The 115,343-nt window shown below is 36.7% G+C and carries 109 protein-coding genes, 2 tRNA genes and 2 other RNA genes (1 of these 113 running past the window's edge); 67 read left to right on the plus strand and 46 right to left on the minus strand.

Features of this window, described 5'->3' with window-relative positions:
- Window positions 1-147 precede the first annotated feature (147 nt).
- The 3 genes from dnaA to ORNRH_RS00015 are packed head-to-tail and all read left to right on the plus strand — an operon-like array spanning window position 148 to window position 2,748.
- Window positions 148-1,581, plus strand: coding sequence for a chromosomal replication initiator protein DnaA (dnaA, locus tag ORNRH_RS00005; RefSeq protein ID WP_014789864.1), 1,434 nt, complete (start codon window positions 148-150; stop codon window positions 1,579-1,581).
- A complete protein-coding gene (locus tag ORNRH_RS00010; protein ID WP_014789865.1) occupies window positions 1,581-2,045 on the plus strand; it encodes a low molecular weight protein-tyrosine-phosphatase in 465 nt (154 codons plus the stop codon). The genes dnaA and ORNRH_RS00010 overlap by 1 nt, the downstream gene beginning before the upstream one ends.
- Entirely contained in the window at window positions 2,008-2,748 is a 741-nt protein-coding gene (locus ORNRH_RS00015) for an SAM-dependent methyltransferase (RefSeq protein WP_014789866.1), read from the plus strand. Before ORNRH_RS00010 ends, ORNRH_RS00015 begins: the two co-directional genes overlap by 38 nt.
- Before the next feature lie 7 nt (window positions 2,749-2,755).
- Here ORNRH_RS00015 and ORNRH_RS00020 read toward each other — a convergent pair whose 3' ends face one another.
- On the minus strand, window positions 2,756-3,583 hold the full coding sequence (locus ORNRH_RS00020; RefSeq protein ID WP_014789867.1) for an OmpA/MotB family protein: 828 nt from the start codon (window positions 3,581-3,583) through the stop codon (window positions 2,756-2,758).
- A 168-nt stretch (window positions 3,584-3,751) separates the two neighbouring features.
- Between ORNRH_RS00020 and rlmH the strand changes: the two genes are divergently transcribed.
- From rlmH to ORNRH_RS00040, 4 genes are read left to right on the plus strand one after another with little or no spacing between them, the layout of a single operon-like run.
- A complete protein-coding gene (gene rlmH / locus ORNRH_RS00025; protein ID WP_014789868.1) occupies window positions 3,752-4,225 on the plus strand; it encodes a 23S rRNA (pseudouridine(1915)-N(3))-methyltransferase RlmH in 474 nt (157 codons plus the stop codon).
- Window positions 4,226-4,246: 21 nt separating this feature from the next.
- Window positions 4,247-5,080 (plus strand): CPBP family intramembrane glutamic endopeptidase, encoded by an 834-nt coding sequence (locus tag ORNRH_RS11450; RefSeq protein ID WP_014789869.1) that lies wholly within the window; start codon window positions 4,247-4,249, stop codon window positions 5,078-5,080.
- A complete protein-coding gene (gene rdgB, locus ORNRH_RS00035; protein ID WP_014789870.1) occupies window positions 5,077-5,649 on the plus strand; it encodes an RdgB/HAM1 family non-canonical purine NTP pyrophosphatase in 573 nt (190 codons plus the stop codon). The genes ORNRH_RS11450 and rdgB overlap by 4 nt, the downstream gene beginning before the upstream one ends.
- A 49-nt stretch (window positions 5,650-5,698) precedes the next feature.
- Window positions 5,699-6,355 carry an OmpA family protein gene (locus tag ORNRH_RS00040; protein ID WP_014789871.1) on the plus strand — a complete coding sequence of 219 codons (657 nt, stop codon included), beginning with the start codon at window positions 5,699-5,701 and terminating at the stop codon, window positions 6,353-6,355.
- An 83-nt stretch (window positions 6,356-6,438) separates the two neighbouring features.
- Here ORNRH_RS00040 and rimO read toward each other — a convergent pair whose 3' ends face one another.
- The 3 genes from rimO to ORNRH_RS00060 form a co-directional block, all read right to left on the minus strand.
- The gene (rimO, locus tag ORNRH_RS00045) at window positions 6,439-7,743 is read right to left on the minus strand and encodes a 30S ribosomal protein S12 methylthiotransferase RimO (RefSeq protein WP_014789872.1); all 1,305 of its coding nucleotides are present in this window, start codon (window positions 7,741-7,743) and stop codon (window positions 6,439-6,441) included.
- Window positions 7,744-7,775: 32 nt separating this feature from the next.
- Window positions 7,776-8,036 carry a GIY-YIG nuclease family protein gene (locus tag ORNRH_RS12585; protein ID WP_014789873.1) on the minus strand — a complete coding sequence of 87 codons (261 nt, stop codon included), beginning with the start codon at window positions 8,034-8,036 and terminating at the stop codon, window positions 7,776-7,778.
- A 497-nt stretch (window positions 8,037-8,533) separates the two neighbouring features.
- The gene (locus tag ORNRH_RS00060; protein ID WP_014789874.1) at window positions 8,534-10,879 is read right to left on the minus strand and encodes an efflux RND transporter permease subunit; all 2,346 of its coding nucleotides are present in this window, start codon (window positions 10,877-10,879) and stop codon (window positions 8,534-8,536) included.
- 227 nt (window positions 10,880-11,106) lie between these two features.
- Here ORNRH_RS00060 and ORNRH_RS00065 point away from each other — a divergent pair.
- Window positions 11,107-11,180 (plus strand) — tRNA-Met (locus tag ORNRH_RS00065).
- Window positions 11,181-11,391: 211 nt separating this feature from the next.
- Here ORNRH_RS00065 and ORNRH_RS11455 read toward each other — a convergent pair.
- The 9 genes from ORNRH_RS11455 to ORNRH_RS00110 form a co-directional block, all read right to left on the minus strand.
- On the minus strand, window positions 11,392-12,201 hold the full coding sequence (locus ORNRH_RS11455) for a hypothetical protein (protein WP_014789875.1): 810 nt from the start codon (window positions 12,199-12,201) through the stop codon (window positions 11,392-11,394).
- A gap of 224 nt (window positions 12,202-12,425) precedes the next feature.
- Window positions 12,426-13,607, minus strand: a complete 1,182-nt coding sequence (locus ORNRH_RS00075) for an aspartate aminotransferase family protein (protein WP_014789876.1) — start codon at window positions 13,605-13,607, stop codon at window positions 12,426-12,428.
- A gap of 1 nt (window position 13,608) precedes the next feature.
- Window positions 13,609-13,953: a hypothetical protein gene (locus ORNRH_RS00080; RefSeq protein ID WP_014789877.1), complete on the minus strand. Its 345-nt coding sequence runs from the start codon at window positions 13,951-13,953 to the stop codon at window positions 13,609-13,611.
- Complete coding sequence (locus tag ORNRH_RS00085) at window positions 13,950-15,248, minus strand: glycosyltransferase family protein (RefSeq protein WP_014789878.1); 1,299 nt, start codon at window positions 15,246-15,248, stop codon at window positions 13,950-13,952. The genes ORNRH_RS00080 and ORNRH_RS00085 overlap by 4 nt, the downstream gene beginning before the upstream one ends.
- A gap of 15 nt (window positions 15,249-15,263) precedes the next feature.
- Window positions 15,264-16,643, minus strand: a complete 1,380-nt coding sequence (locus ORNRH_RS00090; protein WP_014789879.1) for an alpha-L-fucosidase — start codon at window positions 16,641-16,643, stop codon at window positions 15,264-15,266.
- 15 nt (window positions 16,644-16,658) lie between these two features.
- The gene (locus ORNRH_RS00095) at window positions 16,659-17,144 is read right to left on the minus strand and encodes a YqiA/YcfP family alpha/beta fold hydrolase (protein ID WP_014789880.1); all 486 of its coding nucleotides are present in this window, start codon (window positions 17,142-17,144) and stop codon (window positions 16,659-16,661) included.
- A gap of 3 nt (window positions 17,145-17,147) precedes the next feature.
- Window positions 17,148-18,362: a UDP-N-acetyl-D-mannosamine dehydrogenase gene (wecC, locus tag ORNRH_RS00100; protein ID WP_014789881.1), complete on the minus strand. Its 1,215-nt coding sequence runs from the start codon at window positions 18,360-18,362 to the stop codon at window positions 17,148-17,150.
- Window positions 18,359-19,480 carry a non-hydrolyzing UDP-N-acetylglucosamine 2-epimerase gene (gene wecB / locus ORNRH_RS00105; RefSeq protein ID WP_014789882.1) on the minus strand — a complete coding sequence of 374 codons (1,122 nt, stop codon included), beginning with the start codon at window positions 19,478-19,480 and terminating at the stop codon, window positions 18,359-18,361. Before wecB ends, wecC begins: the two co-directional genes overlap by 4 nt.
- A gap of 111 nt (window positions 19,481-19,591) precedes the next feature.
- A complete protein-coding gene (locus ORNRH_RS00110) occupies window positions 19,592-20,461 on the minus strand; it encodes an FKBP-type peptidyl-prolyl cis-trans isomerase (RefSeq protein ID WP_014789883.1) in 870 nt (289 codons plus the stop codon).
- 212 nt (window positions 20,462-20,673) lie between these two features.
- On the opposite strand from ORNRH_RS00110, the gene ORNRH_RS00115 reads away from it, so the two are divergent.
- Complete coding sequence (locus ORNRH_RS00115) at window positions 20,674-21,609, plus strand: Dyp-type peroxidase (protein WP_014789884.1); 936 nt, start codon at window positions 20,674-20,676, stop codon at window positions 21,607-21,609.
- A gap of 76 nt (window positions 21,610-21,685) precedes the next feature.
- Here ORNRH_RS00115 and ORNRH_RS00120 read toward each other — a convergent pair whose 3' ends face one another.
- From ORNRH_RS00120 to tamL, 8 genes are all read right to left on the minus strand, one after another.
- On the minus strand, window positions 21,686-24,193 hold the full coding sequence (locus ORNRH_RS00120) for a M1 family aminopeptidase (RefSeq protein WP_014789885.1): 2,508 nt from the start codon (window positions 24,191-24,193) through the stop codon (window positions 21,686-21,688).
- Window positions 24,194-25,057: 864 nt separating this feature from the next.
- A complete protein-coding gene (yidC, locus tag ORNRH_RS00125; protein ID WP_014789887.1) occupies window positions 25,058-26,872 on the minus strand; it encodes a membrane protein insertase YidC in 1,815 nt (604 codons plus the stop codon).
- 12 nt (window positions 26,873-26,884) lie between these two features.
- Window positions 26,885-28,510 carry a CTP synthase gene (locus ORNRH_RS00130; RefSeq protein WP_014789888.1) on the minus strand — a complete coding sequence of 542 codons (1,626 nt, stop codon included), beginning with the start codon at window positions 28,508-28,510 and terminating at the stop codon, window positions 26,885-26,887.
- Between the two features lie 115 nt (window positions 28,511-28,625).
- An RNA gene (gene ffs, locus ORNRH_RS11770) (signal recognition particle sRNA small type) lies at window positions 28,626-28,725 on the minus strand.
- A 66-nt stretch (window positions 28,726-28,791) separates the two neighbouring features.
- The gene (locus ORNRH_RS00135; protein WP_014789889.1) at window positions 28,792-29,229 is read right to left on the minus strand and encodes a c-type cytochrome; all 438 of its coding nucleotides are present in this window, start codon (window positions 29,227-29,229) and stop codon (window positions 28,792-28,794) included.
- Window positions 29,230-29,311: 82 nt separating this feature from the next.
- Entirely contained in the window at window positions 29,312-29,575 is a 264-nt protein-coding gene (locus ORNRH_RS00140; protein ID WP_014789890.1) for a hypothetical protein, read from the minus strand.
- A gap of 85 nt (window positions 29,576-29,660) precedes the next feature.
- Complete coding sequence (locus ORNRH_RS00145) at window positions 29,661-32,102, minus strand: alpha-ketoacid dehydrogenase subunit alpha/beta (protein WP_014789891.1); 2,442 nt, start codon at window positions 32,100-32,102, stop codon at window positions 29,661-29,663.
- 219 nt (window positions 32,103-32,321) lie between these two features.
- A complete protein-coding gene (gene tamL / locus ORNRH_RS00150) occupies window positions 32,322-34,886 on the minus strand; it encodes a translocation and assembly module lipoprotein TamL (protein WP_014789892.1) in 2,565 nt (854 codons plus the stop codon).
- Between the two features lie 33 nt (window positions 34,887-34,919).
- Here tamL and ORNRH_RS00155 point away from each other — a divergent pair, with 33 nt between their 5' ends.
- From ORNRH_RS00155 to ORNRH_RS00170, 4 genes are all read left to right on the plus strand, one after another.
- The gene (locus tag ORNRH_RS00155; RefSeq protein ID WP_014789893.1) at window positions 34,920-35,651 is read left to right on the plus strand and encodes a TrmH family RNA methyltransferase; all 732 of its coding nucleotides are present in this window, start codon (window positions 34,920-34,922) and stop codon (window positions 35,649-35,651) included.
- A gap of 93 nt (window positions 35,652-35,744) precedes the next feature.
- The gene (locus ORNRH_RS00160; protein ID WP_014789894.1) at window positions 35,745-37,304 is read left to right on the plus strand and encodes a sulfatase; all 1,560 of its coding nucleotides are present in this window, start codon (window positions 35,745-35,747) and stop codon (window positions 37,302-37,304) included.
- Between the two features lie 164 nt (window positions 37,305-37,468).
- Window positions 37,469-38,881, plus strand: coding sequence for a glycoside hydrolase family 125 protein (locus ORNRH_RS00165; RefSeq protein ID WP_014789895.1), 1,413 nt, complete (start codon window positions 37,469-37,471; stop codon window positions 38,879-38,881).
- 30 nt (window positions 38,882-38,911) lie between these two features.
- A complete protein-coding gene (locus ORNRH_RS00170) occupies window positions 38,912-39,244 on the plus strand; it encodes a zinc ribbon domain-containing protein YjdM (RefSeq protein WP_014789896.1) in 333 nt (110 codons plus the stop codon).
- A 96-nt stretch (window positions 39,245-39,340) separates the two neighbouring features.
- Here the strand turns inward: ORNRH_RS00170 and glyA are convergent, their stop codons facing one another.
- Window positions 39,341-40,603 (minus strand): serine hydroxymethyltransferase, encoded by a 1,263-nt coding sequence (gene glyA, locus ORNRH_RS00175; protein ID WP_014789897.1) that lies wholly within the window; start codon window positions 40,601-40,603, stop codon window positions 39,341-39,343.
- A 270-nt stretch (window positions 40,604-40,873) separates the two neighbouring features.
- Here glyA and speB point away from each other — a divergent pair, with 270 nt between their 5' ends.
- The 8 genes from speB (at window position 40,874) to ORNRH_RS00215 (ending at window position 48,767) form a co-directional block, all read left to right on the plus strand.
- Entirely contained in the window at window positions 40,874-41,722 is an 849-nt protein-coding gene (gene speB / locus ORNRH_RS00180; protein ID WP_014789899.1) for an agmatinase, read from the plus strand.
- 6 nt (window positions 41,723-41,728) lie between these two features.
- A complete protein-coding gene (locus ORNRH_RS00185) occupies window positions 41,729-43,360 on the plus strand; it encodes a M1 family metallopeptidase (RefSeq protein ID WP_014789900.1) in 1,632 nt (543 codons plus the stop codon).
- Window positions 43,357-44,265: a glycosyltransferase family 2 protein gene (locus ORNRH_RS00190; protein WP_014789901.1), complete on the plus strand. Its 909-nt coding sequence runs from the start codon at window positions 43,357-43,359 to the stop codon at window positions 44,263-44,265. The genes ORNRH_RS00185 and ORNRH_RS00190 overlap by 4 nt, the downstream gene beginning before the upstream one ends.
- On the plus strand, window positions 44,262-45,149 hold the full coding sequence (locus ORNRH_RS00195) for a glycosyltransferase family 2 protein (protein WP_014789902.1): 888 nt from the start codon (window positions 44,262-44,264) through the stop codon (window positions 45,147-45,149). The genes ORNRH_RS00190 and ORNRH_RS00195 overlap by 4 nt, the downstream gene beginning before the upstream one ends.
- Before the next feature lie 56 nt (window positions 45,150-45,205).
- On the plus strand, window positions 45,206-45,538 hold the full coding sequence (locus tag ORNRH_RS00200) for a translation initiation factor (protein ID WP_014789903.1): 333 nt from the start codon (window positions 45,206-45,208) through the stop codon (window positions 45,536-45,538).
- 70 nt (window positions 45,539-45,608) lie between these two features.
- On the plus strand, window positions 45,609-46,562 hold the full coding sequence (locus tag ORNRH_RS00205) for an acetyl-CoA carboxylase carboxyltransferase subunit alpha (RefSeq protein WP_014789904.1): 954 nt from the start codon (window positions 45,609-45,611) through the stop codon (window positions 46,560-46,562).
- Window positions 46,563-46,670: 108 nt separating this feature from the next.
- Window positions 46,671-48,266 (plus strand): replicative DNA helicase, encoded by a 1,596-nt coding sequence (gene dnaB, locus ORNRH_RS00210; protein ID WP_014789905.1) that lies wholly within the window; start codon window positions 46,671-46,673, stop codon window positions 48,264-48,266.
- Between the two features lie 222 nt (window positions 48,267-48,488).
- Complete coding sequence (locus ORNRH_RS00215; RefSeq protein ID WP_036600788.1) at window positions 48,489-48,767, plus strand: hypothetical protein; 279 nt, start codon at window positions 48,489-48,491, stop codon at window positions 48,765-48,767.
- An 88-nt stretch (window positions 48,768-48,855) separates the two neighbouring features.
- Here the strand turns inward: ORNRH_RS00215 and lepB are convergent, their stop codons facing one another.
- From lepB to ORNRH_RS00245, 6 genes are read right to left on the minus strand one after another with little or no spacing between them, the layout of a single operon-like run.
- Complete coding sequence (gene lepB / locus ORNRH_RS00220) at window positions 48,856-50,397, minus strand: signal peptidase I (RefSeq protein WP_014789906.1); 1,542 nt, start codon at window positions 50,395-50,397, stop codon at window positions 48,856-48,858.
- A gap of 60 nt (window positions 50,398-50,457) precedes the next feature.
- The gene (locus ORNRH_RS00225; protein WP_014789907.1) at window positions 50,458-51,135 is read right to left on the minus strand and encodes a hypothetical protein; all 678 of its coding nucleotides are present in this window, start codon (window positions 51,133-51,135) and stop codon (window positions 50,458-50,460) included.
- A gap of 13 nt (window positions 51,136-51,148) precedes the next feature.
- Complete coding sequence (dapB, locus tag ORNRH_RS00230; RefSeq protein ID WP_014789908.1) at window positions 51,149-51,856, minus strand: 4-hydroxy-tetrahydrodipicolinate reductase; 708 nt, start codon at window positions 51,854-51,856, stop codon at window positions 51,149-51,151.
- Between the two features lie 7 nt (window positions 51,857-51,863).
- The gene (locus tag ORNRH_RS00235) at window positions 51,864-52,433 is read right to left on the minus strand and encodes a DUF5683 domain-containing protein (RefSeq protein WP_014789909.1); all 570 of its coding nucleotides are present in this window, start codon (window positions 52,431-52,433) and stop codon (window positions 51,864-51,866) included.
- A complete protein-coding gene (locus ORNRH_RS00240) occupies window positions 52,430-53,317 on the minus strand; it encodes a ParB/RepB/Spo0J family partition protein (RefSeq protein ID WP_014789910.1) in 888 nt (295 codons plus the stop codon). The genes ORNRH_RS00235 and ORNRH_RS00240 overlap by 4 nt, the downstream gene beginning before the upstream one ends.
- Before the next feature lie 20 nt (window positions 53,318-53,337).
- A complete protein-coding gene (locus tag ORNRH_RS00245) occupies window positions 53,338-54,111 on the minus strand; it encodes a ParA family protein (protein WP_014789911.1) in 774 nt (257 codons plus the stop codon).
- A 407-nt stretch (window positions 54,112-54,518) separates the two neighbouring features.
- Between ORNRH_RS00245 and ORNRH_RS00255 the strand changes: the two genes are divergently transcribed.
- The 3 genes from ORNRH_RS00255 (at window position 54,519) to ORNRH_RS00270 (ending at window position 56,432) form a co-directional block, all read left to right on the plus strand.
- Window positions 54,519-55,061, plus strand: a complete 543-nt coding sequence (locus tag ORNRH_RS00255; protein WP_014789913.1) for a hypothetical protein — start codon at window positions 54,519-54,521, stop codon at window positions 55,059-55,061.
- Between the two features lie 367 nt (window positions 55,062-55,428).
- Entirely contained in the window at window positions 55,429-56,082 is a 654-nt protein-coding gene (locus ORNRH_RS00265) for an ATP-binding cassette domain-containing protein (RefSeq protein WP_014789915.1), read from the plus strand.
- Between the two features lie 8 nt (window positions 56,083-56,090).
- Entirely contained in the window at window positions 56,091-56,432 is a 342-nt protein-coding gene (locus ORNRH_RS00270; protein ID WP_014789916.1) for a hypothetical protein, read from the plus strand.
- A 190-nt stretch (window positions 56,433-56,622) separates the two neighbouring features.
- On the opposite strand, the gene rho is transcribed toward ORNRH_RS00270, so the two are convergent.
- Window positions 56,623-58,350, minus strand: a complete 1,728-nt coding sequence (gene rho, locus ORNRH_RS00275; RefSeq protein WP_014789917.1) for a transcription termination factor Rho — start codon at window positions 58,348-58,350, stop codon at window positions 56,623-56,625.
- Between the two features lie 189 nt (window positions 58,351-58,539).
- On the opposite strand from rho, the gene ORNRH_RS00280 reads away from it, so the two are divergent.
- The 7 genes from ORNRH_RS00280 to rnpB all read left to right on the plus strand — a co-directional run bounded on the left by ORNRH_RS00280 (window position 58,540) and on the right by rnpB (window position 64,929).
- A complete protein-coding gene (locus ORNRH_RS00280; protein WP_014789918.1) occupies window positions 58,540-59,292 on the plus strand; it encodes a phosphatase PAP2 family protein in 753 nt (250 codons plus the stop codon).
- Window positions 59,293-59,766: 474 nt separating this feature from the next.
- A complete protein-coding gene (locus tag ORNRH_RS00290; RefSeq protein ID WP_014789919.1) occupies window positions 59,767-61,146 on the plus strand; it encodes a cytochrome ubiquinol oxidase subunit I in 1,380 nt (459 codons plus the stop codon).
- A 247-nt stretch (window positions 61,147-61,393) separates the two neighbouring features.
- Window positions 61,394-62,296, plus strand: a complete 903-nt coding sequence (locus ORNRH_RS00295) for a hypothetical protein (protein ID WP_014789920.1) — start codon at window positions 61,394-61,396, stop codon at window positions 62,294-62,296.
- Window positions 62,297-62,305: 9 nt separating this feature from the next.
- The gene (locus ORNRH_RS00300) at window positions 62,306-62,758 is read left to right on the plus strand and encodes a methylglyoxal synthase (RefSeq protein WP_014789921.1); all 453 of its coding nucleotides are present in this window, start codon (window positions 62,306-62,308) and stop codon (window positions 62,756-62,758) included.
- A gap of 150 nt (window positions 62,759-62,908) precedes the next feature.
- Entirely contained in the window at window positions 62,909-63,610 is a 702-nt protein-coding gene (gene bshB1 / locus ORNRH_RS00305) for a bacillithiol biosynthesis deacetylase BshB1 (RefSeq protein ID WP_014789922.1), read from the plus strand.
- A gap of 145 nt (window positions 63,611-63,755) precedes the next feature.
- A complete protein-coding gene (locus ORNRH_RS11460) occupies window positions 63,756-64,463 on the plus strand; it encodes a hypothetical protein (RefSeq protein ID WP_014789923.1) in 708 nt (235 codons plus the stop codon).
- 139 nt (window positions 64,464-64,602) lie between these two features.
- Window positions 64,603-64,929, plus strand: an RNA gene (gene rnpB, locus ORNRH_RS11775) — RNase P RNA component class A.
- 2 nt (window positions 64,930-64,931) lie between these two features.
- On the opposite strand, the gene ORNRH_RS00315 is transcribed toward rnpB, so the two are convergent.
- Together ORNRH_RS00315 and rpe are read right to left on the minus strand one after the other, a co-directional pair.
- On the minus strand, window positions 64,932-65,285 hold the full coding sequence (locus tag ORNRH_RS00315) for a hypothetical protein (protein WP_014789924.1): 354 nt from the start codon (window positions 65,283-65,285) through the stop codon (window positions 64,932-64,934).
- On the minus strand, window positions 65,278-65,925 hold the full coding sequence (gene rpe, locus ORNRH_RS00320; protein ID WP_014789925.1) for a ribulose-phosphate 3-epimerase: 648 nt from the start codon (window positions 65,923-65,925) through the stop codon (window positions 65,278-65,280). The genes ORNRH_RS00315 and rpe overlap by 8 nt, the downstream gene beginning before the upstream one ends.
- Before the next feature lie 152 nt (window positions 65,926-66,077).
- Here rpe and fsa point away from each other — a divergent pair, with 152 nt between their 5' ends.
- From fsa to obgE, 4 genes are all read left to right on the plus strand, one after another.
- Window positions 66,078-66,731 (plus strand): fructose-6-phosphate aldolase, encoded by a 654-nt coding sequence (gene fsa / locus ORNRH_RS00325; protein WP_014789926.1) that lies wholly within the window; start codon window positions 66,078-66,080, stop codon window positions 66,729-66,731.
- Window positions 66,732-67,018: 287 nt separating this feature from the next.
- Window positions 67,019-68,095 (plus strand): DNA replication/repair protein RecF, encoded by a 1,077-nt coding sequence (gene recF, locus ORNRH_RS00330; RefSeq protein ID WP_014789927.1) that lies wholly within the window; start codon window positions 67,019-67,021, stop codon window positions 68,093-68,095.
- Window positions 68,096-68,106: 11 nt separating this feature from the next.
- Window positions 68,107-68,400 carry a DUF721 domain-containing protein gene (locus tag ORNRH_RS00335; protein ID WP_014789928.1) on the plus strand — a complete coding sequence of 98 codons (294 nt, stop codon included), beginning with the start codon at window positions 68,107-68,109 and terminating at the stop codon, window positions 68,398-68,400.
- A gap of 25 nt (window positions 68,401-68,425) precedes the next feature.
- Window positions 68,426-69,421 carry a GTPase ObgE gene (gene obgE, locus ORNRH_RS00340; protein WP_014789929.1) on the plus strand — a complete coding sequence of 332 codons (996 nt, stop codon included), beginning with the start codon at window positions 68,426-68,428 and terminating at the stop codon, window positions 69,419-69,421.
- Here the strand turns inward: obgE and ORNRH_RS00345 are convergent.
- The gene (locus tag ORNRH_RS00345; protein ID WP_014789930.1) at window positions 69,414-69,938 is read right to left on the minus strand and encodes a hypothetical protein; all 525 of its coding nucleotides are present in this window, start codon (window positions 69,936-69,938) and stop codon (window positions 69,414-69,416) included. The genes obgE and ORNRH_RS00345 overlap by 8 nt on opposite strands.
- A 115-nt stretch (window positions 69,939-70,053) precedes the next feature.
- On the opposite strand from ORNRH_RS00345, the gene ORNRH_RS00350 reads away from it, so the two are divergent.
- The 5 genes from ORNRH_RS00350 to ORNRH_RS11465 all read left to right on the plus strand — a co-directional run bounded on the left by ORNRH_RS00350 (window position 70,054) and on the right by ORNRH_RS11465 (window position 74,059).
- Window positions 70,054-70,992, plus strand: a complete 939-nt coding sequence (locus ORNRH_RS00350; RefSeq protein WP_014789931.1) for a mechanosensitive ion channel family protein — start codon at window positions 70,054-70,056, stop codon at window positions 70,990-70,992.
- 75 nt (window positions 70,993-71,067) lie between these two features.
- A complete protein-coding gene (locus tag ORNRH_RS00355) occupies window positions 71,068-71,379 on the plus strand; it encodes a YbaB/EbfC family nucleoid-associated protein (protein WP_036600842.1) in 312 nt (103 codons plus the stop codon).
- A 92-nt stretch (window positions 71,380-71,471) separates the two neighbouring features.
- Complete coding sequence (locus ORNRH_RS00360; RefSeq protein WP_014789933.1) at window positions 71,472-72,734, plus strand: MFS transporter; 1,263 nt, start codon at window positions 71,472-71,474, stop codon at window positions 72,732-72,734.
- Window positions 72,735-72,774: 40 nt separating this feature from the next.
- On the plus strand, window positions 72,775-73,653 hold the full coding sequence (locus ORNRH_RS00365; RefSeq protein ID WP_014789934.1) for an alpha/beta hydrolase: 879 nt from the start codon (window positions 72,775-72,777) through the stop codon (window positions 73,651-73,653).
- A gap of 7 nt (window positions 73,654-73,660) precedes the next feature.
- Window positions 73,661-74,059 carry a hypothetical protein gene (locus ORNRH_RS11465; RefSeq protein WP_014789935.1) on the plus strand — a complete coding sequence of 133 codons (399 nt, stop codon included), beginning with the start codon at window positions 73,661-73,663 and terminating at the stop codon, window positions 74,057-74,059.
- 70 nt (window positions 74,060-74,129) lie between these two features.
- On the opposite strand, the gene ORNRH_RS00375 is transcribed toward ORNRH_RS11465, so the two are convergent.
- From ORNRH_RS00375 to ORNRH_RS00385, 3 genes are read right to left on the minus strand one after another with little or no spacing between them, the layout of a single operon-like run.
- Entirely contained in the window at window positions 74,130-75,155 is a 1,026-nt protein-coding gene (locus tag ORNRH_RS00375) for an outer membrane beta-barrel protein (protein ID WP_014789936.1), read from the minus strand.
- A 7-nt stretch (window positions 75,156-75,162) separates the two neighbouring features.
- The gene (locus tag ORNRH_RS00380) at window positions 75,163-75,852 is read right to left on the minus strand and encodes a hypothetical protein (protein ID WP_014789937.1); all 690 of its coding nucleotides are present in this window, start codon (window positions 75,850-75,852) and stop codon (window positions 75,163-75,165) included.
- Window positions 75,842-76,402, minus strand: a complete 561-nt coding sequence (locus ORNRH_RS00385; RefSeq protein ID WP_052312687.1) for an RNA polymerase sigma factor — start codon at window positions 76,400-76,402, stop codon at window positions 75,842-75,844. Before ORNRH_RS00385 ends, ORNRH_RS00380 begins: the two co-directional genes overlap by 11 nt.
- A 145-nt stretch (window positions 76,403-76,547) precedes the next feature.
- Here ORNRH_RS00385 and lnt point away from each other — a divergent pair, with 145 nt between their 5' ends.
- Complete coding sequence (gene lnt / locus ORNRH_RS00390; RefSeq protein WP_014789939.1) at window positions 76,548-78,191, plus strand: apolipoprotein N-acyltransferase; 1,644 nt, start codon at window positions 76,548-76,550, stop codon at window positions 78,189-78,191.
- Here lnt and ORNRH_RS00395 read toward each other — a convergent pair.
- The 10 genes from ORNRH_RS00395 to ORNRH_RS00435 all read right to left on the minus strand — a co-directional run bounded on the left by ORNRH_RS00395 (window position 78,188) and on the right by ORNRH_RS00435 (window position 88,582).
- A complete protein-coding gene (locus tag ORNRH_RS00395) occupies window positions 78,188-79,810 on the minus strand; it encodes a dipeptidyl-peptidase 3 family protein (protein ID WP_014789940.1) in 1,623 nt (540 codons plus the stop codon). The two genes, lnt and ORNRH_RS00395, sit on opposite strands and share 4 nt — an antisense overlap.
- A 9-nt stretch (window positions 79,811-79,819) precedes the next feature.
- On the minus strand, window positions 79,820-80,197 hold the full coding sequence (locus tag ORNRH_RS12570; RefSeq protein WP_311316246.1) for a nitroreductase family protein: 378 nt from the start codon (window positions 80,195-80,197) through the stop codon (window positions 79,820-79,822).
- Window positions 80,167-80,424 carry a nitroreductase family protein gene (locus ORNRH_RS12575; RefSeq protein WP_311316247.1) on the minus strand — a complete coding sequence of 86 codons (258 nt, stop codon included), beginning with the start codon at window positions 80,422-80,424 and terminating at the stop codon, window positions 80,167-80,169. The genes ORNRH_RS12570 and ORNRH_RS12575 overlap by 31 nt, the downstream gene beginning before the upstream one ends.
- A gap of 180 nt (window positions 80,425-80,604) precedes the next feature.
- On the minus strand, window positions 80,605-82,254 hold the full coding sequence (locus tag ORNRH_RS00405; RefSeq protein ID WP_014789941.1) for a DNA repair protein RecN: 1,650 nt from the start codon (window positions 82,252-82,254) through the stop codon (window positions 80,605-80,607).
- Window positions 82,254-83,156 (minus strand): type IX secretion system protein PorD, encoded by a 903-nt coding sequence (porD, locus tag ORNRH_RS00410; RefSeq protein WP_014789942.1) that lies wholly within the window; start codon window positions 83,154-83,156, stop codon window positions 82,254-82,256. The genes ORNRH_RS00405 and porD overlap by 1 nt, the downstream gene beginning before the upstream one ends.
- Before the next feature lie 2 nt (window positions 83,157-83,158).
- Window positions 83,159-84,358, minus strand: a complete 1,200-nt coding sequence (gene coaBC, locus ORNRH_RS00415; protein WP_014789943.1) for a bifunctional phosphopantothenoylcysteine decarboxylase/phosphopantothenate--cysteine ligase CoaBC — start codon at window positions 84,356-84,358, stop codon at window positions 83,159-83,161.
- A complete protein-coding gene (locus ORNRH_RS00420; protein WP_014789944.1) occupies window positions 84,359-84,685 on the minus strand; it encodes a DNA-directed RNA polymerase subunit omega in 327 nt (108 codons plus the stop codon). It lies immediately after the preceding gene.
- A gap of 2 nt (window positions 84,686-84,687) precedes the next feature.
- The gene (locus ORNRH_RS00425; RefSeq protein ID WP_014789945.1) at window positions 84,688-85,548 is read right to left on the minus strand and encodes an outer membrane protein assembly factor BamD; all 861 of its coding nucleotides are present in this window, start codon (window positions 85,546-85,548) and stop codon (window positions 84,688-84,690) included.
- A 103-nt stretch (window positions 85,549-85,651) separates the two neighbouring features.
- A complete protein-coding gene (locus ORNRH_RS00430; RefSeq protein WP_014789946.1) occupies window positions 85,652-86,242 on the minus strand; it encodes a sugar transferase in 591 nt (196 codons plus the stop codon).
- 120 nt (window positions 86,243-86,362) lie between these two features.
- Window positions 86,363-88,582, minus strand: coding sequence for an NADP-dependent isocitrate dehydrogenase (locus ORNRH_RS00435; protein ID WP_014789947.1), 2,220 nt, complete (start codon window positions 88,580-88,582; stop codon window positions 86,363-86,365).
- Between the two features lie 255 nt (window positions 88,583-88,837).
- Here ORNRH_RS00435 and ORNRH_RS00440 point away from each other — a divergent pair, with 255 nt between their 5' ends.
- From ORNRH_RS00440 to ORNRH_RS00460, 5 genes are all read left to right on the plus strand, one after another.
- The gene (locus tag ORNRH_RS00440; RefSeq protein ID WP_014789948.1) at window positions 88,838-89,707 is read left to right on the plus strand and encodes a tetratricopeptide repeat protein; all 870 of its coding nucleotides are present in this window, start codon (window positions 88,838-88,840) and stop codon (window positions 89,705-89,707) included.
- 26 nt (window positions 89,708-89,733) lie between these two features.
- Window positions 89,734-90,075, plus strand: coding sequence for a cyclic-phosphate processing receiver domain-containing protein (locus ORNRH_RS00445; protein ID WP_014789949.1), 342 nt, complete (start codon window positions 89,734-89,736; stop codon window positions 90,073-90,075).
- 169 nt (window positions 90,076-90,244) lie between these two features.
- Entirely contained in the window at window positions 90,245-92,989 is a 2,745-nt protein-coding gene (gene ppdK, locus ORNRH_RS00450) for a pyruvate, phosphate dikinase (protein ID WP_014789950.1), read from the plus strand.
- Between the two features lie 330 nt (window positions 92,990-93,319).
- Window positions 93,320-94,990 carry an asparagine synthase B gene (asnB, locus tag ORNRH_RS00455; protein WP_014789951.1) on the plus strand — a complete coding sequence of 557 codons (1,671 nt, stop codon included), beginning with the start codon at window positions 93,320-93,322 and terminating at the stop codon, window positions 94,988-94,990.
- Window positions 94,991-95,075: 85 nt separating this feature from the next.
- The gene (locus tag ORNRH_RS00460; RefSeq protein WP_014789952.1) at window positions 95,076-95,699 is read left to right on the plus strand and encodes a YceI family protein; all 624 of its coding nucleotides are present in this window, start codon (window positions 95,076-95,078) and stop codon (window positions 95,697-95,699) included.
- Between the two features lie 80 nt (window positions 95,700-95,779).
- Here the strand turns inward: ORNRH_RS00460 and ORNRH_RS00465 are convergent, their stop codons facing one another.
- Entirely contained in the window at window positions 95,780-96,214 is a 435-nt protein-coding gene (locus tag ORNRH_RS00465) for a copper resistance protein NlpE (RefSeq protein WP_014789953.1), read from the minus strand.
- A 237-nt stretch (window positions 96,215-96,451) separates the two neighbouring features.
- Between ORNRH_RS00465 and ORNRH_RS00470 the strand changes: the two genes are divergently transcribed.
- From ORNRH_RS00470 to ORNRH_RS00565, 21 genes are all read left to right on the plus strand, one after another.
- Complete coding sequence (locus tag ORNRH_RS00470; protein ID WP_014789954.1) at window positions 96,452-97,378, plus strand: ROK family protein; 927 nt, start codon at window positions 96,452-96,454, stop codon at window positions 97,376-97,378.
- Between the two features lie 78 nt (window positions 97,379-97,456).
- Window positions 97,457-98,320 (plus strand): BadF/BadG/BcrA/BcrD ATPase family protein, encoded by an 864-nt coding sequence (locus ORNRH_RS00475; protein ID WP_014789955.1) that lies wholly within the window; start codon window positions 97,457-97,459, stop codon window positions 98,318-98,320.
- A 2-nt stretch (window positions 98,321-98,322) separates the two neighbouring features.
- A complete protein-coding gene (locus ORNRH_RS00480; protein ID WP_014789956.1) occupies window positions 98,323-98,928 on the plus strand; it encodes a hypothetical protein in 606 nt (201 codons plus the stop codon).
- 100 nt (window positions 98,929-99,028) lie between these two features.
- Entirely contained in the window at window positions 99,029-99,793 is a 765-nt protein-coding gene (locus ORNRH_RS00485; protein ID WP_014789957.1) for a threonine/serine exporter family protein, read from the plus strand.
- Window positions 99,780-100,313 carry a threonine/serine exporter family protein gene (locus ORNRH_RS00490; RefSeq protein WP_014789958.1) on the plus strand — a complete coding sequence of 178 codons (534 nt, stop codon included), beginning with the start codon at window positions 99,780-99,782 and terminating at the stop codon, window positions 100,311-100,313. Before ORNRH_RS00485 ends, ORNRH_RS00490 begins: the two co-directional genes overlap by 14 nt.
- Window positions 100,314-100,424: 111 nt before the next feature.
- A complete protein-coding gene (locus ORNRH_RS00495; protein WP_014789959.1) occupies window positions 100,425-102,308 on the plus strand; it encodes a RecQ family ATP-dependent DNA helicase in 1,884 nt (627 codons plus the stop codon).
- The gene (gene fmt, locus ORNRH_RS00500) at window positions 102,293-103,249 is read left to right on the plus strand and encodes a methionyl-tRNA formyltransferase (protein ID WP_014789960.1); all 957 of its coding nucleotides are present in this window, start codon (window positions 102,293-102,295) and stop codon (window positions 103,247-103,249) included. The genes ORNRH_RS00495 and fmt overlap by 16 nt, the downstream gene beginning before the upstream one ends.
- Window positions 103,250-103,364: 115 nt before the next feature.
- Window positions 103,365-103,640: an HU family DNA-binding protein gene (locus ORNRH_RS00505; RefSeq protein ID WP_014789961.1), complete on the plus strand. Its 276-nt coding sequence runs from the start codon at window positions 103,365-103,367 to the stop codon at window positions 103,638-103,640.
- A gap of 80 nt (window positions 103,641-103,720) precedes the next feature.
- Window positions 103,721-103,990 carry a hypothetical protein gene (locus ORNRH_RS00510; protein WP_014789962.1) on the plus strand — a complete coding sequence of 90 codons (270 nt, stop codon included), beginning with the start codon at window positions 103,721-103,723 and terminating at the stop codon, window positions 103,988-103,990.
- A gap of 34 nt (window positions 103,991-104,024) precedes the next feature.
- A complete protein-coding gene (locus ORNRH_RS00515; RefSeq protein ID WP_014789963.1) occupies window positions 104,025-105,047 on the plus strand; it encodes a RimK-like protein in 1,023 nt (340 codons plus the stop codon).
- A 7-nt stretch (window positions 105,048-105,054) separates the two neighbouring features.
- Window positions 105,055-106,146: an aminotransferase class I/II-fold pyridoxal phosphate-dependent enzyme gene (locus ORNRH_RS00520; RefSeq protein ID WP_014789964.1), complete on the plus strand. Its 1,092-nt coding sequence runs from the start codon at window positions 105,055-105,057 to the stop codon at window positions 106,144-106,146.
- Window positions 106,147-106,263: 117 nt separating this feature from the next.
- Entirely contained in the window at window positions 106,264-108,039 is a 1,776-nt protein-coding gene (locus ORNRH_RS00525; RefSeq protein WP_014789965.1) for an AMP-dependent synthetase/ligase, read from the plus strand.
- Window positions 108,020-108,709 (plus strand): Sir2 family NAD-dependent protein deacetylase, encoded by a 690-nt coding sequence (locus tag ORNRH_RS00530; RefSeq protein WP_014789966.1) that lies wholly within the window; start codon window positions 108,020-108,022, stop codon window positions 108,707-108,709. The genes ORNRH_RS00525 and ORNRH_RS00530 overlap by 20 nt, the downstream gene beginning before the upstream one ends.
- Before the next feature lie 87 nt (window positions 108,710-108,796).
- A complete protein-coding gene (lysA, locus tag ORNRH_RS00535; protein ID WP_014789967.1) occupies window positions 108,797-110,026 on the plus strand; it encodes a diaminopimelate decarboxylase in 1,230 nt (409 codons plus the stop codon).
- A gap of 75 nt (window positions 110,027-110,101) precedes the next feature.
- Window positions 110,102-110,186, plus strand: a tRNA-Ser gene (locus ORNRH_RS00540).
- A 371-nt stretch (window positions 110,187-110,557) separates the two neighbouring features.
- Complete coding sequence (locus ORNRH_RS00545; protein WP_014789968.1) at window positions 110,558-111,130, plus strand: restriction endonuclease subunit S; 573 nt, start codon at window positions 110,558-110,560, stop codon at window positions 111,128-111,130.
- Entirely contained in the window at window positions 111,127-112,656 is a 1,530-nt protein-coding gene (locus ORNRH_RS00550; protein WP_014789969.1) for a type I restriction-modification system subunit M, read from the plus strand. Before ORNRH_RS00545 ends, ORNRH_RS00550 begins: the two co-directional genes overlap by 4 nt.
- Before the next feature lie 9 nt (window positions 112,657-112,665).
- Entirely contained in the window at window positions 112,666-113,652 is a 987-nt protein-coding gene (locus ORNRH_RS00555; RefSeq protein ID WP_014789970.1) for a virulence RhuM family protein, read from the plus strand.
- A complete protein-coding gene (locus tag ORNRH_RS00560) occupies window positions 113,649-114,860 on the plus strand; it encodes a restriction endonuclease subunit S (RefSeq protein WP_014789971.1) in 1,212 nt (403 codons plus the stop codon). The genes ORNRH_RS00555 and ORNRH_RS00560 overlap by 4 nt, the downstream gene beginning before the upstream one ends.
- A 10-nt stretch (window positions 114,861-114,870) precedes the next feature.
- A complete protein-coding gene (locus tag ORNRH_RS12430; RefSeq protein ID WP_221403028.1) occupies window positions 114,871-115,146 on the plus strand; it encodes a haloacid dehalogenase-like hydrolase in 276 nt (91 codons plus the stop codon).
- A gap of 143 nt (window positions 115,147-115,289) precedes the next feature.
- Window positions 115,290-115,343 carry the 5' portion of an HAD family hydrolase gene (locus tag ORNRH_RS00565; protein WP_375600444.1) on the plus strand. The gene runs 381 nt beyond the window's last position, so 54 of the gene's 435 nt are visible here — the first part of the coding sequence; its start codon is at window positions 115,290-115,292; the stop codon falls past the right edge of the window.

A 115,343-nucleotide genomic window follows, 5' to 3' on the forward strand; every position in this document is an offset into this window, starting at 1 on the left:
TTAATTCATATACGAAAAAATAAATAAAAAATCAATAGCAAAACTCTTTTTTTTAATGGAAATTTTTTCACATTTTTGTCCCATGAAAACTCACCCCATTTTGGCAAGAGTTTTTATCGAGAGGTTTAACAAATATAAAAAAAATTCATGTCAGTAACAGCCGCTTCTGTATGGAGTAAATGTTTAGAATTTATTAAGGACAACATCAACTCTTCTGAATACGAAACTTGGTTTAAGCCTATTGAGGCTATCAAGCTAGATTCGGAGAGCCATGTTTTGACCATTCAGGTTCCTTCGGCATTCTATTATGAGTGGATCGAGGAGCATTATCTGAGCTTGGTGAGAACTGCGCTTGTTAAGGAGCTTGGTCCTAAGGCTAAACTAAACTACAGCGCGATGGTGGCTCAGAGTAAAAATACTTTGGGGTCTCCTGTTACGATGAGTATGCCGAGTAGCAACAAAACAAAAGTTAAACCTCAAGAGGTAAATGCACCTATTAAGAGTGAAGAAATCACAAACCCGTTTGCTATTCCAGGGATTCGTAAAATTAAGATCAACTCTCAATTGAATGATAATTTGAATTTTAATAACTTCATTCATGGAGAGCCTAATAACTTGGCTTATAGTGCAGGGAAAGCGGTGGCAAAAAATCCAGGGCTTACTTCGTTCAATCCCTTATTTATACATGGAGGTGTGGGACTTGGTAAAACGCACTTGGGGCATGCCATTGGTTTAGAAATAAAAGAAAATCATCCAGAAAAAACGGTTTTATATGTTTCTATGGAAAAGTTTTCTAACCAGTTTAGAACAGCGACTGTGAGCAATAATTACAGCGATTTTGTGAACTTTTACCAAATGATAGATGTTTTAATCATAGATGATGTTCAATTCTTATCAGGTAAAAAAGGAACACAAGATGTTTTCTTCCAAATTTTTGATGATTTGCACCGTCGTGGAAATCAATTGATTTTAACCTCAGACAAGCCGCCTGTGGCGATTCAAGATGTAGACCAGCGATTGATTTCTAGGTTTAAATGGGGGCTTTCTGCTGATTTGCAAACTCCAGACTTTGAGCTGAGAAAGAAAATTTTACACAGCAAATTAGAGCAAAACGGAATTGAACTTTCTGAGGAAGTAACCGATTTTATTGCTGAAAATATTAAAACAAACATTCGTGAGCTAGAAGGTGCGCTGAACTCGCTAATCGCACAATCGCTTTTAATTAAGAAAGAAATTACGCTAGAATTGGCAGAGCGTGTGCTTTCTAATTTGGTGAAAAATCAGCGAAAAGAAATCACGATTGATTATATTCAAAAAGTGGTGTGTGATTATTTCAAAGTTCCGATTGAAACCATTCAAGGAAAATCAAGAAAGAGCAACATTGCAGAGATTCGACATCTAGCCATGTATTTTGCAAGGACATATACCAATGAGTCGCTTGCAAGTATAGGGGAACAAATCGGAAATAGGGATCACGCGACTGTTCTCCACTCATGCAAAACCGCAAAAAATCTAATAGATACAGATAAAAGATTTAAATCTTATGTAGAAGATATCAAACGAAAAATAGGAGCAGAATAATGAAAACAGTACTTATGGTGTGCCTTGGCAACATTTGCCGTTCCCCTCTTGCCGAAGCCATTTTAAGATCAAAAATCGGGGACAGAGATATCAAAGTTGATTCCGCTGGTACGGGTGATTTCCACATAGGAGAGCGTCCAGATACTCGCGCTAAATCTATCGCACAGAAACATAATGTTTCCACAGAAGGTATTTTCTGTAGACAGTTTCAGGAAAGCGATTTTGATAATTTTGATGAAATCTATGCCATGGATACCGACAATTATAACAAATTGATGGATCTGGCTAGAAACAACAAAGATCAATACAAGATTGAATTGATTTTAAACCTAATTGAGCCAGGTGCCAATAAAAGTGTGCCAGACCCATATTATGGAACGCAAGAGGATTTTGAGCTTGTATTTGAGCTACTAGATAAAGCAACTGATGTCATTATCGAAAAATACGACCAAGAACACAAATAATCAGCCTTGCCTTTATTTAATTCCTACGCTACTGGGCGAGGATACGCAAGCGCAAGCTATACCACCTTATAATTTGCACATTATAGAGGAGCTTTGGTATTTTTGTGTAGAAAATGAAAAGTCTGCACGAAGATTCATCAAGAGCGTGGCACCCGAAAAAAAACAAGCTGATTTAAAAATTGAAATTTTAAATAAAAACACATCAGCCCAAGAGATTCCTTCTTTGCTAAAACCAATGCAGGAAGGATTCTCTATGGGCATTTTGTCTGAGGCTGGTATGCCTGGAATTGCCGATCCTGGAGCATTGCTTGTGCAAGCAGCACATCGTGCGGGCTTCAGAGTTGTTCCGTTGGTGGGGCCATCTTCTATCTTTTTGGCATTAGCTTCCTCTGGCTTTAATGGGCAAACTTTTACTTTTCACGGATATTTGCCTATCGATAAGAGAGAACGCCGCTCTGCGATTAAGCAAGTAGAGCAGGAGAGTATGCGCAAAAAAAGTGCAGAAATCTTCATAGAAACGCCTTATAGAAACAATAAAATGCTTGAGGATCTAATCTCTACATTAAATCCAAATACACAATTATGTGTGGCGTGCGATATTACTTTGCCTACCGAAATGATTTTTTCTGGCAGTGTGAAAGAATGGAAACAAAAAAAAGCAGATCTTCATAAAAGACCTGCTATTTTCATTATTCAAGCTTAATCTAAGATTATTTAGCTGGTGCTTGACCGATTAATTCCATGAATTGGTCTAAGTTAGGAAGAATGATGATTTCAGTTCTTCTGTTTTTAGATCTACCTTCAGCAGTACCGTTTGAAGCCACAGTGTTGTATTCTCCACGACCACCCGCTGTCATACGCTTAGGGTCTACACCAAATTTATCTTGTAATACTTTAACTACAGAAGCTGCACGCAACGCACTCAAATCCCAGTTGTTTCTGATGTTTGTTTTAGAAATTGGCACATTATCGGTGTTTCCTTCTACTAGCACATCATAGTCTGGATAATCTTTGATGATTTTAGCAATTTTAGATAAAACATCGTATGCTTGAGCGTTTACCTCGTAGCTACCAGAGTTATATAACATGTTGTCTGAAAGTGAGATAAATACCACACCTTTTTGAACTTGAACATCGATATCTCTTAATTCTTCACGAGACAATGAACGAGTTAAGTTATTGGTAAGTACCATGTTAAGTGAATCGCTTTTGCTCTTAGAGTCGATTAATTTTCTGATGTATTTGTTTGAGTTGTCGATTTGCTCGATTAATCTTGTAATGTTTACATTACCAGATTTTTGAGTGCTCATACATTGTTCTAGAGCGTTTTGCAAAGTAGCCAAGTTGCTGTCTTTGCTTTGTAACTGAGCACGTAAAGCATCGTTGTCGCTATTACATCTCACCAATTGATTTTGAGCAGATTGCTGAGCAGCATATACTTTCTCAAACTCAGATTGCAAATCATCATACTTTTTCTTGCTCACGCAGCTGGTCATCATTAAGGCAGCCAGCCCTGCCAATACCATCGTTTTTTTCATATGAATTCGAATTTTAAATAATTTAATTTCAAAAATAAACTCCTATAAAGATACGATTATTTTTTATTTTCAGCTTAAAAACCGATATTTTTGACTGTTTTTTATGATATCTTTAGTGTTAAATGCTATATTTGTGAAAGGAAAATTTAAAAACATAGAAAGAAAAACATGAGAATTACGCTTCTATGCATGGGCAAGACCGATGACAGAGAGATTGTATCGCTAATCGAGAAGTATGAAAAGCGATTGCCTAGGCATTTTAATTATACCCGTATTGAGCTACCCGATATCAAGAATAGAAAAAATCTAAACGAGGAGCAGCAAAAACTGGAGGAGGAAAAGTTGTTTTTAAGCAAAATCAACCCGACGGATTGTGTGGTGCTTTTAGATGAAAGGGGCAAGGAATACAGCTCTAAAAAGTTTGCCGAGTGGATTCAGACACAAGTTATGGCGGCTGTGGGACATCTGGTATTTGTAGTGGGCGGGCCTTATGGTTTTTCTACCAGCATGTACCAAAGAGGAAATGCTAGTATTTCACTTTCTAAAATGACATTTACGCACCAAATGGTAAGACTTTTCTTTACCGAACAAGTTTACAGAGCTTATACCATTTTGGAAGGAAAAAGCTATCATCATGATTAATCTAAACAATTTTAAAAATATATGAAAATAGAGAATTTAAATAACTACAAACTAAGCTATTGGGGAGCATTTGGTGTTTTCCTTTTTGTAGTGCTTATTGCTAATGTTGCCACATTGCCGTTTATTGCGTTGCAGCTTTTTCTGCATTTGTCCGATAGTTATATGATGGCTTTAGGATTTGGCGTAGGATTTGGCGTAGGCTTTGGCTCGGCAGCAATTTTTACAGCCATAATTTTGGGTTTAAATTTAAATCAGTTGCTAAGCTTTTTTGCCAAGTCTAAACACTTAAAGTATTTTGTCTTAGCAGTCTTAATCTATATCCCGACTTTGCCTATTTCTGAATTTTTAGCAGGACTGGTACCTACGGATTCTCCAGAATATTTGGCAAGGTGGTACGAGCAAATGGAAAGCACTTTTGAAGGGATTTTAAAAGATCCAATTCCCGCATTTATTTCTGTATCCATTTTAGCCCCATTGCTAGAAGAATTAATCTTTAGAGGTTTGATCCTGAGAGGATTATTAAATAGTGGGAAAAATCCATATTTTTCCATCATTTTTGTTTCTCTGTTATTTGGCTTGGCACACGGCAATCCTTGGCAATTCTTGGCAGCTGGATTTTTAGGATTTATCTTAGGTTTTATTTACTGGAGAACGAGAGATTTATGGATATGTATATTTCTTCATTTCTTTAATAATACCATTAGTTTTATTCTAACATCGATCATGGGCAAAGACTTGGACGACAATATTTTTGAACCAAATTATTTATTAATTTTTGCAGCAATTTTAGGCGTAGTAGCTACAATGTATTTATTTTATAAACAAACACAAAAAGACCAATTACAAAACATATGAAACTAGTATTTGCCACACACAATCAGCACAAAGTAGAGGAAGTGCAAAAAATGCTACCAGACTTTGAAATAGTATCGCTCACAGATATTGGATTTCATGACGAAATCGAAGAAACGGGTAAAACATTTGAAGAGAATGCAACCATTAAAGCAGAAGCTATCTACAAAGCAACAGGGCTGAATGTATTTTCAGACGATTCTGGAATCACTATCGAGGCTCTAGGCGGAGCTCCTGGCATTTATTCTGCACGCTATGCAGGAACGGGCAATGGTAGAGATAATATAGACAAAGTTTTGCTTAATATGGAGGGTGAGACCAATCGTAAAGCCGCTTTTGTCTGCGTGATTTGTTTATATATCAATGGCGAAAAAAAGATATTTGAAGGAATTGTGAACGGAGAAGTTTTACATCAAATTGAGGGCGAGAATGGCTTTGGTTACGACCCGATTTTTAAACCAGAGGGCTATGATTTAAATTTTGCCCAAATGCCTTTATCCGAGAAAAATAAAATATCGCATAGAGCTTTGGCTATCAGTGAATTAAAAAAATATCTGTTAAATTTCTTATAAGAATATTTTTTTGATTAAATTTGTAACAAATTCTAAAATCAATAAAAATATGAAAAAAATTATTTTAGCTTCATTCGTTCTTGTATCGCTAATTAGCTGTAAAAAAGAACCTAGTGGAAACAAAGATGTGTTGCCAGCAGAAGATGTAACTCCTCAAGATTCTGTAAATTCTCAAGTAGACACTATCCAAGTAGCTGCCTTGATAGATGATGATGGAAACTATATCTATGATGTAGGAACATTTCTAGACATCAATTTGCCAGATGGTACAGTGATTAATGTTGGATCAAATTCAACAGAAAGTAAATTATACAAAATGCTTTCAGATGACACCTTCAAGGTAAGTGATGATAAAACCCAAGGCTGGATTACTCTAGATGGGGTAACTTTTGCTAAAGGAAGTGCTAGCTTAAAAGATAGCTCTAAAAGACAAATAGACAATATTGCAGCTATTTTGAAAGCATATCCTAATGCCAAAGTTAAATTCGGAGGATATACAGACAATACTGGTTCTGCTGAGGCTAACCAAAAAATTTCTGCTGAAAGAGCAGAAGCTGTAATGAACGCTGTGATTGGTGATGGTATCGCTGCAGATAGATTGTCTGCAGAAGGGTATGGTCCAGAACATCCTGTATGCCCTGCAAATGATACAGATGTGTGCAAAGCCCAAAACAGACGAGTAGATTTGAGAGTTGTTCAAAAATAATCTAGACATTTTAGGTTAAACTAAAAAAGTGCAGAAATTTGATTTTCTGCACTTTTTATTTTTACTTATCTTAAAAAGAGGTTTTAGTCTACCACCTCGGCATATAAATCAAACTCAGTGGCGTCGGTAATTTTAGCATTTACAAATTCACCAATTGGCAAATAAGTCTCCTCCGCTGGGATTAAAACTTCATTATCCACATCGGGCGAATCAAATTCTGTGCGTCCCACAAAATAGTTACCTTCTTTTCGGTCGATTAAAACTTTAAAAATCTTTCCAATTTTTTCTTGGTTCAGTTCCCATGAAATTTGAGATTGAATTTCCATGATTTCCGCAACGCGTTGCTCTTTTACTTCTTGAGGTACATCATCTTCCATGTTGAAAGCGTGCGTGTTTTCTTCATGCGAATAGGTGAAACAGCCCAATCGGTCAAATCGTTGCGTTTTTACCCATTCTTTCATTAATTCAAAATCTTCTTCCGTTTCGCCAGGGAACCCACAGATTAAGGTAGTTCTAATTGCCATATTTGGCACTTTTTCACGGAATTTATCAAGCAATCTGTTGGTTTTTTCTTCCGTTGTACCACGGCGCATCGCTTTTAAAATAGGTGTAGAAATATGCTGCAATGGAATATCGATATAGTTACAAACCTTTGGTTCATTTTTAATCACATCTAGCACATCTTCTGGAAAGCCCGTCGGGAATGCATAATGCAAACGAATCCACTCAATTCCTTCTACTTTTACCAATTCTTTGAGCAAATCGGCAAGGGCTCTTTTGTTATAAATGTCAAGCCCATAATAAGTTAAGTCCTGAGCGATTAAAATTAATTCTTTGGTTCCGTTTTTAGCCAATTTTTTGGCTTCGGTCACCAAATCTTCAATTGGCGTAGATTTATGTGCTCCACGCATTAATGGAATGGCACAAAAAGCACAAGGTCTGTCGCAACCCTCCGCAATTTTTAAATAAGCATAATGGCGTGGCGTAGTCGTTAATCGTTCGCCCACGAGTTCATGCTTGTAGTCTGCCCCCAATGCCTTTAATAATAAAGGTAAATCTCTTGTTCCAAAATATTGGTTTACATCTGGGATTTCTTTTTCTAGATCGGGCTTATAGCGTTCAGAGAGACAGCCTGTTACAAAAACTTTTTCTACCAATCCGCGTTGTTTTAAATCCACGAAATTCAAAATAGTATTGATGGATTCTTCTTTCGCATTTTCGATAAAACCACAAGTGTTAATCACCACAATATCACCCGCTTGCTCGTGCACTACCTCTTTTCCGTTGGCTTTAAGTTGTCCCATTAAAACCTCAGAATCATAAATATTCTTTGAGCATCCGAGCGTTACGATGTTTATTTTCTTTCTTCCTGTGGATTTTGTACGCATAATTTTTTGGTATTAAAAAGCGGGCAAAGTTATTAATTTATTTTTGAATTGAAAGTTTTAAGAATCTTAAACCGATATAAATCATTTAAAAATATATCAAATCTTGCAATTGCCAAATTTATATCACTAAAAATTTCATAATATACTAAATCGTTTAATCTATATTTCTGAGTAAATAATGATCTTTTTCCTTGAGAATGCTCATCTATACGTCTATTTAAATCATTAGTTACACCAATATAGAAAGTAGTCCTTAGTTTATTGGAGACAATATAAAGATAGTAATTTTTCATTTTAAAATTAAATTTAGATTTTGAATTTAGTTTGGAATGTCAAAATATATCAAATTCCGATTTTTGCGTGATGTCACCTTGAATTTGATTCAGGGTCTTACTTAATAAATCACAGAGATTCTGAAATAAATTCAGAATGACAATCAGGGCGAAAAGCTTTGGATTCCGAATCGGAGTTTAGAATGATAAAATATATCAAATTCCGTTTTTTTGCGTTGTGTCACCTTGAATTTGATTCAGGGTCTTACTTAATAAATCACAGAGATTCTGAAATAAATTCAGAATGACAATCAGGGCGAAAAGTTTTGGATTCCGAAACGAGTTCGGAATGATAAAATATATCAAATTCCGATTTTTCACGTGGTGTTTACCCTGAACTTGATTCATAATAAACGGAGATTCTGAAATAAATTCAGAATGACAATTGGAGTGAAAAGTTTTGGATTCCGAAACGAGTTCGGAATGATAAAATATATCAAATTCCGTTTTTAGCTAAATTAATCTTCGTCGTCGTCTTCCTTGAATAAATCTACTTTAGGGTCTGAAAATTCTTTATTGCTAAATCTTTCGTAAGTGAGTAGGAGCGAAGGGAGCAAAATCAAATTAGCAAACATCGCCATGAGCAGGGTCAAAACGACCAGACCGCCCAAGGCTACAATCCCATTAAAGCCACTGAACATAAACACGCCAAATCCTGCAAATAAAATCACCGAAGTGTAGAACATGCTACTGCCCACATGCTCCATGGATTCGGCAACGGAAAGGCTAATGCTTTCGTATTTTTTCAAGTCTTGACGATAACGCGCCAAAAAGTGAATCGTATCGTCCACCGCAATACCAAATGCAATACTGAACACCAAAATAGTGGAAGGCTTGATAGGGATACCCAAATAGCCCATGAACCCTGCTGTGGTGAGTAGTGGTAAAATGTTAGGTAACAAAGCAATAAACACCATTTGTGGGGAACGGAACATAAATGCCATAAATACCGAAATCATTAAAATCGCAATGGAAATAGAAATGAATAAATTATGAGTCAAGTATTTAGTCCCTTCTTGAAACACAAACGCCATACCCGTAACATAAGTTTTATAACGCCCATCTGGGAAAATTTGTTTTAATTTATCTTGAATGTGCTGTGTGCTGAACGCCAAAACATCGCTATCCATATTGCTTAAAAGCGTGGTTACGCGTGCTTTGCTTTTGGTGGAATCGAGATAGCTGTTTAGCATATGCTCGTTGCCACCTTTAGACTTTTTAATTTCGCCCAAAATAAAACTACGCTCTTGGCGTGTTGGCAATTGATAAAAAGCTGAATCGTTATTATAATAAGCCTGCTTTGCCATTTTCACCAAAGGCACAATCGAAAGCGGTTTAGATGAAATGTTTAAGCTATCGATATATTCACTAAATTGATCAAGTTTTTGTAGATTTTCTATGGAAGTTACGCCATTTGGTCGTTTGGTATCTACAACGATTTCAAGTGGCAAAACACCTCCAAATTCTTTATCAAAAAAGCTGATTTCTTTGTAAAAATCGGTATTTTTAGACATATCATCTAGAATGTTTCCGCTACTTTTCATCAATGAAATTCCAATGAATGAAAGCACCAAAAGCCCCGCAACAGTAAGGTAAACTTTTTTGCGATGATTGGCAATAATGTCTTCTATAAATAGAAAAACTTTATTAGTCCAATTGAATGATAAATGCGAAAGTTCTTTCTCCTTTGGTTCTGGGAAGTAGCTCAAAAGTGTAGGCACAATCAAGAAAGATAAAAAGAAAATTCCTACAATGTTTAATGAAGATACAATCCCAAATTCCTGCAAAGTTTTGCTATCGGTAAATAGGAAAGTAAAGAATCCAAACGCCGTAGTAAGATTGGTGAGAATTGCCGCATTTCCCACATGCACAATCATGCGGTGTAGTGCTTTAATTTTGTTTTTGTGCACCACATATTCCTTTTGGTATTTGTTGATGAGATAAATGCAGTTGGGGATTCCAATCACAATTAACAAAGGCGGAACGAGTGCTGTAAGAATTGTAATATCGTAACCCAAAAATGCCATCAAAGCAAAACATGTAGTTACCGCACACGCCACTACGGCAACGGCAATTAGCGTGTTTCTGAGCGAACGATAGAAATACAGAAACAGCAAGCAAGTCACGAGCAGAGATGCTCCAATAAAAGTAAAAGATTCGCTTTTCACCGCTTGGGAATTCATGGTTCGGATGACGGGCATGCCCGATAAATACAGCGGAATCTGCGTTTGCTCTTCAAATTCCTCGACCCAATCGTTGATTTGCAAAGTTTCCTTAGCTCGTTCGGGCGAATTCATGATCTCATCATCAATATATACCAAAATTTCTTTGGCGTTGTTTTTTGTATTATACAAAATTCCATTATAAAACGGAAAATTCTCTAATTGTTTAAGCTCCTGATCATAATTCTCGTTGGGAGAGATAATTTTTTCGGTTTTAAATCCTCCGTTCACTGTATCGCGTACCAGTTTTATTGCATCTTCCATCGAGAAAACCGATTTCACACCATTGAGTGTGGCAATTTTTTGTTGCAATTGTTTAAAGGCGTCATAATTCGGTTTTTCGTGCATTTTTTCGTCATCATACCCAATGACGATCACATTGCTCTCGTTCCCAAAAGTGTGCTGAAAATCGCGCAAATTTACCATTGCAGGGTCTGATGAAGGCAGGAGTTGAGCACTTGTGGTCGAGAATTTTACGCCATAAGTCATTGAAATATAGACTAAGGCGACTAAGTATATAACGAGAGAAATAAGAATATAAGCTCTATTTCTAAGAATAAACGAAGCAATTTTATTCCACATAGGGATTGTTTTTATTAATGTATAATGCTGGCAAATATACACTAATTCATAGGGGGAAACTTAGATTTAAGAGAATTTAAATAAATTGGGGAGTGATATTTAAAAAATGATAAAATTACATTTAAATAAAATTGAAAATCAAATAAGTATATTTTTTGAGACAAAAAAGACGAAAAAATATTTGTGATATAAAAAAATAAGTTATTATATTTGCATTCCTTTTGAACGGCGAGGTAGCTCAGTTGGTTAGAGCGTCGGATTCATAACCCGGAGGTCGGCAGTTCGATTCTGCTCCTCGCTACATAGCAAAACCATTGAAAATCATAATTTTCAATGGTTTTTTTTGTTTTCATGAGTTTTTACTGATGAGTACAAAACTGAGTACTAAGTGAATGAGATAAATTATTGAAAAAAAAAGGCTTAAAATATTAATTTTAAGCCTTATGATTTTATTTTGTTGTTTCGTCCAAGCACTCCCAAAATGCCCTTAAAAGTTTTACTATCTCAACATTCTATCGATTGATAAATGAAATTCCTACATATGCTTTTTGCGCGCCTACACGTAATCCGTTTGCGGGCAATATTGCCAAATGCCAAATACCATCTATAATACTAAAATCATACCCCATAATACCACCTTCGTGCTCAAAATGTGTTATTATTGGAAAGAAATTTTTTGCACTTACTTGTAAGGTGTAAAGGGTATTTGCTTCGAATAAGCCTAAAATGGTTTGTGGAGTTTCTGGAGCTGTAGTTAATGTTCCATCTTCTTTTACGGCAACAGGCTTTATAGTTTCTTCACTTGTTGCTGTGGAGGAATACAAATCTTTTATTTTCACATTGCCTTCAGAAATCTCTAATTTTTCAGTAGGAGTAGAGGTTCCTATCCCCACATTTCCATTTCCTTCAAAAGATAGGTTGTTTCCATTCATTTTCACAACGCGATTGGTAGGTAAAGTCCCATCTCCTGAATATAAGGTAACTTCGTTACTGGTGCTAGTGCTGGCTCCTATTTTTGTCCATTTTTTGGTAGAAGTATCAAAGTAGTAAAAACCTTTTCCTTGAATTTGAGAGGCTGTGTTGTTTCCAGTTACACCATCTGTGATATATACCAAAGTAGACTCTGGAACTTCTTCGCCCATCGTTTCAGCCCTTTGGGTAGTTACTCGGGGAATTAAAACTCCTTCTATGCCATTTTCTTTTTTAGAAGTTTGAATTTCTACCGTAGCTTTAGGGGCGGTAGTATTGATTCCCACTTGAGCAAATGATAGTGAGAAAAATAAGTTAAATGAAATAATTGCTGTGTATTTAAGACTTTTCATATATGTATTTTTTTAAACAAGCCCGCAAAACTATAGCAAATTTTAAATCTCACGAAAAAAGTTGATTGTATTCTTTATGAATTTAGGGTTTTTAACCTTATGGGGGAAGAACTATATTTTATTTTTATTTTAATTATTTGTTTTTCAGTTGAATTATATGCAATCTATTAAGGCGTATTTATAAAAAAAAGACTTAAAAATAAGTATTTTAAGTCTTTTTGATATTATATTGTTACTTCATTTAGACATTCCAAAATGATTTGGCAGCCTTTTTCGATTTCCTCCATGCTAATTGTGAGTGGTGGTGTAATGCGCAGGAATTGAGTCTCGTACAGAAGCCAAAACAGAATTAATCCTTTTTTCATCGCCAAAGCCGAAACTTTTTGAACGATTTGTTCGTTTTCGAGCTCAAGAGCGAGCATCAGCCCTTTGCCTGGAAATGATTTAATGGCAGGGTGCACCAGTAATTTTCTAAACAAATCTTCTTTTGCCTGAATGTCTTGAATATATGAGCCTTTATGCAGTTCTTGCATGGTAGCCAATGCCGCTGCTGCCACAACGGGGTTTCCGCCAAAAGTTGTGATATGCCCTAATTTAGGATTGGCTTGGAGTTTTTTCATGTGTGCGGCAGAAGCCACAAAAGCACCAATCGGCAAGCCACCCGCCATGCCTTTTCCTAAAACCAAAATATCGGGTACCACACCATAATGTTCAAAGGCAAACCATTTGCCTGTGCGTCCAAAACCTGGTTGAATTTCGTCTAAAATCAAAAGAGCACCTACCTCTTCGCAGCGTTGTTTCACACGCTTTAGCCAGCCGTTGTGTGGCTGAATAAAGCCTGCCGCACCTTGAATGGTTTCTAAAATTACACCCGCTGTTTTTTCTGTAATGCGCTGAATGTCTTCTTCGTTATTAAACTGAATAAAATGCACATCGGGTAACAACGGACGGAATGCTCGTTTAAAATCTTCGTTTCCGCTCACGCTCAATGCTCCGTGCGTGTTTCCGTGATACGCCATTTTTGCCGAAATAATTTCTTGTCTGCCCGTTACGCGTTTAGCCAACTTTAAGCTGGCGTCAATCGCCTCGGCACCCGAGTTTACAAGATAAGTCACTTCGAGTGGATCGGGTAGCGTTTCCGCTAAAAGCTTGCAGAGTGCCACGGGCTTTTCTTGTGCATATTCGCCATACACCATCACATGCAAGTGCTTGTTTACTTGGTCTATAATTGCCTGATTGATTCGCTCGTTGCCATGTCCTAAAGTGTTGGCAGATACGCCCGCTTCAAAATCTAAATAAGCCTTGCCATCAGTGCCAAAAATATAATTTCCCTTGGCGTGCGAAACTTCAAACCCAGAAGCAAACGCAGTGGTTTGTGCTTGGTATTTAAAAAAATCTTCTCTCATTTTATCTAGTTAAAAAATAAATAATTCCGCCCATCAAAGCGTAACTTGTAAAGGTAAGTGCATCGCTACGCCCACGAGAAAATACACGATTTTCTACCGAGCTAATTTGATTTTTATTGAATTTTAAAGTCTTTTTCTTGAATCCGATTGTTTCAGTTTTTAAGGAATCACCTTCCCATGCAATGGCTTTTATTTTGTATGAAACTCCATCGCTTATTATTTTGTATCTATGTTGTGGCTCAATTTGTTTTTCGATAGATGTTTGAGCCTCTTTTGAGTCGCTTGGTCTATAAATGTAGCAACTGCAAAGGGTGCAGAGGCTAAATAATAAAAATATATTTTTCATCTTTTCGTGTTTAGTAAATTCATGATTTTTTCGGCAGATTTTCTGCGCGAAAAATCTTGAATGCTAGCATAATTATCCCGCAAATCTAATTGATTTTCTTTGAACTTTTGGTATAAATCATCAAGATAATGATTTAAACTTTTAGCATCATTTCGTTTAAAAATTTTGCCCGCTTTGGTTTGGTGTAAGAGTGTCGCCAAATCGCTGTCGGGATCGCCCAGACATAAAATCTCTCTGCCCGTCGCTAGATATTCAAAAAATTTCCCAGGAATGATTCCTTTTTGGTTTTCGGTATCGTTGATAAGCAAGAGCAAGACATGGCTTTTGCACATTTCTTGTATGGCTTCGTCGTGTGCCAAATAGGGAACGAATTGTGTGCATTGCGCCAAGTTTTTTAAAGCTAAAATTTCTTCTTTTACTTCGCTGGCAATATTGCCAATTAGGTTTAAATTAAATTGTTGGCAAAATTCGTTTTCTTGGCATTTTTGATCTAAAAGTTGCCACAAAACCGACGGACTTCTGTCGTGATTTAAAGAGCCTAAATAATTAACAGTTAATTTTTTATTTAATTTAATTAAATCAATACTTTTAAAATCAGCTTCGTCATAAGCATTGTAAACTACCTCTACATTTCTGCCCCCAATTTGTGCTAAATCACTCGCCCAAGTGGGCGAAACGGTGGTTACAATATCGGCTTTAGAAATTACTTCTTTTTCTAATTTTTTGTGTTTTTTCAATGCCCAACGAGTTAGTGGGAGTTTGCCGAAATAATCAATATCTGTCCATGGATCACGGAAATCTGCCAGCCATTTTAAATGCGGAAATTTCTGTTTTAATTCAAGGGCAATTAAATGGCAAGTATGCGGCGGCCCCGTGCTGATGATTGCATCAAAATCGTTTAAATTCAGTTTTTTTAAACATTCTTTCACTGCAGAATTTTTCCAAAAAATGCGTGCATCTGGAACGAATAAATTAGCTCTAATCCACAACGAAATTTTAGATAAAAAAGATTGTTTTTTGCTCGGCTCGATTTGTCCTTTTTGGTATTGCTTGTTTTTAGGATTTATTTTTTGGGCTAAAGCGTATGGTTCCCAAATCGGTGTTGTGATAACTTCAATATTGGGTGCGACATCTTTTTGCAAAGTTTCGTCTAAAATCGGGTAGGCAGCCCCTTGTGGAACAAGTACACTGAGCGAACAATCTTTGGATAAAAATTTACTCATTTTAAGCCATCGTTGCACGCCAGCACCGCCAGAAGGAGGCCAATAATAGGTGATTAAGAGTACCTTTTGCATAGGGCGTTTTTTTTATTATAGAAAGAGGCTAAAGTTTGAAATAATAGGAGGGGCAACAGATTTTGTAACCTTTAATCTTACATCCTTAACTAAGTAAGTTTTAGGTAATTTGATGATTCTTTTGTGTCCCACGGATTCACCTTCGGCAATTTTCACCCAGCGATTTTTGATTTTGGCTTCGATTATAAATTCTCTGATTCTTTCTCCTTTAGCTATATCTTCTTGAATAATGATTTTTTGGATTTTTTCAGGATTTTTCAATCGGATTGAAAGCGTTTTGCCCGTTCCTTTTTGTGAGGCGATAGGATTCCCATACGCTTGCTGAATGGCTTCCCCAAACTCTCTTAAACGCTTTACATCGCCAGCATCAAGCAGCCCGTCTGGATTAGGTGTGAGTCCTAAAATCAGTGTAGAGTTTCTCCCAACCGATTTTTCATACATATCCATCAAGTGGGCGAGTGGGTACACTGCCTCTTCGTCATCTGGCTCCCAAAACCACTCGTGTCGCCCATTGTAGCCCCTAAGCGGAGAGTCTGCCATGGCAGGAACAAAATATTTTCCGTTTGGGTCTCCGTGTTTTAACAGAGATTGATAGGCTTTTTGAGTGTCGTTGTTTTTGTTATGAGAAAATGGCGTAGGAAAACTTGAATAATTAGGATAGCCCACTGTGCCAGATTCAGAGCCACCCCATCGGAAATCGGCGCGGTCTACATTGTGATAAAAAAGGCAATTCGGATTATTTTTGCTTACAATTGGCTCTACATCGGGTCCTAAATCTCTTGGATCATCGGCACCTCCATCAAACCAAACGGTAAATAAATCGCCATAGCGAGAGGTGAGTTCGTGAGTCATGCCCTCGCACATTTTTTTGTACCATTCTTGTCTTCTTTTGGCAAATTCTCCACCGCCTTCTGCTTTGAAATTGTGAATGCCTAAAAATGAATTCCAACGGATTCCAATATAAATTCCTGGTTTTATTCCATATTTTCTACAAGAATTTACAAAATCTCGCACAATATCTCCTTTCCCGTCTTGAAATTTTAAAGCTTTCATACAATACGGGTTTACATCGCTTTGGTAAAGGGCAAATCCCGTTTCGTGCGTTGCTGTAAGGATAGCAAATTTAGCCCCCATGGCTTTGGCGGTAGCAATCCACTGATCGGTGTCTAAATGTTTAGGATTAAATATATTATAGTCTGGAATAGGCGTGATTCTATTTCCTCCTTGTCCATATTTTTCATTATCAAAAACATGTAAATCATAATGGAAAACCACTCCTAATTCAGCGTTTAAAAAATCAAGTTGATTCGGTTTTGGAATTGGGATATTTTGTGCTTTAATCAAGCTAAAGCACACTAGAAATACGGCAAAAATTGTTTTTTTTATTGTTTTCATTTAAAGTCTTTTTGTCTAAATTTTATTGAAAAAATAGGCTATTTCTTCGGTGAAAATATCAATAGGCAAACTGTGCTCCATTTGGTTGCGCCAATGAATTTCCATTGGAGCATTTTTTAAGTCATCTGAATTTAAAATTTTAAAACTCTCTAGCGGAGGCACCACTTTGTCTTGTGCTCCAATCACGACTTGCAAGAATTTTTCTCTCGGGGCAAGTTTTGGCAAATCGATGTAATTTTTGGCAAAAGGCAAGGCTGGATTAAATAAAATTGCAGGAATTTGCAAAATCCCCGATAAATAATAACCGAGCAATCCGCCCGCACTTGACCCCACAATTAGATCCACCGATTTATATTTTTCTACAAAAATATTTAATAAATCAGGCGTTCCTTCATAGTCGATAGATGGAGCAAGTATCTCTACATCGTAGCTTTGTAGTGCTTCTCGGCGATCGTCGTGCAAGCAAGAATTAAGCCCATGCAAATATAAAAGTGTTTTCATTTTTTAATGTTTTTTGGATTGAACGCCACAAAAATCAAGAACGATTTTATCTTTTAAGTCTAAATTTTCAAACTCATCGTGTGCTACCAAAATAGCGATAATATCTGCTTTTTCAATGGCTTCTTGATACGGCGTGAGTTTAAATATCTTGTGAGTGGCAATGTTGGGTTCTACAATGTAATAATCCTCGTCTTGTGCATCTTGCAAAACTTTTTGCACAATATATTTGGCAGGAGATTCTCGCAAATCATCAATATTGGGTTTAAAGGCTAAACCTAAAAGTGCAATGGCGGGAGATTTTCCGTTTTTTATCTCAAAATCTTTCCTTGCTTTTTTGATTTGTTCTGCACACCAAAAGGATTTATAATTATTGATTTCTCGTGCTTTGCCGATTAATTGAGATTCCATCGGGAAGTCTGACAAAATAAAGTAAGGATCCACCGCAATGCAATGGCCGCCCACACCACACCCAGGGTTTAGGATATTTACGCGCGGGTGCTTGTTGGCAAGTTGAATGAGTTCCCAAACATCGATGTCTGCCTTTTCACAAATCAATGAAAGCTCGTTGGCAAATGCGATTTGCACATCGCGTGAGGAGTTTTCGGTGAGTTTGCACATTTCGGCAGTTTTGGCATTGGTTGCGTGCAATTCGCCTTGCACAAATTGCGTGTAAAACTGCATGGCTTTTTCTGTTGCTTTCTCTGTTGTGCCACCAATCACACGATCGTTGTAAATCAATTCGTGCAAAATGTTGCCAGGCAACACACGCTCTGGGCAATACGCAAAATGGATTTGATTCTTTAATTCTGGACGAAGGCTAAAAACTAAATTTTGCATTCGTTCAGTCGTGCCAATGGGCGAAGTCGATTCAATGATGACTAAATCTTCTGGCTGCAAATGTGGTGTAATGTTTTCAATCGCTTTTTCTACAAACGAAGTATCGGGCTGGTGGTTTTCCTTAAATGGCGTAGGCACCACAACCAGATAGGTTTTGGCTTGAATGATCTCTGTACTAGCTTGCAATTTTTGACTTTTCACCGCTTGGGCTACCATGTCTTTTAAATCAGGTTCAAAAATATGAATTTCCCCACGATTGATGGTTTGTACCACATCATCATTAATGTCTACGCCCCACACATTCAGTCCTTTATTGGCTAAAACAGCGGCGGTGGGCAATCCAATATAGCCTAAACCTACAATTACAACATCTGCCTTCATTGGTTTAAATTTTCTGTAAAGTTAATGATTTTTTCGCAGGCTTTGCCATCACCATAAGGGTTGTGCAAATTGCTCATTTGTGCATAAAAAGCGGTATTGTCTAGCAATCGAGAAGTTTCATTAATTATTTTTTGCGTATCGGTACCTACAAGAATCACGGTTCCGTGTTCCAAAGCCTCTGGACGCTCGGTGGTGTTTCGTGTTACTAAGACGGGCTTGCCTAAACTCGGTGCTTCTTCTTGAATGCCCCCGCTATCGGTAATTATGATTTTGGATTGATTCATCAGCCAAATAAAATCTTGATAGGCGAGTGGTGGAACTAGTAAAATATTTTCTGTATTGCCCAAAAGTTCCTGAACAGGTTCTTTGATTTTAGGATTTAAATGTACGGGATAAATAAAACGCTTTTCTGGGTATTTTTGAGCCAAAGCAAGAATGGCTCGACAAATGTTTTGAATGCCTGTACCGTGATTCTCTCGGCGATGTCCCGTGATTAAAATTATTTCTTGATTTTTAATTTTATCAATTAAATCTTGATGAACGATACTAGGATTTTGTTTAATTTTCTCTACCGATTGCATCAACGCATCGATGACGGTGTTGCCCGTAACGATGATATTTTTTTCGGCAATCCCTTCGTTGATTAAATTCTGTTTGGCGCGTGGCGTGGGCGCAAAATGATATTGTGCTATGCGAGCCGTTATTTGGCGATTCATCTCCTCGGGAAAAGGCGAAGCTAAATTATAGGTGCGTAATCCCGCTTCAATGTGGCACACGGTGATTTGCTGATAAAAACTTGCCAATGCTGCCGCCATGCTTGTGGTGGTGTCGCCGTGCACAAAAACGAAATCGGGCTGAAAATCATCTAAAACCGATTTTAGCTGAATTAAGATTTCTGCCGTAAGCTGATTTAGATTTTGCCCTGGTCGCATTAAATTTAAATCATAATCAGGTGTAATTTGGAAAAAATCCAGCACTTGGTCGAGCATTTCTCGGTGTTGTGCTGTAACGCACACTCGGGTTTCAAAATTTTGCATATCATTTTGAAAGCCTTTTACGAGTGGAGCCATTTTGATGGCTTCGGGGCGCGTTCCAAATACGATTAAGATTTTCTTCATAATGCGAATATACATTTTTTTGCACGAAAAATAAGGCGTTCAAACGCAAAAAAGGCAAAGAATTTAATCTTTGCCTTTGGGTTTATTTATTCAAGAAATCAAATCTTCTTTTTACTCTTTTGGAGTGTCTTTGCTCACTACTTCAACATCAAAAATCAAAGTAGAACCTGGAGCGATGTCTTCGCCAGCTTTTGAGTCGCCATAAGCTAATTCTGCTGGGATATAGAATTCGTATTTAGAACCTACTTTCATAAGTTGTAAACCTTCTACCCATCCAGGGATAAGGGCTCCGTCTTGCAAAAGGAAGTCGATACCTTCTGGTTGATTTTGCTCAGAACTATCAAACACTTTTCCGTCGATGGTTTTTCCTGTGTATTTGATTTTTACATGATCTCCAATTTTTACATTATCGCCAGAACCTTCGTTCAATACTTTATAAGCCAAGCCAGATTGCGTAGTTTTTACAGCTGGGTCTTTAGCCTTTTCCGCGATAAATTCTTTACCTTTCTCTTTGTTTTCTTTTGCTTCTTTAGCTTGCTCTAGTTGCATTTTTTTCTGCTGATTGTTGGCATAGCTATTCATCACGATTTCCACAGAATCTTTTTTGATTCTAGTTTCTTTCTTATTTAAATAATCGCTAAAACCTTTGATGATTTCATCTCGACTTAAACCATCTTTAAGCATTTCGTTTTCTAAAACACCATTGATTTGTTTTGCAATATTAATTCCGTATGCATAAGAACTCATTTTTTCTTCGTTGTTAAAGTAGTCTTTCACTCCTTTTTCAACTTCGCTGTAATTGATTGAGTCTTTGTTTGCAGGATTGTTTTTGAAGCCTTCTAATTGCTCTGCCAATGTCATACCAAAAGCATAAGACGCATCTAAACCTTCTTGACTAACTTCAGAATTTACTTTGCTGTCGTTATTTTTACAAGCAACAAACACTGCTGCTACAGATAGTGCTAAAAATATTTTTTTCATAAAAAATCGAATTATCCTGCAAGTTTACAAAACTTTAATGAATTTAGAAAGATAATTTTTGTTTTTGTTTAGGGTAAAGTACTGATTTTAGCCACGTTTTTTTCTTATTTTAAATCATAAAAAATTAGACTTTTAGTCATGAAAAAAAACTGAAAATCAACCTTAAAAATAGCCCGAATTAGTATTTTTGTATAATCTAAAAATCAAAATGTATGTGTAAAAAGTATCAAAATGTAACGGATTACCCGAATAATAACACCATTTTCTCTGTCTGGATGTTGAGAGAAAACACCGATTATGTTTCTGTGTTTAAGGATCTTTGTGCATTGGTCATTAATCTAAATAATACGGCTGCTGTGCGTTTTCCAAATGATCAAGCAAGTATAGTTTTGGGCATTGGCTACCAAGCGTGGAAAAAGCTAAATTTGCCCGAGCCTCTGCCTAAAGAGTTAAAAGATTTTGTAGAAATCAAGGGAGCGAAATATACGGCAGTTTCTACGCCAGGGGATTTGCATTTTCACATCAGAGCTAGAGAAAAAAGTTTGTGTTATGACATGGCAACCGAGATTGCTAAAGTGTTGAAACCTGTGGCAGATTGCACAGTAAATATCGAAGGGTTTAAATACTGGGACGGGCGTTCGATTCTTGGTTTTGTAGACGGAACCGAAAACCCAAGAGGAGAGGATCGTGTGCATTTTGGCGTTGTGGGAGAGGAGGATCCAATGTATGCGGGCGGAAGTTATCTTTTTGCACAAAAATACCTGCACAACATGTTTGCTTGGAACGATTTAAGCATCGAGGAACAAGAAAAAGTAATTGGGCGAAGCAAGCAAAATGATGTGGAAATGAGCGATGATGTAAAGCCAGACAACTCGCACATTGCCCTCACCAATATCGAAGATGAGAACGGAGAGGAGCTAAAAATCATTCGCGAAAATATGCCTTTTGGGAATCCCTCTACGCAAGAAGTGGGGACTTACTTTTTGGCTTATGCAAGTACATTTTCTACAACAGAGCATATGTTAAAGCACATGTTCATTGGCGAGCCAGAGGGAAATTATGATAGAATTTTAGATTTCAGTACGCCAGTTACGGGAACTTTGTTTTTTGTACCAAGTTTGGACATGCTGGAAGAATTTGCTGAATAATTCTTATTTTAACTTATTTAAAAAGCCCGTTCAAATCAAATTGAACGGGCTTTTTGTTTTTACACTAAGTTATTTTTTAATCTTTAATTTCATTGATTACTTCTTCCAAAACTTCTATTTGCTTTTTCAAATCATCGTTTGGATATTGCTGATAAGTTTTTTGTTTAAGCTCAAGTGCATTGTTTGCCATTGCACGCAAGAAAGGAATTGCCTCTTTTTGGTTCTCTTTCATAAATTTATAATAGTTGCTATATACTTTGGCAATCGCTTGGGTAGATGCCAAATCGTTGGTAGAGAGAATCCAATCAAAAGCCATTTGAGAAGCCTTAGCATACTCAGGTTTTATGTATGGCATGAGTGCGTAGAGAGCTGCCATTTCATTTAGCTCAGGAAAATAATTGATTTTATTTTCTTGTCGCCATTGAGGAATTAATTTCTCCAACAATCTCGGAGAGTTTACGGCTAATTTTATATCTAAATCTTCTGATAGATTGTCTAATTCCTCTGGTGCATTTTGACTTAAATAATCAATTGCAGCACCTTTCACTGCAAAAGATTCTGATTTTAAAGCATTTTTAAATAAATTCAAATACTTTTTGTCTTTGTCTATTTGAGCTAATTTCTTCAAAGCTTCGGCACGAACTAGCGTTTTTGGATCGCTTTCAGCAATTTTAGCCAGTGCTTCTTCCGCTTGCTCTTGCACCACAGAATCGGTAACATCAAGCGATTCTATGGCTAATTTTCTGATACCAGCAGACGGATCTTTCATTGCAGTAATTAATGTAGAAAGTGCATTTTTACTTATCAACTGATTGTATGCCAATTTTTTAATAGCTTGCATTCTCGACGGCAATTCATCTTTGCACAGTAAATATTGTTGAACATATAAATCCACAGGTTTCTCTTCATTAAACTCAACCACAATATCATTGATTCCATCTACCACCACCAATTGTGCTTTTCCTTGTGTGCTGAATTTAAAGGTGTTAAGCGGTTCTTTTTTTACCCAAACTTTATGGCGAGTTCTTTTGCCATTTTCGTAGACATCAATGGTGAGCGGGAACTCAAACAAAGGAGATTGTGTTTGTTTTAAATTAACAACCACTTCGTTAGGTTTATACTCAGTTACCACATTGATTTTTGGGTGCCCATGTCCAAAAAACCATTGGTTGAAAAACCAGTTTAAATCTTTTCCCGTAACATGTTCAAATGCCAATCGCAATTGCTGAGCTTCAGCTTTTTGATACTCGTGGTGGTTCAAGAAATATTTAATAGATTCAAAGAAAGCGTCGTCGCCTAAATAACTTCTGAGCATGTGCAGGATGTATCCGCCTTTGTTGTAAGTTACTCGGTCAAACATGTCGCCCACTTTTTTATAATCAAAGCGAACTAAATCTTTGTGAAAATTGTTCCCAGAAAAATAATCTTCTAAATCTTCTTCGCGCAGCTCATCGGCATAATCTTTTCCGTATTTATGCTCGCGCCATAGGTATTCGCTATAATTGGCAAATCCTTCGTTTACAGTAAGATTGGCAAAGCTTTCGCTCGTTACCAAATCTCCAAACCAGTGATGCGCCAATTCGTGTGCAATGACATCTTCCCAAACATTTTTATCTACTAGTTCACCATGTTTTTGCTGAGCCGTTTGCGAATGGCTCACCGCTGTGGTGTTTTCCATGGCACCTGTTACAAAATCACGCACCACCATTTGCGAATATTTATCCCAAGGATATTCATAGCCAAATTTCTCAGAGAAAAAAGTCAGCATTTCAGGGGTTTTTCCGAAAATTTCTTTGGCTACAGATTTATATTCAGGCTCCACATAATAATTTACAGGGCGTCCTTTCCATTGGTCTTCTACCACGGCAAAATCTCCCACACCGATGAAGAATAAGTAAGGTGCATGTTTTTGCGTTTGTCGCCAATTATCGGTGCGAGTTCCGTTGGCATTATCAATTTTAGAAGTAAGCGTTCCGTTTGATAGCGTTACGAAATTCTTGGGAACTGTAAGGCTAATTTCTTGCGTGGTCTTCTGGTTGGGCGAATCAATTGTAGGAAACCAGCCCGAATTGTCCATAGGCTCTCCCTGTGTCCAAGCTTGTGTTGGGATATAGGAGTTTTTGCCTTGTGGATTGATGAAATACAAACCTTTATCTTTAGAATAATACTTTTTATCTCGTCCAGGCACGCCCTCTGGATAAGCTGTGTACTGAATAAAGATTTTGTAAGTCTGATCTCGTGTATAAGTTTTATTTAATTTAATCTTTAATTTCTGCTGATTCAAATCGTAATCATACTGCAATGGCGTAGTGTTTCCATTATTGTTTACAAGCGAAATTTGATGAATCAACATATTTTTGGCGTCCAGCGTAAGCGAATCCGTAGGGTAGAAGTGAGGTTTTAGCGTAAGCCACTCCTTGCCATCAATCGATTGATTGTCGAAATTCAATTTTATATCTAATTTCGTATCAATCAAATTATTGATTTGCTCCTGCTCTGGTCTATAAATATCTTTTCCCGTATTTTGCGCATGTACATGAAGCCCAAGGCTTATGCATAGCAAACTGAAAACTGCTTTTTTCATAAGAAAACAAATATAGCGAAATTTAAAATCTTTTCGCAGACTTTTTGTGTGAAAAATTATTAAAAATAGGAGAGGGAATTTGTCGTAGAAAAACAAGAAGCACACAAGCATCGTGTAGCGGAAAAGTGGCAGAATTTAATATAGGTTTGTTTAGGTTTAGGTCGTAGATTTTGCCCAAATCCGCCCACGATACGGTGCATCTTTTAGTGTTCTTAAAAATATACTTGGTTTAGAAAATCACTAACACATTTTACGCAGATAAAATAAAAGTATAAGTTAAAGAACACATCATTGAAAAAAATATATAGGTTATGGTTTGTTTCTCTTTTTCGTTGATTCTAAATCCCCCGAGTGGATTCCCCTGCGGGGGATGTGAAATCAAAATTTAATTATTAGGCTTAGGTTAACTTTAAATAGGTTTTGTCTCTTCTTTTTTTTTTCGGTTTGTTTTTTAGGTATAAAAAAATCGCTACAATCTTTTAGGTTGCAGCGATTTTATAATTTATGTTATCTATTCTTTTATCCTTCAAATTTTAGCATAAATCTATCGCTGCACCATTTAGATGGCACATCATAATAGAAATCTTATGCATAAACTTGTTGTTCATAGGTTTGTCTTAATTGTTCAGCAAATGTATGAAATGTTTTCTAACTGACAAAATAATTAAGTGTAAAAAAACATGAAAATATTATATTTTACTTTTAATCAAGTGTTTGCGATAATTATTTTTTTATTTAAAAAATCATATTTAGAGGTATTTTCTAAAAAATATGCCGAAAATGGGATTTTTATATAGTCTAGTTTCAAGTGAGAAATGAAAAAAGGCTTCAATTATGATTGAAGCCTTTTGGTTTTAAGAAATATTATTTCTGATTATTCTTTAATCTCTGTTGTTCTTGTGCTTGTTTCATTGCTTGGTCAAGTTTTTCTTGCCATTTGCTTTTCTTGCGCTTTTTAGGATTTTGCTTATTACTTTGGATTTTTGCGTGGATTTTAGCATCGTCTATCATCACATTTTTGATGAATAAGACTAGTCCAATGTTAATCGCATTGGATACAAAATAGTACCAAGAAAGTCCTGATGCGTAGCTATTCAAGAAGAAGATGAACATGATAGGCATAATGTACATCATAAAACGCATATCTGGCATTCCTTCTTGTTTTGGTGTTTGCATCATGTTTCCAGAGAATTTGAAATAGATTACCATAGTTACCACATACATCAATGCAAATAAACTCACATGGTTTCCATAGAACGGAATATTGAATGGCAAGTGCATGATTGAATCGTATGCTGTTAAATCATCTGCCCACAAGAATCCTTTACCTCTAAGCTGAATAACATTTGGGAAAAAGTTGAATAAAGCATAGAAAATCGGAATTTGCAACAATGCTGGTAAACATCCTGCAAGTGGATTGACTCCAGCAGTTCGGTACAGATTCATCGTTTCTTGCTGGCGTTTCATTTGGTTTTCAGGACCTTTATATTTCTCGTTGATTGCTTCCATATCTGGTTTTAGTACACGCATCATTGCACTTTGCTTATACTGCTTGTACATGATTGGAGATGTAATCAATTTTACTACAATGGTAAGTAGTGCAATCACCCACCCATATTTCAAGCCCCAGCTTGCCATGAATTTAAAGGTAGGCAAAATAGCCCATTCGTTGATCCACCCGAAGATTCCCCAACCAAATGGAATAATGTGCTGGAAATCTTTTTTGTAAGTTTTTAATAAATCAAATTCTAAAGGTAAGAAGTACCAAGTGTAAGCTTGATTTAATTCACCATTGATGGCTAAATTAGTATCAAAATCGAATTTTTTAGAGTGTACAGTATCATCTTTTGGATCATCTGTAACATTTAATTTCACATTATCCCAAGCTACTTTTGGCTCTAGAATTGTAGAGAAAAATTGTTGCTTAAAGGCTACCCAATCCACCTTTTCATCATCGATAACTTTGTCTCCACGGGTGTAGGTTTCTTTGCTAAAGTTGTTTAAACTATAATGAAAATCAGTTACACGCTTTTCCCATGATTTACCTTTTTCTTGAGAAAGGGCATTCATGTTGATGGCTAGATTCGCTGTTTTGTCATTAGTCAAATTGCTTAAACCATTAGATCTGATCGAGAAATCTAAAGCGTAATCACCATTTAATGTATATACATATTGAATGGTAGCACCATTTTCTTGTGTGGTAAATGTAACGGTGCTCCCGTTTTGATTAGCGGTAAACATTCTTTTAGAAAGATCTAGCTTTCTACCTTGTTTATCGTTAAATTGTAGTGCTACATTGGTGTTTCCGCCATTTATTAAATAAAGTGGCTTGTCGTGTTTTCCAGTTTTGTCGTCGTATGCCTTATAATCCTTTAGCTCAACTCTTGTGATTTGTGCTCCTTTGTTAGAAATTTCAATTAAAACTTTGTCATTTTCTAATTTAAAAGTTTGTGGAGCAATAGAGGACTGTGCCACAGCAGGCTGCGTATTTGCAAAATCTGCTGTTTTTTCTTTATTCTGTTCAGCTTGTTGCTTTTCTTTTAAGGCTAATTCTTGTTTTTTCTTCTCAGCTTCAATTTGCTCAGGAGTAGGTTTGGTAAAAAACCAGTACCCGATAAGCAATAAAATCATCAGCCCAAAACCGATGAGCTGATTTTTGTCAAATTTACTTTCTTGCATTTATTAAAATGTTTATTTCTTATGATTTTTAAAGTTTAAACTTGCCTCCAAAAAGGCTTTGAATAATGGGTGTGGAGTTGCCACGGTACTTTTATATTCTGGGTGAAATTGTACCCCAATATAGAACGGATGATTTGGATATTCCACGGTTTCCACTAGCGAAGTATCTGGGTTCACACCACTAAGCACCAATCCTGCTTTTTCAAATTCATCATAATAATCATTATTGAACTCGTAGCGGTGACGATGACGCTCCTGAATGGTGTTATTTTTATAAATTTCTTTGATTTTGCTCCCCTCTTTCAAGTCACACTTCCAGTTTCCAAGACGCATAGTCCCGCCTTTGTAAGCCACATTTTTCTGCTCATCCATCAAACTGATGACAGGGTTTGGCGTAGCATGATTGGTCTCTGCACTTTCTGCATCTTTTAACCCTAAAACATTGCGGGCAAATTCAATGACCATCATTTGCATTCCTAGACAAATTCCTAATAGAGGCACATTGTTTTCTCTTGCGTATTTACATGCCAAGATTTTACCTTCCAATCCGCGATCTCCAAAGCCTGGAGCTACCAAAATACCATCTACATCGCCCAAAACTTCTTTTACATTTTGCTCAGTTAAGTCGCCAGAGTAAATCCATTTTACTTTTACTTTGGTTTGGATTCTGGCACCTGCGTGTACAAATGCTTCTGTGATTGATTTGTAAGAATCTTGCAAAGAAACATATTTACCCACGAGGGCAATTTCTACTTCGTGTTGTGGTTTTTTGTGATTATGTAAGAACTTCTCCCAGTCTTTTAAATCTGGTTCTTTTTCTGCAGGGAGGTTAAGCCCTTCAAGTGCTATTTTATCAAAACCTTGCTTATGGAGCATTAAAGGAACATCATAAATTGTTTTAGCATCGCGGCATTCTATCACGCTACCAAGTCTGATATTACAGAATTGAGCTAATTTTGATAAAGTTTCTTTTGGAATTTCGTGTTCTGTTCGACAGACAAGCATATCAGCTTGGATTCCACTTTCCATGAGAAAACGAACAGAGTGTTGAGTAGGTTTTGTTTTTAATTCACCACTTGCTGCAAGATATGGCACCAAGGTTAAATGAATCATCAACGAGTTATCTTTTCCTAAATCATAACGCAATTGGCGCACAGCTTCGATAAAAGGTAAAGATTCAATATCTCCCACCGTACCACCGATTTCTGTGATAATGATATCGTACTCGTTATTTCTACCAAGCAATTTGATTCTGCGTTTAATCTCATTGGTAATATGTGGAATAATCTGAACCGTTTTTCCTAAATAATCGCCGCGTCTTTCTTTTTCTATCACCGATTGATAAATGCGTCCTGTGGTAACATTATTAGCTTGGGTAGTAGGGTGGTTCAAGAACCTTTCATAATGCCCTAAGTCTAAATCTGTTTCGGCACCATCTTCGGTAACATAGCATTCTCCGTGCTCGTATGGATTAAGAGTTCCTGGATCGACATTGATGTATGGGTCTAGCTTTTGAATCGTAACTCGGTAGCCTCTCGCTTTGAGCAATAGCCCCAAACTCGCGGCAACAATTCCTTTCCCAAGTGAAGAAGTAACCCCTCCGGTTACAAAAATGTATTTAGTTTCTCTGTTTTCCATAAGACGAATTTTTTGCAATCAAAGTGCAAAAATAAGTCATATTTATGGGCTTACAAAAGTATTTTTTTGATTTCTGAATTAAAGAAAGCTAAAAACGGAAAGTTATAGGGATAAAAAAAGGCAAGCTTACTACATCACACCGCTACGACTATTTACCCTTGCTACGTTCCCGTCCTGGGGGAGTTCAATAGGAGCTGGTTGTGTAGGACTTGCCTTAGGACTGCAAATATACAAATATATTTTTAAAACAAAATAAAATTATCAAGAAAAATTAGCCCAAATTACTTATCTTCCTGATACCAATCGGGTTTAGGTAAATCATTTTCGTAAATATATTTTGCAATAGCTTCTACATCTTCGCGATTGAAACCATTATTAGGCATCAAACCATATTTTTTTACCGCTTCTTTCATTTTTGCAGCTTCTTGTGTAGGCTGGTGTGTGAAATCTACAAATTCTTTCACAAATTGCTCTTCTGAAACACCTGGTTGCAAATACACTTTTTTAATTTCATATAAAGTAGGTGCTGCACGATTTGCCTCTGGAGCCGTAGGGTGGTGGCATACATAGCATTGAGTTTTCATGTATTTTCCCCCAGGAGATTCTGGCGTAGTGGCTACAACAGATTCGCTACTTTCAGATGACTGAGGTGTTTCTTTTTTGGAACAAGAAACAATACTTAAACCTACAAAAATGAGTGGAGTTATTTTTTTGAACATAAATTAAAAGTTTTCAGATTAAAATATTAAAAAAACGGCTTGAAACATTCAAGCCGTTTAAAAACTATATGAAAAACAAGTATTAGTTATACATTTCTTCGGCTTCTTTCAGAAGATTCTTAGATGTATCTTTAGCCTCTTTTCTTAGATGATCTAGTTCCTCTTTAGCCTGTTCTAGTTTTTGATTCACATTTTCTTTTAAATCTTTAGCTAAAACCTCTGCCTCTTTTTTGACAGAATCTATTTTATCTTTAAGTTGTTTTTTCTGTTCTGGAGTCATTTTGTATTTATAGTATGCAAATCCTCCGATACCTACTAATGCTAATAATGCGGTTAACTTTTTCATAATTCTTGTTTTTAATTACTAATTATGCTTTCTTTAAATGAAAATTTTATGCCAAATCATTTAGATTTCCGATTTATTTTTTCGATTATTTAAATATTGGCGGAAATTCATTAGGTTTAGCTTCGCTCATTAATTGGTAAACGCCTTCTACAATATCATCGAGCGATGGTTTAGAGAAATAATCTCCATCTGTGGCATATGCAGGACGGTGCTCTTTGGCAGTAATGGTGAGTGGCTTGCTATCTAATTGATAATATCCATTATTCTGTTCCAAAACTTGTTGTAAAATGTATGCCGACGCACCACCTGGTACATCTTCGTCCACCACGACTAAGCGATTGGTTTTAGCCAAACTTTCATTTACTTGTTTTGAAATATCAAACGGGATTAATGACTGAACATCTATCACCTCAGCATCAATGCCCAGTGCCGTCAATTCTTTGGCGGCTTCGGTTACGATTCTCCAAGTAGAACCATAGGTTAAGATAGTAACATCTTTTCCTTCTTTGGTGATTTCTACCTCCCCGATTGGTGTTTTGAACTCGCCTAAGTTGTTTGGCATAGGTTCTTTTAATCGGTAGCCGTTTAAGCTTTCTACGATAAAGGCTGGTGTTTTAACTTCCATTAAACTATTGTAGAATCCCGCAGCTTGGGTAAGGTTTCTCGGTACCAAGAAATACATACCTTTAATTAAATTTAAAATTCCTCCCATGGGCGAGCCTGCGTGCCAAATTCCTTCTAGGCGGTGCCCGCGTGTTCTCACGATCACGGGAGCCACTTGGCGTGCATTGGAGCGGTAGCATAGTGTAGCTAAATCATCGCTCATGCCTTGCAAGCAATATAGCACATAATCTAAATACTGAATTTCGGCAATTGGGCGAAGTCCACGCATGGCAAGACCAATTCCTTGTCCCAAAATAGTGGCTTCTCTAATTCCTGTATCGCTCACTCGGTCGATTCCGAATTTTTCTTGTAATCCCTCGAGCCCTTGGTTCACATCTCCAATTTTCCCTGAATCTTCTCCAAAGGCTAAAACTTTCGGATTTTTTTCAAATATTTTTTCGAAATTATCTCGCAAAACAATTCGCCCATCTACCTCTTCTGGATTTTCATCATAAGTGGGTTTCACGGCTTTTGGCAAATCCTTGAAATCCTCAAAATACAATCGGGTAGAGTAGTGTTCATACTCTTCTGCCATAGCTTTTTGATACCATTGGCTCAGAGCCTCACGAGCTGGATAGTTCTCTTTCGCTGTTAGGCGTAGAACTTTTCGCACGGTGTAGAACACGCTTCTCTTATAAGTAGAAAGTTGATTGTTTAAATCATCTAATTCTTTTTTCAAGAAAGCGGCATTGCTTGATTGTGCAATGTTTTGTTCAATCAAGGCTACTGCTTCATCTTTTAATTTTTGAATGATTGCTGTATAGTCTGCCCAAGCTTTTTTCTGTGCTTGGCGAGCATCGGTTTTAGCTTTTTTGTCTAATTCCTGAATTTCTTCTTCGGTAGCGATTTTTAAAACAGTGCCATTTTGTTCGCCCTCAAACGAGAGAATGAATTGTTTTAATTTTTCGATATTATCGTTTTCTTTCTCCCATTGCAATCTTTCTGGCGATTTGTATCGCTCGTGCGAACCCGAGGTGGAGTGTCCTTGTGGCTGTGTACAATTTCTTACATGCACCACCACAGGCGTGTATTCCTCTCTTGCAATTTTTTCTGCTTTTTGGTAGCTTTCAAGCATGTGGGCATAGTCGGTGGCAGAGGTAGTGATGATTTCAATGCCTCGCTCATCGGCAGTTTTTCTAAAACCTTCAAGCATTTCGCTTAAATTAGATTTAGTACGCTGAAATTCTGCATTCACAGAGATTCCATACTCATCGTCCCAAATCGAAAGCACCACAGGCACTTGCATAACCCCAATGGCGTTGATGCATTCCCAGAAATGCCCTTCGGAGGTGCTGGCATCGCCAATGGTTCCAAAAGCGATTTCGCGCCCGTTGATAGAGAATTGCTGATCGGGATCGGCACTTGGTACATTTTTATAATATTTAGATGCTTGTCCTAGTCCCACCAAGCGAGGCATTTGTCCTGCGGTGGGAGAAATATCCGAAACCGAATTTTTTTGTTCGCTCAAGCGATTCCATTCTCCTTGCTTGTTTAGGGAATGTGTTGCAAAGTGCGAAGTCATTTGGCGACCTGCAGAAGCGGGCTCTAGCTCTTCGTCGGTTGTGGCGTAGAGTTGAGCAAAAATATTTTCTGGCGTGGTTTCGCCTATGGCAAGCATTAAAGTCTGATCACGATAATAGCCCGAACGGAAATCTCCTTTTTTAAACACTTTGGACAAAGCGATTTGTGGAACTTCTTTTCCGCCACCAAATATTCCAAATTTGGCTTTTCCCGTAAGCACTTCTTTTCGTCCTAAAAGACTAATTTCTCGGCTCAAGCGTGCGGTGTAATAATCGTTTAAAATTTCGTTTTTAAAAGTTTCAAAGGAAATTTCTTGGCTTAAAATATTATCGTTTTCTTGCATAATTGTACACTTTATGTCTTTACAAATCTACAAAAGAAATATGGTAAATAAAAGTGATTTTTTTAAAATTGTGGGTTTTTCAGCTTGAATTTTATTGGATTGATGATTTTTTGATTTTAGTGAAAAAAATATTTAGGTATAAAAAAAGTTCAAATCGGCAATAGGTGCTGCCGATTTGAACTTTTTAAAAAATGCGATTTTGGGTGTTTTTTTCTACTTTTAGAACGGATAATTAATTCCAAATTGAATTCTTGGTTTTAAGAAATTAAAGTTTTTAAACCATCTATCGCCTTCTGGGTAGGCTGGATCGTGCAACTTATAGGCAAGATCTAAACGCGCCACCACAAAAGGAAAAACAAATCTGGCTCCAAAGCCCCCGCCTACACCTAATTGCTTGTAGAATTGATTGATTTTAAAGCTAGTTCTTTCGTTGGTATTTTTTACGCTCCAAATGTTCCCCGCATCTACAAAGGTGGCTCCGTGGAATATTCCTGATATAGGAAAACGGTATTCTGCGTTTACGGTGATTTTCATATCATCTACATAAGTTCCTTGGTCATTTGGGCGGAGTGGTGCGGGAGATAATTCGTAGGCTTTCCATGCACGCACATCGTTTGAGCCTCCTGCAAAATAAGAACGGCTGAAAGGTATGGTGTTTGAGTTTCCGTAAGGATAGGCGATTCCAAATAATCCGCGCAAGGCGATGGCTGATTTTTCGCTTACATTGAAAGTCTTGCGCACATCTAAGTCAAAACGCAAATATTCTGAATACGGAACGCCTCCTATGAGCGATGTCTTGTTCCCGAAAAAGTTGTCTTCTTTTTCAAAATTAAGGATTAAATCGGCTAATCTCAAAATTGCCCCACTCACAGCTACACGGGTGTAAATGTTCCATGGGTTTTCTTTGTCTACGCGTTTATTTTCGTTGTAGTGCCATGCCACAGAAATAGGCTGAATAAACACATCTTGTGTGATGCTTCTTTTTCTAAATACCATGTTTCTAAAATCAGTATAGTCTTGGAAATTGTATCCTTTTCCTTGAGCATTGGGCAGTGTTTCGGCAAATTTTTCGTCTTGATAAATTAGCCTTTCCAAATGAGGTTCGCTTAATTTTCCTTCGTCATATAGCTTTTGGATGTGAGGTCTGTAATGGAAAAATGCATTAAAGGTTTTTTCTCTAATTTCATTGTCTAGCGTAAATACTCTATAATATTTATCCTTTTCTGTATTTCTAATGTATTGGAAACTCAGGGGTTCTATGGTAACTTCGCTCACGCCTGGCTGGAATTTATAATCCATATAAGCGACATAGCTTCTACTGCCTAGCCCAATGTTTTTTTGTCCGCTAAGTCCTAATCCTATCGACGATTTTAAGTTATAGCTTTTAGGGAATAAATCTTCTGTGTTGAAAGGCAATAGCCATCTAGGGAATGTCATTTCTGTATTGAAGGATAATTCATAAGCATTGAAGAAATGATTTTCGTGTCCTGCTTTGTTCACGGTGCCCACAGTACCTTTTAGATTAAATTCTAAATTCTCTCCACCTCTGAAGATGTTTCGGTTAAGGAGCCTTAGCCCTGGAGAGATTCCGAAGTTTAAGAACTGAGAATACATGCCCTCAAAGGAAAGCTGCAAATCGTATTTAGGCTTGGGCTGAAGGAATATTTTAAAATTAATGAGTGAATCTTTTTCGTTTTTCTCTGGTACCATGGAGGTGAGAGAAAAGTTTTCGCGGTCAAAAATCAAAGTTCGAGTCTCGTCGATCGCCTTTTCGCTGTAAACATCTCCCTCTGTGATGGTGATGGCATCGGTAAACACGCGAGGCTTAAACTGAAATTCCTCGTTAGATTTCAATGTATAGCCTTTGTATTCTCTAATATGTTTGATATTGCTATCCGTATTATTGGTAAAAATATCAATCGTTCCCCAGCGATATTTAATGAAATTCTGGATAGAATCGCCCTTAGGTTTGGCAATGCGCATGGTAATGCCTAGTTCCTTGCTATTGGTGCTATCTACTTTAAAAATCAATTCTTCTCCAAATTCATTAAAATTAAAGTATCCATTGTTTTTAAAAATTCGGGTTAAACGATCGCGCTCTAGTTCAAAATTTCTTACATCAAATCTTTCTCCTACTTTCACCGCAGATTTGTCCTCATTTTCTTTGTACAAATCCTCCATATCGGTATTGGTAATTACTTGATTGTAGTCTTTGATAAAAGAAGGTTCATTTAGTTTAATATTATAAGTTACACGCGCTTTTTGTGCTGCTGTATCGATTTTGAAAGTGGGATCTACCTCTGCTTCAAAATAGCCTCTTTCAAAAAACATTTGTTTCAAATTGCGGGCAGAGGAGTAGCTAGAAGTGGTGTCTAGAATCACGGGTTCTGCCCCCCAGTTGTAAAACTGACGGTATAAAAAATTATTTTTCCCCACATATTCCTTTAGTCCAAATTTGATGTAAAGGCTATCTAGCAATTTCTGATTTCGCTCCTTTCTGCTGTAAGAATAATACGCCTCAAAAGTGGAATCGAATTTAGCAGGCACCAAGTTGTACATCCAGTCTTGGAGCGGTAAAATCCCCAGCATTCTAGCATTTGGTTTTTGCGAAACATAGTCTTCCAAATCACTTTTAAAAGCTTTTTTTCCTTCAAATTTAAAAGAGTTGGAACGCAAATAATATTCATTTTTGTTTAATTTTTTGGTCAAGCTACACGACTGAATAGTTAAGAGAATTCCGCCAAATAACAATAAAATTAATATCTTTGAATATCTAAAAATCATAACAAGTGTTTATTCTTTTAAAAATACAAATATATGGTATCTAAATCTACAATAAAACTTATTAAAAGTTTACAGCAAAAAAAATATCGAAATAAGCACCAATTATTTGTGGTAGAAGGAATAAAATCGGTGCAGGAATTTCTAAAAAGTAGATTTAAGCTAAATGCAATTTATTGTTTAGAAGAATTAAAAAATGATTTTAAAAATGCCGAAATAGTATCAGAAAAGGAATTATCTCAAATTTCTGCTCTTAAAAATCCACAAAAAGTTCTAGCTGTTTTTGCTTGTGAAAAAAATGATTTGCCTGTGGATTTAGATGAGCTAATTTTAGCTTTAGATAATGTACAAGATCCAGGTAATTTGGGCACGATTTTGCGTCTTGCCGATTGGTTTGGCATCAAAAACATTGTTTGCAACAGCGATACAGTGGATTGCTACAACCCCAAAACCATTCAAGCAAGTATGGGGTCGCTCAGCCGTGTGCGTGTTTTTTATACAGATTTAAAGGAATTTTTAGCCCAACAAAAAAATCCGATTTATGGCACTTTTATGAATGGTGAGAATATTTACAACCAAAATTTAGCCCCAAAAGGAATCATCGTTTTAGGTAACGAGGGGAAAGGCATTTCGCCTGAAATCGAAAAACTTTGCACCCAGAGAATCAGCATTCCGCAAGTGGGAAATTCCACTGAAAGTCTAAATGTTGCCATGGCAGCATCGATTGTGATTAATGAATTTTGCCGTCCACAATTGGTAGGAAAATAAAGCGAAACAAAACAAAAATCAGCGTTTTTAAATATCATTTCTTTAAATTAAAATTTGTATCTTTAGTTTTTGAAAACAAAATTATTTTAAGAAATGAAAAAATATCTTCTTCCATTGGCTGCCTTTGGAGTGTTGACATTTAGTGCCTGTACGACTTCCAAAAATGCCGAAACTAGCAATGCAAAAAATAAATCTAAAAAACCGAATATTATTGTTTTTTTGGTAGATGACATGGGGTGGCAAGACACCTCGCTACCATTTTGGAAACAGCAAACACCGCTGAATCGTCGTTACCACACCCCTAATATGGAACGCCTTGCCAAGGAAGGAATGATGTTTACCAACGCTTATGCATGTGCTGTGAGCACGCCCTCTCGCGTGAGCCTTCTGAGCGGAATGAACGCAGCTCGCCACCGAGTGACCAATTGGACAATGTATAAGGATAATATCTCTAATCGCCGCAGTAATAATAATTTAAAAGAGCCCGTTTGGAACATGAACGGAATGATTATGAGCGACACGCTCCGTCATGCAGTGCATGTGCCACAAACTTTGCCTAAAGTATTGCACGACAATGGCTACAAAACCATTCATGTAGGGAAAGCACATTTTGCTGCATACAGCACGCCTGGTGCCGATCCTCGAAATCTAGGCTATGATGTAAATGTGGCAGGACATGGTGCAGGACAGCCCGCAAGTTACTATGGAGAGGATTGCTATGCAGATCAAGGCAAAAACCGATTTGTGTATAATGTGCCAGATTTAGAACCTTATTACTACACCGATACTTTCTTGACTGATGCTTTGACTCTCGAAGCTGAAAAAGAAATGAAAAAAGCGGTGGCAGAAAACAAGCCATTTTTCTTGAATTTATCTCAATATGCGGTGCACACACCAATTATGCCAGACAAGAGATTCTTGGCTAAATACAAAGCACAAGGACTTGATGATACCGAGGCAGCCTATGCCACTTTGCTAGAAGGTATGGACAAAGGGCTTGGCGACATCATGGATTTCCTTGAAAAAAATAATTTGGCAGATAACACTATTATCATGTTTATGTCAGACAATGGTGGGCTTACCAGCTACACCCGCACGGGCGGAAAAGGAACACACAATTTGCCATTGCGTAGCGGCAAAGGTTCTATTTACGAGGGAGGCGTGCGTGAGCCTATGATTGTGAAATGGCCTGGCGTGGTGAAACCAAACACCAAAACCGACCAAAATATCATTATCGAAGATTTTTATCCTACCATTTTAGAAATGGCGGGTGCCAAACCAAAAGGAAAATCGCAAGTGATTGATGGAGTGAGTTTTGTTTCAACGCTAAAAGGTGCCAAAACCGATAACGAAAAACGACCAATCATCTGGAATTATCCAAACGATTGGGGCGTTGTAGATGCAGGAACCAATTTCTTTACAGGGATTAAATTAGGAGATTACAAATTCATTTATTTCTACGATAATCGCCCTGCGGAGTTGTACAACATCAAAGAAGACATTGGCGAAAAGCACAACATCATCAAGGAAAAACCTGAAATCGCTAAAAAACTGGCAAAACAATTGTCTGATGCATTAAAAGAAATGAACGCCCAACGCCCATCTAAACCCGATGGAACGCTCATTCCTTATCCTGATGAAGTAATTAAATAAAATCATAATTTAAAGGATTTTCAACTTGTTTCGGTGCGTGCAAAACATCGAGGCAAGTTGATTCATTTCTCAAAAAAAAATGCTTAAAATATCATTTTTTTAGTTTTTTTTAAATATTATTAAAAACCGATTTTTTTCAGTTTAAACAAAGTAATAAAATCAATATGCAAAGTCGTAGAACATTTATAAAGAATACCATGATTGGTGCTGCGGGATTAGCTTTGATGCCAAATTTCGTTTGGGCAAAAGGCTACCCAACCAAACGCCCACCTTTAAGCCAAAGAAAATTCACTTCGCCTGCTGTGGAACAATTAATCAAGCAAATTAAATCGCAAATCAAAGACGAAAAATTGGCTTGGATGTTTGAGAATTGTTTTCCCAATACGCTGGATACTACCGTTTCTGTAGGCACGCTCAAGGGCAAGCCCGATACTTTTGTAGTAACGGGAGACATCGAGGCGATGTGGCTCAGGGATTCGGCAGCACAGGTGTATCCTTATTTAAGTTTAGTGAAAAAAGACCCAAAACTTAAAAAATTAATCCAAGGTGTGATTCATCGCCAGACCGATTGTATTTTAATCGATCCGTATGCCAATGGGTTTAATAAAACTGCCCTTGCCGACAAAGATAACCGCTGGGCGCAAGACACGGGCATGAAACCTGAAATCCACGAAAGAAAATGGGAAATAGATTCTTTGTGCTACCCGATTCGCTTGGTATATAATTATTGGAAACAAACGGGCGACACCAGCGTGTTTGACAAAGATTGGCACCAAGCGGCAAAATTAATCATCAAGACTTTTAAAGAACAGCAACGCAAAGAAGATGGAAAAGGACCTTATAGCTTTTTGCGCGTTACCGATCGCCAGCTAGATACGGTATCCAATGTAGGTTTTGGTCGCCCATTGAAGCCTGTTGGTTTAATTAATTCAACTTTCCGTCCGTCGGACGATAATACTACTTTTGGATTTTTAATTCCGTCTAATCTATTTGCTGTAAAATCTTTACGACAAATGGCGGAAATTTTAACTAAAGTGGTGCACGATAATGCAACCGCCCAAGAAGCTAAAGATTTAGCCAACGAGGTGGAAAAAGCCATTCAGCAATATGGTATTGTAAATCACCCAAAATACGGAAAAGTTTATGCCTATGAAGTAGATGGTTTTGGAAACCATACCTACATGGACGACCCGAATGTGCCAAGCCTTTTGGCATTGCCTTATTTAGACTTGGTGAGTAAAGATGATCCTATCTACAAAAACACCCGAAAACTGGTCTGGAGCACCGATAATCCATACTTTTTTGTAGGAAAGGCGGCGCAAGGCATTGGCAGTCCGCATATTGGTACTTATGACATGATTTGGCCAATGAGTTTAATTATGAAAGGAATGACAACCGATGACCCCAACGAAATGTTTGAATGCCTAGAAGTGCTGAAAAACACCGATGCCAATACGGGCTTTATCCATGAAACTTTTAACAAAGACAATCCAGAAAAATTCACGCGAGAGTGGTTTGCGTGGGCAAATACGCTTTTTGGAGAATTGGTGATTAAGTGGGTACAAGCAAAAAAATGATATATTTGCAAAAATTAAAAATTAAATAGAATGAGCGAAGCAGTAATTTGCCCAAAATGTAATTCGGAGTACACTTACGAGAACGGAGATTTAATGGCGTGTACACAGTGTTTTTATGAATGGAATCCAGAAGAAGAAGCTAAGAAAAATCAAATTTTGGATGCCAATGGAAATCCTCTGGAAAACGGAGATGCCGTGGTGGTGGTAAAGGATTTGCCTGTAAAAGGTGCGGCTAAACCGATAAAAGCTGGAACTAAAGTAAAAAATATAAGACTTAATCCAGATAGCGACCACAATATCGATTGCAAAATCGACGGATTCGGTGCCATAGCATTGAAATCAGAATTCGTGAAAAAAGCTTAATTTTTAGGATTAAAGATTTTAGCTAAAAAAGTTGAAATAAATAAAAAAGGAAGAATTAAAAAATTCTTCCTTTTTTTGTTGGTTTTGTTTTTAATTTTAGAAATTAAAAAGCGGACGATTGTGCATTAAATCGTGTACTTCTTTTGCCGTATTTTGCAAAGTTTTTTCGTCATCAGGATTTTGAATCACGCGATCGATCAATTCCGCGATGGTTTCCATGTCGTTTTCTACCAAACCACGAGTGGTGATTGCTGGAGTTCCCAAACGAATTCCCGATGTAATGAATGGCGATTGCGTGTCAAAAGGCACCATATTCTTGTTACAAGTAATGTGAGCTTGCACCAGTGCATTTTCCGCTTTTTTACCTGTGATGTCCTTGTTGCGCAAATCAATCAACATACAGTGATTTTCAGTTCCACCCGAAACGATTTGGTAATCTCTGTCCATAAGAGCTTTAGCCAAAGCTTGGCTGTTTTTGATGATTTGCTTTCCGTATTGTTCAAAATTTGGTGTAAGTGCTTCGCCAAAAGCAACTGCTTTTGCAGCAATACAATGCTCTAGTGGTCCTCCTTGCGTGCCTGGGAAAACAGCCATATTCAGCAATTCAGACATCATGCGAGTTTTGCCTTTCAAAGTCTTGCCAAACGGGTTTTCAAAATCTTCTCCCATCATGATGATTCCCCCACGAGGTCCGCGAAGTGTTTTGTGCGTAGTTGAGGTTACGATATGGCAATGAGGCATCGGGTTGTTAAGCAAACCTTTGGCAATCAATCCTGCAGGGTGCGCAATATCTGCCATTAAAATTGCCCCCACTTCATCAGCCACTTCTCTGAATTTAGCATAATCAATATCGCGAGAGTAGGCAGAGGCACCGCAAATGATTAAATTTGGTTTTTCACGGCGAGCCGTTTCAGCCATTTGTTCGTAATCGATAAGCCCAGTTTCTTTGTTGAGTCCGTAAGAGCAAACTTCAAAACGGATTCCAGAGAAATTCACAGGCGAGCCATGTGTAAGGTGCCCGCCATGAGCCAAGTCAAGCCCCATGATTTTGTCTCCGTTGTTCAAGCAAGCTAGATACACCGCAGCATTGGCTTGCGAACCAGAGTGTGGCTGAACATTGGCATACGCAGCACCAAAAAGCTCTTTAAGTCTATCGATGGCAAGCGTTTCGATTTTGTCTACCACCTCGCAGCCGCCATAGTAGCGTTTTCCAGGATAGCCTTCGGCGTATTTGTTGGTAAGCACAGAGCCGAGTGCCTTTAGCACTTCATCACTTACAAAGTTTTCTGAGGCAATAAGCTCAATACCATTAATTTGTCGTTGTTTTTCATCTTCGATGAGCGAGAAAATTGTGTCCATTCTTGTTTTGTGAATTAAGTTTCAATTTTAAGTGCGTAAATATATGAAAGCTTTTGAAATTTTAAATATCAGTATTGAAAATTTAGTGAGAAATGTGAAAAAAATGTTTTTATTTATAAATGAAAAGTCAAATTTCAAATTTGGTTAAAGCCCAATAGCTTTAATTATGATTGAAAGATTTAATCTAAAACTAAAAAATCTCTCCAAAAAATATTTAATAATACGGATTAAAATTTTACTTTTGAGCTTTAATAGTAAAATACAAAATAAATGAGAATTTTCGCAGGAGTAGAAGAAGAATATGGCAAATACGAAACCGCCAAAGCAGTGCTAATTCCCGTTCCATACGACGGGACAAGTACATGGATTAAGGGAGCAGACAAAGGACCAGATGCCTTTTTAGATGCTGCCGATAACATGGAGATTTACGACATCGAAACCAAATCAGAACCCTACAAAAATGGAATTTTCCTAGACGAGCCCGTGACTGAAGACGCTTCGCCAGAAGCCATGACCGATGCGGTGCACGCTCGAGTTAAGAAATATTTGGACGATGATAAATTCGTAACACTTTTTGGTGGAGAGCATTCTATCTCGATAGGGAGTATTCGTGCTTTTGGAGAAAAATATGGCAAAATCACGGTTTTGCAATTAGATGCCCACACCGATTTAAGACCAGAATACCACGGTAGCAAATGCAATCATGCTTGTGCTGTTTTTGAGGCAAACGAAAAGCATCATCTTGTGCAAGTGGGAATCAGAAGTATGGACACAAGCGAAGTGCAGTATTTAAAAGAAGAAAATGTATTCTTTGCGCACCAAATCGCTGAAAATCCAAATTGGATCGAAGATGTGTTCAATCGTTTGGGCGATAATCCTGTGTACATTACCATTGATTTAGACGGGTTTGATCCTTCGATTTGCCCATCTACAGGAACGCCAGAGCCAGGTGGATTGCCATGGTATCCAACTTTGAAATTATTGAAAAAAGTAATTCAGCAAAAAAATGTCGTAGGTTTTGATATTGTGGAACTTGCTCCAAACGAAAACGAGAAATCTTCTGATTTCTTAGCGGCTAAATTATATTATAAAATGTTGGCTTATCAATTCACAAAATAAGCAAGTGTGAGAAAAAAAATTCTTCTTTGTTTATTGGGATTAAATTTTGTAGCAACTCAGGCTCAGAACGGTAGCATTAGTCTAGCAGAAAAATACCTACGCGGAGAAAATAATCATTTTCGTGATTTTTGGGATGTTAAATATTACGACCTTCAGCTAGAAACCCATGCCGAAAGCAAGAGCATAAAAGGAGAAGTCGTTATTGATTTAAGTCTTGATAAACAAGGAAGATTTTTACAAATAGATTTGCAAAAACCTATGCAAATCACTCAAGTAGAACAGCTTTTAGCCTTTAATAAAGTAAAAAAAATTCCGCTACATTCTATTTTAAATAAAGGCGACCACTACTTTATTCCTACTAAAAAATTAAAGCAAGAAAAAAACATCAAATTGCGTTTTTCGTTTCAAGGAAAACCCAAAATTGCTTTGCAAGCACCGTGGGATGGTGGGTGGATTTTTACTAAAGATTTAGAAAATCGAAATTGGCTTTCGGTGGCGGTGCAACACCAAGGGGCGAGCTTGTGGTTCCCGTGCAAGGACTATCAAGGCGATGAGCCAGACCGAGGGGCAATGATCCGTGTGAAAACCGAGAACAATCAAGTGGCGGTAGCCAATGGAAATTTAATTTCAAAAGAAAATGGTGTGTACACTTGGCAGGTTAAAAATCCGATTAATACTTATAATATTACGCCAAATATTGGGAGTTATGTTCATTTTTCGGACACTTATCATGGCGAAAATGGAAAGCTTAAATTAAATTATTGGGTGCTTGATTATAATGTAGAAAAAGCTAAAAAACAATTTAAACAAGTGCCGATGATGCTTAAAGCTTTTGAGCATTGGTTTGGGGCGTATCCGTTTTACGAAGATTCCTATAAATTGGTCGAAACGCCGTTTTTAGGCATGGAGCACCAGAGCAATATAGCCTACGGAAACGATTACCAAAATGGCTATAGAGGCATGGATCGCTCGGGGAGTGGTTATGGCAATTTGTTTGATTTTATCATTATTCACGAGTCTGGGCACGAGTGGTTTGGCAACAATATTACCACCGAGCAAATCGCTGATATGTGGGTGCACGAGGCGTTTACCACTTATTCCGAAGCCCTTTTTGTGGAGTATTATTATGGCAAAGAGGCGGCGCAAAAATATTTGCAAGGCTATCAGCGACAGATTTTAAACGATCGCCCGATGCAAGGCGTGCACGATGAGCATCAAGAGGGGAGTGTGGATATGTATAATAAAGGAGCGTGCATGATTCAGACATTGCGCGAATGGATGAATGATGATGCCGCATTTTTGGCATTGATGCGTGGCTTGAACAAAGATTTTCGTCATAAAATCGTAACGGGCGCACAGATTGAACGCTACATAGAGGATAAAACAAAATTAGATTTAAAAGCATTTTTTAATCAATACCTGCGAACCACACAAATTCCCATTTTAGCCATCAAGAAAGAAAAAAATCAATATTTCTATCGTTGGGAAAATTGTGTCGATGGATTTGCAATGCCCGTTCAGTTGAAAAACAAAGACTGGATTCAGCCGACGCAAGAATGGAAAGTTTTGCCCCAAAAAGATGTTAATGTTTTGCCCAACAAAAACCTTTTGATTCAATTTAAAAATTATAATTTATGAGGTTTTTAATCATTATTCCAGCACACAACGAAGCGGCACACATTGCAGATTGCTTGGAGTCGCTTGCACGACAAACTTATCAAAACTTTGAGTGCGTGGTGGTGAACGATGGCTCAACAGATGATACTGAAAATCAAATTTTAAACATAATTAAAGACCGAGAAAAGTTTTCATTATTAAACCTTAAAACCTCGCAGCATGCACCAGGTGCAAAGGTCGTTCGGGCGTTTGAGGCAGGATTGAAAACCAATCAAATTCAGGATTTTGAGATAATTTGTAAGTTTGATGCAGACATTATATTTCCGCCCAATTATTTGCAAACGCTGCATGAGGCATATCAAGGAAATCCGCATTTGGGCATGGCGGCAGGCATTGTAAAAATTGCCAAAAACGATTTTTCTGATGAAGATATTTTGGACTTTAGCAATGAAAAGCAACATTGGACTTTTGAAAACATTTCATCTAAACAACACATTCGTGGCCCAATAAAATCCTATCGCAAAGAATGTTTTTTAGCCATGAATGGACTAAAACCCGTTCTAGGCTGGGACAATATCGATGTGCTTTTGGCGTATAAAAATCAATGGCAAACTCAGACATTTCCCGATGTTTGGGTAAAACATTTGCGTCCAACGATGTACAAATACCAAGCGCAAAAAGCGGAAAAATTAGGCATTTACTTTTATAATTTAGGATTAAATTTGCCTTTGGCTATGCTTTCTTCGGCTAAATCTGCCTTAAAAAATCGTTCGCTTAAAGAATTTATAATCAGTACAAAAACATTTTTAAAACAAAAGCACGATCGGGCATTGAACGCAGAGGAAATTGCCTACATTAGGCACGAAAGATGGCATGGAATTTTGGGCAAAATTCCCATCGTTTCAACATTAATTAAAAAATCATGAAAACCGCACCCAAAGTTTGCTGTATCATCGTTACCTACAACGCCGAACGCTGGATTGTAGATTGCCTTTCGACTTTGCGAGAGCCCAATCTTGATATGGCTATTTTGTTGATAGATAATGGCTCAACCGATGATACGCTAGAAATCGTCCGCACGCAATTTCCGCAAGTGCAAATCATAGAAACGGGCGAAAATTTAGGTTTTGCCCGAGCCAATAATTTAGGTCATGAGCATGCTAAAAAACTCGGTGCAGATTATCTTTATTTGTTAAACCAAGATACCAAAAGTTATCCAAATACGGTTTTCAATTTGGTGCAAATGGCAGAAAAATATCCCGAATTTGCTATTTTAAGCCCTATGCACCTTAACGAAAAAGGCGATGCGTTTGATTCTAAATTTGAGGCGTATATCGATGCCAAAAAATGCCCTAATTACATTTCTGATGCGAGTTTGGGGACTCTGAAAGAGATTTATACCATAGATTTTGTAAACGCTGCGGCGTGGCTCGTTGCTGTTTCGGCATTGGAAAAAACACACGGATTGTTTTCTGAGGTGTTTTATCATTATGGCGAGGATCGAAATTTTGTGCAGCGTGTGCAATATTTTGGGTTAAAAGTAGGCATTGTGCCAAGCTTAAAAATCCATCATTGTCGAGATGAACGCAGCGGTGCTTTTTCGCCTGCTTTTGAAAGAAAGAAACTAAAAATCAAATCTTTGGTTTTAATGCATAACATCAATCAATCGTATGGGCAATGCACATTTCAAGTCTGGAAAGAAGCGTTAATGCAATGGGTGAAATTAAACATTTGGCAAGGTTTAAAATTGTTTTTTTATCCTATTTTTTCGGCATCCAAAATTCTTTCAGCCCGTAAGGAAATGAAGTGAATTTTCCATTAAGACAAAAAATCCATAACTTTACATTTTAAATAAGAATAAAAGCAATGGATTTACAAGACCAGCTAAAAAAACTTTTTCCAGATCATGTAGCCGACGAAACGCCACAGGAAAACACATCAAACGAGGAAGATCTCTGGATTCCTGATGAAACGGTTTCTTGCCATTTTGAAAAACGAAACGGCAAGCCGCACACTATCATCAAAGGTTATACGGGGCATGCGCAAGACTTTAAGCAATTGGCTAAAGATTTGAAAAAAATGCTTGGTGTAGGAGGTAGCGTGAAAAACGAGGAAATCATAATTCAAGGTGATTATCGCGACCAAATTATGGCGTATCTTAAAGACTTAGGAATGAAAGTGAAACGAGTAGGTGGCTAAAAATAATTGAATAAAAATTCCTATTTTCGCATAAATTTTAGTACATTCACGACCTAAATAATGTTATATTATGGATTATTTACCCTTTGAGGAACCTATAAAAGACCTGCAAGAACAGTATGTAAAATGTGCGCTTGTAGGCGAACAGAGTGGTGTAGATGTAAAAGAATCTTGCCGACAAATTCAAGATAAAATCAATGCTAAAAAGAAAGAAATCTACGGAAATCTCACTTCTTGGCAAAAGGTGCAATTGTCTAGACACCCAAACCGTCCGTATAGTTTGGATTTAATTTATGGCATTACCGATGATAATTTCATAGAATTGCACGGCGACAGAAGTTTTGCCGATGACAAAGCCATGGTGGGCGGATTTGGAAAAGTGGACGGGCAAACTGTGATGTTCATAGGGCAACAAAAAGGTAAAAACACCAAGGAACGCCAATATCGCCGTTTTGGAATGTCTAATCCAGATGGGTATCGCAAGGCATTGCGTTTGATGAGATTAGCAGAAAAATTCAACAAGCCGATTGTTACTTTCATTGATACTCCAGGAGCTTACCCAGGTTTGGAGGCAGAGGAGAGAGGGCAAGGGCAAGCCATTGCACTTAACATTTATGAAATGTTTAGAATCAAAGTTCCAATTATTTGTATCGTGATTGGCGAAGGGGCTAGTGGTGGCGCGCTTGGAATTGGCGTAGGAAATAAAGTTTTTATGCTTGAAAACACTTGGTATTCAGTAATTTCTCCAGAATCTTGTTCTTCAATCTTATGGAGAAGCTGGGATTATAAAGAAACCGCTGCCGAGGCTTTGAAACTTACGGCTCAAGATATGCTTGAACAAAAATTAATCGACGGTATCATCAAAGAACCACTTGGTGGTGCACATTACGATTACTATGAAACTTATGCTTTAATCAAAAAACAAATTTTGACTTCGTTGAAAGAATTATCTAAATATTCGGGCGAAGAATTGAGCAAAATGCGACAAGAGAAATTTTTGGCAATGGGCGTTTATCGTAGCTAAAAACAGATTTTCAAACAATTTGTTGATAATCGAAGAATAACTTTGTTAATAAAAATAACGAATACTTAGCACCTTTATCAAGGTGCTTTTTTTACTTTTGCAGTTACAATGGCAGAACAAAATTTAAATATAGCAAGCAGACCGAAAACTACTAAAAAATTTAATTCAAATGAATTGGGTGCCGCCAAAAAACCGCCCCAAGCCGTAGAATTAGAAGAAGCTGTGCTCGGTGCGATGATGATTAGCAAAAAAGGGCTCAATGAGAGTATCGAGATCTTGGAAGAAGAGTTCTTTTATCGTCCGCAGCATCAGCATATTTTTGCTGCAATTTTCACTTTGTTTAATAATGCAGAGCCAATTGATATTTTCACCGTTTCGGAACAATTAAAGAAAGACGGAAAATTTGATAGTGTAGGAGGTGATTTGTATTTAATTTCATTGACCGAAAAAATTACATCTTCCGCACACATAGAACACCATGCGCGTATTATTCAAGAAAAATATGTTCAGCGCAAATTGATTGAAATTTCTTCGCAAATCATAGAAAACGCTTATGATGACACCGCAGATATTTTCAAACTTTTAGACCAAACAGAAACTGAGATTTTTAAAGTTACCGAAGGGGTTTTAAACTCAGAATATAAAGATGCTAAATCGCTCGTAATGGAGGCGGTGGCACAAATTGAGAAGAGAAAAGGTCAGCAAGGGCTGAGTGGTGTGCCAACGGGCTTTAGAGAAGTAGATGAATTAACCTCGGGGCTAAACCCTTCAGATTTAATTATCTTGGCAGCTCGTCCAGGTATGGGAAAAACTGCATTTGTGCTTTCCATGGCGCGAAACATGGCGGTGCAACATAAAGTGCCCGTGGCAGTATTCTCTTTAGAGATGCCTAGTGTTCAGTTGATTACGCGTTTGATTGTTGGCGAAACGGGGCTGGATAATGATAAGATAAAAAAAGGAACTTTGTCTGCCGACGAGTGGAATCACCTATATGCTAAAGTAAAAACTTTAGAAAATGCACCTCTGTTTATTGATGATACACCAGGTTTAAATATTTTTGATTTAAGAGCTAAATGCCGCCGATTAGTTGCACAACATGATGTAAAAGTTGTGATTATCGACTACTTGCAGTTGATGACGAGCAAAAACAGCACAGGCGGAAACCGTGAACAAGAGATTTCGACCATTTCGCGTGGTTTAAAGGCAATTGCCAAGGAATTAAATGTTCCCGTAATTGCACTTTCTCAGCTTTCCCGTGAGGTAGAAAAACGTCCGAACAAGCGTCCTCAACTTTCGGATTTGCGTGAATCGGGAGCGATTGAGCAAGATGCCGATATCGTGTCATTTATCTATCGTCCAGAATATTACAAAATCGATACTTGGGACGACGAAGAGCAAACACCTTGTGCGGGGCAAGCGGAATTTATCGTAGCAAAACACCGTAATGGTGGTTTAAAGAATATTCGTTTGAAGTTTGTGGCACATCAAGCTAAATTCGAGGATTTAGTAGAAGATTCGTTCTCGGTGCCTATGGTATTTGAAAGTAAAATGAATTCGCCAGAAAGTCAAATGCCAGAGCTTCCTGTGAGCGATCCGAAGGATTCGTTTGGGCTAGATGATAATTATGATACGCCACCATCAAGTGATGGAGCCGATGGCTTTTCCCAAGGTCCAGATTACGATACAACTAATTTGCCTTTTTAAATTAATTTATTATGAATACAAAATCGCAAAGAATTGTGTTCTTTGCGATTTTCTTATACTAGAAACTTTGTTCAAATGAGAAACAATTAAAGGCTTTATTGTTGTTCGTCTAATGGTTTAGGTAGTAATTGGACTGTCTTTGAGGGAGATAGGATAGAAGATAGAATAATTGTCTATTGCACAGGATATAGCTTAGGCTCTTGCAAAGGGGGAATATATGTTGTGCCAACTTTTGAAAATCATTATGATGAAAAAGGGAATTACGCTGAATATGTTGAATCTGTAAAATCTAATAATGATTGGATAATTGCCAAAACAATACGAATAAAAGATAATAAAGAAAACTACTGGATAATCAGAAAAGATTTCTCCTTAGAAAATGTTGATTGTAATAAAATAAATTGCGACAGCATTATTCAATCCCATGTTATCGGCTCATTAGATTATCGTGAATTTTTAATGAAGGCAAAAGAATTAGGGATTAGTTTAAAGTTAGAATAATAAAATCCCTAAATCTAAATTAAGATATTTAATAAAAAACAAAACCCCGTTGTGATTCACACAACGGGGTTTTTATTTTTTGATGAGATTATTTCTTTTTATCTTTCTTTTTTCTAAAGATTAAATCCCAGCCAAAGAATAAGGCTAAAATTAATCCGCCTATCCAGAGATAGCTGGTTTTATTCGGTTCATCGTTGTTTGGAATGGTAAACCAACGCTCTAAACGCCAGCCGTCTTTTGGCTCAAAATGTGCAATTTGGTTGAAGTTTGCCCAAGTAAAAAATGGTTTTCCGATGATGTGTGTTTCTGGAACAAAACCAAAGAAACGAGAATCAAACGAGTTATCGCGGTTATCGCCCATCATAAAATAATAATCCTGTGTAAAGGTATATTTTGTTGCAGGTTTGCCATCAATTGTAAGTTGATTGCCTTGCATTTTGATGTTTTTACCTTCGTAATTTTTAATCACATCGATGTAATTTCCAAGATTTTCAAGGTTTAGCTCAATGGTCATCCCTTTTTTAGGCACTTGAAGGGGACCATACCAGTCGCGGTTCCAAGGAGCTCCTTTTGGAAAAACAGCAGGATCCGCTTGCCCTTTAGGTAAAATCTCTTTCTCAATGCTTATGACATTTGGATTGTTTTTCAATTGCTGATACATTTCTTGATCTAAACCAAAGAAATGATACGCAAAACCACCTTGTACTTGCGATACAGTATAGTCAGCCTGATTTTGCAAAGCCGTAGGGTCATAGCTCAATTGGTCTAGCTGATCTTTTAATAATTTAGGACTAAATTGCGTTTTAGAAATCACATTGTACGCATATTGAACTTTAGCATCTTTTTTCGGTACAAATTTTTGATTGTTTACAAACAATTCAGAAGCTTTGATTTCAATGATATCTCCAGGTTCTCCCACGCATCGTTTTACATAGCTATCTTTTCTGTCAATTGGAGAAAATACCGAATCAATCGGGAAATTGAAAACAACAATATCGTTCTTTTTTACTTTTTGCCATCCTGGGATTCTTTCGTATGGCAATTGCAGTTTCTCCACAAACAAGTTTCTTGAAAACAAATCGGCAAACGGCACCGCCACGGGCGTAATCGGCAAGCGAGTTCCGTAGACATTCTTACTCACAAAAAGCGCATCGCCAATTTTTATAGTACTTTCCATGGAGCCCGTAGGCACAATCATAGGTTGCACAAAATAGGTGTGAATGGTAGTGGCTAAAATTACCGCAAAAAGCAATGCAGAAATCACGGTTTCTTTGCGTTTTTCTGGCCCTGTGTAGGCAGGTTTTTCTACATAATTTAAATAATAAATGTAAAATCCAAGTGTTACAATTACCAAAAGCCCATCTACAAAACTTCTTTTGCCAAAAGAACAAATAAAATCTACCCACAAAATCATAATCATAATAGGAGAGATAATCGGTAGAAAAAGAAGAATTACCCACCATTTTGGGCGTTTGATGATGTCTAAAAGTACAATCGCATTGTAAACGGGAACAGCGGCTTCCCATGCCTTTCTTCCTGCATTTTGATAAAGTTTCCAAGTGCCCAGAAAGTGAATGATTTGCACTACGATAAAAAAGATGAACCAGCCGGTCCAAGTACTAATCCACATAATAATTTGGTTTATAAAATAGTTCTCAAAAGTAATAAATTATTTTGAATAAATTTTAATCTACCCTATTTTCACAAATGAAATAAAACTTAAAATGAACCATAAGACTAGTCCTAAATAAAAAAATAGCTTAAAATTGATTTTTTCTCGGTAGCGCAACCAGCTTGTAGAGAGTAATAAGAATAAAAGAACAAGGCTAATCCAAAAAGAATCATAATTTATAATGTTCTTATTTAAATAAGTATTTTTAATCAATTCAGGCAACCAAGCTAAAAAATAAGCAAAAGCAAAAATACCATAATCTTTTTTTCTCTTAATGACTGAAAATGAAGAATATTTTATCGCAAAATGCAATAAAATGGAATAGAAAACAAGCCATAAAATATTGTAGATGAAAACTGCAATATTTGGCTTAATTAGGCTTAAAAATGAATTGTTTTCATCTATGTATTGAATGCTATTGATGAAAGAATGGAAAAATAGAAAAAGCAATATTTCTATAAAACTTAAAATATTTAAAGTAATTAAAAAATTACTCCAAAATTCGGATTTCAATTTGTCTACAAAAAAGGAGGCAACGGTAGCACCTGAAACGCCAATCATCAAAAGAATTTTAAAATTTACAAATTCAAGGTTATAAAATCCCTTAACTAAGTAAATGATTTCAATAGCAAGCGTGAGAATTGCAACAATTAGAATTACAATGTTGAAAATTTTGTTTTTGTAGACTTGAAACATGATGTGTGAGTTTTTAAATTCCTAAAACATCTTTCATCGTAAAAATTCCTTTTTTATCATAAATATATTCTGCTGCTTTTATAGCTCCCAACGCAAAACCATCTCTTGAATTAGCTGTATGTTTTAGCTCAATAGAATCTATGTCTGAAAAATATTCTACAATGTGTGTTCCAGGTACTTCTGGTTCGCGCAAAGCATAAATCGGAATGTCTTTTTTGCCTTCTTTTTTGTCCAAAGACCAATGCTCAAAACCTGTTTTTTGCATAATTTTTTCGGCGATGGTAATTGCGGTTCCGCTTGGTGCATCTTTCTTTTGCGTATGGTGAATTTCTGTAAGTTTTAAATCATACAAATCTTGATCTTTCATCAGTTGAGCCGTTTGCTGCACGATTTCAAAAAATAGATTCACGCCCAAGCTAAAATTAGAGGCATAAAGAAAAGAACCATTGTATTGCGTAACTTTTTGCTCGATTTGGTCAAGTTTCCCAAGCCAACCTGTTGTGCCACATACCGTAGGGATATTGCTACCGAGCAAAACATTTAAATTCTCAAAAGCAGCATCTGGATGCGAAAACTCAATAGCCACATCAATGTTGTGATCTCTCAACTCTGAGTGTGTGGGCGTTTTGTCGAAAATTACGGCAATTTTGTGCCCTTTTTCTTTGGCTAAACGCTCAATTGTTTTCCCCATTTTTCCGTATCCTACAATGGCTATATTCATAATTTCTTTATTTTATTGTAAAACTTAAAGCAAGTCCAGGTTTTAGCTCGTTGGTAGCTGGACTATAAATAGTTACAGGTTTTATTTTTAAATCTTTGTCTTTTCTTACTTCGTATAGGTGCGCATCCACGGTCGCGTCTAAGATGTTCACCGCATATGCCACAATAGTAAGCGCAATGGCATAATCCCGATTTCGTTTTTGGTAATCTTGCGCTTGAGCAAGTACTTCTTTGGTATAAATGCCGTGGTATCTATTTGGCTTTCCATTGATTTCTGCAATAAAAGCATCTCGGTATTCATCATACTTTTTCTGGTACCAAAGCGTAATTCCTACTCCTGTGCCAATCATTCCCCAAACAATCGGGGCTTTCCAATAGCGTTTGTTGTAAATCTGCCCTAATCCTGGCAAAACGGCTGAATAAAGAGCCGCTTTCATAGGATTTTTTTGGTAGACTTGAACGCTGTCTAGTGGCTGAGATATATAAATAGAATCCTTTGAAATTTCTTTATTTTCAATGAATTGAGCAAAAACCGAAAACATAAGAAAAAAGCCGAGTATGCTAAATTTTATTTTCATTGAAGCAGATCTTTTAGTCGTTGGAAATCGGCATCAGACGAGAAGTTTAAAATAATTTTCCCCTTTCCTTTATTATTTCGTTTGATTTCCACTTTTGTGCCCCATTTTTGGCTCCAGTCGTTCTGTGTTTTCTTAAAATCATTTGGCAAAGTGCTTTTTTCTTTAGGAGCTTCTGCCGAATCATTGTTTTTCAAACTCTTCACTAATTGCTCTGTTTGGCGCACAGATAATGCTTTTGCAATGATTTTTTCGTAGACTTCAAGTTGCTCCTCGGGTGATTCAATCCCAATAAGTGCCTTTCCGTGCCCCATAGAAATCATGCCATCTCGGATTCCTGTCTGGATAATTGGGTCTAGTTTCAATAAACGAAGATAATTGGTAATGGTAGAGCGGTTTTTCCCCACTCGTTTACTCATTTCCTCTTGAGTAAGGTTTATTTCATCAATTAAGCGTTGAAAACTCAAAGCCACTTCAATGGCATCTAAATCCTCTCGCTGAATGTTTTCTACCAAAGCCATTTCGAGCATCACTGCATCATCTGCCAAGCGCACAAAGGCTGGAATGCTCTCTAAACCTGCCAATTGCGAAGCACGATAGCGTCTTTCTCCTGAGATTAATTCAAATTTATCACCATTTTTTCTTACGGTAATGGGTTGAATTATCCCGATTTCTCTAATGGATTGTGCTAATTCTTCTAGTGCTGTTTCGTCGAAATAAGTTCTTGGCTGATTGGCATAGGGAACGATTTTATCTATGGCGATTTCTACAATATTTCCCACCAAATCTTTAGCTCCCGCATCATTGGCTGAGTTCACATTTTCATCTTGTGCCACCAATAAACTTGAAAGCCCACGCCCTAATGCTCTTTTCTTTTCTTTAGCCATAGTATAAATTGTAAAATCAATTAAATTTTATCGTTGTTATTTTTCAAAAATTCATGTGCAAGGTGCAAATAATTTTCTGCACCACGGCTTGCCGCGTCATATTTTATGATAGATTCACCAAAACTTGGTGCTTCGCTCACACGCACATTTCGCTGAATAATGGTTTCAAAAACCATATTTGGGAAGTGGCTCCTTACTTCTTCTACCACTTGGTTGGATAGTCTAAGTCTCGCATCGTACATAGTGAGCAAAAGCCCTTCGATATCGAGCGAAGGATTGTGATACTGTTGCACACGCTTGATGGTATTGAGCAATTTGCCCAAACCTTCCAATGCAAAATATTCGCACTGGATTGGGATAATTACAGAATCTGCCGCAGTAAGGGCGTTTAAAGTAATAAGCCCAAGCGATGGTGCACAATCTATAAAAATGTAATCGTATTCGTCTTTGATAGGAGCCAAAGCCTTTTGCAACATAAATTCACGCTCTTCTGTATCTACCAATTCGATTTCGGCAGCCACTAAATCCACATGCGCAGGGATTAAATCCAAATTCGGAGAATCTGTTTTTACAATTGCATCTTTGGCAGAAACCTCATGTTCAAGCACTTCATAAGTTCCCTTTTCAACATTTTCTATATCAATGCCCAAGCCCGACGAAGCGTTGGCTTGCGGATCTGCATCGATGAGAAGTGTCTTTTTTTCTAAAATTCCTACCGCTGCCGATAGATTAATGGCTGTGGTGGTTTTTCCTACACCGCCTTTTTGGTTTGCAATTGCTATAATTTTACCCATTAATTTCTGAATATTATTTAGAAATGTAAAAATACTATATTTATCAATGTTTATAGCAAAAACTGCACATTTTTTTTCAACAATTGGAGTATTTCGCTTATTTATAGTAAATTAAAGTTTAATTCTTGATTTTAAAAGTTTAAATATTTAATTTTGAGAACTATAAAAAAGATTATGAGCGTAGAAATTTACAGTTGGTTTTTAAAAACCCCGATTTTTATTTCGGTGCCATTTTTCTTTGTATTTCCTTATTTTTTGAATAAAGGAATTAAATTTTCCACACCAAATAGATTCATTCGATTTATGATTTTGGTTTTTATTTTTATTGATAAATTTCATTTAAATAATTCTTAAAAGTATCAAAAAAAACAGTAGCTTTATGGCTGAAATTATTAAACAATAAAAAAATGAAAAAAGTATTTTTAACACTTTCTTTTTTAGCAATGAGTTTAACCTTTGCGCAAGTAACGCCTGAATTCGATAAAAGATTAAAAGATAATCAATTAACTTTTGATTATCCTAAATCATTTGAAAATGTCCCTGTGATAGAAAATGCACAAATGCCGTATGATTTTGCGATTAAAATGCCGAATAAAGATTTTGAAGTTCGCTATAGAATCGTCCAAGCTCTCGAAGGTAAGAATATTACAGCTAAAGATATAGATGCATATACGCTCATTGCGGCAAGCAACATCGGTGGTGTAAATAAAGCAAACAGGATTATGACTTTGAGTTCAAATGATGTGAAAAATGAATTTAACGCAGATTTTGGTTCGGTAACTATTACAGAAGTTAAAGGTGATTTTACAAAAAATAAATACAAATATTGCTATTTAGTGACTTTGGCTAAAGATAAAGTCGCAACAGTCTATATTATGTATCTTGGCAATAATGTTCAGGAATTTAGATCATTGATGGATCCTATAATTAATTCCTTGAAATTTAAATAAAAAATATGTCAAAAGGATAATTTGCAAAGAAGACACCAAATTTAATTTAGTAATGAAAAATGAACGATTTAATTAGGAAATTTAAATTAGTATTGATTTATTATCGTGGCTTTTGGATTTTAAGTTTTATCATTACTCTTTGGTGCATGTATATGATTTATACCTATGGGTTATCTGCTGTTAGTAATGCTTTTTGGGTTAAAGTAATTTCTCTGGGATTAATCTTTTTATACCAAAGAGAATATAAATCCAGAAACATGTATTACTATTTAAATTTGGGCGTTAGCAAATCATTTATCTGGAGTTCCATTGTATCCTTAGAGTTCATTGTTTTTATTTCACTGACTATAATTATAAATTATTTGAGATGATTCACACTCTAGAAGCTGATGGGATAATGCTAGAATTTGGCGAAAGGAGAATATTGCAAAACATTTATCTTCAATGCAAGACGGGAGAAGTAGTGGGCATTCTTGGTAGAAATGGACAGGGAAAGTCGTGTTTAATGAATATTATTTATGGTAAGCTAAAACCGTTAAGTAAATCGGTGAGAATTGACAAAAAAGTATTATTGAAAGCGTATTTGCATTCAGATTTAATAACTTATTTACCGCAGTTCAACTTTATACCTGATTCGCTTAAAATTGTAGATGTATTTAAACATTTTAAATTGGATTTAAATGTATTTTTAGAAAGATTTTCTAATTTAAAATCTGAAACAAATACTCGTTTTTCAAATTTATCGGGAGGAGAGCGGAGATTGGTCGAAGTTTATGTAATAATCATAGCTCAGTCTCATTTTTCTATGTTAGATGAACCCTTTAGCCATATCTCCCCAATTTACACAGAGAAAATAATTGAGGTCATCAACGAGCAAAGGAAAAACAAAGGATTTCTAATCACAGATCATATGTATGATAAAATCATTAATAATTCAGATAAAATTTATATCCTCAATCAAGGAAGTTCTTATTTAATGAAAGAAGTTGAAGATTTAAGGAAATTTGGATATACTAAATAAGAGAGATTATGAATAAAAAATTAATTGCCAGAATATTACTAGGAATTTTATCCATTGTTTTGCTTATTGATGTCACTCAAAGAGTAAAAAACGCCGAAAAACAGAATTTTTATTACAAAGAATTAACGCAAAATCTTGAATTGACTCAACAAACTGAAGTTTCGGATGCTCAAATAGAGAAAGCACTTCAAATGATTGAGTTTGATAAAACTAAACTGCAAAAAATAAATGATGGTGGATTGTTGCCTTTCAACATTCCAATCTTGTTTGAAGTATTGCTGATATTATACTTTGTACAAAATTCTTTTTTGAATGCTAGGCTAAAGCAAAATAAAATAGATAGATTTTAGCAAAACTAATTTTAAAGTTTTTTTTTGAGGAAAATAGTCTCAGCGAGGGGCGTAATTATGCCCCTCGCTGAGACTATTCTTTTAAGCACTATTTTAATTTTCAGTCATAAAAAAAAGAGAAAACAAAATTATATAGAATTTCATTTTCTCTCTTTTGTAAAAAATATATCAAAATTTGATTTTCCAAATATTATTTATTCATAGAAACCAAAAATTCTTCGTTGCTATGAGTGAGTTCAATTTGTCTTTTTAAGAATTCCATTGCCTCTACAGGATTCATATCAGACATGATTTTGCGAAGTGCCCACATTCTTTGAGAGGTTGGCTCATCAAGCAACAAATCATCTCTACGCGTGCTCGATGAAATTAAATCAATGGCAGGGAAAATTCGTTTGTTGGCAATTCTTCTGTCTAATTGGAGCTCCATGTTTCCAGTTCCTTTAAATTCTTCAAAAATCACTTCGTCCATCTTAGAGCCTGTATCTATAAGTGCTGTGGCGATGATGGTGAGCGATCCTCCGCCTTCAATATTTCTTGCGGCTCCGAAGAATCTTTTTGGCATGTGCAACGCGTTGGCATCTACACCACCTGTCAAGATTTTGCCCGATGCTGGTGCTACGGTGTTATAGGCGCGCGCCAAACGAGTGATTGAGTCGAGCAAAATCACTACATCGTGCCCACATTCCACCAATCTTTTGGCTTTAGAGAGCACAATATTGGCAACTTTTACATGGCGTTCTGCAGGCTCGTCAAAAGTAGAAGCTACTACTTCGCCTTGCACATTGCGTTGCATATCGGTTACTTCTTCTGGACGCTCATCAATCAACAAAATGATTTGATAAATCTCTGGGTGATTGGCTGCAATGGCATTTGCAATGTCTTTCATGAGCATGGTTTTACCTGTTTTAGGCTGAGCCACGATCATACCACGCTGTCCTTTCCCGATAGGAGAGAAGAGGTCTACAATACGAGTGGAAATAGTATTGTTTTTTTCTGCAATGTGGAAACGCTCATTAGGGAAAAGTGGCGTTAAATGCTCAAAAGCTACACGATCGCGCACATATTCTGGATCGCGCCCATTGATTTCTTTTATTTTTAAAAGTGGAAAATATTTTTCGCCTTCCTTCGGTGGGCGCACTTCGCCCGTTACGGTATCTCCTGTTTTAAGACCAAATAGTTTAATCTGAGATTGAGAAACATATACATCATCTGGAGATGAGAGGTAATTGTAATCTGATGAGCGTAGGAAACCATAGCCTTCGTTCATGATTTCTAAAACACCTTCTGCATCTATTATTCCATCAAATTCAAAATTCGGATCCAAGAATTTATTTCTAGGCTTTTTGTCCTTTTGATTTTGCTGCTGATGGTTGTTTTTTTGATTTTGTTGCCCAGCATTTTGATTATTATTTTCTTCGTTATTATTCTGCTGGTTATTGTTTGGCTGATTAGCCTTTTGTTGATTGGAGTGGTTGTGCTGGTTTCGCTGATTGTTGTTGCGATTTTGCTTTTGATTTCCGCCGTTGCTTTGGTTATTGTTATTTTGATTGCGATTATTTTGCTTATTATTGCGGCGGTTGTTATTGTTTTTAGACTCGTTTTGGTCTTTATCATTATCGCTTTTAGAAACATCGTCTGGTGTGTGTGCCTGTTCTTTTTGATGAACATTTTTACGCTGTTTCTGCTCTTGCGATGCTTCATTCTGCTCGTTTTGATTCTTCTCAGAATGTTTATTTTTCTTTTGCTTATTTCTGTCAGAAGTTGATTTTTGAGCCACAGCATTAGATGCTTGTTGATCCAAAATCAGATAGATTAACTCCTGTTTTTTAAGTGGTTGAAAGCCCTTAAGCCCCATATCTTTGGCAATATCGCGAAGCTCAGCAACTTTTTTACTCGTTAATTCGTTAAGATCGAACATATTTGGTATTAATAAAATTGTATAATTTTGATTGTTTTTAGTTTTAAATCTTAAAAACGCTAAGTTTTTACGCTTTCAGATTGTTTTAGAAGTGTATTTTCCGAGTGCAATTATACGAAATATTTTAAAAATCAACCTTAAATTATTTCGTTTTTTTACATTTGCGTATTCTAGAGAGATAATAGTTATATGAAAAAGTATTTATACTTTCTTATGCTTGCAGGCAATCTTCTTTATGCTCAGGTTGATATGCCTAAGGATTCTGTGTCATCAGACGTAAAAGATGCTAAACAGAATATTCAGAAACTAAGGAATTTTATTATTCCAAGTGGTTTGTTTATTTATGGTTTTGCAGAGTTGAATAACAATAGCTTGAGAGGTGTGGATAGCTATGTCAAAGATTTTCGGACTAAAAATATCCCCAATTTTCATAATAAGATAGATGATATTGCTCAGTTTTCTCCTGCCATGGCTGCTTTTGGATTAAAAGCACTGGGAGTAGAGGGGAAAAATAATTGGAAAAAGGCTCTTGTAGTTTATGCAGGAAGCGTGATTATCACGACTTCTATCGTAACTCCCATCAAAAGTTTATCAAAAAAAACACGCCCAGATGGCTCTGCCGATAATTCATTTCCTTCGGGGCACACGGCAACTGCTTTTGCTGCTGCCGAGTTTTTACGAACAGAATACCGCGATACATCGCCCTGGATAGGGATTGCAGGCTATTCGGTAGCCACGGGAGTGGGAATTATGCGGGTTTTCAACAATAGGCATTGGCTCTCCGATGTTGTTGCAGGAGCGGGAATAGGCGTGGCTTCTACCAAGCTTTCTTATCTTTTGGTGGATAAATTTTCTGTGGACAAAAAATTAAAAAACAATTACGCTTTATTTATAAGTAAAGAAGATAAGATATTTTGTTTCAATTTGGTTTATAAATTTTAGCAAAGATTAAATTTTTAAAGAAAGTGGAGAGATTGTTGATTAAATTTTCGCTCATTCCCAGAAAACAAAGGTTAGCAAAAAAGAAAACAAGATTATCGAAGGTTTAATTTTGGCTATCGACATAGAAATTTTCTCTACGGAAGAGAAATTTTTGGATAGAAAAGAGAAAAATTTCGATACATCAAGCAAAAATTTAGACCACCTATGCAAAGTTTTGTACAGTGAACCTAAAAATTTCGATAATTCACTCAAAATTTTCGATACATCGAGTAAAATTTTTGATGAGTTATTTAAAAACTTCTCTTTTTTTTTGTAAAAATATTCATCAATTGATCTAAAGTTTTGATGATTTTTTAAAATGGACTATTAGCGGGAAAAAAGATATTTAAAAGAAGAAATAATCTATGATTCATAAAATATTATTCATAATATGAATTTTAATCTTAATTTTGTTTTGGATTAAAAAATACAACTATGGATACCGAAATTTTAGCAAGGATTCAATTTGCATTCACCATTGCATTTCACTACATCTATCCGCCGCTCAGCATTGGTCTTGGGCTTATGATGGTAATCTACGAAAGCCAATACATTAGAACCAAAAAGAAAGAGTATGAAATACTTGCCAAATTCTGGACAAAGATTTTTGCACTTACTTTTGGGCTCGGCGTAGCGACAGGAATCGTGATGGAGTTTGAATTTGGAACCAACTGGGCGACTTATTCAAAATATGTGGGCGACATATTTGGTAGCGCACTCGCTGCCGAAGGGATTTTTGCTTTTGCACTAGAGAGTGGATTTTTAGGCGTTTTGCTTTTTGGGTGGAATCGCGTAAAACCCTGGGTGCATTTAGTTTCCACCATTGGAGTGTTCTTTGGCTCCATGTTTTCTGCCATTTGGATTGTGGTGGCAAATAGCTGGCAGCAAACGCCTGCAGGCTACAAAATCGTGGGCGAGGGTATGGAAGCTCGCGCCGAGATTACCGATTTCTGGGCAATGGTTTTCAATCCGTCTTCGGTAGATAGAATCATCCATGTATGGCAAGGTGCATTTTTAGCTGGAGTCTTTTTGGTTTTAAGTGTACATGCATATTATTTGGTTAAAAACCGTTATGTAGAAATTTCTAAATTAGCTTTCAAATATGCCTTAGTTGTAGCAACAATCGTGAGCCTTTCTCAATTGCTTTCTGGGCATGCTACTGCCGATGGTGTTTCCAAAAATCAGCCAGAAAAATTAGCAGCACTCGAGGGACATTATGCCGCAGATGCTAAAGCTAATTTGTACATCATGGGCTGGGTAAATCAGAAAACACAAGAAGTTACTGGGCTCTATATTCCTGGCGGGTTGTCCTTTTTGACGCACCATGATTTCGATGCACCTGTAAGGGGATTAAATGGTTTTCCGCAAGATGAAATCCCGACACAGATCAATGCAATTTTCCAATTTTATCACCTCATGGTAGCCATTGGAATATTTTTAATTTTGTTGTGCGTGTACGCATCAATCCAGCTGTATAGAGGCAAATTATTTCAGAAAAAATGGCTTTTAAGAATTTTTGTTTTCAGTGTGATTTTACCACAAATCGCCAATCAAGTAGGTTGGTTTGCAGCCGAAATGGGACGCCAGCCATGGGTAGTTTATAAACTTTTACGCACGAGCGATGCCTTGAGCAAAGCCGTGAGTGCCAATCAAATTATGTTCTCACTAGTATTATTTACTCTGGTTTATTTATTGCTTTTGTGCCTATTTTTCTACATGCTTACCAAGAAAATCATGCACGGACCATACGATGAAAGCGAGGACGAAAAAAGACCACAACAAGAGGAAATTTCTCATTTCTTTGATTCGAAATAAATTACAGATTTCATGAAAGTGCAAAAAATGATATTTTTTGCACTTTTTTATTTTGTAGAACTTGTTTAATTAAAAGCAAATCAAAATTTAATATTTTCAGCTATAAGTAGCGAACACTTGAAAAGATTATTTAAAACTTTGTAACTTAACTCGTGGATTTCTCTGAGAATTTAATTAAATTTGTGCAGTTGAAGTAATTAATTAAAAAACACTAAATAAATCCATATTTTCAAAAGAATTTCTTACGATGAATTATAAAAGATATTTTCTCATTTCAGTTGCCAGTGTACTCATGCTTTCGTGCCAACAAAACCAAAAAAAACAAGACGAAATCAAAGTTGTAGCGCAAGAATCACCGATTGAAAAGATTTCTAAGAAATTGATAAACACTACCGATGATTTAGAGAAAATAGAATTAAATAAAGAATTAATCGCTGAAGAATTAAAAACAATGTCTGGAGTTCAGGCAGATTCTTTGTACTTAGATTCAAAGAAAAAGTTTGCAACTTTATTGCAAAATTTAATTCAAAGCAAGAAAGGATATTTGGAAAATTACTACGAATACCATCATAACGCAGAGGGGCAGGAAATTCCGCCACCATCGCCCATCGAGAAAACTGAAGAAGAAATGGCGCGTGTGGGCATCGAAACTTATCGCATGAACGATGGAAAATACAATATTCGCTATGACAAAGATTTTATGTCTAATATCTTTAGCGATTATCTCTCGCCTCAGTTTAAAAATTATTTAGCACTGCAAAACAAAACCCAAGACGAAATTGTATATATCGAGGGAGATCTGGCAACGCCATGGGAACAATTAGGCGAATTAATTGCCGATTATGAGCGTTATATGAATGATTACAAGGGCACTATATGGGCAAAAAAAGCAATCAAAGATTATTTAGCCCTGCAACAAATATATCTTTTAGGAACGGAAAATTGCCCAATCATCACGGGAGATGGTGATTTTGTAGAAAATGTGCAAGAAGAATTTGACAGATTTTCAAAATTTTATCCGCAAAGCCCTACCACCAAGCTCATTAAAAAATTAGAAAAGAATAAAAAAGACAGCCAAAAAATGTTTGAAATCGTACAAAAATTTCAAGACAAAGAGCTACAAAAAGAAGAAAAACCTAACAAAAAATAAAATTCTCACATGGAAAAAGTAAGAGAAATTCCCGTAAAAAAAACAATAGCACTCGTAGCGCATGATCACAAAAAGGAAGAGCTTGCACAGTGGGTAGATCGTCACGAAGAGGAGCTTAAAAGGCACAATCTCGTAGCGACACAAACCACAGGAAAAGTGCTCGAGGAAAAACTGGGCGTAAAGGTGAGTCGCGTAATGAGTGGTCCACTTGGAGGCGATCAGCAATTAGGAGCCATGATTGCTGCAGGCGAAATAAATATGGTGATTTTCTTTTGGGATCCCATGGAAGCTCAGCCCCACGACAGCGATGTCAAAGCCCTTCTTAGATTAGGCGTAGTGTGGAATATCCCGATGGCGTGCTGTCCTGCCACTGCCGATTTTTTGATTAAATCCTCTTATATGCACAGCGATTACACGGCAGAAATTTCAGACTATAGTGGTTATCTAAACCGTAAAGTATAGAAAAATATTAAAAAATCGAATTTTTACTAAACGCTCCAATGTGGGAGCGTTTCTCTTTTGTTGAAAAATAACCAAAAAATGTATTTTTATGGCTTAAAAATTGAGGAATAAAGTCTAGATTAAAAAAAATATCAAAAAAAAACGATTTTTATGAAATTAGATGTATTAGCCACAGGTCCGCACCCAGACGATGTAGAACTAGGTTGTGGCGGAACCCTTGCCAAGATGGCAAAACAGGGATATAAAGTAGGTATTCTCGACCTTACACAAGGAGAATTAGGAACGCGTGGAAGCAGAGAAATCCGAATGGAAGAGGCAAAAAAGGCGGGCGAAATTTTAGGCATTTCGGCAAGAGAAAATTTAAAAATGAAAGACGGATTTTTTGTAAACGATACCGAACATCAATTAAAAATCATAGAAATCATTCGTAAGTATCAGCCAGAAATTGTAATCACTTCGGCACCAAACGATCGCCATATCGATCATGCGCGTGCACACGAATTGGTGAAGAATGCGGCTTTTCTTTCAGGATTAAAGAAAATTGAAACAGGGCAGGAGCCATGGCGACCAAAACATATATTTAGCTACATTCAGTGGCAACCACTCACACCAGATTTCATTGTGGATATTACGGGATTTTTAGACCAAAAGATTCAATCTTGTTTGGCGTATAAATCACAGTTTCATGATCCAAATTCTACAGAACCAGAAACAGCCATTTCAAACAAAAACTTTACCGAAAGTATTGAATACAGAGCCAAGGACATGGGACGCATCATCTGGAAAGACGCAGGCGAAGGTTTCATAAAAAATGATAATCTAGGCGTGGATAATCTTATGGCGTTTTTGTAATTAAAAGTCTTGATAATTTGAAATTTAATCTCTCAAATGATTTTTTTTGTGAAAATTATTTACTTTTTTTTGTGTTTGAAAATTATATTGGCATAAATTTTGAAAATTAAATCTATTAAATTTAATAAATGTTAAAATTTTAATCATGAAAAAAATATTTTTGATGCTCACGGTGATTTTGTCAAATGCAATGTTTGCACAAGATGATTTGTTTAATAATATTTTCCCTGAAAAATCATTCGATTACGCTAGTTTGATTAGTTCAAAAACTTTTGAGGGCATAGATAACGAAGGGTATAAAAAAGTAGTAGAGCGTGGTGCTATTTTGGGAGCTGTTGGCGACAATTACACCCGCTGGCAATTGGATTTCACTTCTGTGAAAAAAGATTCCCAAAATCCTTATATTTATAATGTTACGGGAAATACAAAAATCGGAAACGGAAATTTTGTTCCTTTTACTGGGACTTTCGAATTAATAGAATCAAAAGTTTATAAAAAACCGAAAAGCAAAAATTTTGTTATTGATGGGATAAAGGGGAAGGCTAAATTCAAAGTACATTTAGACATGGATAAAAAAGCGAAAAACGCAGGTTCTTTTGATGGGGAGTTTACATCAAAATATATTTTGACTAATGATAATCATTTGCTATATGATGGAATGGGCTTTGTATCAGATAGTTTTAATAATAATTATTTTACAGGACATTTTACCGATTACAAAACTAAGAAACAAATTCCTGCTAATTTCGGAGATTATAGAATCCCTAATAGCGGTGATCTAGATATAGGCGTGGCAGAGTTTAGTCCCAATGAAAAGTACCTTAAAAATGGCTGGGAAAATTATAATCAATAAGAATAACCAAATTTAAAAAATGCAGGAAATTAATTTCTTGCATTTTTTTGCATTCTATTTCAGCATTTAAACAGAAAACTTAAATTTATTTTTAACCAAAAATTTTATAGCAATTATAAAAAATCTATCTTTGCAAACTTAAGTGAGCCGCCTTGTCGCGTGCCTGAGCGAGGGTACGAGGAAAGTCCGGACACCATAGGGCGACGCAGCGGGTAACACCCGCCACTTGTTTTTCTTCGGAAGGGCAAGGAGGACTAGTGCAGCAGAAAGAATGTACAGTACGGCTGTAGTGAAATCAGGTAAACTCTGCGTGGTGCAATGCTATGTATATTGGCTGATAAGGGCGGCTCGTCCGATGCCAAGGGGTAAGCAGCTAGAGTTTAGCAGTAATGCTAAATGTAGATAAATGGCAAGGCGTTTCTCGTGAGAGAAATGACAGAATCCGGCTTATAGGCTCACTTTCTTTTCTTAAATTAACCCTTGGGTTTCAAAATATTGAATAATCGCTTTTTTCATCAAAAGCGTTTGTTCATTGGCTTTCAATTGGGGCAATTGTTCCAGCACTTCAAAATGTGGCCAGCCATCGGCATCTTTGCCTTCAAATCGGTAGTAGCCATATGGCTCAAGCAATCGGCACACGGCAATGTGCATTAAATTCACCTTTTCATCTTTTTTATACCTGCGGTGTCCCATGCCTAGCTCCTGCACGCCAATTAAAAATAGAATCGTGTCGAGATTGGGGGGGGCGCCGTCGGTGAGATGTTCTTTGAAGAAATTTAGCACTTTTTCCCATGCAAGTGCCTCTTGAGATGGACTAGGCATTTTGTAATTTTTCTATGATTGCTAAAGGATTTTCAGCTTTAAAAACGGCACTTCCCGCTACCAAAACATCAGCACCACATTCAGTGAGTTTTGCAGCATTGCTCGCATCCACACCACCATCTACTTCGATGAGGGCGGAAGCATTTTTTTGTAGAATTAAATCTTTTACTTCGGCTACCTTTTTATAAGTATTCTCAATAAACTTTTGTCCGCCAAATCCAGGATTCACACTCATAATTAAAACCAAATCCAAATCTTGAATAATGTCGCCAAGCAAATGCACAGGTGTATGCGGATTCAGCGCCACACCCGCTTGCATTCCTTCGTTTTTAATCTGCTGAATATTTCGGTGCAAGTGCGGACAAGCTTCATAGTGCACGCTTAGCAAATCGGCACCACAAGCTTTAAAAGTCTGCGTATAGCGTTCGGGCTGGGTAATCATTAAATGCACATCTAGAAATTTGTCGGTCGCTTTGCGGATCGCCTCTATCACAGGCATTCCGTAAGAAATATTGGGTACAAAAACGCCATCCATAATATCAAGATGAAACCACTCGGCAGGGCTTTCATTTACCATTTGAATGTCTTTGTCTAAATGTAGAAAATCTGCCGCCAGCATAGAAGGTGCTACTATCGCCATAACTTTTAAATTTAATTCTTGGCGAAGATAATAATTAAACTTTAAATTTGAAATTAAAGCGACTTTAAAATATTAAATAAAAATTAAAAACGAATAGCTTTCAATGAAATTTGAATAAAAATTCGTACCTTGTAAAATAAATTTAAAACGATATGAAATTTTTTATAGACACAGCCAATTTAGACCAAATTCAAGAAGCACAAGATTTGGGCATTTTAGATGGTGTAACGACCAATCCTTCGCTCATGGCAAAAGAGGGAATCACGGGGAAAGAAAATATTTTGAAGCATTATCAAAAGATTTGCGAACTCGTTACGGGAGATGTGAGTGCCGAAGTCATTGCCACAGATTTTGATGGCATGGTGAAAGAAGGCGAGGAGCTGGCAAGCCTACACGAGCAAATTGTAGTAAAAATCCCAATGATTAAAGACGGGGTGAAAGCGATAAAATATTTTGCCGATAACGGAATTAGGACTAACTGTACACTAGTATTTTCCACAGGGCAAGCCTTGTTGGCAGCCAAAGCGGGGGCGACTTATGTTTCGCCATTTGTGGGGCGTTTAGACGACATTTCGCAAGATGGCATGCAATTGATTGCAGATATCCGCACGATTTATGACAATTATGCTTTTGAAACAGAAATTCTTGCCGCATCGATTAGAAACCCAATGCACATCAATCAATGTGCGCTAATTGGAGCAGATGTAGTGACTTCGCCATTGAACGCGATTTTAGCATTGCTTAATCATCCATTGACAGACAAAGGATTGGCACAATTTTTAGCCGATTATAAAAAAGGAAATTAATCATTTTAATTATTTTTATGGTTTCTCTTCGCTCAGCCAAAACGGCTGAGCGATTTTTTTTATTAAAGAATTTATATTCGAATCGAGTTCGGAATGATAGAGAGAATCAAATATACTTTTGCGTTGTGTCACCCTGAACTTGTTTCAGGGTCTTACACAAAGAGATTCCTAAACGAGTTCGGAATGACTACCACACGAGTTTAGCCATAAAATCCAAAAAAAACACCCAAAAAACGATTTTTGACTAAAATTAGAGTGAATAAAAGAAATACATTACCTTTGTAAAAATGTATTTAAAAAAGATTCACTTAATCAATTTCAAGAATTTCGAGGAGAAAGAATTGGAGTTTTCCCCAAAGATTAACGCCTTTGTGGGGAACAATGGCGTGGGCAAAACCAATTTGCTCGATGCGGTGTATTATTTGAGCCTTTTTAAAAGTTATTTCAACGCCAGCGATGCCCAAAATATTAGGATTTCGCAAGATTTCTTTTTTGTGGAAGGTTGGTTTTTCAAAAATCAAAAAGAAGAATGGGTGCAGTGTGGCGTGAAAAAAGGCGAAAAGAAAAATGCCAAACGCAACCAGAAAACCTACGAGCGCATTGCCGACCATGTGGGGGAGTTCCCCGTGGTGATTATTTCGCCCTACGATCGCGATTTGATTACCGAGGGCAGCGATGTGCGTCGAAAGTTCGTTGATCGCATCATTTCGCAATCAGATTCGGTGTATTTCAATCATTTATTAAGATATAATAAGGTGCTTTCTCAGCGTAATGCCTTGCTCAAATATTTTGCCGCCAATCACAGTTTTGATGCTTTGCAACTTTCGATTTTTGATGAAGAAATTTTAAAATTGGGCAAAGATATTTTTGAAAAAAGAAAAGACTTTTTAGCATCATTTCAGCCCAAATTTCAGAAATATTATGCCTTTATTTCGCAAGAAAAAGAGGAGGTGGAAATCGTGTATCAATCTGATTTGGAAGTGAATCCTGAAACTTATTTAGAGGAATCTTTAATTAAAGACAAATTGGTGCAGTACACCACGCAGGGCGTGCACAAAGATGATTTGAAATTTAATATTCGAGGGCATTTAATCAAAAAATTCGGTTCGCAAGGACAGCAAAAATCTTTTTTAATTGCATTGAAATTAGCGGAATTAGAAATCATCAAAGAACAAAAAAATGTAACGCCGATATTGCTTTTAGACGATATTTTTGATAAATTAGACGAGTCGCGTGTGGAGCAATTGATAAAATTGGTAAATGAGGAGCATTTTGGGCAAATTTTTATATCCGATACGCACCCCGAGCGCACCCAATCAATCATTGCCAAAATCAATGATGACCACAAAGTGTTTAAATTATAACTTAAATTTCTATGAAGAAAAAACAGAATTTAGTGAGTTTGGCAGAGGGACTTTCCAACTTTGTAGATAAATATGGCTACCGCAATCAAGTGAAGGAGAGCCAAGTCATCGATGCATGGCACGTGCAAATGGGCGATTTTGTGAAAAATATGACCGAGACGATTTTTGTTAAAAATCAAGTTTTATATGTTCGATTGACTTCTCCTGCGTTTAAATCAGAATTTAGTTATGGCAAAGCCAAAATCATAGCTCATATCAACGAAAGTTTGGGCGAAGAGTATTTAAAAGATGTACACTTTATTTAGTTAACAATAAAAAACAAAAAAAACAATGCAAGACAACTTTATAGACCATGTAAGAATCAGTGTAGCCAGCGGGAAAGGAGGAGCTGGTTCTGCACATTTGCGCAAAGAAAAATATGTGCCCAAAGGAGGTCCTGATGGGGGAGACGGTGGGCGTGGAGGAAACATTATTGTCGTGGGCAATAGCCACCGCTGGACACTTTTCCATCTAAGATATACACGCCACCTAAAGGCTGAAAATGGTGGAAATGGTGGCAAGCAACGAAGCACGGGTGCCGATGGCGAAGATGTATATATCGAAGTGCCGCTTGGTACAGTAGTAAAAGATGAGCAGGGGCATCAGCTGTTTGAAATCACTGAAGATGGGCAAAAAGAAGTGTTGCTCCACGGTGGGCGTGGAGGGCTCGGAAACTGGCATTTTAGAACATCGGTAAACCAAACACCTCGCTATGCGCAACCAGGCGAGCCTGGCAAGGAAATGCAAGCTACTTTTGAGCTAAAAGTGTTGGCAGATGTGGGTTTGGTAGGGTTCCCAAATGCTGGAAAATCTACGCTGCTTTCGGTGCTTACGGCAGCCAAACCGAAGATTGGGGATTATGAATTTACGACACTCACCCCGAATTTGGGAATTGTAGAATATCGCAATCACGACTCATTTGTGATGGCGGATATTCCGGGGATTATTGAAGGAGCATCGGAGGGTAAAGGTTTAGGACATAGATTCTTACGACACATTGAACGAAATGCACTTTTATTGTTTTTGATTCCAGCAGATGCTAAAGATTATGCAAGAGAATATGAAATCTTGAAACACGAGCTAGAGAATTATAACAAAGAATTGCTCGATAAGGATTTTGTGATAGCCATTTCAAAATCGGATATGCTCGATGATGAATTAAAGGCAGAAATTGCTAAACAATTGCCTAAAGATGTGCCACATGTGTTCATTTCCTCAGTGGCACAAACGGGACTTCAAGAGCTCAAAGATTTACTTTGGAAAAAACTTAACGAAAAGTTTACTTAAAAGAGTTTGAGATAATTCTCCAATAAGACTTAAACTTCTTGCGCTTGGCGTGAGGATAGGTGAAAGACAAGCTACAAAGCTCATCATTTTTGCTTTTAGCTTGTTTTTTTATGATTAAAATTTCGTGATAAAGATTATTGTTCTCTTTGTCAAAACCAAAGACTTCTACACGATTTTTATCTTGTTTTAAATTATAAATTTCCAGTTCTTTTTTCATGGACTGCACAATTTCTTCCAGCTGAGTTCTTGGCGAAAAAGTAGTGCCAAAAATTCTAATTTCAGCACCATCTGGTTTATTGCTAAATACACGCCCGTCGCCGTTGGTAGGCTCTGGTTCTGGATTAAAGTTACTAGGATAATTCATGCAAATATCAAATCTATTGTTGCAATACTCCACATAATTTGTGATTTCGTTGTCGGAAATATCAATAGGGCTAGCAACTATAATCTCTTGCTCTACACGACCTTTACATGCCGCTAAAATTGTAACTAGCGCAATATATTTTAGCAATTTCATATTCAGTATTTAGTAAAGTACAAATATACAATAAAAGAGAAAACTAGTTTTTTGAATGAAAAAATAAAACCTTAGTTTTGCAGTCCAATTTAATTTTAAAAGATAAACACAAAAAATGCTTATATTACTACAACAACAAACAAACATTGCAAACGAGGCAGAGAAATCTTTGGATTTAGTAAAAGATTCTGTACAAGATCATTACGATAAACTTTTATCCCATTTGCCGAGTTTAATCGTAGGGCTTTTAATCATTATCCTAGGAAGCTTATTGGCAAAAATCATTACTGGAATTTATCAAAAGAGATTTCTAAACAAGGCAAATGATCCGCTGATGGCTAAATTCTTATCCAGAACCGTTCAGCTGATTTTATTCTTAATTTCTGCCATGTTGGCACTAGAAGTAGCGGGGCTTAGTAGTGTAGCAGGTGCTATTTTGGGGGCAGCGGGAGGAGCCGCGTTGATATTGGGTTTTGCTTTTCAAGACATCGGGAAAAACTTTTTAGCAGGAATTATTTTAGCCTTCAATCGTCCGTTTAATATCAACGATAGTATTCAGATCGATTCTCATTTTGGGAGCGTGCAAGCCATGAATTTTAGATATACTCACATCAAAACCTCAGATGGGCGAGATATTTTTATCCCTAACAGCGATGTGCTTACCAAACCTGTTGAAAATTATACAATTGACGGTTTCTACCGAATGGATTTTATCGTGGGAATTGGCTACGAAGACGACATTGACCAAGCTAAAGATATTATCCAAAAAATCCTAGACGAGCACCCAAATGTAATGAAAACTGCCACACACAAAAGTTTTGTGATTGAAGATGAATTGGCTGCAAGTGCTGTGAATTTAAAAGTGCTGTTCTGGGTAGCGACCAAGGATTACAAAGTGGCATCTAATGTGTTGCGAGGAAGAATCATTCGCGAAGTCAAAAATCAATTGGTGGCGGCAAACATCAATCTCCCTGCCGATATTCGTGAGCTTAAACTCTATGGCACAGAAAAGAACTTTGCAATAAAAATTGATCAAGACGCAAGAAATTCTTGATTAAACTCAAAAAAATAAGCATAATTACAATTTTTTTGTATTTTTGAGGCGAGTTTAATACCAAAAACTGAAACTATGGACATGATGAAAATGTTGGGGCAATTACAAGAATCTCAACAAAAAATTCAAAACGCTAAAGAAGCTATGAAAAACGAATTTTTAGATGAAAAATCATCTGATAATTTGCTAGAAGTAAAAGTTTCAAAAGCGGGAAGAGTAAAAGAAATCAAGATAGACGACGAACTTTTGGAAGACAAAGAGCAACTAGTAGATTATTTAATCCTTACTTTAAATAAAGCACTTGAAAAAGCTCAAAATCAATATGATGCAGAACTGGAACGCGTGGCAAGACAAGGAATGCCACAGATTCCTGGAATGCCGTTTTAAGAGTTTATGATTACAAAAAATTAAGACCAAAAAAGCTATCCACCAACAGCGATGTGTGTGCGGGTAGCTTTTCTATTTTGAACTAAAATTTTATGGATAAACTCAAAAAACAGCAATTTGCATGGGCGTTTTATGACTGGGCAAATTCGGTGTATTCATTAGTGATTACCACCGCGATTTTTCCGATTTATTTCGGGGCGGTGCTCAGCGAGCAAGAGGGCGTGAAAGTCTTTGGCATTCAATTTTCTGATAAGGATATTTTGTATTCTTATTCCATTACAGCATCATTTGTGATTGTGGTTTTGCTTTCGCCCATACTTTCCGCTATTTCAGACCAAATTGGGAATAAAAAGCGATTTTTAAAGATTTTTTCGGTTTTAGGTTCGTTGGGGTGTGCATCTTTGTTCTTTTTCACCAACGAAGAAACACTTTGGATAGGGATTCTTGGGAGTATCACCGCAAGTGTGGGCTACTGGGGGAGCTTGGTGTTCTACAACGCGTATTTGCCCGAAATTGCCGACAAAGATAGGCAAGATGAGCTATCTGCTCAAGGCTTTGTTTATGGTTATATAGGTTCAGCAATTTTGCTCATTTTCTGTTTAGTTATGATTATGTTTGTGAGCAAAGAATTAACGCGTTATTCGTTTTTGCTCGTAGCCCTTTGGTGGATTGGCTTTGCACAATACACTTTTAAACATTTGCCAAACAGCTATACTCAGCCCAGCCATAAAACATCTAAAATATGGAAACATGCACATCGCGAGCTTTTTAAAGTGGGGCAGGAACTCTTTAAAATTCAGCGATTAAAATATTATTTATTAGCATTTTTCTTTTTGAGTGTTGGTATTCAAACTATCAATTACATGGCAAGTAGATTTGGCGACCAAGAACTGGGCTTAGATTCTACCAATTTGATTATTGCCATACTTTTAATCCAGTTTGTGGCAGTTGGAGGCTCCTATCTTTTTGCTTATTTATCTAAGAAAATGGGGAATTTGCCAGCCCTACAAGTGGGGCTAGTCATCTGGGCAGGGATTTGTTTTTCCGCTTTTTTAATACACCGAGATGATAAATATGTTACGGCAGAATTTTATGCCATGGGGGCGGCAGTAGGCTTAGTTTTGGGCGGAGTGCAATCGCTTTGCAGAAGCTCTTATTCTAAGCTTTTGCCTAAATCGAATGACAATACCATTTATTTTAGTTTTTATGACATTGTAGAAAAATTAGCGTTGATTTTAGGAAGTTTTATATTTGCCCAAGTGCTTTATCTTATGGGGAGTATGCAGTATTCGGCGTTATGTCTGGGTATCTTTTTTATCTTGTCCATTATTTTTCTAAGATTAATTAAAAAGTAAAAAAATACATTTTGGCTAATTTTTTGAGCTAAAAAATTTAATGATGAAAAGATTATTGATATTCTCAATCGTTATGGTATTTGCTTCATGTCACAATTATAAAAAAACGACAGACTACTATGGCGGAACCAAGGAGTTTAACCTCTCTTATGGCGAAAATAAAAGGCATCGCATGGATTTGTTTCTGCCTGCATTTAGGGATAATAAGCCACTGGTAGTCATCATTCATGGTGGCGGCTGGATTTTGGGCGAGCCTTGGCATTTGCGTGGCATTCAGAATTTTTTGCACAAAAAGCAATATCCTACAGCAAGTATCACTTATCGTTTGGCAAACAAAAAAATTAATTATAAAGATCAATTGGCAGATGTCTCACAAGCCATAGAGTTTTTAAAGAAAAATGCCAAAAAATATCATTTGCCATCTGCTCCCTATATCATGCTAGGAGAGAGTGCGGGCGGGCATTTAACGCTAATGTATGCGCACGAACATCCAGAAAATGTGTCTAAAGTGATTTCAATGTCATCGCCTACGGATTTTTACTCAAAAGCATATACCGATAAGAAATTTTACCATTGGTACACCAAGCGTACGATGTCTATCGCCGTGGGAGATAGATACAAACTCGGAGAAAAAATCCCCGAAAGTTTCAAAGAAGCAAGTCCGTTGTTTAATCTAGCAAATAAACCTACTTTGATGTTCCAAGGAACTACCGATTTATTGGTAAACAAATCGCAAGGTTTTGCACTAGACAAAGCTCTAACGGAGGCAAATATCCCACATCGTTTGGTAGTGATGAATGGGGCAGGGCATTTGCCAAGATATCGCCCAAGCTGGAGAAATAAGGTAGTTTTTCCTGAGATTTTAAATTTTATCGAGCGAGATACCCAAAACTTACGTATAGAAAAAATCGAATATTAATTAAATTATGAGAGATTCAAATTATTTTCCAGACGCTACGCCAGAAAAAAGCTTAGGCTTTAAACTAGTTTTGATACTTGTAGCCATTATGACCATTTCTTTTTCATTTTTTAGAGTAAAAAGAATTATCGAAGATCCCGTTCAGCTCGACCCTACACTTGGGATTGAGCCACTTTGGTACACCTACACGGTGCTCGCCATGGCAATAATTACGCTTGTAGCCCTTTGGTTTACCTATCAATACAAAAAATGGGGCGTTTATGCGACAGCCTCTGCATTATTCATTATTGTGATTTTAAATCCTGAGTTTTCCTTACAAAAAACTTTGTTACCGATGTTCACGCTTTTTACATTTGTGGGCTACGGCTTGTTTGAAATCATTCCGCGATGGAAATATTATTCGTGATGATTTTAAACTTAAAAACATCAACTAAACCGTGAGAAATTGCCTTTTTAATTATAATAGGGGAGAAATTTTAGTATCCAAAACGCACGCCAATGGAAAACGGATACGATTTGCTCGGTGCGTTTTCAAACAATGGTGTGAGTGTGTATTTGGCATAAAAAATCCAAGCACCATAGCCAAAATGTGCCGAAACGCCATAAATCCATTGAGTAGCGTCTAAATTGTTTTTTACCGCTTCGCGTATTTTGCTACCATTCTCATTTCGGTAACGCAAGACTTGTTTTTCGTTCAGCAAAGTTCCTGCATAGGCACCTACGCCCATTCTAAATCCTTCAGAATTACTTGGAGAAGGGAAATTATAATTAAATGTTACGGGCAGAATTAAATAAGTAGTTTTAAGTTTTGATTTACTTAAATCTAATGGATATTGCTCCACAGATGTCACCCCATTTTTATTCACAAAATAATCATTGTTTTTAAACTTTAATTTATCAATCATAAGCGACAAGCCATAGTGAAATGTAAGCGAATTATCTTTTACCAAACTGAAGTTTCTCACATAGCCAATCTCAATCGATTTGGACCCCCAAACTTTAAAATCCTTCGCAATATCGCCATCCAGTGCGTGCAATCCAATGGCAAAAGTCAGTCCCGAATAGCCATTATCAAATCTCACTTCTTTGCGTTTGTCTTTTGGGTGCGATGAAGTAGTAACTTTGATAGAATTTTTCTTGCGAACGATCACAATGCTATCGGTCGAGTTGTTTATACTTTCTTTTTTAATGCTTTGGCTCACTTGCTGGCTCAAAAGCAAATCCAATTGTTCTTTCTCTTTTTCCACTTTTTGATTGATGTTTTCGCTTGATTTCTGAGCAGCATCAAGTTTCATTTGTTTAGCTGTAGCCAGGTCAATTTCTTTTTTGTTAAAAGATTCATCAATCTTTTTAATTTCAGTTTTTAAAAGATTTTTTTCGCTTGTCGTGATGGAATCAATTCGGTTTTTAATAGCTTTTACCTGAGATTCAAAAAATTGTGCATTTACCAATCCTGTGGAGCAGAGTAGCACAAAACTAATCCATAAAGTAAACTTTTTCATATGTGTATTATTTTGAAATTTTATTTTGAAGGGCTAAATGTATTTTCTTTAAATTTTTGGAAATGAAATCCAAAAGTTGCGGAGATTTTTCGCTAAAGATTTCATCTTCTACTTGCGCCAAAAGCTGTTGTGTATCCATGTTTACATACTCATACGGTGTTTGTGGCATTTTTTCGTTTTCCACACTGGCGAGTAATTCCTGTGCCGAAACATAACGCATTGCAGGCGATTTTTTTTGCAAAGAATCTTTCAGCTCTGGATGAGCAGCAAGCAAATCATCAATCTGCTGAATAGACTGTAGAATCTCGTTTTTCAATGCTTTTTTCTTGGCTAAATCATCTGTTGTTGTGGTCGCAATTTGCGTTTTTTCTTTAGGCTGAATTTCGGGCGTTTTAGGCTCAATTTCAGTTTTTTCTGTAGTAATTTTTGGCTTAACTTGTTGTATTTCTATCCCTTTTGAGGGAGCAGAAGAGGTGTTTTGAGTAGCCACTTTAGGCATAGATTTTTCGGGATAAAGATAAATGCCTAAGCCAATCAAAAGCAAAACCGAAGCCGCCACCGAAAAATATGTCCAAAAAAACGATTTTGGTTTTTCGGTATTTAAATCCTGTTCAATTTTATTCCAAAGGGTATCATCGGGCTTAATTTCCCTTTGGTTCATTTTATCCTTTAATTGATTTTTCCAATTATTGTGCATAGAGTGTTTCTTTTGATAAATTCGTTTTTAATATTTTTTTGGCATAGGCTACTTGCGATTTGCTCGTTCCTACCGAAATGCCTAATTTCTCAGCGATTTCGTGGTGTTTCATGTCTTCTAAAACATAGAGAACAAAAACAATTCTGCAACCTGTGGGCAAGATGTTTAAGATGTTTTCGAGTTCTTTTTCCGTCAGTTGCGAAAGGTTTGGCATGGCAATTTGCTCGTGCAAATCTTCTAAATAGTCAAACGAATTTTTAGCCATTTTGCTGCGCAAAAAATCCAAACATTCATTCACGGTAATTTTGCGCATCCAGCTGTAGAGTGCTTTTTCTTCGGTGCCTTTAAACTCCAAAATTGAGTTAAAAATCTTTAAAAAAGCTCGGCTCATCGCATCTTGCGCAAACTCAAAATCCTTGATATACCAATGGCAAACACTCAACAAGCGAGGCGCATATCGCTCATACAGCTTGCGCTGCGCTCGGCGATTGTTTTGCTGCACTTCCCGTAGCAGTGTACAAGTGTTTTGCATTGGAATTATTTTTCCCATAGAATTTGCTTTCTATCTATACAAACGAATTTTTTGATCAAAAGGTTGGAAAATCTTTTAAAAAAATTTTAATAAAGATAAAAGTTTTAAGTGATAAACTGCAAATTAAATTTTTAGAAAAAATAAAATTTATACCTTTGCTTTTATGTGGAAATCAGTTTTATTAGCCCTAATTGCGGGCTTGCTTTTCGTTTTAAGTTGGCCTACCAATGGCTTTCCATTGTTGGTGTTTTTTGCCTTCATTCCCTTATTATTGATTGAAAGACAATTCTCTGAAGCTGAATTTGGCAAGAAAGGACTTAAAATTTTTGGATTAAGTTTATTTACATTTTTAATCTTCAATGCGCTCACTTATTCATGGCTTAGCCACGCACATCCCGAGACCGATGCCACTTTGAGCGAATTGCAACAAGCTTGGTTTGCTTATCTTTTTGCTGTGATTGTCAATAGTTTATTGATGTCGCTTGCTTTTCTGTTTTTCCACAAAATAAGACTTAAATTCGGTAATTTTTTAGGTTATGCATTTTTGCCCATGATTTGGATTTTCCTTGAAAAATTACACTTAAATTGGGATTTTGCTTGGCCTTGGTTAAATTTAGGAAACGCTTTTGCCAGCTTTCACAAGTGGGTGCAATGGTACAGCGTAACGGGAGCCTTGGGCGGAACGCTTTGGGTAATTTTAGTCAATGAATTTTTGTTTTTGGGCATTAATTCATTTTTGGAACATCAGAAAGCATGGGGCAAAAAAATGCTAATTTTGGGCATTTTCACCATGCTGTTGCCGATTGGTGGTTCCTACATTATGTACAATAATTATGTAGAAAAATCAGAACAATCGGTAGAAGTTGTTTTGCTTCAGCCAAAATTGGATCCGTATCGGGAAAAATACCAACTATCGGGAGATCAGATTTTGATGGATTTGCTCAATTTAGCCCAAAAAGGAATTACGGATTCTACTCAATTTGTGATTGTGCCAGAAACGGCTTTCCCTGGGCTGGATAATGTGGTGTTAAATGATGTAGAGAGTGATTATTATATTCAGAGAATCAAAGAGTTTGTACGCTATCATCCGCAAGTGAATTTTATTTCTGGTATGGATGCCGTGAAATTCTTTAACCAAGAAGAAATGCCAAATCCTACGGCAATAGAAATGAAAAACGGTGGCTGGCTTAATCATTATAACGCTGTTGCTCAGTTGAATACTAAGGATTCTGTGCAAACTTATTTTAAATCAAAATTGGTGGTAGGTGTGGAGCTATTCCCATACATGTCGGTGTTGAAACCATTGCTCGGCGATGCCATGCTTGATTTTGGTGGCAGTGTAAATTCGCTTACTACGCAAGAGGAGCGAAGCGTTTTTAGCAATACATTAAACAATGGAAAAGTGGCACCGCTGGTGTGCTACGAATCTATTTTTGGAGAATTTGTTTCTGAATTTGTGAAAAATGGTGCAAATTTCATTTCTGTAAGTACCAACGACTCTTGGTGGGGCAATACGCAGGGGCACAAACAATTTTTGGAATATGCCAAGCTCCGAGCTATCGAGAATAGGAGAGATGTGGTGCGTGCTGCCAATAGCGGAATTTCGGCATTCATCAATCAGCGAGGAGATATTGTAAAATCTTTGCCTTATGATGAAAAAGGATTTTTGCGTGGCGAGGTGCATCTTAACAGCGAGCTCACGCCTTATACAAAATCAGGCGATGTCGTTGGACGCATCGCCTTGATTCTAGCAGGGGTTATGACTGCTTTTTACTTTATGTCTTTAATTCTGAAAAAGAAAAATTAAGACTTATAGCCTAAAACTTTTATTCCTTGAATAAAATCAATGTCCACAGGAATATTATCGTGGTTTAACTTGTCTAAATCTTTCTGTAATTCTGGAGAAATTTTCCCGTATTTTTCAACCAATCGTTTTACGCCTTCGTAATCTCCGTCGCCTTGGAGCGTCAAGATTAAACGGCTAAGGCTCTCCACGGCGTCTTTAAACTTATCAAAGTTTACCACATAGGTGCCGTCGCTGTTTTTAGAAAAAGCACCTTGCTCTTTAAAATAATTAAAACGAATGGTATTGGCAATCCCGTGTGCACTGGAAGCTCCAAATCGCACCGAACGGAAAATGCCCGCCATAAAAGTAACCATAAAATCTTTTTCGTTTCCATCAAGTACGCCTTTGTTGAGCAGTTCTGAAACCATATAAAGTCCTAAAATATCAGCTTTTCCTTCTTCTAGGGCAGAAGCGTATTCTTTCAAGTTCTCGCGCACTGTGCCACGCCCGTTGATGGTATTTTTAATCCCTAAACCATGCGCCACTTCGTGAAACATTGTATTGGCAAAAAATGCATCAAAATTCACATTTTTTCTTTGTTCTGGTGAGATTAGAGTGTTCACAATTGGGATTAAGATTTTATCGAATTTAGCCTGCATGGCATTTTTAAGTTGCAAGCGTCGAGTTCCTTTTTCCAATTGGATTTTTTCGTCGTTGGGTAAATTTACGGCAATCGTTTTGCTTCCTGCGTTGGCGTTTCCTGCATAGTAAATCACATCATAGGCACCTAAATCTGAGTCGCTTCCAGGTGTTTCTTTTTTATATTCTGCGGGAACGGGCAATCCTTTTTGTAATTCAGGGAGATAGCTTGCATATTTATCCAATTTTTTACTCCATTCTTTATCTTTGATTAAAACATAAGCCTCGTGTGCTGCTTTAAAACCAAATAATTGATCTTCATAAGTTTCGATAGGGCCAATGATGACATCTATGGTGTTGTTTTTCATGTTGATCCACGCTAAATCACTTTCGTAATAATTATCGGTAAGCATGGCATCGGCGCGTTTTAGCAAATAGTTTTTAAGCTCCTTGTCTTCTGAAATAGAGGCTGCTTTTTGCAATAATTCAGCAACATAGTGCACTTCTTTTTCAAACATTTGGTGATAAGGAATTGTGTACAATTCGCCTTTCATGTTTCTGCGTACAAAGGTATAGAGCGATTTGCCTTCGGGTAAATTAGCTTTTTCAAACTCTTCTTTGGTCATGTTGGTAGGGTAGAAGTTGGCTCCTAGTGGCTTTCGTCCCACACCTTTTACGAATGGCAAGTCGTTGTCTAGCCTATCCCAAGGCCCATAATTGATGATGGCGTATTTTCTAGCATCGCCTTTTAAATATTCCAACAAAGCTTGTTTTTTCCCATAACCTTCGTACCAAAATAAATCATTCATCACATTAGCTGCCTCGATCAGATAAGGGATCATTTTTCGCTCGCTAGGTGTGAGCTTTGACAAATCGGTGGTGAGTTTTACGGGGGTATATTGAGCTAAGTCTACTTTGGCGTATTCCACTTTGGTGTTCTTGGTTGTGCTACAAGCCGAAAAAATAGCAAGGCTTGCAAGCGATAAGATTAGTTTTTTCATGTGTACTTTTTATTTATAGTGTTTTATCACTAAATCTTCGTTTCTTCTCTGTTTAGGCGAAAGGTGTAATTGGTTGTAATCGTTTTCCTCATCGCGTCCACCTAGAGCTACTGCCACGATGGTTTTATATCCATCAATTTGTAGCACTTCGTCGTATTCAGCAGGTTGAATCCCCTCCATTGTAGTGGTGTCGATACCTTTTACGGCACATGCACTCAATAGCACACCGAGCGCAATGTACACTTGCTTTTCCATCCATTTTTCTTTGTCCTCTTGAGGGGTGTTGATGATGTGCCCTTGGTAATAATTTAAGGCTCCTTCTGGCAAATAATCGTGAATTTCTTTTTCAAATTGCTCTACCGATTTACCATAAAAACCACAAGGCAAGAAGCGTTTTTAATTTTTGGCTCGTTGTAAAAAGATCTTTCTGCCAATTTTGCTTTAAGTTCTGGCTCTTCTATAAATAAGAATTTCCATGGTTGGCTATTGATAGAAGATGGGCTAAGTCTTAATATTTCTTTGAGTTCTGTAATTTCTTTTTCATCAATTTTTTTCGTTTCATCATACACCTTAGTTGTGTATCTCTCTTGCATTGCTTGTAAAAAATTCATCATTTTTAAATTTAAATTGCTGTATTTAAGCCATAAATTTAATGATTTATTTCAGTTCAAGCCCTATTATTCATAGAAATTAATTGGATTTAAAGAATTTTTAAAACTAAATACAGAGCAAATCTTTGGAAAAAAATCAAAAGATTGTTTGATTAAAAAAGTCCATTTCTGGAAAATCATTTTTTAATCCAACAAAGCTTGTGCCTGAGCCTTGGCAGCTTCGGTAATATCTGCTCCGCTGATCATTTGAGCAATTTCATTTAAGCGTTCTTCTTCGTTCAATTTGTGAATTTCTGTTTGTGTGGCACCCTCTTTCTCAGATTTCGAAACCTTGTAATGAGCGTTTCCTTTGGCTGCTACTTGTGGCAAATGCGTGATGCTTATAACTTGGAGATTTTCTCCCATTTGTTTCATGATTTTGCCCATTTCGCCTGCAATTTTGCCACTCACTCCTGTATCAATTTCGTCTAAAATTAGGGTAGGCAAAGTTTTGTGCAAAGCCAAAGATCTCTTTACGGCAAGCATCAATCTCGAACGCTCACCACCAGACACTGATTTTTCAAGTGTTTTCAATTGCGTGCCTTTGTTTGCCGTAAAAAGCAACGACAATTCCTCTTTTCCAAACGGGTTAAAATCCTCGCTAGGAGATAAGTTAATTTGAATTTCGGAGTTTTGCATTCCCAAAACAGATAATGTTTCCAAAATCTCTTTTTGAATTTTTGGAATCACTTTTTCTCTTCGGTCGTGCAAAGTTTTTGCCTCAGCATTTAATTGTTCTGTAATTTTTTTGATTTCATTTTTCAAAGCCACCACATCGCCAGAAGCACTAGCTTCTTGTAGCAATTTTTGTTCAATTTCAGACTTAAAACTTCTAAGTTCCTCAATATTTGCACAGTGGTGCTTTTGCAACAAATTGTGGTAAATATTTAATTTTCCTTGAATTTCTGCCAATGCAATAGGATCTGGTTCCACATTATCGGTATAGCGATCAATTTCACTAAAAATATCTTTTGCTTCAATTTCTAAAGACTCAATGCGCGATGCCAAATCTTCATTTGAAAAATAATCTGCAAATACCTTAGATTGAGCTTTTAATTCATTTAATAAAGATAAAATTCCGCTTGGTTCTGCCGACATCAATTCAATGGATTGTCCTAATTTCCCCGCCACTTCTTCGGCATTTTCTAGTAAATATTGTTGCTGCTCTAGCTCTTCTGGATTTAGATTGTCTAAATCCGCTGCATCTAATTCATTGAAAATAAAATCGTAATAATCTTTTTCTTTTTGAAATTCGGCTTGTCGTGCCAAAATTTCATTCAATTCACGATTTTTAGCCTTTAGAATTTTTAATTTTTGCTGAAATTCCTCAACCAATTTTTGATTTTTAGCCACGGCATCAATCCATTCATACTGAAACTCTTGCGTAATGATATCTGCCGTTTGAAATTGCGAATGCACATCAATCAAATGAGCACTTAGTTCTTCCATCACTTTTAGCGTGGTAGGCACATCGTTTACAAAGGCACGCGATTTTCCCGAAACCAAAATTTCGCGACGCAAAATGGTTTCATCTTCATAATCCAAATCGTGTGTTTCAAAAAATGCCTCTAAACCTAAATTTTTAACATCAAAAACAGCCTCTACCACACATTTTTCGTCGGTGTTTTTAATCGATTTTAAATCTGCTCTCTCGCCAAGCACTAAACGCAAGGCTCCCAGCAAAATCGATTTTCCAGCCCCCGTTTCACCTGTTATGATGCTCAATCCCTTGTCGAGATTAAGTTCTAAATCATTGATTAAAGCGTAATTATGTATAGATAAATGTTTCAGCATTATTTATTCAACTTTTTCCAAAGATCGTTGTTGTTCGGCGAAATTTTTTCTAAAAGTGTTTTTAATTTATTCAATCCAAAAGTAGATGCGATGCCTCCAGTGAAAATTTGCTCAATTTCGTGTTTTTTAGTATTAAAGAAAATATCTAGCATATAGTTTTGCGAATAATCGTTATTTTTCTCATAATAATCCAGAGTCAAAAGGCTATTCCCGATGTCATTTTTAGCCTTTAACTCATTGGAATACATCTGATCTAAACCTTTGATATGGTAGTTGTAATAAAGTGTGCGCATTGTGCTCCCACTTGGAGATAAAATATCGTTTACCAATGCGGTGCGGTTTCTCACAGATTGCGAGTCCCAGCCGTCAAACCTTGAACTTATGGCATTAGAACTCACATTTTGAGCTATTTTAAAATATTGCGTACCTCCATTTTTTTCAAAAGTATCTGCATCTACGCCTAAAATTAAATAGACATAAAATCCAATTACATCGCTTAAATTCGTGTTACTGAATTTTCTTTGATTAAATACAATTTGCTGAAAATCTGTATATTCAAAATCAAAGTTTGTATCATTTATATTCAAAGTAGGCGTGTAATAATTGGTATTGAAAACGGGGCGTCTGCTCTGTACTTGCAAACTTGCTTTGTATTTGTTACTTCCTGATTTTTCTTTGATTATGATGTTAAAAGAAGCCTCGATTCGTTCATGAATTTTGTAATTTTTATCGCTCCACTTCGTGGTGTTGATGAAATCCCTAAGCGATTTTTCAAGTGCTTGGTAAGTGCTTGCGTTGGAGCCACCTACTTGCGAATAATCCACATTCACTTCGGCATAAAATTCCTGTGCAAAGCTGAAATTTAAAAAGAGTAGAAGCAGTGTTGCGATTTTAATTTTCATGATTAAATGTTTTGAGCAATATAATTCAAAATATCTTTTGCCACCTCTTTTTTTGATTTTAAATCAAAAGAAATTGGAGCATTATTTTTTGTAATAAAGCTTACTTTATTCGTATTAGTTTGGAAACCAGCTCCTTTGTCTTCAAGCGTGTTAAGCACAATCATATCGGCTTTTTTATGATTGAGTTTTTGTGTCGCGTTTTCAATCGCATTTTGTGTTTCCAATGCAAAACCTACCAGAAATTGATTTTCTTTTTTTGTTTCTCCTAGAGATTTTAAAATATCAGGATTTTTAATCAATTCAATGTGTAAGTTTTCGTCTTTTTTCTTGATTTTATTCTCGGCAATGTCTTTTACTCGGTAATCTGCCACGGCTGCTGCCATAATCAAAACATCTTGTTTTTCAGCCAATTCATCTACTTTATTTTTCATCTCTATGGCAGATGTTACTTTATGTAAAGTAATATTGGGGTGCTCTGCCTTGAGTGCTGTAGGTCCCGAGATTAAGCAAACTTCTGCACCCATTTTCGCTGCTTCTTCAGCAATGTGATACCCCATTTTACCCGAAGAATAATTTCCGATAAATCGCACAGGGTCTATGTTTTCGTAGGTAGGTCCTGCGGTGATTAATATTTTTTTATTTTTAAATATTTGATTTTCTGAAAAATAATCTTCTAGAAATGATGCCATATTTTCTGGTTCCTCCATGCGCCCTTCGCCGTGCAATCCACTTGCTAATTCTCCAGAAGTGGCTGGAATCACCGAAACACCATGAGATTTTATTTTGGCTAAATTCTCTTGCGTAGTAGGATGTTTATACATATCCAAATCCATTGCTGGAGCTACAAAAACGGGGCATTTAGCCGAGAGATAAGTGGCAAGCAAGAGGTTATTGCAATTGCCATGTGCCATAGCAGCTAGCGTATTGGCTGTGAGTGGAGCTATAAGCATTGCATCTGCCCACAAGCCTAATTTTACATGATTGTTCCACTCGCCGTTGGCATCTGAAAATTCACTCAGTACAGGCTGAGTAGAAACCACATGAAGGCTGAGCTTGCTAACAAAGCTAAGTGCGGCAGGCGTTGTAATTACACGCACCTCCGCACCTTTTTTGATTAGCAATCTCACAAGCGATGGAATTTTGTATGCCGCAATTCCACCTGTGACACCTACTATGATTTTTTTATCTTTTAAAGAAGACATTTAGTCTTTTTTCTCTTCTGGTTTTCTGAAATATACATCACCATCTAGCCATTCTCTTACTGCGATAGCGGTAGGTTTTGGCAATCTTTCGTAAAACTTAGAAACCTCAATTTGCTCTCTGTTTTCAAATACTTCTTCTAGAGAATCTGTATTTGCGGCAAACTCATCTAGCTTTTCATGTAATTCTGTTTTGATTTCGCTGTTGATTTGTTCAGCGCGTTTTCCCATAATTACGATAGCTTCGTAGATGTTTCCTGTTGGTTCTTGAATTTTATTTCTATCATAAGTGATAGTAGACTGTTCCGCGTTGATATTTTTATAGTTCATAATTATTTGGTGTTCTCTATTAGTTTTTTTCTATTCTTGTTATATTCTTCAATTCTTTTAAGTTCCTTGATGGTTTCAACTTCTTCTTCCTCAATTTTTTTCAGCCATTTCTCTGCTTCGTCTAGATATTGGCTATTAGGGTAGTTTCTTTTAAGAAGTCTATAAGCCGTGCGGGCTTCCTTCAAGCGGTTTTCTTTTTTAGACAAAACACTCTGAATCGCGAGTTCAGCCTTTGAGCGTAATAAATAAATGTAAGCTTCTTCTCGGTATTTTGAATCTGGAAAATCATCGATAAAGTTTCCAAAATTCACCGCAGCTGCTTTGTATTTAAGCGTTCTGTAGTAATCTTTAGCAATGTTGAAAGCTTTTTTTTCTAGTTTTCTTCTAAGTTCGTTAATTAGCTCATTTGCTTCCTTTACTCTAGAAGAAGTAGGATAAGTGTCTATGAAATTCTGAAGCGCTTTCATAGCTTCGTAAGTATTTTTCTGGTCTAGATTATAGGCTGGCGAACCTTTGTAATAACTATAAGCCGACATATATAGAGCCTCCTCAGCTTTAGGACTTCTTCGATATTGCACAAAGAAATTCTCAAATTGTTTTGCCGCCAAAGTTTCATTACCATCGTAGAAGTTGGCATAAGCCGAATTTAAATAAATATGTTCAGCCTCTTTGGTTCCCACATAGTCTGGGGCAATCTTGGTATATAAATCGGTTGCGTAGCGCCATTTCTTTTTAGCGTAAAGCTCGTCTGCCGTTTTTAAAACAAACTGAGCATCATTACTTTTCATCGCTTTTTCAAAACTTCTGTTACAAGAAACGAATGCTAAAGTGATGGCCGCTGCAATTAGGGTCTTCTTAATCATTCTGCAAAAATAAATAAATTATTAATATATATCAACATTGGCTTTCTATTTCCTGATTTAATTTAGTAAATATTTAACTCAGAAATGATTAAAGCCCCCAAAATTAAATCGAGCAAGGGAATCCAATGGTTTTTAATAAATAAAGTATATCATTTTTAAAATTCCAATTTTTGACATATTTTTTATTGATTTTCACTTTGTCTGACCACAAAACCTCATCATTATATTTAATCGGGTCTGATACTTGGTTTAAAATCTCATTTTCGTTTTTATAAGCCAATTGTGCGGGTCCTGTAATGCCTGGTTTTACTTTCAGAATGATTCTGTCCTCTCCTTTGAGCACATCGGCATAGCCTTGCACATCGGGGCGTGGTCCCACGAAACTCATCGTGCCGTTTAAAATGTTGATTAATTGCGGAGTTTCGTCTAATTTAGTTTTGATTAAAAAACGCCCAAAATGGGTGATTTTATGAGATTTTTCGGTGGTTACGCTATTGGTGTAAGTCCCCTTTAAGCTCCTAAATTTATAAATGGTGAAAAGTTTGGCATTTTGCCCGACTCGTTTTTGTGTGAAAATTCCGTTTTGTTGCGTATCAATGCTGGCAATTATCCAAATTAAAAGCATGGGAATTGCAAGTATAATCAGCAAAATTATAGCGAAAACATAATCAAATATTTTTTTGGATAAGGGCATTAAGCGTTTTAGAATTTATACAAATATAGGAATTTGAGCTAAGATAATTAAAAGAAAGCTACTCTTAAAAAATAGAAAAGAGTAGCTTTTTTTAGGTAATGAAAAAAAATGTATTAAAAATTAAATTTTCCCGATGATTTCATTTAATGTAGCCGACGGACGCATGGCACGCGTAGTCTTTACTTCAGATGGATCGTAGTAGCCTCCAATGTCTTGTGGATGCCCATGAGAAGCCGTTAATTCTTCATTGATTTTTGCTTCGTTAGCTTTCAATTCTTGTGCAATTGGAGCTAATTTTTGAGACAATTCAGCATCATCAGTTTGGTTAGCTAGAGCTTCTGCCCAGTAAGACACAAAATAGTAATGCGAACCGCGATTATCGATTTGTCCTAATTTTCTTGCGGGAGATTTATCGTTTTCAAGATATTTTGCCACGGCAACATCTAGCGTGTCGGCAAGGACTTTGGCACGCTCATTTTTAGTTGTATGGAACACATGCTCGAGCGATGCACCAAGTGCCAAAAATTCGCCTAGAGAATCCCATCGCAAATAACCTTCGTCCAAAAATTGCTGAATGTGTTTTGGTGCAGAACCTCCTGCTCCTGTTTCAAACAAGCCTCCTCCGTTCATGAGCGGAACGATAGAAAGCATTTTTGCCGAAGTTCCTAATTCAAGGATAGGGAACAGGTCTGTAATGTAATCTCTCAACACATTTCCAGATGCCGAAATGGTGTCTTTGCCTTCGCGCATTCTTGCAAGAGTTTTCTTCATAGCCTCGTCTACATCCATGATAGAAATATCAAGCCCTGTTGTGTTGTGAAGTGGTAGATATTTTTCCACTTTTTTAATGATTTCGCGGTCGTGTGCGCGTTGCTTATCTAGCCAAAAAATCACAGGCGTGTCCGAAAGTCTTGCACGCGTTACGGCTAATTTCACCCAATCTTTGATAGGTTCATCTTTGGTTTGGCAAGCACGGAAAATATCTCCTTTTTCAACATTTTGCTCTAGCAAAACATTTTCGTCTTTGTCCAAAATCTGAATCACACCTTTTCCTTCTGCTTGGAAAGTTTTGTCGTGCGAGCCATATTCTTCCGCTTTTTTAGCCATTAAACCCACATTAGAAACCGTTCCGATTTGAGTAGGATCAAGTGCACCATTGGCTTTGTTTTCATCAATGGCGGCTTGGTAAAATTTAGCATACGCACGATCTGGAATCATTGCCAAAGTATCTTCCTCTTTGCCCGCAAGATTCCACATTTTTCCTCCGCCACGAATCATTGCAGCCATCGATGCGTCGATAATCACATCAGAAGGCACATGGAAGTTAGTAATTCCTTTGTCGGAATTTACCATTGCCACTTTAGCATTTTCGTTTAAAGTATCTTTAATATCGTTTAAAATCTCGTTTTCTTTTTCGTTTCCTTTGATTTTATCTAAAAGTGATTGCAGTCCAGCGTTTGGCGTAATGTCTAAAGATTTAAAAACATCGGCGTATTTTTTATACACTTTTTTGAAATAAGTCTCGACAATGGCACCAAAAATAATTGGATCGGAAACTTTCATCATCGTAGCTTTTAAGTGAGCTGAAAGTAAAATGTTTTCTTTTTTTGCTTCTTCGATGCTTTTTTGTGCAAATTCTTTCAAATCCTTCATGCGCATTACGGCACAGTCAATCACTTCGCCAGCGAGTAGTGGACTTGTGCCTTTTAGCGTAGTTACTTCACCATTTTCGGCTTTAAATACAATTCTAAATTGATTATCTTTTTCTATGGTAACGGATTTTTCGGTATCGTAGAAATCGCCGTATTCCATATGAGCCACGCGCGTTTTGGAATCCTTGGTCCAAGCCCCCATACGATGCGGATGCGCTTTGGCATAATTTTTCACTGCTTTAGGAGCTCTACGGTCTGAGTTTCCTTCTCTTAAAACAGGATTCACTGCCGAGCCAAGTACCACAGCATAGCGTTTTTTGATGTCTTTTTCTTCATCATTTTTTGGCTCAAGCGGATAATTCGGCACATTATAGCCATGCGACTGAAGCTCTGCTATGGCATCTTCTAATTGCTTTACAGAAGCAGAGATATTTGGTAGTTTAATGATATTTGCCTCTGGGCGTTTTGCCAAATCTCCCAGCTGAGTCAAAGCATCGTCCACGCGCTGCTCATCTTCTAAATAATCTGGAAAATTCGCAAGGATACGATGTGCTAGGGAAATATTAGCCAATTTAATTTCGATGTCGGCAAGGGAAGTAAGTGCTTTTACCATTGGTAAAAAAGAATGCGTAGCTAGCATTGGAGCCTCATCGGTAAGTGTGTAATGAATATAAGATTTTTGAGCCATTATTAATTGTTTTTATAATATGATTTCTACAAATTTACTTTTTTTATTTTTAATTTGAAAGAAAAACAATCTAAAAATAGCCTTTAAACACATGAATCCACCAATGGTTTTTAATAAATTAAAAGGAACTAAAAATCATACAAAAAGTTTCAAGATTCAGAATTAAATATGCCAAAAATCATATTTTTCAGGGCTTAAAAATCTGAATTTAAAGCATTTTTATTGTAAATTTACCCTCAGCTTATTATATAACACATGAGAAAATACATATTTCTATCATTATCTTTATTGGCGTTAAATTCTTTTGCCCAAAACAATTGGGATATAAAACCAAGTAATCAGTGTGAGAATCGCTGGGTGGCTTATTCTAAGGGAGACGATATTTCCATCATTGGGTTCTTATATATGGACATAGACAGAGGTCTTGTTTTGAACCATGTAGGGGGAGCTAAAAAGGGGGAAGATGGTAAATTTACGCTAAAAAAGGAAACTAAAAAAGAGGCTATTTTTAATGTAAATGGGCTGACTAATGTGTATTTAATTCCCGATGAAGTACTGGTAGAGCTTGGCTTGCCCAAAACACCCAAGTGGCTCGAAACTTATCAAAGAATGGGTGCTCACGAAATTCGAGGGCAGTACTACTGGGGGCGAAGCTATTACCGAAATGGAATGTATGAAAAGGCACTTTCTTTTTTCAAAAAAGTAGAAGCGCAAGATCCTAACTATAAAATAGTGCAGGGGTATTTAGCCCTTATTTATTTAAACTTAAAAAAGTATAGCGAGGCACTCCCTTGTGCTAAACAATATTATGCTTCCTATCCCAATGATTGTTTTGCGATGTCGGTTTTGGGCAGGGCAGAAGCCAGAAATTTTGAGACCACTAAGGCGGTAGAAATGTACAACACAATGATCGAAAAATGCACTTCTAAACGAGATATCTTAAAACAACAATTAGCCGCAGATATTTCCTTTGCTTTTCTTAAAAATAAAGATCAAGAGAGTTATAATCATTGGAAAAAGATAGCATTAAATTACAAAGCAAAAAACGACTTGGTGCAAGATAATCTCGAATCCTATTTTAAAAAAGTAGACAGTAACATGGATAAAATAATGCAAGTTGAATAATTTAACGACCACTGCCTTGAGTTTTGATGGGAATTTATAAATTGTTTTTAGATGACATTCGTGAGGTGTCTACGGTGTATCCTTCACTTAGTAATGATGACTTTATAATCGTTCGTAATTTTGAGGATTTCAAGCAAGTTATTATTGAAAAAGGCTTGCCCAGCTTTATCAGTTTTGATAATGATTTAGGCTTAAATCCAGATGGAACTCTCGCGCCAGATGGGTATACTGCCACTAAATGGCTTGTTTATGAATCGGGTTTAGATTTAAAAGAATTGAAATTTAAAGTACACTCTGCCAATCCCGTTGCTAAAAAGCAAATAGAAAGCTTATTAAACAACTATATTCAGTTTTTGAACAAAAGTTAAAAAAATTAAAAACAAAGTATTTTTTGAAGATAATTCAATTTTTAAAGGTAATTGTAAAATGAACACTATTAAAATTCGATTATTTTTAAAAATATGATTTATTTCATTGTAAAAAAACATAGGACGAATTAAATGTTTTCTTAATTTTACTGGAAAATATTTAAAAATTATGTCTAATAAAGAAAAATATGTGTATTCTTTCGGTGGAGGTAAAGCCGACGGAAACGAATCAATGAAGAACCTCCTTGGAGGGAAAGGTGCGAATTTAGCCGAAATGGCAGGAAATCCTAATTTAAAATTACCTGTTCCTCCAGGTTTCACAATCACCACAGAGGTATGTACCTATTATTATGATAACGACAAAAAATATCCAGCAGAGCTTGAACAGCAAATTTTAGATGCTCTAAAAAAAGTTGAAGAGCTAACTGGAAAAAAATTCGGCGCAAAAGAAAATCCATTATTATTATCAGTGCGTTCAGGTGCAAGACAATCAATGCCTGGTATGATGGATACAGTGCTTAACATCGGATTGAGCTTAGACAATATTCAAGGGCTAATCGATGCGTCAGGAGATGAGCGTTTCGCTTACGATGCATACCGTCGTTTAATTATGATGTATGCCGACGTAGTAATGGAAAAAGCAGGTGGTCTTGAGCCAGCTGAAGGTGTCGGAATCCGTAAATTAATGGATGAAGAGCTTGAAAAAGTAAAAAAAGAAAACAACTACAAAAACGATACAGAGCTTACAGTTCCTCAATTAAAAGAATTAGCTAAGCTTTACAAAGAGTTAATCAAAAAACACCACGGACTTGAATTCCCAGAAAATCCAATGGATCAATTGATGGGTGGTGTAGGAGCCGTGTTCCAAAGCTGGAATGGAAAAAGAGCTAAAGAATACCGCCGTATCGAGCGTATTCCAGATGATTGGGGTACTGCTGTGAATGTTCAAACCATGGTATTCGGTAACATGGGAGAAGGTAGCTGTACTGGTGTAGCCTTCACAAGAAACCCTGGTAATGGAGATAATCACTTCTATGGCGAATATTTGGTAAACGCTCAAGGAGAAGATGTGGTAGCTGGTATTAGAACTCCATCGCCTATCAACGAAACTTCTAAAAACGACCAAAGTAAAGATTTGGAAACTTTGGAATCTTTCATGCCAGAGCAGTACAAAGAATTAGACGAAATCCAAAGCCGTTTAGAAAAGCACTACAAAGACATGCAAGACATCGAGTTCACCATCGAAAACGGAAAACTCTATATGTTGCAATGTCGTGTAGGTAAAAGAAACGGTGTAGCTGCTGTGAAAATGGCAACCGATATGTACGAAGAAGGCTTAATCGATGCTCAAACAGCGATTATGCGTGTAAAACCAAACCAATTAGTAGAGTTGCTTCTTCCTATGATAGATCCAGAAGAAGAAAAAACACACAAGCCAATCGCTAAAGGTTTGCCAGCAGGTCCTGGAGGAGCCGTAGGTCGTGTAGTATTCACTTCAGACGATGCCGTTGCATGGGCTGCAAAAGGTGAAAAAGTAATCCTTGTGAGAGAGGAAACTTCTCCAGAAGATGTAGACGGAATGCACAAAGCAGAAGCCATCTTAACCTCTAAAGGAGGTATGACTTCTCACGCTGCACTTGTTGCCAGAGGTTGGGGTAAATGTTGTATCGTAGGTTGTGGAGACATCGAAATCCTAGAAAAAGAAAAATACTTTGTAGATAAAAACGGAAACAAAGTAAAAGAAGGAGAGATTATCAGCTTAAATGGAACCAAAGGTCTCGTGTACCAAGGGGAGTTAAAATTAAAAGATATAGACTTAAACGATAATAAAGCCTATTCTATTTTAATGAAACTGGTAGACGAAAACAAATCAATGGGCGTTCGCACCAATGCAGATACTCCAAAAGATGCAAAACAAGCCATGTTATTTGGAGCCGAAGGTATTGGATTATTCCGTACAGAGCACATGTTCTATGGCGAAGGTAGCGAAAAACCATTGTTCTTGCTTCGTAAAATGATCATGAGCGAAACTCAGGAAGATCGCAAAAAAGCATTAGACGAATTATCTGTTTTCGTAAAATCAGACATCAAGAAAACTCTAGAAGTAATGGAAGGTAAAGCGGTAACTATTCGCTTGTTAGACCCGCCATTGCACGAATTCGTTCCACACGACGAGAAGAAACTAGAAGCACTTAGCAAAGAGCTGAATGTGAGCATGGCAGACCTAGAACGCCGTATTTTAGGGTTAAAAGAAAACAACCCAATGCTTGGACACAGAGGGGTGCGTTTAGGAATCAGCTATCCAGAAGTTACCGAAATGCAAATGCGTGCGATTTTCGAAGCAGCACAAGAAATCATTAACGATGGAGGCGAAGCTCATCCAGAAATTATGATTCCTGTAACTTGTACTTACAAAGAGCTTGAAAACCAGAAAGCAATCTTTGATAGAGTAAACAAAGAAGTAGCAGAAAAATACGGAGTAGACAAAGTAGAATGCCTATTCGGTACCATGATCGAAATCCCAAGAGCTGCATTGCTTGCAGATAAAATGGCACAAGTGGCAGACTTCTTTAGCTTCGGAACCAATGACTTAACTCAAATGTCGTTCGGATTCAGTAGAGATGACATCGGCTCTTTCTTGCCTAAATATTTAGATCAAAAAATCTTACCAGAAGACCCATTCCAAACAATTGATACTGAAGGTGTAGGGCAATTGATCAAAACTGCAACCGAAAAAGGTAGACAGACCAAACCAAAATTAAAAGTAGGTATTTGTGGAGAACATGGTGGAGACCCAGACAGCGTAAAATTCTGTCAATCCATCGGGTTGAACTATGTGAGCTGTTCGCCTTATCGTGTACCAATCGCAAGATTAGCAGCAGCACAAGCTTATTTAGAGCAAAAAAATAAATAAAATTTAAATTTTCATTTGTAATCACTAAAGCTCTCCTTTCTAAATAGTTAGGGGAGTTTTTTTCATGTTTAAAAAATAAGTTTTTGTAATTTTTACAACATTAAATTTTTTAAAAAATATTTTTTGTTTTAATAAATATTTAATTACATTTGTAGTGATAATAAAATTATGAAGAAGAATCTTTTAAATAATAACAACTTTAATAATAATTCTTACCCATAGGTAGGAAAAGGTTGTCTATTGTTTAAAAATTACAAAGCTCCTTATCCTGCCTCGTGCGATAAGGAGCTTTTTTTGTTTAGTAAAAATAATAATTAAAAAATAGAAAATATGTGTGGAATTGTATGTGCTTTTGATATTAAACAAAGCACCGAGGAACTAAGACCTCAAGTATTAAAAATGGCTAAAAAACTTCGTCATCGTGGTCCAGATTGGAGTGGAATTTATAGCGACAAACACGCCATCATGGCGCATGAGCGTTTGGCGATTGTAGATCCTACTTCGGGCAAGCAACCCCTAATCAGTGCAGATGGCAGATATGTGCTTGCCGTAAATGGTGAAATCTACAACCACAGAGAAATCCGTGAACGCTACAAAGATTCGTATCAATTTCAAACCCAGTCGGATTGCGAGGTGATTCTGCCACTATTTGCAGACAAAGGTGCTGCGGGAATCGATGAACTAAACGGAATGTTTGCTTTTGCAATTTATGATACACAAACACAGGAGTTTATGGTAGCGCGCGACCATATGGGAATTGTGCCACTGTACATGGGATTTGACAAGCAAGGAACTTTTTATGTAGCTTCGGAATTAAAGGCACTAGAGGGGCATTGCAACTCAATCAAGGTGTTTTTGCCAGGGCATTACTACCACAGCAAAGAGAAAAAACTGCAAAAATGGTATTCTCGCGATTGGGAAAAATATTCGGCAGTGGAGCATAACAAGTCCGATATTGAGTTATTGAAAAAATCTTTGGAAGATGCAGTGCACCGCCAATTAATGTCTGATGTGCCTTATGGCGTATTGCTTTCAGGCGGATTAGATTCTTCGATTATTTCAGCATTGGCTAAAAAATTTGCGGCTAAACGCATTGAGTCTGATGACAAAGAACAAGCATGGTACCCGCAATTGCACTCATTTGCCGTAGGATTAGAAGGTTCTCCAGATTTGGCTGCGGCTCGCAAAGTTGCCGACCACATCGGGACAATTCATCACGAAATCAAATTCACGATTCAGGAAGGTTTAGACGCTGTGCGCGATGTGATTTATTATCTCGAAACTTATGACATTACCACCGTTCGTGCCTCTACTCCGATGTATCTTATGGCAAGAGTGATTAAGTCTATGGGAATCAAAATGGTGCTTTCGGGCGAAGGTTCAGACGAAATTTTTGGTGGCTATTTATATTTCCACAAAGCACCAAACGCCAGAGAGTTTCACGAAGAAAGCGTGCGCAAATTAGAAAACTTGTATAAATACGATTGTTTGCGTGCCAATAAATCTTTGATGGCATGGGGAATCGAAGGACGAGTGCCTTTTTTGGACAAAGAATTTTTGGATGTTGCTATGCGTATTAATCCAGAAGATAAAATGATTACGCCAGAAAAAATGGAAAAATGGATTTTGCGCAAAGCCTTTGAGGATTATTTACCAGCTGAGGTAGTATGGAGACAAAAAGAGCAATTTTCCGATGGAGTGGGCTACTCTTGGATCGATAAATTAAAAGAATTGGTAAACGCCAAAGTTTCAGACGAGGAGTTGAAAAATGCACATCACCGCTTCCCAGTGCAAACGCCTACTAGCAAGGAGGAGTATTACTATCGTAGCATTTTTGAAGAGCATTTCCCATCAGATGCAGCAGCACTCACTGTGCCATCTGTGCCATCGGTTGCATGTAGCACGCCTACAGCTCTGAAATGGGATAAATCCTTCCAAAACTTAAACGACCCAAGCGGTAGAGCCGTAGCAAAAGTGCATGCAGATGCTTATGTGAAATAGTGTTTTTCTGTATAAAAATTGAAATTAATTATTAAAATATTTATAATTTCATCAAAAGTTTTATCTTTACCGAAAAATTTATACCATGAAGAAAATACTTACTTTATCACTAGCAAGTTTATTGGCTTTTTCTTGTAGCAAGAAACAAGAAGCTGTGCCAATTTCTCCCGAAGCACCAGAAATCACAGCGGCTCCTAGCGATTCTGTTTCAGAAGGAGAATACACCTATCATCCTGAAACAACCAAGCTTACTTGGACTGCATACAAAACACCAGAAAAAGTAGGCGTAGAGGGAACTTTTACAGAATATGAATTAACAGATTATAAAACAGCTGCCATCAAAGAAGATGTTTTGAGCGGAGCTAAATTTAAAATCAATAGCTTGTCTGTAAACACGGGAGACAATTCAAGAGATAATTTGTTACGCACATTGTTTTTCGGAAGTATGACTTCGCCAGAGATCGAAGGTAGCTTTGGGCAATTCAACAACAGCGTGGTACCAGTTACTTTAAAACTAAACGACCATGAAATTACCAAAGATTTTAAATACACATTTTATTATAATAAAATTGTAATCACTGGAACCATCGATGTGTTGAAAGATTTCGATATTCAAAAAGGATTTGATTTATTACACAACGAGTGCAAACTCCTTCACCAAGACAAAACTTGGACAGATGTGAGCATCGAAGTTATCACAGAGTTATAGTTGAAAAGCAATTCTTAAAAAAAAGTAAAAGCCACCGCAACTGCGGTGGCTTTTCTCGTTATAAAAAAATCAAGCTATAATTATTTTTTGTTTAAAATATACTTATCTGCCAAGTCTCCCTCAATCACTTTTTGATCCGCATTAAGCTGAATCAATTTTCCTTCTTCCACTTTAAAATGGCTAATTTGGTCTGGCGCATTTTCTGGCGTAAGCGTCACGATGGTTCCATCGCTGTTCCAAGTATAAGTTCCTTTGTCGGTAAATTCGTTATTAATTTCTTTTCCTAAATACTCGGTCTCTTGCACAAAAGTATTATCAGGATTTAAGGTTAAAGTAATCTTCATTCCCTCGCAATCTGCACAAGGCTCTACACCTTCATACTCGCCAGCGTAATCTTTCACAGCAGGAGTAGCAACACTTTCAGTCACTTGCGTTTCATCCACTTTTTGATCTTTCTTTTGACATGCACTCAAAGCCAAAGAGGCAACAGCCATAGATAAAATAATTTTTTTCATGATTAAATTTTAATTTTTAATATTCCCAAAAACAAATTGAACGCCAAAGCAAATTAAACGATAATTAGCTTAAACATTCGAGGCTTAAATTTAAGCATATTTCTTTATTTTTAAAACATTTAGGGCGAAAAATGATAAGTAATTAATGCATAAAATTAATGATTTATTTCAGTTTAATATTCATTATTCAAAGAAATTGGTTATCTTTAGAAAAAATTTTAAATTAAAATTTAGGTTATGGCATTAACAAATTTATCTAAGCAATTCGCTTTAGGAATAGACATAGGAGGAACAAATACCAAATACGGATTGGTGAGCCAAAGAGGAGAAATTTTGGTAAAAGGATCATTGAAAACCAAAGATTATCCCGTGATTGAAGACTATATTCAAGCACTTTATGATGAAATTTACCCAATCATTCAAGAACATAAAAAAGACAGCGTTTTTGCAGGAATAGGCGTTGGTGCACCGAATGCTAATTACTTTAAAGGTACTATCGAAAACGCAACCAACCTTGCTTGGAAAGGAATTGTTCCATTTGCTTCGCTTATGGAAGAAAAATTCGACGCACCTTGTAGAATTACCAATGATGCCAACGCGGCAGCTATGGGAGAAATGATGTATGGCGCGGCTCGTGGTATGAAAGATTTTATCATGATCACATTAGGTACAGGTGTAGGTAGTGGAATCGTTTGTGGCGGACAATTAATCTATGGTCACGATGGTTTTGCGGGAGAATTGGGACACACCATTGTAAAACCAAACGGTAGAAAACACTGGGGCACAGGTATCGCAATTACTGCAAAGAAAATGCGTGCAGAATTTCCAGAATCTATGCTAAACCAATATAAAGAAGACGAAATCAATGCTAAAACTGTGCACGATTGTGCCGAAAAAGGCGACCCTGTTGCAATTGAAGTATTCCGCTATACAGGTCAGCGTTTGGGAGAAGCATTGGCAAACTTCGTAATGTTCTCATCTCCAGAAGCTATTTTGCTTTTCGGTGGAGTTGTGAAAGCTGGGGATTTCTTGCTAAAACCTGCTAGATTACACATGGAGCGCAACTTATTGCCAGGATTTAGAGGCAAAGTAAAACTCGTTGTGAGTGAGCTTGACGAAGCCGATGCAGCAATTTTAGGAGCAAGTGCACTTGTTTGGGCATAAGAAAAAAGCTTAATATTGAATAATTAAATGTAGCGCATTATTTTTTAAAACTAAAAGTAATGCGCTATTTTTGTGCTTATGAACGAAATCACCGCCATAGTAGAAAGTGGCTCAACCAAGTCTGATTGGATTTTGCTAAACGCTGAAAGCCAAATCGTTTTGAGGACGCAGAGCATTGGACTTAATCCTTTATTTATTCAATCGGAAGGAATAGAAAAAGCACTTGCTCAAAATTCGGAATTAGGCATATTTTCGGATCAAATCACTCAAATTTATTTTTACGGTGCGGGCGTGCGAACAGAATCTTTAAAAAAGGAAATAAAAAATGGGATTTTGGCACATTTTCCTCATGCCGAAATCAGTATTGAGTCGGATTTAATGGCGGCATGTTTGGCGGCTTATCGCAGAGAGCCATGTTTGGTTGCGATTTTGGGCACGGGCTCCAACGCTTGTTTTTTCGATGGCGAAAAGATTTGGCAAGAGACGCCATCTTTAGGTTTTATTCTAGGCGACGAAGGCTCGGGCAATCACATCGGGAGAAACTTAATTCGTGATTATTTTTCTAAAAAAATGCCGAAAAATCTTGATGAGAAATTTTATCAAAAATATCATTTAAACAAAGATGAATTGCTGATGAAAGTTTATAAATCAGCACACCCAAATACATTTTTGGCAAGTCTTAATGAATTTGCCAATGAGCATAGCCACGAAGTCTACATTCAGCAATTGATTGAAAAATGCCTAACGGAATTTGTGGAATATCAGATTTTGCCCTATGCGCAAAAAAATGATTTTAAGCTAAATTTCATTGGTTCAATCGCTCATACGCACCGCAAAATTTTGGAAATCGTGTGCGATAAGTTTTATTTAAAATTGGGGAAAATCATTCAAAAACCCGTAGATGATTTGGTAGCTTATCATATTCAACATAGGAAAAAATAGATATGAAAAAACTTTTTACACTCGTTATTTTATTTAATTTAGCTTTTTTGCAAGCGCAAAAAAATGAAAAGTTGTTCGACATTGTTCCTTTGGGCAAGGATTCCACTTTTATAAGTTTAGAAAAATATTTCCCCAATGTGCGCGAAACGGCTTATCGTGTAACGCATGTCCCAGATGGGATTTTGCTACGCGTGTACACAGATTATGAGCTGATTATGTACGGAAAACAAAAAGACCCGATGGACTATTTAGGAATTTCTATCAATTTTGCCAATCGCATGATTCCTACAAAACAGTATAACGCAGAGAAAAAATCAGAAGATTTGCAAATGATGCCCATTGCTTACGACGCGAGCAAAAAAGCCCTTCAATTATACTTGCCCGAGGGAGCAAAAGTTTTGGCATCTGTAAATAATGTACCAATTTTGGCTAAAGATATTTTTTATAAAAGAAACAATGAGGCGGAAATCACTTTGCCTAATTACACGCGTGGCGTAGCAAAATCTCAGTTAAGGCTGATTGGTTTCGGGGAAAATGGCGAGACCAAGGTGCTTTTAATCCCCTTGATTTTTGGTGTGCCAGACTTGGTGGGCGATGGGAAATTGTAATAAAAACAATATAGCTAAATTATATCATATTTTATGGTTTACTTGGGTGAATAATTTTTTTTACTTTTGCCTGCTCTAAATAACAATGAAATAAAATTTTATGGCATCACCCGATTTGATTTCAGCCACGGAGTTGTTTGCAGATTTAAGTGCAACGCTCATAAAAAGTGGTGCGAATACCAACCGAGCGCTAAGAAATGTAAAGCGAATTGCAGCACATTTCAATTACGATTGTCAGATTTTTCACTCGTATTCTGGTGTGGTACTCACCGTTCAAGATTTAAAAACCAAAGAAAAATTCAGCGAATTTATCAGCATTCCTGCGCATGGGATTAATTTCAACGCAGTTTCGGACATCAGTATCCTTTCTTGGAATGTGATAGAGGAGGGCTTGAACTTAGAACAAATAAAACATCAATTAGAAGAAATTAAATCTAAACCTCACTACCCTAAATACATGACTTGGTCATTTGTGAGCTTGGCAGGTGCGGCATTGTGTAGAATTTTTGATGGAGATTACCTGCAATTCATTGCCGTATTTGTAGCAACTTTTGCAGGATTATACGCTCGCTCGTTGGTTTTGGAACGTAAATTCAATGTATATATTTGCTGGTTTGTAGGAGCCTTTGCGTCGGTTTCCACCGTGGGGATTTTCAACATGTTTAATGTTCCTATGAGTGCGGCATTCACCACTTGTGTGCTTTGGATGATCCCTGGAGTTCCGCTCATCAACGGATTGATTGATGTGCTCTCAGGGCACTTGATTTCTGGTTTTGCCAAGTATGTGCATGCCATGATTTTGATTTTTATGATTGCAGTAGGTTATTTCTTATCACTAACACTTTTTCACAATGGAGGTTTTTAATGTTTTAATAGATTTATCAGAAAAAATATTCTGGGCAATGTGGGTAGCCGTGGGATTTGCTATGTTGTTCAACACCCCACGCCGTGCCATGTTTGCCACCGCAATTTTGGGAGGAATAGGTTTTACAATCAAATTTGTATTGCTTAAAACTTTAATGCCTAATCAATTAGTAGTAACCTCGTTTTTAGGAGCATTTACAGTAGGAATGCTCGGCGTGTATTGTGCGCACTTGGTGCATACACCACCTGTGGTGTTTACAATTCCTGCCGTAATCAATATGATTCCAGGTAAATTTGGATACCAATTTATGATGGGCTTAATTAAATTAGTAACCGAGGAGGATAAGCAAAACATTCAGCCTCATGACTTTATGGAAACCTTTAGCAACGGATTGCTCACCACATTTATTGTGATGGCACTAGCATTTGGAATTGTAGCCCCAGTGTTATTGTTTAATACAAAAACGGTGAAAAACAAGAATTTAAATAAAGTAATTAAAGAAAAAGTGCTGAAAAGATAATTTTTTTAATGATTGAATATTTAAAATAGTCGCTAAGATTGAAAGATTTTAGCGATTATTTTTTTAGGATTAAAGCTCGCAGAAATTTACTATTTTTGCTACAATTAAGTTTTGAACACCACGCCAGAAAACATATTACAGAAATATTGGGGGTATTCCGAATTCCGTGCACCACAGAAAGAAATCATAGAAAGTATTTTGGCAGGAAAAGATACCTTTGCGCTGCTTCCCACGGGAGGCGGAAAATCGCTCTGTTTCCAAATTCCAGCCTTGATGATGGAGGGCGTTTGTGTAGTGATTTCGCCACTTGTGGCTTTGATGAAAGATCAGGTACAGAGTTTAAAGAAAAAAGGCATAAAAGCCGAATTTCTCACATCTGAAAACACAGAACAAAGTCCGCAAGTTTTGATGGATAATGTGCGATACGGAGGAGTGAAACTGCTCTATATTTCTCCAGAGCGAATGGCACAAACTAGTTTTAAGAGCTTTCTTGAAAATTTAAAAATATCCTATTTTGCCATAGATGAGGCACATTGCATTTCGGAATGGGGGCACGACTTCCGTCCGTCTTATTTGGCTTTAAAAGAGCTTAAAAACGAATTTCCCGACAAGCCTATTTTGGCACTCACAGCCACGGCAACGCCACATATTCAAAACGAGATTTTAAAGCAATTGCAAATCCAAAATGCAACCGTTTTTAAAAAATCATTACAAAGAAAAAATTTAGCCTACCGAATCCATCAAAGTACCGATAAGCTCGATGATTTGGTGTATTATTTAAAAAAATACCCTGGCAGTAGCATTGTGTTTTGCAAAAGCAGAAAGCAAACTTATGACATTGCGAAATTCTTAAAAGAAAAGAAGTTTAATGCCACTTATTTCCATGCGCGATTGTCCAAAGAAGATAAAAATTCACGACAAAAACGATTTATCGAGAGCAATGATTTAGTCTTAGTTTCGACCAACGCTTTTGGTATGGGAATCGATAAGCCCGATGTGCGTTTAGTTGTGCATTACAATGCACCAAGCACAATAGAATCCTACTTTCAAGAAGTGGGGCGCGGTGGACGAGATGGCAAACTGTCTCACGGGATTTTGCTATATCACGAGGAGGATAAGAAAAAAGCCATAAAGCAGTTTAAAGCAGCTTTGCCGAGCAAAGAAGAGTTTTTAATAATGATAAGGAAACTCTACTCGTATTATCAAATAGCCGAAGGTGAGTTGCGAGAGGGGCAGCATGCTTTTTCTGAAAAGAAAATTATCAAAACTTTTAAATTTTATAAACCTAAATTCAAATCGGTGATTTCCTTTTTGGAGATGAAAAATAGCATCAAAATCCATGACTCGCAACGACAAAGCTTAGTTAAAATCAATGAGGATAATTATGAAATAAAAGAAGGAGAATCGCTCCCAGATCGCTTGCTAGACTACATTGCAAGACACTACGGTGGCGTGTTCTCGGATCCCAAACCCATCGATGAGTATATACTTTCTCGCAAGTTGGACACGAGTACTTCTGCAATAAAAGAAGCACTCCAAAAACTGAATCAGCAAGGAAAGATTTATTATAGAAATGCTGCCATTAAAAAGATTTCGTTTTTAACGCAACGAGATGATAATTTAGTGCAAAATCGATATTGGAAAGAATTTTACGATCTTCAATTATTAAAATGGAAAAGACTAAACGATGTTTATTTCTTTATCGAGGATTCATCGTATTGCAAGAGCCAACTACTGCTTAAATATTTTGGAGAAAAACCAAAAGAAAAATGCGGAATTTGCAATATTTGCAATCCCTATGAGGGAACACAAAATATTACCGAAAAAGAGATTTTTGCCTATTTAAGCGAAAATCCAAAAACACAAGATGAGATTTTGTTTCATTTCATTAAAGCTGATGCACAGCGTGTGCTGGATTTGTTGCAAAACTTAATCGACGAAGAAAAAATACAATTTACATTACCTAATTATTATTCGATATGCAAAGCAAATTAAAAGTAGTATTTATGGGCACGCCAGATTTTGCGGTTCATATTTTAGATAAAATCCACCAAGCAGGCTACCCAATCGTAGGAGTGGTGTCTACTCCAGACAAGCCCGCTGGTCGTGGGCAAAAAATGCACAGTTCTGCCGTAACACAATATGCCAAGGAACATAATTTGTTTTTGATGCAGCCCCCCAAGCTTAAGGCCAAAAGTTTTGTAGAAACTTTGGAATCGCTACAAGCCGATGTGTTTGTAGTCGTGGCATTTAGAATGTTGCCTAAAATCATTTGGAACATGCCGAGCAAGGGAACTTTTAATCTGCACGCTTCGCTTTTGCCACAATATCGAGGTGCCGCTCCTATAAATTGGGCAATCATCAATGGCGAAGAAAAATCAGGAGTTACCACTTTTTTCTTGGACGAAAAAACCGATACAGGAAATATTATTTACCAGCAAGAAGTAGATATTTTGCCCGATGAAACGGCGGGAGAATTGCACGATAAATTAATGTATGCAGGGGGAGATTTGGTACTAAAAACACTGGAGGGAATTTCGGAAAATGCAATCAACCCAACACCACAGAATCATAGCCAAGCCTTGAAAAATGCTCCTAAATTGTTTAAAGAAAATACCCAGATTAATTGGAGCGATTCTTTAGAAAATATTTACAATTTTGTAAGAGGGCTCAATCCTTATCCTGCGGCATGGACTCAAATTTCATTAAATGGTGAAACTAAATTATTAAAGGTTTTTAAAATTGAAATAGAAAAAACAAATCATTCATACCAAAGCGGACAACTTGTTGAAAAAAATAAAAGAATCGGCGTAGCCCATCACGATGGGTGGGTGTGGTTAGAGGAAGTACAAATGCAAGGAAAACGCCGTATGAATATCGTGGATTTTGCCAATGGAATCAATTTAGGAGAGGATTCTCACATTTCATTCAGTTAAAAATGGTTAAAAGTAGTTAATTTCAATGTGATGGGGTGCAATTTTCTAGGTCAAAAACTTGCATAAACCCTTATAAATATTAAATTTGCTAGCATAATAACTTAAAAGTAAGATTATGAACAAAACAGAATTAGTAGATGCTATGGCAGCTGATGCTGGCATCACAAAAGCTCAAGCAAAAGCAGCATTAGATTCTTTTACAGAAAATGTATCAAAAGCTTTAGCAAAAAAACAAAAAGTAGCACTTGTAGGTTTCGGAACTTTTTCTACTTCTGAAAGAAGTGCAAGAGAAGGTATCAACCCTCAAACTAAAAAGAAAATCAAAATTGCTGCTAAAACTGTAGCTAAGTTCAAACCAGGAGCTCAATTATCAGAAGCGGTGAATAAATAATCTATTCTCTGGTTTTATTATTAAAGCTAAATTAGCGCTATGATTCATGGCGCTAATTTTTTATCAAAAAATAAAATACTATGGAAAATTCTAACACAAAAACTGAAAAAAAGGTAATTATTATTAAAGAAAGAAAAAGTGTAGGACTCAGCCTTTTATTGACTTTTTTCTTTGGCCCGCTCGGAATGCTTTATTCTACAATATCAGGAGCTATCATTATGTTAATTATTTCAATCGTTTTGTCTGTAATTACCTTGGGTTCTTCATTATTTTTAACATGGCCAATTTGTATGATTTGGGGGGCAATGGCAGCAAAATCATATAATAAAGATCTCCTTATAGAAGATTAAAAATCTTTTTTTTGCCACATTGTTGATTTTGTAAATGTTGAAAAATCAATATTTTAATCATTTTTGGATTAAACATAAAGTCCAGAAAATCATACGCTATGAGTATTGGTCAGTATGGATATTTTATGCCGCCTTTGTGCCTGCGTATTTCTGGTTTAGTTTAAAAAATCGAGATTTGCTCTACTTTTGCAAAACCAATCCCAGTTTGAAAAATGGAGGATTTTTCGGCTATTCTAAAAGCCAAATTCAACGATACATTCCGCAAGAATTTAGAGCTAAAGAACAAATTATCGATCAAGACAAAAAACTTACTTTAACCAAATTTCCCATGATTGCTAAACCCGATGTAGGCGAGCGGGGAAAGGGAGTTATTCGTTTGAATAATCAATCGGAATTAAATGATTTTTTAGCTCAATTAAATGAGAATCAAAAAATTATTTTACAGGAATACATTGATTTACCCAAAGAGTTTGGTGTATTTTATTGCAAATATCCCAAAGATGAACATGGGCAAATTTTAGGCATCACAGGAAAGGAATTTTTGACATTTCATGGCAATGGCAAGCAAACTTTGCGCGAATTTATACAACAAAACGAGCGTGCATTTTTTAGAAAAAAATATTTAGAAAATAAATTTTCGGCAATTTTAGACAAAGTTTTGCCCAAAGGCAAAACGATTTTGCTAGAACCTATTGGAAATCACAATCGAGGCACGCGTTTTTTTGATGCCTCTCATTTGGCAACGCAAGAACTTTTAACCCAAATAGAAAAAGTAATTCGCCAAATTCCGCAATATTCTTATGGCAGATTAGATGTAAAGGCTGAAAGTGATGAGGCTTTATCACAAGGGAACTTCAAAGTTATAGAAGTAAATGGCGTGAACTCTGAGCCTACGCATATTTACGATAAAAATTATTCATTATTAAAGGCTTATCGCGAAGTTTACAAAACTCTGAATCATCAATCCAATATTGCCAGACAATGGGCAGAAAAGGGAGCGAAATCGCCTAAAATCCCAGATTTTTTATTAGCTTTGAAGGCTCATTTATTTTCATAATTAAAACATGAAAAATTTAGATTTTCCTGCCAAAGCAGAACAGCTTTTGGCGAAAAGAATCGAAGAAAATAATTTTAGAAGCCTTTCGGTATTTGATGCAAATAATGCCGATTTTTTTTCCAACGACTATCTCGGAATCGCTCGAGAATTGCAAAAAATCCAAATTTCGCACCATCATGCAGGAAGTACAGGGTCGCGATTGATTTCTGGAAATAGTGCTTATTATGAGAAAGTTGAACGCTATTTAGCGGATTTTTACGATGCAGAAAAAGCCTTGCTTTTCAATAGCGGATACAATGCCAATCTGGCGGTTCTTTCGGCAATACCACAAAGGGGCGATTTTATTTTGTATGATGAATTATCGCACGCTTCGCTTCGCGATGGCATACGATTGAGCAATGCCAAATCTTTTAAATTTAAACATAACGATACGAGTGATTTAGCTCAAAAAATAGAAAAATGTTCAGGCGAAATTTTTGTGGTGCTCGAGAGCGTCTATAGCATGGACGGAGATGAAGTTTCCAGTGAAATTTTAGAGCTTTGCCAAAAGAAAAATTGCTACATCATTTTGGACGAAGCGCACGGAACGGGCGTGGTAGGTAAACAAAAAAAAGGGATTTTTGAGGATTTTGAGCAAGAGATTTTTGCACGCGTTCACACCTTTGGCAAGGCACTCGGCACGCATGGAGCTTGCGTAGTGGGCAGCCAAAAATTGCATCAATTTTTAGTGAATTTTGCGCGTCCATTTATTTATACCACAGCAATGAGCGAGGCAGAAGTAGAAGTGATTTTTCAAGCACATGAAATCCTTAAAAAATCGAATTTAGCACAAGAAAAATTGACTCAAAATATAGCATACTTTAAACAAAAAATTAAAGAAAATCAGTTGAATTTCTTGGATTCCCAAACGCCGATTCAGGCTTATTTAAACAATCAAATGATTTTAAAAAATAAATGCGAAGAGTTAAGTAAAAAAAATATTTCAGTAAAAAGTATTCTGTCTCCCACAGTACCAGTTTCGCAAGAACGCATAAGGATTACCTTACATAGTTTCAATACTTTTAGCGAGATAGATGAATTATTGAAAGTAATACTTTAATTATAAAATATAAATTTAACCGAAAACTAAAATTTCAATTTCATTAAAAAAATGATGAAAAAACTTTAATAGTTTTAATAAAAGTCGTACTTTTATACAATTATAAGTTAGATAAACATGGAAATGAAACGCTTATTTGATATACTTGACTACCAAGCAAAAAATCACAACCTAGAAAGAGCCTTGGTTAATGTGTTGCCTGGTAAGAAATTAAAAGCATATTCAACGCAAGATTACATACATTTATCGGATAAAGTGAGCCGAGGCTTGCTCAAATACGGGGTGAAGCCTGGTGACAAAATTGCCATTATCGTAAATAATAACTGTGCCGAATGGAACATTATCGAAATGGGAATTGAAAAAGTAGGTGCGATTAGCGTGCCGATTTATTCCTCGATTTCGCCACAGGAAAACGAATTTATTTTCAACCAAGCTGGTGTGAAATTATGCTTTGTTTCGCACAAAGATTTATACAATAAAATAGCTAGTATTCAGAAAAATACGCCATCTCTTGAAGAGGTTTTCTGTATAAATGATGAGGAAAATTTACCAAACTGGAAAGAAATTTTGGAGCTGGGAGAAGACGAAAGCCTGCAACCCGAAATTGAAAAGATTAAAGAGAAAATCCAGCCAGATGATTTGGTAACAATTATTTACACCTCAGGAACCACAGGAAGCCCCAAAGGCGTAATGTTGTCGCATAAAAACTTATTATCCAATGCGATAGACTGCCAAGAGCGTATTCCAGAAGTGGGCGAAAATGCTCGTGCATTGAGCTTCTTGCCTGTGTGCCATGTGTTTGAAAGAACTTTACTTAATTTATATCAAATCAAGGGATTAAGCATTTATTTCGCCCAAAATTTAGATACCATTGGAGAGGATTTAAAATTCGTTCAGCCGCAAATCATGACAGTGGTGCCTCGTTTGGTGGAAAAGGTGTTTAATAAAATTTATGAAACGGGAGCCAATGCAGGTCCTGTGAAATCAAAAATCTTTAAATGGTCGCTGGATTTAATCAAGGATTACGACCCGAAAGTGAAAATGCCACTCAATTGGTACCTTAAATATAAGGTTGCCAATAAATTGATTTTCAGCAAATGGAGAGAAGGAATGGGGGGCAAGATGGTAACGCTTGTTTCGGGAAGTGCCAAATTATCTGAAAAATTAAATCGTATGTTCTGGGCAGCAGGAATTCCGATTTTAGAAGGCTATGGCTTAACCGAGACTTCTCCTGTGATTTCGGTGAATTGTTTTGATAGAAAGGGATTTAAAATCGGAACCGTAGGAAAGATTGTAAAAAATATTGATGTGAAAATTGCCGATGACGGCGAAGTGCTCGTGAAAGGACCTTGCGTGTTCCAAGGATATTACGAAAATCCCGAACTTACTAAAGAAGCCTTTACCGAAGATGGCTGGTTTAAAACAGGAGATATCGGTGAATTTGATGAAGGATTGTTAAAACTTACCGACCGCAAAAAGCAAATTTTCAAAACCAGTGGAGGGAAATACATCGTGCCAGCAGCCTTGGAAGATGCAATGAAACGCATTCCGTTTATCGAGCAAATTATGGTTGTGGGAGAAGGTAAAAAAATGCCTTGTGCTTTGATTCAGCCCAATTATGATTTTTCAATTAAATGGGCGGAGAAAAATGGTGTGGAAATAGGAACTACTCCTGCAGAAATTGCTAAAAGCGAAGCGATTTATAAAGAAATAGAAAAAGCAATGGCAGAAATTAATCAAGAATTTGGACGATGGGAGCAAATCAAAAGATTTAGACTCACACCAGAAGAATGGACGATTGAAAACGGCTGCTTAACGCCTACTTTAAAATATAAACGCAAAAATACAATCGAAAAATTTAAAAATTTATTCGATGAAATGTACGAAGCCTAAATTGGTGGCGCTCTCGGGCGCGGGGATTTCGCAAGAAAGCGGAATTCAAACTTTTAGAGCAAGCGATGGCTTGTGGGAAAATCATCGTGTAGAAGAAGTTGCTACGCCCGAAGGTTTTGCTGTAAATCCAGAGTTGGTACTCAATTTTTACAATGCACGACGCCGGCAGCTATCGGAAGTTTTGCCCAACGATGCACATAAATTCTTTGCCGATTTAGAAAAGCAATACGATGTAGAAATTGTGACGCAAAATGTAGATGACCTGCACGAGAGAGCAGGTTCATCTAAAGTTTTGCACCTGCACGGCGAGTTGAAAAAGGGAAGAAGCGTGTATGATGAAAATCTCATTTTCCCATTTGAGGGTGATATGACTTTAGAAGACAGAGCTCCGAATGGCGATCCCGTTCGTCCACACATTGTATGGTTTGGCGAGGCGGTTCCAGCATTAAATGATGCCATTGCCCTCGCCGAGCAGGCAGATGTTTTTGTGGTCATTGGCACCTCAATGCAGGTGTATCCTGCGGCATCTTTGGTAGATTTCTTAAAACCAGAATGTCAACTTTTTGTGATAGATCCGTCTGAAATTACACTCTATTGCCGACATCCATATACGCATATTCAAGAAAAAGCCTGTGCTGGAGTGAAAAAATTAGCCAAAAAACTAATTTAAACTAAATTTTACCGAAAAAATACTTTAGATATTCTACAATTTCATACATTTGTAGAATATTTTTTTATACATTTAATTCAAGTAAGAATGAAACATATACAAGACCTTAGTTTTACGGCAGAAGATTTGCTTCAAATGGCAAAAGAATTTGGTACTCCACTTTATGTGTACGATGCCGAAAAAATGAAAACACAATATGAAAGATTAAAAAACTCATTTTCGGGAGTTGAAAAATTAAAGCTAAATTACGCTTGTAAGGCAAATACAAATTTGAATATTTTGCGTCTTTTTCAAAAGTTGGGTAGTGGGCTAGATACTGTTTCAATCCAAGAAGTTCAGCTTGGTCTTATGGCAGGATTTGAGCCAAAAGATATTATATTCACGCCCAATGGTGTTTCTTTTGAGGAAATAAAAGAAGCCGTAGAGTTAGGCGTAAAAATTAATATAGATAATTTAAGTATTCTTGAGCAATTTGGTCATGAAATGCCAGATTACCCCGTTTGTATTCGTTTAAATCCACATATCTTGGCAGGTGGAAATAGTAACATTTCGGTGGGGCATATTGATTCTAAATTCGGAATTTCGATATATCAGTTGCCACATATTTTGCGCGTGGTAGAAAATACCCATTTAAAAGTAAATGGACTGCATATGCACACAGGGTCTGACATCTTGGATGTAGATGTATTCTTAAACGGAGCTGAGCTTTTATTCAATGCAGCAAAAGATTTCAAAGATTTGGAATATTTAGATTTTGGTAGCGGATTTAAAGTGCGATACTACGAAGGTAGTGCCGAAACCGATATTGAATACCTTGGAGAGAAAATCAGCGAAAGATTTAATGCATTTTGTGAGGAAAATGGCAAGGATCTGATGTTGATGTTTGAGCCAGGGAAGTTCTTGGTGAGCGAATCTGGAGTGTTCTTGGCAGAAGTAAATGTGGTGAAACAAACGACTTCTACCGTTTTTGCAAGTGTAAATAGTGGATTTAATCAATTGATCCGTCCTATGTTCTATAATGCACATCACGAAATCGAGAATATTTCGCACCCAGAAGGTCGCCCGAGATACTATACCGTGGTGGGATACATCTGCGAAACCGATACTTTTGGCGCAAATCGCAAGCTAAATGAAGTGCGAGAAAAAGATATTTTATGTTTTTACAATGCAGGGGCCTATTGTTTTTCGATGGCTTCAAACTACAATTCTAGGTTGAAACCTACTGAAATTCTGTGGATTAACGGAGAGGCTAAACTGATAAGAGAAAGAGAGAATCTGGAAGATTTAATAAAAACCACAAAAAATATTGAAATTTAATTTGCGAGATTAAAAATTTGTTTCTATATTTGCAACCGCAAAGAAAAACAAATAAGGCGTTTTTCAAACGCATTCGGAGAGATGGCAGAGTGGTCGAATGCGGCGGTCTTGAAAACCGTTGAGGGTAACACCTCCGGGGGTTCGAATCCCTCTCTCTCCGCTAAAATCCCTGTAAGTGATTCACTTGCAGGGATTTACTTTTTTAGGTGCTAAAATAGGTGCTAATTTAAGAAGATCGATTACTTGATTTGTTATTGGTGATTCGTAAATAATGTATTTGTAATCGCCACCCCTTCCCTTCGTTACTAGTTAAGCTGAAGGATAATGTAATTTAATTATTATTCAGCTATTAATTTATTTCAGTTTTGATACTTTTCATTCTATTATATCACGTATTTCATTGCTCAAAAAACATTTCTTGGCTTTCTAAGTTGAAGTCCATGTGAATTTTTTAATATTTTTAATTTAAATATACTTGCTATTTAAATTTTTTCATTATATTTGTGTATCTGAAATATGAAATAGTGAAGTATGAAGCTTAAAATAAAAGATATTTGCCAGGTGCAGTCCGGCTCATATATAAAGATAACGAAAGATTCTCATTTAAACAATGGTATCGCTTTAAACATAAGCGATTTAGATGATGAGTCCGAACTATCTCCTACAACAAAGCCAAACATCGAGATTGATGCATGTAATCCTAAATACATTATTCAATCGACTGATGTTGCTTTTAGTACGAGAGGTAGATATGTGGCTACTATTATACCTAAAGGCATTAATTATCCCGTTTTTATTTCAAATAGTTTTATCAAAATTACACCTGATACAAATAAGGTTTTGCCTGAGTACATCAAGTGGATTCTAAACCATCCAAAATCACAGGCTTTTTTTGAAAAAGAATCTAGAAATAGCGGTAGAATATCTTTTTTAAATTCTAAGCAAATTGAGGATTTTGAGATAGATTTACCTTCTCTCGAAAAGCAAAGAATTATTGTGAAAATTAGCCAATTACTTAGTAGGGAAAAAGCAACAACTACAGAACTAATAAATAAAAAAGAAATAATAACACAAGAAATATTATTTAAAAATTCAACATTATGAAAGAGGTAAAAACAAGTGACATCAAAAAAACCGTTTGGAGTGCGTGTGATACTTTTCGTGGGGTTATCGAGCCTTCTCAATACAAAGATTATATACTAACTATGCTTTTTATCAAATACATCAGCGATGTAAATAAAGAAAAGCGAGCTCAGTATGAAGAAAAATACAACGGAGATGCTTCTCGTGTAGAACGAGCCATGCATGCCGAGCGATTTATAATCCCAGAAACGAGTACTTTTGACTATCTCTACGAGCACAGAAACGAACCGAACATCGGTTCGCTCATAGATATTGCATTGGCAGATTTAGAAGAATCCAATCGACAAAAACTTACGAGCGATTCAGGTTCGGGCGTTTTTAGAAATATTTCCTTTAATAGCTCAAATTTAGGAAACGAAAAAGAAAAAAATCAGCGTCTAAAACAACTTTTAGTTGATTTCTCTTCACTTGATTTGATGCCTTCACATTTAGCCAACAAAGACGCTTTAGGGGATGCTTACGAGTTTTTAATCGCAAATTTCGCGAGCGATGCTGGGAAAAAAGCAGGAGAATTCTTTACACCGTCTGAGGTTTCATTACTTTTAGCCAAACTTACAAAAGGCAAAAAGGGCTCTACAATATATGACCCCACTTGTGGTTCAGGCTCGTTGCTCATTAAAGCCGCTCAGGAAGTGGGCAATAAAGATGTTGCATTATTTGGGCAAGAAATCAACGGAAGCACCTGGGCACTATCGGTAATGAATATGTTTTTGCATGGATTTGACAATGCGAGTATCCGCTGGGGCGATACCATTCGTAATCCGCAACATAAAGAAAGCTCCACATCTTTAGCTAAGTTTGATATCGTTGTGGCAAACCCTCCTTTTTCACTTGAAAAATGGGGGCAAGAAGAAGCTGAGAGCGATCCCTTTAATCGCTTTTGGAGAGGCATACCTCCTAAAAGCCGTGGTGACTGGGCTTTTGTTTCACATATGATAGAAGTAGCCAAAGAACAAAGCGGGAAAGTGGGAGTAGTGGTGCCACACGGCGTTTTGTTCAGAGGAAGTGCTGAAGGAAAAATCCGCGAAAAAGTAATTCAAGAAAATTTATTGGAAGCCGTAATAGGATTGCCTACCAACTTATTTTTTGGAACAGGAATTCCTGCCTCTATTCTCATATTTAATAAAGGAAAAGCTGAAAATCAAACCAATGTTTTGTTTATAGATGCAAGCCAACATTACCAAAGTGGAACCAATCAAAATGTGCTCCGTGAGCAGGATATTGAGAAAATTGTACAGACTTTTAGAGACTTCTGTGATGGGAAATTGCAAGAAGGAGTAGCTGAAGATAAATATAGCTATGTAGCTACTATTGAAGAAATAGAAGAAAACGATTTTAATCTAAATATCCCACGCTATGTTGATACCTTTGAGGAAGAAGAGCCCGTAAATATTCCTGAAGTACAAAAGGAAATTGATGCTCTTGAGAAAGAGTTGGCCGAAGTGCAAAAGGAGATGAATGAATATTTGAAAAAGTTGAATTTTTAATCATTTAGCATGAAAGAATCCAATATCATATTATACACCACGCCACAAGGAAAAGTAACCATTGATATTCGCTTTGAAGATGAGACTTTTTGGCTTACACAAAAAAAGCTGTCTGAGCTTTTTGATGTAGATGTAAGAACAATAAGTGAGCATTTACAAAATATATTTAAAAGCAATGAGTTAGATGAAGAATCAGTTATCCGGAAAATCCGGACAACTGCTGCAGATGGTAAAAATTATTTGACAAACTTTTATAATCTCGACGCTATTATAGCTGTAGGTTATCGGGTAAATAGTTATAACGCAACTCAGTTTAGAATTTGGGCAACAAAAACACTGAAAGAGTTCATTATTAAAGGTTTTATCTTGGACGATGAGCGTCTGAAACAAGGACAAGCGTTCGGGAAAGATTATTTTGATGAATTACTGGAACGTATTCGTTCAATACGAGCTTCCGAACGTAGATTTTATCAGAAAATCACAGATATATATGCCCAGGCAAGTATCGACTATGACGCCCATGCCCCGATTACTCAAAAGTTTTACAAGACTGTACAAAATAAACTGCATTGGGCAATTACTGGGAATACTGCCGCAGAAATTATTAGCCAAAGAGCCAATGCCGAGTTGCCTTATATGGGGCTAAAAACTTGGAAAAATGCGCCCGATGGAAAGATATTAAAGTCCGATGTAAGCATTGCTAAAAACTATCTGAAAGAAGACGAAATAAAGGCATTGGAACGAGTCGTAACCATGTATTTGGATTATGCCGAAAATCAAGCAGAAAAGCAAATCCCCATGAAAATGAAGGACTGGGTAGAAAAGCTAAATGCTTTTTTAGAGTTTAATGATTACAAAGTATTGGAAAATGCAGGGAAAATTTCAGCCAAAGTGGCTAAAAAACTTGCTGAAAAAGAATATGAAAAATTTGCTCCGATGCAAGATAAAACCTTTGAATCTGATTTTGACAAACAACTCAAAAAACTAAAAAAATGACACACACCACAACACATATACCCCAAGGCTACAAACAAACCCCCGTAGGCATTATCCCCGAAGATTGGGATGTGAAGAGGTTGGATAGTCAAGTATATATTGATAGAGAAAATATTACAGCAGATTATGCTACGGAATATATAGACTATGTAAGTTTATCAGATGTAAATATGGGAAAAACATATCCTAATAAAATAAAATTAAGTGATGCCCCTTCAAGAGCAAGAAGAATAGCAAGAAAAGGAAATATTTTATTTTCAACCGTTAGACCCAATCTAAAAAACTTTGCTAAGGTTGAGAGGGATTACATAATTGCTTCTACTGGATTTTCTGTATTAGAAGAAAAAGAAATTAACATTAATTTTTTACTATCTTTTTTATATTCTCACTATGCAGAAAAACAATATTTTGCTCTTACCGTTGGTTCTAATTATCCTGCTTTAAATTCAGAAGATGTTAAAGGTATAAAACTCCCCATTCCTCCCTTAGCTGAGCAAGAAAAAATTGCCGATTGCCTTACCGCTTGGGATAAAGCTATCGAAAAGATAACCGCACTTATTGAAGTCAAAAAACAATACAAAAAGGGGCTGATGCAGCAACTCCTCACGGGCAAAAAACGCTTAGACGGCTTTACCGAAGAATGGAAAGAAGTGAGATTGGGGGAGGTGTTGAAAGAAAGAAATGAATGTAATAAATGTAATAAAGGACACCTTAAAGTATTAACATCATCTAGAATGGGACTCTTCTATCAAGAAGATTATTTCAACAAACTAGTAGCCAGTAAATCTCTTGATAAATATAAACTAATCAAAACAGGAGATTTTACCTTTAGATCTATGAGTGATGACGGACTTTTCGTTTTTAATCGTCTAGATTTTGAAGAATCTGGGATAGTAAGTCCTGCATATTCAGTTTTTTATTGTGTTAATGTTAGTTCTGATTTTTTATATTATTATATAAATAACAATTATTTCAATAAATATTTAAAAAAAGCTACTCAAGGAGGAACTCGTCTCGCATTAAAATTTAATTCATTGAAAAAAATAAATATTTATCTCCCATCCATTAAAGAACAAACTGCTATTGCCGAGATTTTAAGTGCAGCAGATAGAGAAATCAGCTTATTGGAGAAAAAGAAAGCACACCTCGAAACTCAAAAACGAGGCTTAATGCAAGTGCTCCTCACCGGAAAAAAGAGATTGGTTTAAAAATAGTATTATGAGAAGAAAAAAATATACAACCATCGCTATTGCCTATGATTTTGATGGAACTTTGGCCCCAGGCAATATGCAAGAAAGAAGTTTTTTGCCATCACTTGAAATTGACAAAAGTGATTTTTGGAAAGAAAATAAAAAATTAGCAGAAGAAAATGATATGAGTGAAATACTATCTTATATGTTTCTAATGCTAAAAAAGCGACTGCGAAAAATGTTAAAATCACCAAAAACGCATTTGTTGAGCATGGAAAAGATATTGAATATTTTGAAGGGGTAGAAGAATATTTTAATAAAATAAATGAGTATGCAAAAGACAAGAATATTATTATAGAGCATTACATCATATCTTCAGGGCTTAGAGATATTTTAAAGGGAACAAGTATCCACAGGCATTTTAAAAAGGTTTTTGCTTCGGGTTATATGTATGATGCAAATGATGTGGCTGTTTGGCCTGCGTTGGCTATTGATTATACC

Origin of the sequence: Ornithobacterium rhinotracheale DSM 15997 (assembly GCF_000265465.1) — a bacterium.
In the GTDB taxonomy this organism is placed as follows: Bacteria; Bacteroidota; Bacteroidia; order Flavobacteriales; family Weeksellaceae; genus Ornithobacterium; species Ornithobacterium rhinotracheale.

What these genes read in the sequence shown, in the direction of transcription:
- ORNRH_RS00155 (WP_014789893.1), top strand. Translation starts at nt 34,920, where the DNA reads ATGGTATCTAAATCTACAATAAAACTTATTAAAAGTTTACAGCAAAAA.
- dapB (WP_014789908.1), bottom strand. Translation starts at nt 51,856, where the DNA reads ATGAATATAGCCATTGTAGGATACGGAAAAATGGGGAAAACAATTGAG.
- rimO (WP_014789872.1), bottom strand. Translation starts at nt 7,743, where the DNA reads ATGCGTACAAAATCCACAGGAAGAAAGAAAATAAACATCGTAACGCTC.
- ORNRH_RS00165 (WP_014789895.1), top strand. Translation starts at nt 37,469, where the DNA reads ATGCAAAGTCGTAGAACATTTATAAAGAATACCATGATTGGTGCTGCG.
- ORNRH_RS12575 (WP_311316247.1), bottom strand. Translation starts at nt 80,424, where the DNA reads ATGATGAATTTTTTACAAGCAATGCAAGAGAGATACACAACTAAGGTG.
- ORNRH_RS00385 (WP_052312687.1), bottom strand. Translation starts at nt 76,402, where the DNA reads ATGGGAAAAATAATTCCAATGCAAAACACTTGTACACTGCTACGGGAA.
- ORNRH_RS00335 (WP_014789928.1), top strand. Translation starts at nt 68,107, where the DNA reads ATGAAGAAAAAACAGAATTTAGTGAGTTTGGCAGAGGGACTTTCCAAC.
- wecC (WP_014789881.1), bottom strand. Translation starts at nt 18,362, where the DNA reads ATGAAGGCAGATGTTGTAATTGTAGGTTTAGGCTATATTGGATTGCCC.
- ORNRH_RS00270 (WP_014789916.1), top strand. Translation starts at nt 56,091, where the DNA reads ATGAATAAAAAATTAATTGCCAGAATATTACTAGGAATTTTATCCATT.
- ORNRH_RS00145 (WP_014789891.1), bottom strand. Translation starts at nt 32,102, where the DNA reads ATGCAAGAAAACGATAATATTTTAAGCCAAGAAATTTCCTTTGAAACT.
- ORNRH_RS00170 (WP_014789896.1), top strand. Translation starts at nt 38,912, where the DNA reads ATGAGCGAAGCAGTAATTTGCCCAAAATGTAATTCGGAGTACACTTAC.
- ORNRH_RS00505 (WP_014789961.1), top strand. Translation starts at nt 103,365, where the DNA reads ATGAACAAAACAGAATTAGTAGATGCTATGGCAGCTGATGCTGGCATC.
- rho (WP_014789917.1), bottom strand. Translation starts at nt 58,350, where the DNA reads ATGTTCGATCTTAACGAATTAACGAGTAAAAAAGTTGCTGAGCTTCGC.
- wecB (WP_014789882.1), bottom strand. Translation starts at nt 19,480, where the DNA reads ATGAAGAAAATCTTAATCGTATTTGGAACGCGCCCCGAAGCCATCAAA.
- obgE (WP_014789929.1), top strand. Translation starts at nt 68,426, where the DNA reads ATGCAAGACAACTTTATAGACCATGTAAGAATCAGTGTAGCCAGCGGG.
- ORNRH_RS00480 (WP_014789956.1), top strand. Translation starts at nt 98,323, where the DNA reads ATGAAAAAACTTTTTACACTCGTTATTTTATTTAATTTAGCTTTTTTG.
- ORNRH_RS00425 (WP_014789945.1), bottom strand. Translation starts at nt 85,548, where the DNA reads ATGATTAAGAAGACCCTAATTGCAGCGGCCATCACTTTAGCATTCGTT.
- ORNRH_RS00550 (WP_014789969.1), top strand. Translation starts at nt 111,127, where the DNA reads ATGAAAGAGGTAAAAACAAGTGACATCAAAAAAACCGTTTGGAGTGCG.
- ORNRH_RS00110 (WP_014789883.1), bottom strand. Translation starts at nt 20,461, where the DNA reads ATGAAAAAAATATTTTTAGCACTATCTGTAGCAGCAGTGTTTGTTGCT.
- ORNRH_RS00525 (WP_014789965.1), top strand. Translation starts at nt 106,264, where the DNA reads ATGGAAATGAAACGCTTATTTGATATACTTGACTACCAAGCAAAAAAT.
- ORNRH_RS00475 (WP_014789955.1), top strand. Translation starts at nt 97,457, where the DNA reads ATGAACGAAATCACCGCCATAGTAGAAAGTGGCTCAACCAAGTCTGAT.
- ORNRH_RS00405 (WP_014789941.1), bottom strand. Translation starts at nt 82,254, where the DNA reads ATGCTGAAACATTTATCTATACATAATTACGCTTTAATCAATGATTTA.
- tamL (WP_014789892.1), bottom strand. Translation starts at nt 34,886, where the DNA reads ATGATTTTTAGATATTCAAAGATATTAATTTTATTGTTATTTGGCGGA.
- ORNRH_RS00120 (WP_014789885.1), bottom strand. Translation starts at nt 24,193, where the DNA reads ATGAAAAAAGCAGTTTTCAGTTTGCTATGCATAAGCCTTGGGCTTCAT.
- ORNRH_RS00380 (WP_014789937.1), bottom strand. Translation starts at nt 75,852, where the DNA reads ATGCACAATAATTGGAAAAATCAATTAAAGGATAAAATGAACCAAAGG.
- ORNRH_RS00160 (WP_014789894.1), top strand. Translation starts at nt 35,745, where the DNA reads ATGAAAAAATATCTTCTTCCATTGGCTGCCTTTGGAGTGTTGACATTT.
- ORNRH_RS00445 (WP_014789949.1), top strand. Translation starts at nt 89,734, where the DNA reads ATGGGAATTTATAAATTGTTTTTAGATGACATTCGTGAGGTGTCTACG.
- ORNRH_RS00460 (WP_014789952.1), top strand. Translation starts at nt 95,076, where the DNA reads ATGAAGAAAATACTTACTTTATCACTAGCAAGTTTATTGGCTTTTTCT.
- ORNRH_RS00020 (WP_014789867.1), bottom strand. Translation starts at nt 3,583, where the DNA reads ATGAAAAAAACGATGGTATTGGCAGGGCTGGCTGCCTTAATGATGACC.
- ORNRH_RS11455 (WP_014789875.1), bottom strand. Translation starts at nt 12,201, where the DNA reads ATGAAAAGTCTTAAATACACAGCAATTATTTCATTTAACTTATTTTTC.
- ORNRH_RS00135 (WP_014789889.1), bottom strand. Translation starts at nt 29,229, where the DNA reads ATGTTCAAAAAAATAACTCCACTCATTTTTGTAGGTTTAAGTATTGTT.
- ORNRH_RS00235 (WP_014789909.1), bottom strand. Translation starts at nt 52,433, where the DNA reads ATGAAAATAAAATTTAGCATACTCGGCTTTTTTCTTATGTTTTCGGTT.
- fsa (WP_014789926.1), top strand. Translation starts at nt 66,078, where the DNA reads ATGAAATTTTTTATAGACACAGCCAATTTAGACCAAATTCAAGAAGCA.
- lysA (WP_014789967.1), top strand. Translation starts at nt 108,797, where the DNA reads ATGAAACATATACAAGACCTTAGTTTTACGGCAGAAGATTTGCTTCAA.
- ORNRH_RS00075 (WP_014789876.1), bottom strand. Translation starts at nt 13,607, where the DNA reads ATGAGAGAAGATTTTTTTAAATACCAAGCACAAACCACTGCGTTTGCT.
- rlmH (WP_014789868.1), top strand. Translation starts at nt 3,752, where the DNA reads ATGAGAATTACGCTTCTATGCATGGGCAAGACCGATGACAGAGAGATT.
- ORNRH_RS00015 (WP_014789866.1), top strand. Translation starts at nt 2,008, where the DNA reads ATGTCATTATCGAAAAATACGACCAAGAACACAAATAATCAGCCTTGC.
- ORNRH_RS00010 (WP_014789865.1), top strand. Translation starts at nt 1,581, where the DNA reads ATGAAAACAGTACTTATGGTGTGCCTTGGCAACATTTGCCGTTCCCCT.
- ORNRH_RS00060 (WP_014789874.1), bottom strand. Translation starts at nt 10,879, where the DNA reads ATGTGGAATAAAATTGCTTCGTTTATTCTTAGAAATAGAGCTTATATT.
- ORNRH_RS00490 (WP_014789958.1), top strand. Translation starts at nt 99,780, where the DNA reads ATGGAGGTTTTTAATGTTTTAATAGATTTATCAGAAAAAATATTCTGG.
- ORNRH_RS00085 (WP_014789878.1), bottom strand. Translation starts at nt 15,248, where the DNA reads ATGCAAAAGGTACTCTTAATCACCTATTATTGGCCTCCTTCTGGCGGT.
- ORNRH_RS00095 (WP_014789880.1), bottom strand. Translation starts at nt 17,144, where the DNA reads ATGAAAACACTTTTATATTTGCATGGGCTTAATTCTTGCTTGCACGAC.
- ORNRH_RS00515 (WP_014789963.1), top strand. Translation starts at nt 104,025, where the DNA reads ATGTTGAAAAATCAATATTTTAATCATTTTTGGATTAAACATAAAGTC.
- ORNRH_RS11460 (WP_014789923.1), top strand. Translation starts at nt 63,756, where the DNA reads ATGAAAAAAATATTTTTGATGCTCACGGTGATTTTGTCAAATGCAATG.
- ORNRH_RS00350 (WP_014789931.1), top strand. Translation starts at nt 70,054, where the DNA reads ATGCTTATATTACTACAACAACAAACAAACATTGCAAACGAGGCAGAG.
- ORNRH_RS00470 (WP_014789954.1), top strand. Translation starts at nt 96,452, where the DNA reads ATGGCATTAACAAATTTATCTAAGCAATTCGCTTTAGGAATAGACATA.
- ORNRH_RS00140 (WP_014789890.1), bottom strand. Translation starts at nt 29,575, where the DNA reads ATGAAAAAGTTAACCGCATTATTAGCATTAGTAGGTATCGGAGGATTT.
- ORNRH_RS00530 (WP_014789966.1), top strand. Translation starts at nt 108,020, where the DNA reads ATGAAATGTACGAAGCCTAAATTGGTGGCGCTCTCGGGCGCGGGGATT.
- ORNRH_RS00555 (WP_014789970.1), top strand. Translation starts at nt 112,666, where the DNA reads ATGAAAGAATCCAATATCATATTATACACCACGCCACAAGGAAAAGTA.
- ORNRH_RS00440 (WP_014789948.1), top strand. Translation starts at nt 88,838, where the DNA reads ATGAGAAAATACATATTTCTATCATTATCTTTATTGGCGTTAAATTCT.
- ORNRH_RS00265 (WP_014789915.1), top strand. Translation starts at nt 55,429, where the DNA reads ATGATTCACACTCTAGAAGCTGATGGGATAATGCTAGAATTTGGCGAA.
- ORNRH_RS12430 (WP_221403028.1), top strand. Translation starts at nt 114,871, where the DNA reads ATGAGAAGAAAAAAATATACAACCATCGCTATTGCCTATGATTTTGAT.
- ORNRH_RS00430 (WP_014789946.1), bottom strand. Translation starts at nt 86,242, where the DNA reads ATGCCCTTATCCAAAAAAATATTTGATTATGTTTTCGCTATAATTTTG.
- ORNRH_RS00245 (WP_014789911.1), bottom strand. Translation starts at nt 54,111, where the DNA reads ATGGGTAAAATTATAGCAATTGCAAACCAAAAAGGCGGTGTAGGAAAA.
- ORNRH_RS11450 (WP_014789869.1), top strand. Translation starts at nt 4,247, where the DNA reads ATGAAAATAGAGAATTTAAATAACTACAAACTAAGCTATTGGGGAGCA.
- dnaA (WP_014789864.1), top strand. Translation starts at nt 148, where the DNA reads ATGTCAGTAACAGCCGCTTCTGTATGGAGTAAATGTTTAGAATTTATT.
- ORNRH_RS00395 (WP_014789940.1), bottom strand. Translation starts at nt 79,810, where the DNA reads ATGAAAAAACTAATCTTATCGCTTGCAAGCCTTGCTATTTTTTCGGCT.
- ORNRH_RS00345 (WP_014789930.1), bottom strand. Translation starts at nt 69,938, where the DNA reads ATGAAATTGCTAAAATATATTGCGCTAGTTACAATTTTAGCGGCATGT.
- ORNRH_RS00280 (WP_014789918.1), top strand. Translation starts at nt 58,540, where the DNA reads ATGAAAAAGTATTTATACTTTCTTATGCTTGCAGGCAATCTTCTTTAT.
- ORNRH_RS00255 (WP_014789913.1), top strand. Translation starts at nt 54,519, where the DNA reads ATGAAAAAAGTATTTTTAACACTTTCTTTTTTAGCAATGAGTTTAACC.
- ORNRH_RS00240 (WP_014789910.1), bottom strand. Translation starts at nt 53,317, where the DNA reads ATGGCTAAAGAAAAGAAAAGAGCATTAGGGCGTGGGCTTTCAAGTTTA.
- lepB (WP_014789906.1), bottom strand. Translation starts at nt 50,397, where the DNA reads ATGTGGATTAGTACTTGGACCGGCTGGTTCATCTTTTTTATCGTAGTG.
- ORNRH_RS00195 (WP_014789902.1), top strand. Translation starts at nt 44,262, where the DNA reads ATGAAAACCGCACCCAAAGTTTGCTGTATCATCGTTACCTACAACGCC.
- ORNRH_RS00295 (WP_014789920.1), top strand. Translation starts at nt 61,394, where the DNA reads ATGAATTATAAAAGATATTTTCTCATTTCAGTTGCCAGTGTACTCATG.
- ORNRH_RS00465 (WP_014789953.1), bottom strand. Translation starts at nt 96,214, where the DNA reads ATGAAAAAAATTATTTTATCTATGGCTGTTGCCTCTTTGGCTTTGAGT.
- asnB (WP_014789951.1), top strand. Translation starts at nt 93,320, where the DNA reads ATGTGTGGAATTGTATGTGCTTTTGATATTAAACAAAGCACCGAGGAA.
- ORNRH_RS00420 (WP_014789944.1), bottom strand. Translation starts at nt 84,685, where the DNA reads ATGAACTATAAAAATATCAACGCGGAACAGTCTACTATCACTTATGAT.
- ORNRH_RS00360 (WP_014789933.1), top strand. Translation starts at nt 71,472, where the DNA reads ATGGATAAACTCAAAAAACAGCAATTTGCATGGGCGTTTTATGACTGG.
- ORNRH_RS00365 (WP_014789934.1), top strand. Translation starts at nt 72,775, where the DNA reads ATGATGAAAAGATTATTGATATTCTCAATCGTTATGGTATTTGCTTCA.
- fmt (WP_014789960.1), top strand. Translation starts at nt 102,293, where the DNA reads ATGCAAAGCAAATTAAAAGTAGTATTTATGGGCACGCCAGATTTTGCG.
- ORNRH_RS00435 (WP_014789947.1), bottom strand. Translation starts at nt 88,582, where the DNA reads ATGGCTCAAAAATCTTATATTCATTACACACTTACCGATGAGGCTCCA.
- ORNRH_RS00355 (WP_036600842.1), top strand. Translation starts at nt 71,068, where the DNA reads ATGGACATGATGAAAATGTTGGGGCAATTACAAGAATCTCAACAAAAA.
- ORNRH_RS00560 (WP_014789971.1), top strand. Translation starts at nt 113,649, where the DNA reads ATGACACACACCACAACACATATACCCCAAGGCTACAAACAAACCCCC.
- yidC (WP_014789887.1), bottom strand. Translation starts at nt 26,872, where the DNA reads ATGCAAGAAAGTAAATTTGACAAAAATCAGCTCATCGGTTTTGGGCTG.
- dnaB (WP_014789905.1), top strand. Translation starts at nt 46,671, where the DNA reads ATGGCAGAACAAAATTTAAATATAGCAAGCAGACCGAAAACTACTAAA.
- coaBC (WP_014789943.1), bottom strand. Translation starts at nt 84,358, where the DNA reads ATGTCTTCTTTAAAAGATAAAAAAATCATAGTAGGTGTCACAGGTGGA.
- ORNRH_RS00040 (WP_014789871.1), top strand. Translation starts at nt 5,699, where the DNA reads ATGAAAAAAATTATTTTAGCTTCATTCGTTCTTGTATCGCTAATTAGC.
- ORNRH_RS00225 (WP_014789907.1), bottom strand. Translation starts at nt 51,135, where the DNA reads ATGTTTCAAGTCTACAAAAACAAAATTTTCAACATTGTAATTCTAATT.
- recF (WP_014789927.1), top strand. Translation starts at nt 67,019, where the DNA reads ATGTATTTAAAAAAGATTCACTTAATCAATTTCAAGAATTTCGAGGAG.
- ORNRH_RS00090 (WP_014789879.1), bottom strand. Translation starts at nt 16,643, where the DNA reads ATGAAAACAATAAAAAAAACAATTTTTGCCGTATTTCTAGTGTGCTTT.
- bshB1 (WP_014789922.1), top strand. Translation starts at nt 62,909, where the DNA reads ATGAAATTAGATGTATTAGCCACAGGTCCGCACCCAGACGATGTAGAA.
- ppdK (WP_014789950.1), top strand. Translation starts at nt 90,245, where the DNA reads ATGTCTAATAAAGAAAAATATGTGTATTCTTTCGGTGGAGGTAAAGCC.
- ORNRH_RS00205 (WP_014789904.1), top strand. Translation starts at nt 45,609, where the DNA reads ATGGATTATTTACCCTTTGAGGAACCTATAAAAGACCTGCAAGAACAG.
- ORNRH_RS00375 (WP_014789936.1), bottom strand. Translation starts at nt 75,155, where the DNA reads ATGAAAAAGTTTACTTTATGGATTAGTTTTGTGCTACTCTGCTCCACA.
- ORNRH_RS00510 (WP_014789962.1), top strand. Translation starts at nt 103,721, where the DNA reads ATGGAAAATTCTAACACAAAAACTGAAAAAAAGGTAATTATTATTAAA.
- ORNRH_RS11465 (WP_014789935.1), top strand. Translation starts at nt 73,661, where the DNA reads ATGAGAGATTCAAATTATTTTCCAGACGCTACGCCAGAAAAAAGCTTA.
- ORNRH_RS00190 (WP_014789901.1), top strand. Translation starts at nt 43,357, where the DNA reads ATGAGGTTTTTAATCATTATTCCAGCACACAACGAAGCGGCACACATT.
- porD (WP_014789942.1), bottom strand. Translation starts at nt 83,156, where the DNA reads ATGAAAATTAAAATCGCAACACTGCTTCTACTCTTTTTAAATTTCAGC.
- ORNRH_RS00080 (WP_014789877.1), bottom strand. Translation starts at nt 13,953, where the DNA reads ATGAAAAATATATTTTTATTATTTAGCCTCTGCACCCTTTGCAGTTGC.
- ORNRH_RS00545 (WP_014789968.1), top strand. Translation starts at nt 110,558, where the DNA reads ATGAAGCTTAAAATAAAAGATATTTGCCAGGTGCAGTCCGGCTCATAT.
- ORNRH_RS00115 (WP_014789884.1), top strand. Translation starts at nt 20,674, where the DNA reads ATGTGTAAAAAGTATCAAAATGTAACGGATTACCCGAATAATAACACC.
- ORNRH_RS00520 (WP_014789964.1), top strand. Translation starts at nt 105,055, where the DNA reads ATGAAAAATTTAGATTTTCCTGCCAAAGCAGAACAGCTTTTGGCGAAA.
- rpe (WP_014789925.1), bottom strand. Translation starts at nt 65,925, where the DNA reads ATGGCGATAGTAGCACCTTCTATGCTGGCGGCAGATTTTCTACATTTA.
- ORNRH_RS00290 (WP_014789919.1), top strand. Translation starts at nt 59,767, where the DNA reads ATGGATACCGAAATTTTAGCAAGGATTCAATTTGCATTCACCATTGCA.
- rdgB (WP_014789870.1), top strand. Translation starts at nt 5,077, where the DNA reads ATGAAACTAGTATTTGCCACACACAATCAGCACAAAGTAGAGGAAGTG.
- lnt (WP_014789939.1), top strand. Translation starts at nt 76,548, where the DNA reads ATGTGGAAATCAGTTTTATTAGCCCTAATTGCGGGCTTGCTTTTCGTT.
- ORNRH_RS00300 (WP_014789921.1), top strand. Translation starts at nt 62,306, where the DNA reads ATGGAAAAAGTAAGAGAAATTCCCGTAAAAAAAACAATAGCACTCGTA.
- ORNRH_RS00485 (WP_014789957.1), top strand. Translation starts at nt 99,029, where the DNA reads ATGGCATCACCCGATTTGATTTCAGCCACGGAGTTGTTTGCAGATTTA.
- speB (WP_014789899.1), top strand. Translation starts at nt 40,874, where the DNA reads ATGAGAATTTTCGCAGGAGTAGAAGAAGAATATGGCAAATACGAAACC.
- ORNRH_RS00130 (WP_014789888.1), bottom strand. Translation starts at nt 28,510, where the DNA reads ATGGAAAACAGAGAAACTAAATACATTTTTGTAACCGGAGGGGTTACT.
- ORNRH_RS12585 (WP_014789873.1), bottom strand. Translation starts at nt 8,036, where the DNA reads ATGAAAAATTACTATCTTTATATTGTCTCCAATAAACTAAGGACTACT.
- ORNRH_RS00200 (WP_014789903.1), top strand. Translation starts at nt 45,206, where the DNA reads ATGGATTTACAAGACCAGCTAAAAAAACTTTTTCCAGATCATGTAGCC.
- ORNRH_RS00315 (WP_014789924.1), bottom strand. Translation starts at nt 65,285, where the DNA reads ATGCCTAGTCCATCTCAAGAGGCACTTGCATGGGAAAAAGTGCTAAAT.
- glyA (WP_014789897.1), bottom strand. Translation starts at nt 40,603, where the DNA reads ATGGACACAATTTTCTCGCTCATCGAAGATGAAAAACAACGACAAATT.